63 protein-coding genes and 7 pseudogenes (1 of these 70 cut by a window edge) are annotated in these 115,343 nt (G+C 42.6%); 21 read left to right on the top strand and 49 right to left on the bottom strand.

What is annotated here, in order from left to right; genetic code table 11:
• Positions 1-35: 35 nt before the first annotated feature.
• The 11 genes from NXX38_RS12195 to NXX38_RS12145 form a co-directional block, all read right to left on the bottom strand.
• The gene (locus tag NXX38_RS12195) at positions 36-1,208 is read right to left on the bottom strand and encodes a MalY/PatB family protein (RefSeq protein WP_234131840.1); all 1,173 of its coding nucleotides are present in this window, start codon (positions 1,206-1,208) and stop codon (positions 36-38) included.
• 183 nt (positions 1,209-1,391) lie between these two features.
• Entirely contained in the window at positions 1,392-2,663 is a 1,272-nt protein-coding gene (locus NXX38_RS12190) for a hypothetical protein (protein WP_258979598.1), read from the bottom strand.
• A gap of 124 nt (positions 2,664-2,787) precedes the next feature.
• Complete coding sequence (locus NXX38_RS12185; protein WP_234131838.1) at positions 2,788-4,461, bottom strand: RagB/SusD family nutrient uptake outer membrane protein; 1,674 nt, start codon at positions 4,459-4,461, stop codon at positions 2,788-2,790.
• Between the two features lie 29 nt (positions 4,462-4,490).
• Entirely contained in the window at positions 4,491-5,504 is a 1,014-nt protein-coding gene (locus NXX38_RS12180) for a TonB-dependent receptor (RefSeq protein WP_258979597.1), read from the bottom strand.
• Positions 5,467-7,677 (bottom strand): SusC/RagA family TonB-linked outer membrane protein, encoded by a 2,211-nt coding sequence (locus NXX38_RS12175; RefSeq protein WP_258979596.1) that lies wholly within the window; start codon positions 7,675-7,677, stop codon positions 5,467-5,469. The genes NXX38_RS12180 and NXX38_RS12175 overlap by 38 nt, the downstream gene beginning before the upstream one ends.
• 133 nt (positions 7,678-7,810) lie before the next feature.
• Positions 7,811-9,457, bottom strand: coding sequence for a GxGYxYP domain-containing protein (locus NXX38_RS12170; RefSeq protein WP_148366389.1), 1,647 nt, complete (start codon positions 9,455-9,457; stop codon positions 7,811-7,813).
• 70 nt (positions 9,458-9,527) lie between these two features.
• Positions 9,528-10,223 carry a GDSL-type esterase/lipase family protein gene (locus NXX38_RS12165; protein ID WP_148366390.1) on the bottom strand — a complete coding sequence of 232 codons (696 nt, stop codon included), beginning with the start codon at positions 10,221-10,223 and terminating at the stop codon, positions 9,528-9,530.
• Positions 10,224-10,230: 7 nt separating this feature from the next.
• The gene (locus NXX38_RS12160; protein ID WP_148366391.1) at positions 10,231-11,688 is read right to left on the bottom strand and encodes an FAD-dependent oxidoreductase; all 1,458 of its coding nucleotides are present in this window, start codon (positions 11,686-11,688) and stop codon (positions 10,231-10,233) included.
• A gap of 10 nt (positions 11,689-11,698) precedes the next feature.
• Positions 11,699-13,117 (bottom strand): FAD-dependent oxidoreductase, encoded by a 1,419-nt coding sequence (locus tag NXX38_RS12155; RefSeq protein WP_258979595.1) that lies wholly within the window; start codon positions 13,115-13,117, stop codon positions 11,699-11,701.
• A gap of 23 nt (positions 13,118-13,140) precedes the next feature.
• Positions 13,141-13,959, bottom strand: coding sequence for a hypothetical protein (locus tag NXX38_RS12150; protein WP_258979594.1), 819 nt, complete (start codon positions 13,957-13,959; stop codon positions 13,141-13,143).
• Between the two features lie 35 nt (positions 13,960-13,994).
• Positions 13,995-14,861 carry a GxGYxYP domain-containing protein gene (locus NXX38_RS12145; protein WP_258979593.1) on the bottom strand — a complete coding sequence of 289 codons (867 nt, stop codon included), beginning with the start codon at positions 14,859-14,861 and terminating at the stop codon, positions 13,995-13,997.
• A gap of 565 nt (positions 14,862-15,426) precedes the next feature.
• Here NXX38_RS12145 and NXX38_RS12140 point away from each other — a divergent pair.
• The 5 genes and pseudogenes from NXX38_RS12140 (at position 15,427) to NXX38_RS12120 (ending at position 24,535) form a co-directional block, all read left to right on the top strand.
• Complete coding sequence (locus NXX38_RS12140) at positions 15,427-18,018, top strand: kelch repeat-containing protein (protein ID WP_258979590.1); 2,592 nt, start codon at positions 15,427-15,429, stop codon at positions 18,016-18,018.
• Between the two features lie 202 nt (positions 18,019-18,220).
• Positions 18,221-19,006 (top strand): Cof-type HAD-IIB family hydrolase, encoded by a 786-nt coding sequence (locus tag NXX38_RS12135; RefSeq protein WP_148366396.1) that lies wholly within the window; start codon positions 18,221-18,223, stop codon positions 19,004-19,006.
• Between the two features lie 2 nt (positions 19,007-19,008).
• Positions 19,009-21,010 (top strand): annotated as a pseudogene (locus NXX38_RS12130) (tetratricopeptide repeat protein).
• A 362-nt stretch (positions 21,011-21,372) separates the two neighbouring features.
• Entirely contained in the window at positions 21,373-23,901 is a 2,529-nt protein-coding gene (locus NXX38_RS12125; RefSeq protein WP_258979589.1) for an AsmA-like C-terminal region-containing protein, read from the top strand.
• Positions 23,902-23,920: 19 nt separating this feature from the next.
• Positions 23,921-24,535, top strand: a complete 615-nt coding sequence (locus tag NXX38_RS12120) for an L-threonylcarbamoyladenylate synthase (protein ID WP_148366399.1) — start codon at positions 23,921-23,923, stop codon at positions 24,533-24,535.
• 104 nt (positions 24,536-24,639) lie between these two features.
• Here NXX38_RS12120 and nagB read toward each other — a convergent pair whose 3' ends face one another.
• The 3 genes from nagB to NXX38_RS12105 are packed head-to-tail and all read right to left on the bottom strand — an operon-like array spanning position 24,640 to position 27,733.
• Positions 24,640-25,452: a glucosamine-6-phosphate deaminase gene (nagB, locus tag NXX38_RS12115; RefSeq protein WP_148366400.1), complete on the bottom strand. Its 813-nt coding sequence runs from the start codon at positions 25,450-25,452 to the stop codon at positions 24,640-24,642.
• Positions 25,453-25,500: 48 nt separating this feature from the next.
• Positions 25,501-26,697 carry an FprA family A-type flavoprotein gene (locus NXX38_RS12110; protein WP_004305272.1) on the bottom strand — a complete coding sequence of 399 codons (1,197 nt, stop codon included), beginning with the start codon at positions 26,695-26,697 and terminating at the stop codon, positions 25,501-25,503.
• A gap of 58 nt (positions 26,698-26,755) precedes the next feature.
• Positions 26,756-27,733, bottom strand: a complete 978-nt coding sequence (locus NXX38_RS12105; RefSeq protein ID WP_195648520.1) for a TIGR01212 family radical SAM protein — start codon at positions 27,731-27,733, stop codon at positions 26,756-26,758.
• A gap of 475 nt (positions 27,734-28,208) precedes the next feature.
• Here NXX38_RS12105 and NXX38_RS12100 point away from each other — a divergent pair.
• Positions 28,209-32,548, top strand: a pseudogene (locus NXX38_RS12100) (two-component regulator propeller domain-containing protein).
• Between the two features lie 133 nt (positions 32,549-32,681).
• On the opposite strand, the gene NXX38_RS12095 reads toward NXX38_RS12100, so the two are convergent.
• Complete coding sequence (locus tag NXX38_RS12095) at positions 32,682-33,449, bottom strand: class I SAM-dependent methyltransferase (RefSeq protein ID WP_258979588.1); 768 nt, start codon at positions 33,447-33,449, stop codon at positions 32,682-32,684.
• 412 nt (positions 33,450-33,861) lie between these two features.
• Here NXX38_RS12095 and xyl3A point away from each other — a divergent pair, with 412 nt between their 5' ends.
• Both xyl3A and NXX38_RS12085 read left to right on the top strand, forming a co-directional pair.
• Positions 33,862-36,453 (top strand): xylan 1,4-beta-xylosidase, encoded by a 2,592-nt coding sequence (gene xyl3A, locus NXX38_RS12090; RefSeq protein ID WP_258979587.1) that lies wholly within the window; start codon positions 33,862-33,864, stop codon positions 36,451-36,453.
• A gap of 832 nt (positions 36,454-37,285) precedes the next feature.
• Complete coding sequence (locus tag NXX38_RS12085) at positions 37,286-38,437, top strand: ISAs1 family transposase (RefSeq protein ID WP_099147672.1); 1,152 nt, start codon at positions 37,286-37,288, stop codon at positions 38,435-38,437.
• Between the two features lie 209 nt (positions 38,438-38,646).
• On the opposite strand, the gene NXX38_RS12080 is transcribed toward NXX38_RS12085, so the two are convergent.
• The 12 genes and pseudogenes from NXX38_RS12080 to NXX38_RS12025 all read right to left on the bottom strand — a co-directional run bounded on the left by NXX38_RS12080 (position 38,647) and on the right by NXX38_RS12025 (position 57,340).
• The gene (locus tag NXX38_RS12080) at positions 38,647-40,224 is read right to left on the bottom strand and encodes a glycoside hydrolase family 28 protein (RefSeq protein WP_371826259.1); all 1,578 of its coding nucleotides are present in this window, start codon (positions 40,222-40,224) and stop codon (positions 38,647-38,649) included.
• A 48-nt stretch (positions 40,225-40,272) separates the two neighbouring features.
• Positions 40,273-41,628, bottom strand: a complete 1,356-nt coding sequence (locus NXX38_RS12075; protein ID WP_258979586.1) for a pectinesterase family protein — start codon at positions 41,626-41,628, stop codon at positions 40,273-40,275.
• Between the two features lie 124 nt (positions 41,629-41,752).
• Positions 41,753-43,396 (bottom strand): DUF5123 domain-containing protein, encoded by a 1,644-nt coding sequence (locus NXX38_RS12070; protein WP_004309424.1) that lies wholly within the window; start codon positions 43,394-43,396, stop codon positions 41,753-41,755.
• Positions 43,397-43,414: 18 nt separating this feature from the next.
• A complete protein-coding gene (locus tag NXX38_RS12065; protein ID WP_258979585.1) occupies positions 43,415-45,316 on the bottom strand; it encodes a RagB/SusD family nutrient uptake outer membrane protein in 1,902 nt (633 codons plus the stop codon).
• A 24-nt stretch (positions 45,317-45,340) separates the two neighbouring features.
• The gene (locus NXX38_RS12060; protein WP_258979582.1) at positions 45,341-48,550 is read right to left on the bottom strand and encodes a TonB-dependent receptor; all 3,210 of its coding nucleotides are present in this window, start codon (positions 48,548-48,550) and stop codon (positions 45,341-45,343) included.
• A gap of 36 nt (positions 48,551-48,586) precedes the next feature.
• Complete coding sequence (locus tag NXX38_RS12055; RefSeq protein ID WP_258979581.1) at positions 48,587-50,962, bottom strand: BACON domain-containing protein; 2,376 nt, start codon at positions 50,960-50,962, stop codon at positions 48,587-48,589.
• A gap of 31 nt (positions 50,963-50,993) precedes the next feature.
• Positions 50,994-52,511, bottom strand: a complete 1,518-nt coding sequence (locus tag NXX38_RS12050) for a DUF5123 domain-containing protein (protein WP_258979580.1) — start codon at positions 52,509-52,511, stop codon at positions 50,994-50,996.
• A gap of 115 nt (positions 52,512-52,626) precedes the next feature.
• Complete coding sequence (locus tag NXX38_RS12045; RefSeq protein ID WP_258979579.1) at positions 52,627-52,803, bottom strand: hypothetical protein; 177 nt, start codon at positions 52,801-52,803, stop codon at positions 52,627-52,629.
• A 12-nt stretch (positions 52,804-52,815) separates the two neighbouring features.
• A complete protein-coding gene (locus NXX38_RS12040) occupies positions 52,816-53,697 on the bottom strand; it encodes a hypothetical protein (RefSeq protein WP_074636970.1) in 882 nt (293 codons plus the stop codon).
• Between the two features lie 379 nt (positions 53,698-54,076).
• Positions 54,077-55,606 (bottom strand): pectate lyase, encoded by a 1,530-nt coding sequence (locus tag NXX38_RS12035; RefSeq protein ID WP_195648532.1) that lies wholly within the window; start codon positions 55,604-55,606, stop codon positions 54,077-54,079.
• Positions 55,607-55,724: 118 nt separating this feature from the next.
• Positions 55,725-56,543 (bottom strand): LytTR family DNA-binding domain-containing protein, encoded by an 819-nt coding sequence (locus NXX38_RS12030; RefSeq protein WP_258979574.1) that lies wholly within the window; start codon positions 56,541-56,543, stop codon positions 55,725-55,727.
• Positions 56,544-56,546: 3 nt separating this feature from the next.
• Positions 56,547-57,340 (bottom strand): annotated as a pseudogene (locus NXX38_RS12025) (LiaF transmembrane domain-containing protein).
• Between the two features lie 342 nt (positions 57,341-57,682).
• Here NXX38_RS12025 and NXX38_RS12020 point away from each other — a divergent pair.
• The 7 genes and pseudogenes from NXX38_RS12020 (at position 57,683) to NXX38_RS11990 (ending at position 71,385) form a co-directional block, all read left to right on the top strand.
• Positions 57,683-60,941: pseudogene (locus tag NXX38_RS12020) on the top strand (SusC/RagA family TonB-linked outer membrane protein).
• Between the two features lie 25 nt (positions 60,942-60,966).
• Positions 60,967-62,874, top strand: a complete 1,908-nt coding sequence (locus NXX38_RS12015; protein ID WP_217722026.1) for a RagB/SusD family nutrient uptake outer membrane protein — start codon at positions 60,967-60,969, stop codon at positions 62,872-62,874.
• A 23-nt stretch (positions 62,875-62,897) separates the two neighbouring features.
• On the top strand, positions 62,898-64,775 hold the full coding sequence (locus tag NXX38_RS12010; RefSeq protein ID WP_195648536.1) for a DUF5123 domain-containing protein: 1,878 nt from the start codon (positions 62,898-62,900) through the stop codon (positions 64,773-64,775).
• Positions 64,776-64,859: 84 nt separating this feature from the next.
• Entirely contained in the window at positions 64,860-66,488 is a 1,629-nt protein-coding gene (locus tag NXX38_RS12005; RefSeq protein WP_117934740.1) for a pectinesterase family protein, read from the top strand.
• Positions 66,489-66,581: 93 nt separating this feature from the next.
• Entirely contained in the window at positions 66,582-68,159 is a 1,578-nt protein-coding gene (locus NXX38_RS12000; RefSeq protein WP_195648537.1) for a pectate lyase, read from the top strand.
• Positions 68,160-68,422: 263 nt separating this feature from the next.
• Positions 68,423-69,853 carry a pectate lyase gene (locus NXX38_RS11995; protein ID WP_409012865.1) on the top strand — a complete coding sequence of 477 codons (1,431 nt, stop codon included), beginning with the start codon at positions 68,423-68,425 and terminating at the stop codon, positions 69,851-69,853.
• Positions 69,854-69,888: 35 nt separating this feature from the next.
• On the top strand, positions 69,889-71,385 hold the full coding sequence (locus tag NXX38_RS11990) for a pectate lyase (RefSeq protein ID WP_122135610.1): 1,497 nt from the start codon (positions 69,889-69,891) through the stop codon (positions 71,383-71,385).
• 145 nt (positions 71,386-71,530) lie between these two features.
• On the opposite strand, the gene NXX38_RS11985 is transcribed toward NXX38_RS11990, so the two are convergent.
• The 4 genes and pseudogenes from NXX38_RS11985 to NXX38_RS11970 form a co-directional block, all read right to left on the bottom strand.
• Positions 71,531-76,066, bottom strand: a complete 4,536-nt coding sequence (locus NXX38_RS11985; RefSeq protein ID WP_258979571.1) for a two-component regulator propeller domain-containing protein — start codon at positions 76,064-76,066, stop codon at positions 71,531-71,533.
• Between the two features lie 245 nt (positions 76,067-76,311).
• Positions 76,312-78,052: pseudogene (locus NXX38_RS11980) on the bottom strand (pectinesterase family protein).
• Positions 78,053-78,201: 149 nt separating this feature from the next.
• Entirely contained in the window at positions 78,202-79,173 is a 972-nt protein-coding gene (locus tag NXX38_RS11975; protein ID WP_258979570.1) for a pectinesterase family protein, read from the bottom strand.
• A gap of 9 nt (positions 79,174-79,182) precedes the next feature.
• Positions 79,183-80,382 (bottom strand): glycoside hydrolase family 88 protein, encoded by a 1,200-nt coding sequence (locus NXX38_RS11970; protein WP_148366417.1) that lies wholly within the window; start codon positions 80,380-80,382, stop codon positions 79,183-79,185.
• Positions 80,383-80,684: 302 nt separating this feature from the next.
• Between NXX38_RS11970 and NXX38_RS11965 the strand changes: the two genes are divergently transcribed.
• The 3 genes from NXX38_RS11965 to NXX38_RS11955 all read left to right on the top strand — a co-directional run bounded on the left by NXX38_RS11965 (position 80,685) and on the right by NXX38_RS11955 (position 84,818).
• On the top strand, positions 80,685-82,088 hold the full coding sequence (locus tag NXX38_RS11965; RefSeq protein WP_074636950.1) for a PTS galactitol transporter subunit IIC: 1,404 nt from the start codon (positions 80,685-80,687) through the stop codon (positions 82,086-82,088).
• A gap of 24 nt (positions 82,089-82,112) precedes the next feature.
• Positions 82,113-83,033 carry a 5-dehydro-4-deoxy-D-glucuronate isomerase gene (kduI, locus tag NXX38_RS11960; RefSeq protein ID WP_148366599.1) on the top strand — a complete coding sequence of 307 codons (921 nt, stop codon included), beginning with the start codon at positions 82,113-82,115 and terminating at the stop codon, positions 83,031-83,033.
• 267 nt (positions 83,034-83,300) lie between these two features.
• Complete coding sequence (locus NXX38_RS11955) at positions 83,301-84,818, top strand: MFS transporter (protein WP_195648542.1); 1,518 nt, start codon at positions 83,301-83,303, stop codon at positions 84,816-84,818.
• A 394-nt stretch (positions 84,819-85,212) separates the two neighbouring features.
• On the opposite strand, the pseudogene NXX38_RS11950 reads toward NXX38_RS11955, so the two are convergent.
• From NXX38_RS11950 to NXX38_RS11930, 5 genes and pseudogenes are all read right to left on the bottom strand, one after another.
• Positions 85,213-88,705, bottom strand: a pseudogene (locus NXX38_RS11950) (AAA domain-containing protein).
• Positions 88,668-89,504: a twin-arginine translocase subunit TatC gene (tatC, locus tag NXX38_RS11945; protein WP_167511837.1), complete on the bottom strand. Its 837-nt coding sequence runs from the start codon at positions 89,502-89,504 to the stop codon at positions 88,668-88,670. The pseudogene NXX38_RS11950 and the gene tatC overlap by 38 nt, the downstream one beginning before the upstream one ends.
• 11 nt (positions 89,505-89,515) lie before the next feature.
• Positions 89,516-89,734 (bottom strand): twin-arginine translocase TatA/TatE family subunit, encoded by a 219-nt coding sequence (locus NXX38_RS11940; protein WP_117934729.1) that lies wholly within the window; start codon positions 89,732-89,734, stop codon positions 89,516-89,518.
• A 196-nt stretch (positions 89,735-89,930) separates the two neighbouring features.
• Positions 89,931-92,471: a bifunctional UDP-N-acetylmuramoyl-tripeptide:D-alanyl-D-alanine ligase/alanine racemase gene (locus NXX38_RS11935; RefSeq protein WP_258979565.1), complete on the bottom strand. Its 2,541-nt coding sequence runs from the start codon at positions 92,469-92,471 to the stop codon at positions 89,931-89,933.
• The gene (locus NXX38_RS11930; protein WP_258979563.1) at positions 92,447-93,466 is read right to left on the bottom strand and encodes a GSCFA domain-containing protein; all 1,020 of its coding nucleotides are present in this window, start codon (positions 93,464-93,466) and stop codon (positions 92,447-92,449) included. The genes NXX38_RS11935 and NXX38_RS11930 overlap by 25 nt, the downstream gene beginning before the upstream one ends.
• 167 nt (positions 93,467-93,633) lie before the next feature.
• On the opposite strand from NXX38_RS11930, the gene dxs reads away from it, so the two are divergent.
• The 3 genes from dxs to NXX38_RS11915 all read left to right on the top strand — a co-directional run bounded on the left by dxs (position 93,634) and on the right by NXX38_RS11915 (position 98,431).
• Positions 93,634-95,538, top strand: coding sequence for a 1-deoxy-D-xylulose-5-phosphate synthase (gene dxs, locus NXX38_RS11925; RefSeq protein ID WP_217722044.1), 1,905 nt, complete (start codon positions 93,634-93,636; stop codon positions 95,536-95,538).
• A gap of 1 nt (position 95,539) precedes the next feature.
• The gene (trkA, locus tag NXX38_RS11920; protein ID WP_009000401.1) at positions 95,540-96,880 is read left to right on the top strand and encodes a Trk system potassium transporter TrkA; all 1,341 of its coding nucleotides are present in this window, start codon (positions 95,540-95,542) and stop codon (positions 96,878-96,880) included.
• Between the two features lie 99 nt (positions 96,881-96,979).
• Positions 96,980-98,431, top strand: a complete 1,452-nt coding sequence (locus NXX38_RS11915; RefSeq protein ID WP_258979559.1) for a TrkH family potassium uptake protein — start codon at positions 96,980-96,982, stop codon at positions 98,429-98,431.
• A 132-nt stretch (positions 98,432-98,563) separates the two neighbouring features.
• On the opposite strand, the pseudogene NXX38_RS11910 reads toward NXX38_RS11915, so the two are convergent.
• The 13 genes and pseudogenes from NXX38_RS11910 to NXX38_RS11850 form a co-directional block, all read right to left on the bottom strand.
• Positions 98,564-99,945 (bottom strand): annotated as a pseudogene (locus tag NXX38_RS11910) (SGNH/GDSL hydrolase family protein).
• Between the two features lie 68 nt (positions 99,946-100,013).
• Complete coding sequence (locus tag NXX38_RS11905) at positions 100,014-101,147, bottom strand: glycoside hydrolase family 130 protein (protein ID WP_258979557.1); 1,134 nt, start codon at positions 101,145-101,147, stop codon at positions 100,014-100,016.
• Positions 101,148-101,318: 171 nt separating this feature from the next.
• Positions 101,319-103,475: a GH92 family glycosyl hydrolase gene (locus NXX38_RS11900; protein ID WP_258979555.1), complete on the bottom strand. Its 2,157-nt coding sequence runs from the start codon at positions 103,473-103,475 to the stop codon at positions 101,319-101,321.
• A gap of 23 nt (positions 103,476-103,498) precedes the next feature.
• On the bottom strand, positions 103,499-105,781 hold the full coding sequence (locus tag NXX38_RS11895; protein WP_258979553.1) for a GH92 family glycosyl hydrolase: 2,283 nt from the start codon (positions 105,779-105,781) through the stop codon (positions 103,499-103,501).
• Between the two features lie 209 nt (positions 105,782-105,990).
• Entirely contained in the window at positions 105,991-108,675 is a 2,685-nt protein-coding gene (locus NXX38_RS11890) for a glycoside hydrolase family 78 protein (RefSeq protein WP_258979551.1), read from the bottom strand.
• Positions 108,676-108,755: 80 nt separating this feature from the next.
• Entirely contained in the window at positions 108,756-110,165 is a 1,410-nt protein-coding gene (locus NXX38_RS11885; RefSeq protein WP_258979549.1) for an SGNH/GDSL hydrolase family protein, read from the bottom strand.
• Positions 110,166-110,388: 223 nt separating this feature from the next.
• On the bottom strand, positions 110,389-111,012 hold the full coding sequence (locus NXX38_RS11880) for a DUF4961 domain-containing protein (RefSeq protein ID WP_258979548.1): 624 nt from the start codon (positions 111,010-111,012) through the stop codon (positions 110,389-110,391).
• The gene (locus NXX38_RS11875) at positions 110,984-111,337 is read right to left on the bottom strand and encodes a DUF4961 domain-containing protein (RefSeq protein WP_258979547.1); all 354 of its coding nucleotides are present in this window, start codon (positions 111,335-111,337) and stop codon (positions 110,984-110,986) included. The genes NXX38_RS11880 and NXX38_RS11875 overlap by 29 nt, the downstream gene beginning before the upstream one ends.
• 11 nt (positions 111,338-111,348) lie before the next feature.
• Positions 111,349-111,816, bottom strand: a complete 468-nt coding sequence (locus tag NXX38_RS11870; RefSeq protein ID WP_195648554.1) for a hypothetical protein — start codon at positions 111,814-111,816, stop codon at positions 111,349-111,351.
• Positions 111,817-111,894: 78 nt separating this feature from the next.
• Positions 111,895-113,268: a DUF5005 domain-containing protein gene (locus NXX38_RS11865; RefSeq protein ID WP_258979544.1), complete on the bottom strand. Its 1,374-nt coding sequence runs from the start codon at positions 113,266-113,268 to the stop codon at positions 111,895-111,897.
• Positions 113,269-113,311: 43 nt separating this feature from the next.
• On the bottom strand, positions 113,312-114,823 hold the full coding sequence (locus NXX38_RS11860; protein ID WP_258979542.1) for a RagB/SusD family nutrient uptake outer membrane protein: 1,512 nt from the start codon (positions 114,821-114,823) through the stop codon (positions 113,312-113,314).
• Between the two features lie 19 nt (positions 114,824-114,842).
• Positions 114,843-115,031, bottom strand: coding sequence for a hypothetical protein (locus tag NXX38_RS11855; protein WP_258979537.1), 189 nt, complete (start codon positions 115,029-115,031; stop codon positions 114,843-114,845).
• A gap of 52 nt (positions 115,032-115,083) precedes the next feature.
• On the bottom strand, positions 115,084-115,343 hold the final stretch of the coding sequence (locus NXX38_RS11850; RefSeq protein ID WP_258979536.1) for a TonB-dependent receptor. Its footprint extends 2,590 nt past the window's final position; only the last 260 of its 2,850 coding nucleotides appear in the window; the start codon falls outside the window, past its right edge; its stop codon occupies positions 115,084-115,086.

Raw genomic sequence — 115,343 nt, 5'->3', positions numbered from 1 at the left:
ATTTTATTTCCGAACCGGGGAATGGACTAAAAAGACTACTTTAAATCCATTACAGCCTGCTCCAACTGTTTCAATGCTCTTTCCAGCGTAGCACGTGGACAAGCAACGTTCAACCGCATAAATCCCTCTCCTTCCTTACCGAATGTTGTTCCATCATTCAGTGCCAGATGAGCATCTTCTACAAAAAGACGATTCAGTTCTTCCTGATTGAGTTCCAATGCGCGGCAATCCAGGAAGATCAAGTAAGAGGCTTGCGGACGGATCATCTTGATAGCAGGAATATGTTCTTTCAAATACGTTTCAGTGAAATCCACATTTCCTTTAATATATGCTATCACTTGGTCCAGCCATTCTGTTCCATGACTGTAAGCAGCTGCAACACTTAAATAAGCAAAGAGATGTCCTTCGCTAAACTCGCTTGCTTCCATATATGTCCGGAAACGGTGACGAAGTTCGTCGTTCTCAATAATTGCATAAGAACTTGCCAATCCCGGCATATTGAATGCTTTGCTGGGAGACATAAAGACAAGAGAATTCATACGTGCCTTCTCTGAAATCAAAGCAAAGGTAGGATGTTTGTATGGAGGCAGCGTTAAGTCAGCATGAATCTCGTCAGAGATAACCAATGTGCCGCTTTCATAGCAGATGTCAGCTATTTGAGACAGTTCTTCTTTCGTCCATACACGTCCACCCGGGTTATGAGGGTTGCTTAAAATAAGCAATTTGCATCCTTGAATATCTTGACGGAAGCGGTCAAAATCAATATAATATTGTTCATCTTTCAGGACTAACGGGCTGAATACCACTTCGCGCTCATTCTTTTGAGTGACCAAAAAGAAAGGATGATAAACAGGGGGCATTACCATTATCTTATCTCCTTTCTGCGTAAAACAGTGGATCACAAAAGCTAAGCCGCGGACAATACCGGGAGTGAAAGTCAACATCTCTTCATGGATAGTCCAGCCATGACGCTCCTTCACCCAGTTAATAATAGACTCCGACCATTCTTTGCAAGCAAATGTATATCCGAGTACTTCATGTTCCAGGCGTTTTTTCAAAGCCTCTATGACAAAAGGAGCTGTGCGGAAATCCATATCAGCTACCCACATTGGAATCAGGTCATTGCGTCCCCAACGACTCTCTACTGCATCCCATTTTACGGAATCTGTACCGTTACGGTTTATTATTTCATCAAAATTATAGTTCATACTGCATAATGTTGTTAGGTTATGTGTATAATAAACAGTTAGCAAAGATAGTTATTTTCATGGTATTACCGAAAGGCAGCCTCTAATTTTGTATGCTCTATCAAAACATAGAGGGCCGGAGCAATACAGCATCCGACCCTCATATTCATACCCTGAAAAAAACTAAGAACCTATTTGTATTTATTATTCATTCCAACGATGCACTATAAATCCACGCTTACCATCTTCTGTTTTTAAAGAGATGAAATAGATATGCGGATGGCTCGTCGGACCTGTACCAATGCGTTTTTCCAAAATAAACTCGGTCAGTTTAACGTCAGAGGCTGCTTTGTCTGTGTACGAAGTCTTAGTGTCATTGATAGTCGTTTCAAACTTCGGATTACGATTGGCAGCATTCACACAATTTAAATTGTTTGCCCAACCACCGTTAAAGTAGACATAGTATGTATCTTTCACTTCACCGTTTTGTTGATACCAGTACATATCTTTTGGCGTTGCATAAGATCCGGTACTGGAAACTCCGGCCGTGTTAATATCGGCACGATAACCATCCCAATAAATACGTGGCGTCGGGTCGTCAAGATTGAGCGGTACCCATAAATCTATGGAACGGCTTTCCTTTTCCTGATCGGTCACAGTGATGGTTGTGCCACCGTCACCTACCACGGTTACAGTTACTGTGGTGCCGGATACTGCCACAGTAGCTACTCCTTCATTCAGAGATTTAACGGTATAACCGCCATTACCGGAAGTGATATTGAAAGAAATCTGTTGAGGCGTACCCTCGTACACATATTCCCCCTCAAGAGTCCCCTCTTTATCAAACAGAACAGGACGAATCGGATTCGTCACCCGCACTTTAAGAGTAGCTGACTTGTTTCGGGAATCTGTCACAGTAACCGTTGCCTGATCGACATTTGCTTTACCGCCAAGTATCAGTTTATATCCTCCTGTTACGTCGGGATCTTCCACAATTTCAGCACTGATGGCTTCAGGAGCAGAATTGGTTACTGTATAACCGCCATTACCGGTCAGGATTTTCATTTCACGAAGAATAACGCCGTCGTTATCCAGACGCAATACTTCCACTCCCTCCGGGAGCGATTCGAGTGTCAGTTCCTGAAGTTTACGTACTTCAACCGTCATGAGAGCACGATTGTAGCTATCATCCGAAAGGCGAACGATGGTGCTACCTATGTCACCGCCTGTCAACAGTATCTCGTTGCCAACCACCTCGGCAGTCACCACATCCTCATTATCACTCTCTACACGATAATTCACACCGTCCAAACCAATACCGATATGCAGGACTTCTCCCTCAACGAGCACCGGATTGTGCGTAGTAAGCGGAACATTGACATAAGGGTGATACACATCTTTGTCATTTTCACATCCCGTCATCAAGCAGAGAAAAGCCAGAAAAGGGATAAAGGATAAATATTTTATTTGTTTCATTGATTCAAGATTTTTAAAGCCCGATTAAATCTCCCCAAGGGAATATCCGGACAGACTGTTAGTTTTATCAAGTTCTGCAATATCCCGTCTTAGTAAAACAGAAAGAAGCATAATTGCCATCCCATTAATAATTAGGATTCTGATACATTCCGTCTTTATTCGTCGAGATCTGTATCTCGCTCAACGGAATGGGGAACAAATAATTCTTATCACTGTCGAAGCTGGTTTTCGTCGTACTAAAACCATTGCGGTTTTCCAGGAAGTGCTCAAGCATACCGGTACGTGCCAGATCATACCAACGCCAGCGTTCGAAGCATAACTCACGGGCACGCTCCAACAATACATCTTCGAGTGTATACGTATCGTAATTCCCAAATCCGGGGGTATCGTTTTCAGTGACAGCAACTCCCTGATTTAATCCGCGGGCACGTTGCACGATGCGATTCATTGCTTCCACACCCTCGTCGGACGGTGAACCATTGTTCAACATCAAATCGGCTTCGGCATACATTAGCAGTACATCGGCAAAACGCAGTACGAGGATATTGTTCGGACAGTTGGAATACACAAAGTTGGTATGTTCATCTTTCCAGGTAGCTCCCCAACGATATTTGATGACACCACTGTTCGTTACAGACTTCGCATTGTCTCCGGGTTGCGGTTTACCGCTTAGCTCCGTCATGGGTTTCTGTGCTATCGGGCTATTATTGGTCTTATCAAAGTCAATCACATAATCGGCCAGATTCCACTCCCGACGCTTGTCGTAACCATTGGCATCATAATAGTTCCAGAATGAGGGAACATATTTAAGGTTGCATTGTCCGGCAATGGCATTTGTACGCCAGCCGCCGTAAAGTTTCTGTCCGTCGGTATTGATTGCACGGGCACCGTATTCTTTCGGCCATTGTGAGCCATAAGGATTCTGTGCGCTGAACTGTATTTCCCAAATCGTCTCTTTATTGATGTTCTTATTTTCAATTTTAAAGACATCTCCGTAAACAGGTTCCAAATCACGTCCGCTATTGGTAATTACATCTTGCAGCAGTGCCAATGCATCACCGTAAAGTTTTTCATCTGTCTGTTCAATCTGCTCGTAACCGGCTACACGATCGGCGGCACGTGCCGAAGCCATCGTAATATATACTTTTGCCAACAATGTTTTGGCAGCCCAGTAATTCGCCCAACCGCCATCTATCTCTTTAGGCAGAACATCTTCGCCCAAACAGAACAATAAATCATCTTCAATGAGTTGATAAACTTCCGCTACCGGTGTACGTCCCATGTCGTAAGTCAGCTCCGTCACATGATCGGTCATCAAAGGCACGGCTCCGAAAGTCTGCACCAGGTTGAAATATCCCCATGCACGTAAAAAGCGTACATTAGCTACATAGCGGTTGATAAGTTTAGCGTCTCCTTCGATTCCCTGTGCTTTGTAGATAACAGTGTTGCAGGCGGTAATCAACCGGTAGTAGCGAAACCAGAATTGCTTGATACAGCCATCGGTAGGCGTATATGTGTAGCGGTCGATAAAACCACGCAGGTTCGTTTCATTGGGATACATACACTCGTCCGTACCCACCATACCGACAAATAACGGGGTATTGGTGCCGACGTTATACATATAGCGCAGCGTAGAAAACGCACCGACTGCTCCTACTTTCAGAGATTCGACAGTCTTATAGAAAGTTCCTTCATCGAATTCAGACTCCGGCTTCTCTTCCAAGAAATTGGTACAAGACGAAACGGAAGTTCCGAGTAGGAACATAGTAGCCAATAATAATATGATATATTTTTTCATGGAATTCAATATTCAGGGTGTTAAACAAATCAGAAAATAAAATTGAAACCAACAGAATAAGAACGATTGCGCGGATAAGCACTGTAGTCGAGACTCGGCATCAAGTCGCCTGTCTGTCCCTGACGAGTGTTTACTTCCGGGTCAAATCCCGTATATTTGGTAAATACGCAAAGGTTCTTGACCGAAGCAAACAGTTTGATGTTCTGCATACCGACTTTCTTGGCTACTTTCTTTCCAAGTGCGTAGGCCAGCGTGATGTCTCCTATACGGAGGAATGAACCGTCTTCAAGCATTTTGGATGTACAGTAGTTGAGTGCCACCCCACCCGGCATACGATATTTGGCTTCGTTGTTACCGGCAAAGAATACATTACCATCTGCATCATAAAGTGTCGGTGACCAGGAGTTGGTATTCATTTCAGCAATCTGATTATGACCGTCACGTCCACTTGTCAATGAATGGAGGTTGGCGTTGAAAACAGTTGCTCCGTAACTGAACTGCATGGCTACGCTCAATGACAGGTTCTTATAAGAAACTGTGTTCGTCAAACCGCCTGTGAAATCCGGTTCGCCACTTCCCAGTAATACGAGGTCGGCGGAAGTGATTTTACCGTCACCGTTCTGGTCGCGGAAGCGATAATCTCCCGGACGTATGCTGGCAATCTTCTGTCCGAGCACTTCGGTAAGCCCCTGTTCATTGATTTCGTGCTGTGAAGCATACACACCGTCAATCTTATAGCCATACCATTGCCCGAGACTCTTATTCTTGCGAATCATGACAAAGTTTCCGGAACCGGGAATAACCCCCGGGTCAAATCCCATCTCATCACCAGGACCGATATCAAGCACTTTCGAACGGTTGAAGCCGATGTTGGCATTCAAGGTCCAGTTCCATTTCTTAGTCAGAATAGGGGTAGCATCCAAGGTAATCTCAATACCCTGATTACGGACTGCTCCGACATTGGCCCATCCCTTTTCGTATCCCGTAGCCAATGCTGCATTCTTTTCAATCAGCAGGTCGGTGGTCTTTTTTACGATAAACATCCACCGTCATTGCCAGGCGGTTTTTAAAAAAAGACATATCCAGTCCGAGATTGACCATATCCGTTGTTTCCCAACGTAATGACGGGTTTGCCGGCCTGTCAATGCTGGCACCGTAAGAAAGATCGGAACCATACATCGGATAGAATGAAGAAGCGATTGTTGAAAGGCTACGATAAGAAGGAATGGCTGTGTTACCACTGCGACCATAGCCGAAACGCAACTTTAGGTTATAGAAAACTCCTAAGTCTTTCACAAACGACTCTTCGTTGATACGCCATGCCAGACCAACTGACGGGAATCCCGCCCATTTATTACCGGCACCGAAGCGTGACGAACCATCGGCACGATAACTGGCTGTCAGCAGATAACGTTCCTTATAATTGTATTCGGCACGTGCCAGGAACGACACCATATTCCACTCAACGATTGAGGAGGTAGGAATCTGCGGAGTAACACCCATTCCCAGTCCATTTACCCCCAGATTGAGTGAAGGAAAATTCTGTGTTTCAGTACGCACCGTATTATTATTGTAGGTTTCAAGCGTGCTACCAGCCAATACTTTAAGGCGATGTCCGCCTTTCCACGAATTGGTATAAGTCAGGAATGCTTCTCCGGAGAGTTTTTTAATTCCGGCATTAGTGACAATGGCACGTCCGTTTGCTTTAAATCCCTGTTCGGTGTTGGCGGGATAAAATACATCTGTTTTCTGATGATTGTCTTCATACGTACCTGCTACATTCAGAGAAAGCTCGGTAAGTATCTTCCATTCCAGTTGCATACGTGCTGTCAGATTGTCTTTATAACGATTGTTGGTAATATCGCGCACTTGTATGTATGGGTTAGAAACAACCTGCCCCTCTTCACTGCCTGTACCTTCGGTAATACCGGATGAGGTAGCAGAATTCAAAGGCGACTGACGTAACAGTTTCACCATCAAACCATCGGAACTGCCGGTTGCTAAACCGGAGTTTTTAGTTCTTGAGCCTGATATATTGGCAGTCATAGTCACATTAGTACTCAATTTCTGAACGAGGTTAATTCTTCCTGTGAAACGTTCGAAACCGGAGTTTACTACTACCCCTTCCTGATTGAGATAACCGCCGGATACCGAATAGCGCGTGTTCTTATTACCACCCGAAACGTTGATACGATATTCCTGATACAGGGCATCGCGGAACATCAGGTCTTGCCATTGAGTATTCGTACTACCCGGAGCACCATACGACTCCCAGTCTGCATAAGTTGAACTTTCGGGAAGTACCCAATAGTTACCGTCACCGTTCGGATTGTCACGATAGACAATACCATCGCTCATGGTCGACGGATCGGTTCCGTAGGGGTAGTATTTCCACCCGGTCTTATAACGCATCAACGCATATTCCGAAGAATTGAGCATATCAAATTGACGTACTGCCTGCTGCATACCTAAGTTAGCATACAGTTCCACCCGTGTTTTTCCATCATTGGTTCCCTGGCGTGTGGTAATCATGATGACACCGTTCGCACCACGCGAACCATAGATAGCGGTTGAGGAAGCATCTTTTAGAATTTCAATGGATGCCACATCGCCCGGATTCAAAGAAGAAGCATCTTCACAAATCACACCGTCGATAACAAAAATCGGGGCACTTGAAGCATTAACGGACGATGCACCACGAATACGGATGGTGTAATCAGAACCGGGAGCACCGTCATTCTGCACAATCTGCATACCGGCTGCCTTACCTCTCATAGCATCTTCGAGTGACGTAATGGCACGTTCGCTCAATGCATCCTTACTAATAGATGATATGGAACCTGTCAAGTCCGAGCGACGCATAGAGCCATAACCGATGGCTACCACTTCTACGTCTCCCAAACCAATCACGTCCTCTTCCATAATAATATTGATCTGTGTACTATTGCCTACACGATGATCGACAGTTTTCATACTAATCATCGAGAAAACAAGCACCGACTGTTTCGACGGTACATTTATAGAGTATGCTCCGTCGATATTGGTAATCGTGCCGCGCGTTGTTCCCTGCACAACGACCGAGACTCCCGACAGTGGGTCTCCCTCCAGATCCGTTACTTTACCGGTAACAGTCAGAGTCGTTTTTTGTCCCATAACATCTATTGCCAGAACAGATGCCAGGAGCATAATCATACATAATGAATAGAATTGTTTCATTGGGTATTAATTTTTTAGGTTACTAAAAGAATACTGTTTTTTTCTCAAATATATGGGTGAAATGATTAGAACTAGGGTTAATCCGTGGATTAACACCCTCAAAAAAGCATTAACCACTGTGTTAAAAGAGGGATTAACCTCTATTACCTTTTACATTCTTCCTGATAAGTTCGAGGAACTGTTCCGTATTCACCAATACTACATTTTCGTTTAATAAATTTTTAAATACAAGCATATCTTCCACCGTGTAACTGGACGGAGCATTGACGTGTACCACGATTGCCGAATAAGCATCTATACTGTTAATGTCACGTGGAGCCGAATTCAAAGCCGCAGCGATGGTTTCGGGCGTATGAGGTTCCGTAAACTTATCATCATTCTTCATGAAATAGCGGAACGAAACAACCGGAGCATCTCCTGCAAAGAAATAAGCGCCCTGCCATTTGGCATATCCCAAATAATTCATATACAAGAATCCTTTCACATCGGGCAAGTTGCCGGTGTGCCGCTTCATAAACGTTTCATACGAACCGGCAGACGAACCGGTGAATAGTTCCGCATCGTCCATCAGTACCATATACTGCATGCCGCAATCTTTCAACATTCCATTCGTCATGCGGAAATAGTCGGCTACAAACTCATGATGAGACGGGAATGTATAACCCGCACCGGACAATGCCCCGACATAACAGTTGGTTGCCGGCAGGTTTTTCTGATACCAGTTGTGCACCGGAACCATATTGGTGCGCAGAGTCGGGGGATACATCCAGGTAAGCGGAATCTCATGTACACGCGGATGCGAGATATAGGTATTCCGGGAAAACAAATCGAGCATATAGGACGTATTGTCTCCGTCACTGAATACGATCGTGGCATAATGCACGCCTGTCCGTGCCGGGACTTCCACAGGCGAAGCCGGTCGGTCATACGGTTTCAACTGTTTGGACGACAGGATGGAAAGGCTCATGGTGTTGATACCCGGCACGGTATATACTCCATTATGTTCGCATCCGAACCGCACATCCATGCGTTCAAGATTATAGGGTACTCCCCAACCGTAATGAGGCGAATTGGGTTTCAACATATAATAAAGCTTTTGCAGCACAGCACCGTCACTTTTGGCATTGCTACACCAGGGATATCGGTTCGCTATGGCAAAATCGACCATTGTCCACGGGAAAGAAGCGTTGTTCACAATCGCATTCAAGTTGAATTGTGAAGAATGTTGTTTTATATAGTCGGCCAGCCAAGCCTCATCCTTATCCCTCACGTCGGCCAGTTTCTGCAGACTGTTATAAGGAGCTTTAGAGGCCAGGGCCGCTGTCAGTATCACAGCATCAAGCACTCCTGCAAGGCTTGCAGCAATGTATGTTTTCTCCAATTTATCATCCACCAATACATACCCTTTCGCTCTGTTCAGGAACAAAGAAGTTATCTCCGACAGTCTTTTCTTCGTAAAGGTATAACCGGAGGCTTTCATTTCAGTCATCCATTTGGCGTATGCCTGACCGGAGTGAAGAAAGATTTCGGGACTGCTGCGATTCACAAGTCCGGCAAGCGAAGCCAGATAGAGCAATTCTTCATAATTGCTGTTTCCCACTTCGGCACGCGTGATTTCAATCAAATCCCAGTTTTCAACCAAAGGAGGTTCTTCGGGTGATTCCGGTTCCGGCTTCTCTCCCTGCCCTTGTTCTGTTCCCTGCTCCTGCTCTCCCTGTTTTTCGCAAGAGCAGAAAACTACCGATAGGGCAACTCCCATGATATAAATAAAACTTTTCATTTTCATAGTATTTTATCAATGCCGATATATTCTTTAACCTGTTCGTCTATATGTGTTTTCAACTGATGAATCACTTCTTTGCACTGTCACGTCCCAATATCGCATCCCACAGCATCGGTACAAGGATTTCCTGTGCCGCTTTGCGGGTAGGCAAAATACCGTCGCGCTGATATGGCTTTAATGCTTCTTCTCCTCCGGCGTCGTAGATTTTATTAAATTCTACCGAGTAATCGACGAGAATGATACCTTTCTTTTTGGCTGCTTCGCGGCATGAAGCATTGAATGCTGCCAGTTCGGGACGGGTCTCCGCCGATTGTCCCAACGGACGTTCGGAAAGAATATACAATACGATGGTGGCATCAGGATTCTGTGCCCGCAGATTGTCAACCATGTATTCCGCACACTTTCCCGAATACCAGGGAGCGTTGTTGAAACGGGTCACAGCATCGTTTTCCGAAAAGCCGAATATCAATAAATCGGGTTTGCGGCTCAATACGGAGTCTTTGAAGTTTTCAGTTGCCCAGAAAGAGCCGATTCCCGACTTCGAGCAGTTGTAGAACGTTATCTTTTCGGGGAATCTGCGTTCGAGTCTAGTACGAAGCTGGTCCACCCAAGCCCGGTTGGAGGTATTGATGGCAGCACTGGCACCGTAAAACACAACAGTCTGCTTTTCGCCTTTCTTGAGTTTCTTCAGGAAAGTGGTTTGAGCACTGGCTGTGGAGACTGTAAAAATTGATACTAATATTAAAAGAAATATACGGTTCATATTTATCTTATTTTTTCCATGGTTTATTATTCACATTCATATTCACATGACGATACCAGTCGAACAGACCTTTCTCGTCCAAGCGGTTCTGCAAGCGACGTACATCGAGATTACGCACACTCGTCTTCTGCAAAGCCGCCATCGCTGCTGCCGTACCGGCTGCTTCGCCAATAGTTGCACATATCGGTTGCACCCGATAAGAACTCATTGCCAGACGGGTTCCGCTGATAATGCGTCCGGCTGTCAGCAATCCTTCGGTATTAACGGGAATCAAGCTGCGGTATGGGATGCCGTAAGGTCCTACGCTGTTCTTTATTTTGGGGTCTACATTCATTCCCCATGGGTCTAACGAGTACCAGGCATCGGCAATCTTATCATCGTGCATCACTCCTTTCAGTACATCATCTACTGTCAACACATATTCTCCTTTGATACGGCGGCACTCTCTGATTCCGATTTTCGGGGCTACATGAGTGACGTATCCGGCCTGGTTGAGGGCTTCGAATTGCGGTTCCAGTTTTTTCATGGCACGGCGATGCGCGTCGGCTACCAATACCGGGTCGGTGGTGTCGGTACATTCTACCGTTGCTCCCCAGTGGAGGTATATGCCGGAGTCTATCTTCCGGAATTCTTCTTCCGTCTGTTGGGTCACCCACTTCTCCTGGTCGTGGTCGAGTACACCGGTTTTGAATATGTGGCGGGGAAATTCCGCGTCGCTGCGGGTGCGTTGGCTGATGTACATCATGGTACATGGCTGCACTCTGCCGTCACTCTTTTCGAGTCCGATGCTTTCGTTGAAGTCCTTGCGGGCGTCGCTACCGTAGAAGTATTCACAACCGGCTTTGGCTGCCAATAGTCCGGTACCGGTGGCGTCGATGGTAACCGGAGCGGAGACTTTCTGCAACATACCCTGACGCATCACGCAGACGCCGGTCACTCTGTTTCTGTTGCCTTTTGTCTCGACCACTGCATCCACAACCGGTGAACCACACATCAACGTGATATTCTTTTCCGCTTTCATAATGCCGTAAACGACTTGCGCAAATGACGACGGCAACCACCAATGCTGCTTATTATCCCATGCCCATTGTCCGAACGTGTTGCTGGGGGTAATGCTTAGTGAATGTTTCTGGTTCAGTTCGCGCACCATGTCGATAAATACACCGACACGGGGTGCGCCGCACATATATGTGACATACATATCCACCGGAGCTCCTCCGGGCATCATATCTTCTTCCAGTAAAATCACCTTGGCCCCCTCTCTGGCAGCAGCAACGGCAGCAGGTATACCTGCCGGTCCGGCACCCACTACAATCACATCGCAATGCAATTCGGGCAATTTAAACAGGGATTTATCTTGGGGATTCATCGCTTCATTCGCAGCAAACATGGAGACTCCGGGCAAAGCTGCACCAGCAGCGCCTATTCCCATGTTCTTCAAAAACTGTCTTCTATTCATTGTCATAGTCGTACGCTTATTTCTTTTTTAAACCATCGAAAAGCCCCATTGAGGCAAGTCGGTCTTGTAGTTGTTTGATATCTATGGAACGAAGTCCGGTTTGATTCAAGGCGGACATAGCTGCTGCCGTACCGGCTGCCATTCCAATGTTGGAACAGATAGGCTGCACTCTAAGAGAACTGTGCGCAATGCGTGTCGCACTGATGATACGTCCGGCAGTGAGCAACCCCTCGGTCTTGGTTGGCAGAATACTGCGATAGGGAATGCCGTAAGGGCCGATATGCTTCATTTCTTCGGGAATTTTCATTCCCCATACATCGAACGAATAGTGTGCGTGGGCTATCACATCATCGTGCATCGTTCCGGCAATCAAGTCATTGGCTGTAAGCACGTACTCGCCTTTGATACGGCGCACTTCGCGCACGCCCAACTTAGGAGCCAGATGTACTGCGTAGCCGGCTTCGTGCCAGATTTCGAGGTTTTCCTGCAGGCGTTCCAGTGCTTCCTGCTGGGCTTGTGCCAGCAACAGAGGGTCGCGGGTATCCTTGCAATATACAGTCCGTCCCCAGTGCAGATAGATGCCGGCGTCTCTCCGGATCATATCCTCCTTATCGTCGGCTTTCACCCAACGATTCAGGTTATCTTCCACAGCACTGCTACCTTTCAGTTTATCAATAGGTAGTATGGCATTGCGCTTGATTCTTTCACTAATCAGCATCCAGGTACAGGGCTGCACCTTACCATCGGCCACTTCGATGCCTACGGGCTCGTTGTAGTCGCTCTTGGCTTCACTGCCAAACATATATTCACATCCTGCCATATCGGCAATCAGTCCGTTGCCGGTGGCATCTATGGTAACTGCCGCATCAATATCCTGATAATCGCCATTACGCATGATACGCACTCCGGTCACCTGGTTTCTGTTGCCGGAGGTCTTGACCTTTACTCCTACAACGGGTGCTGCGCACATCAGCGTGATGTTTTCTTCTTTTTCGAGAAGCTGATAAATCACTTCCGCATAAGAACCGGGCATCCACCAGTGATTCTTTCCGTCACTGCCTGTTTTTCCGAACGTCTCACAAGTACGCCCGCCAATGGTGTGTTTTGCATTCAATACCTGAATCATCTCCTGAAACACTCCCACCCCGGGACCACCGCATATAAAGGGAACATACATATCGACCGGGGCTCCTCCAGGCATATTATCCTCTTCCAGCAATATTACTTTAGCTCCCTGACGGGCTGCCGCAATGGCGGCAGGCACTCCACCTGGACCGGCTCCGACTACCACCACATCACATTTCAATGTTGGATACTTGGGCTTGGCCTTCTCTACCTTCTCATTGCCCATAGCGGCTACAAATGACGAAGGCAGGACACTCAATGCTGCAATAGCAGACATTTTAGTAATGAAATCTCGTCTGTTAATTTCCATATATGTGTATACTTTAATGTTTTTCAATTAGAATTTATGGCAGAATCTCTATTGACGTGTTTGATTCTTAACCGCCAAAGCAACTCATCTACCGGCACTACCTGTACCTTTTTGTCCAGCAATTGCTTACACCAGTACACGGGAGTCACTCCTCTCGGCGAACGGCTGTTCTGCGGCGCACTGACAATACTGTCTTTCGACTCTTTCTCAAAGCGCGACCAGGCATGAACAATGGTCCACGCTATCTCACCCTCGGGAATTTTATTCGTCGCATCTTCATTAATTACTGCTGCAATCTGGGAGGGAGTACCGGACTTTTCTTTTTCCTGGTTAGCCCATATCTGTCCGCGTGCGGAAATCACCGGAATATCGTTCCCTTTCCGGTCTTTCATCCAAAACACTTTACCATATCCGCCATTATAGGGAGAATACTGCACGGCAAGCATTCCGGCTATTCCCTCCAATTCTTCGGCAAAGACACGATACGCATCCAGAGCTTCTTTCGAATCTATCTTATGACAAATGAAACCAAATGCTTTGATACCCATCTTTTGCATGTGCACATTCACGATACGGGCAAAACTCCGCAACAGTCCCTCTCTGTCGGCGCGCTTTGAAGCAAAAAGGTCGGGGTAATAGTATCCGCCGCCATATTCGGCAAGCGATACGTTCCGTGGCTGACTGTTCATCAGTACATTAAGCACATCGGGAGCAGCCATTGACAGGTTGACCATACACGTAGTGAATGACATGGGAATCTTGCCATTATGTTCGTTACTCCAAAAGTCAGGATTATTGATAAAACTACCCAATGTCCACTGCATATTATCTCCGTCGCTCATCACAAAGGAATGATAAATTGCATCAGATTCCCAATTTATCCGGGCCGGATTAACAGTTTTAATCCTTTTTTTTTTTCGTTGCCGGTGATGGAGAGCATGGCCAGATTCATGCACCAGTCGGAAGCTGTATTAATTAATCCCCAATGGGAACAGGGGGCGATGTGCTGAAATTCCGGGCCGCTATTCCAGCCTATCACCGGTGACAAGGGGCGTACCCACTCCAGTACAGTATCCAGTAATTCGTCCACTCCGTAATAAACCATTCCCTTATGGGCAATGGCATAATCACGATTATTGGCTATCGACGGATTGGTCAGAACGATGAAATTATTGTTCATTCGGGATTTGTGTTCGTCAAACCAGGACTGGGTCAGATTCTCCTTGCTGGCGTCATACAATTTCTTCAAGCCGGATGCTTTTGCCTGTTCTTCCAGCGTTATATCTACCAGAATCCCTTTCAGGATGCCGGCTTGTGCAGTTGCCAGATTGATGGAGTTGTCTTTCCGGTTATAATCATATAGAATGTAACCTTTTATATAGCCTTGCTTTTGAAAGCGTTTCACGACTTCCCAAGTATTCAGGGAACCCCGTTCCTTTACTTTGAGGCGTTTCAGCCAGGCTTTATAATACAACTGATAATCCGGTGTACGATTCTCAACCCAAAGTCCCTCGTTGCCGATACCCTCATTTACTGCTTGCGCGGCAAGTCCGCATAAGGATTGAGCGACATTCATCTCACGAATATCACCGGGACGGGACAGTGTACATTTCAAGATGTAACCGGGCCTTTTCTGAACAGGCCACCAGTTATCCGGTGAAGAGGAAGCAACGACCGGTGAGATGGTTCCTCCCAGCAGCATTCCTATTAAGAAGAGTGTTTTAATTAGATTTTTCTTTTTCATCGTGGCATTAGTTTATATAGACAAAGATATCCGGGAGCCTATAATATATGGGTTAATTTATAGGTTACCTCCCACTTTTATTTTATTAATCCTACCCGAAAAGGGCTTTTTTTCGTGCAAATGTGTTCATCTGCTATCGAACGGTGTCGAAGTTCCGTTCATAGATGAATTTGCAGGGAACGTTCCATTCCATGCATCAGTTTAGGAAACATATCTGTAATTCCAGAATAATTAAATGCATGGGAATTACAGCCAATGACAGGACACACGCCAAAAGCAAAATGATTGGACAACAAAAGGGAGCGACGGGAAGCAATGTCAGAAGAAATATGCATCATGTTCTAATCAGTATTATATAGGTTCATCAATTCGATGACACAAAAATAGGGTCGAAGCAAAAAAAAGGGGTTAATTTTCGGATTAGTGCGCTTTTTATTTCATTAATCACCCCATAAAAAGGTAGATGTCAGGCAATCACCCAAGAGAATTAAACTGAATTATTAGGAATACATGAGGGAAATTTCTAACTTTGCATTGAAACGCATTTCTAAAACGTCGTTTAATTATGCAGAGAACATACCAGTTTTTTATATTCATTGCCATATTTGCTCTTTCTTTTCAACCACTAAAAGGGGCAGGACTGCTCTTTTCAAGAGAAACTCCCCAGACTTATTTAGACTTATTCAGTGGAAACGATATTTCATTCACCAATTCTGTAACGATCTCTTTCGATTTATCTATCCTTAGCCATGAGAGTTTCGGACAGATATGGGTGTATGAGGATAAGGCCGCGCCATATAGTTTTGCTTATATCGGTCGCGATAAGAGCAGTTCATCGTTTGTCATCAACAGCCTTTCGGATAAAAAACAATTTCTCGAAATACCCGTTTCGCCCCAAACTATCGGTGCGCGCAAATGGCTACACGTAGAAACGCGGTTGGACTTTCAGCACCAGAAAGCGGAAGTGACTATCGACGGGCAGAAATACTCGCTCGATGGTATTACTATTCCGAATCCGTCTAAGGCAAATATTATCTTCGGTGCCAATATCAAGGCGATTCCGGAAGTGCCTGTCATGGTGATTAAAAATATCATGGTGCGGGATGAGGCTTCTCATTCTTTCCTGTTCCCGCTCACGGAGTCGGATGGGAATTTGGTGCATGAGGCAGGTAACAAGTTGCACGGAACAGTGGTCCATCCCACATGGCAGATTAATAAACAGTTCTTTTGGCAGGAAATAGGTACGTTCACCAGTTCGGCGGCTGCCGGGATAGCGTTTGACGAACCGGACCGACAGATATTAGTTGTAGGTGATAATAATATAGGTAAGTTCGACATCAACACGCTGAAACTGACCGAATACCCCAAAGAAACGGTGGGCACGCAAACGGGATATTCGGGGGAGGCTATTTATAACCCGGATAAGCAGGAGACTTATTTCTATAACTTAGCGGATATTGGCGGACAAACCGGTCCTTTCTTCTCCACTATTTCGGATAAGGATCTGCCCACCCGTATCGTTTCTCCTCAATTCTCCAATCCGTTGCACCATCATGCTTACTTTTTCGATCAGGCAAGCCAATCGCTCTATATTTTCGGCGGATATGGAAACTACCAGTATTCAAATCTGACTTATCAGTATGACTTCGATCATGGAGCATGGAAGGAGATACAATTTACGGGCGATGTCATTTATCCCCGTATGCACACCGTAGCAGGTAAAGGTCCTGTGGAGGGAAGCTTTTTCGTATTCGGAGGAGTGGGTAACGAAACGGGCAAACAGGAGCTTGGCAAGGATTTCTTCTGCGACCTATATCTGTTTGATACTTCCAAGCGTACCGTCAAGAAATTGTGGAGCAGAGCGTTTCCCGACAATTACTTTATTCCGACCCGCGGGCTTGTGTTCGACAGTAAAAAAGGGTGTATTTATCTTTTGTGCATAGACCGGAAAACAACGAATGCCTCTTTGCATCGGTTTGACGTGAAGACAGGAGAACATGCCATTGTCTCCAACGAGATCGTTTTTCAAACAAACTGTATTCTGTCAACAGCCTATCTGTTCAGTAATCCGGAGGACAATGAATTATATGCCGTCATCCGGTATAGCGAAGATAATAATCCGAAAGCGAAGATTGGTGTCTATAAGTTGAATGCTCCTCCTATTACTTATCAGGAGCTTAAAAAATGGGATACGGACGACGACAACGAAGCAGGCAGAGCTAACCTTTATTATATAATCGGAGGAGTCGTACTTTTGCTGATTCTTTGTTTTGCTTATTATCGGCATAGAAAAAGAGGTAGTACACAAGAGGTAGTATCACCGAGCGTTCCTGAAGATGGTATACCTGTCGATGAGAAGAGTGCCGATGGTAGTAATGTTCCTCAACCCCAATCTCCAATAGATGCATCGGCCAGTACTCCGATAAAGGTCAATGCTGTCTATCTGTTTGGAGATTTTCAGGTATTCGATGCCAAAGGCAACGAAATTGCTTATCGTTTCGGTCCGAAAATAAAACAAATGTTTGTCCTCGTACTGCTTCATTCACACGACGGTCAGGAGGGGATCAGTACTAATAAGCTGTCCGCCCAACTCTGGCCAGAGAAGACTACGACCTCTGCCAAGAATATACGTAACGTCACAATCAACCATCTGCGGAACATTCTAACTGATTTAGAGGGAGTGGAACTTGTTTTCTTAAACGACAAATGGAAGATTGTGTATGGAGATAATTTCTACTGTGACTATCTCAAAGCCTTGAATATAGCAAAAATACTGCAACAGGTTCATTCACCTCAAGAACAAGAAGAAGAGGTGAAGCAACTTATCGGCCTGCTGCAACGAGGCACCTTATTGCCTACTTTTGTACATTACGAATGGTTTGGCAATATCAAAATTAACCATGATGAACTTTTCATCCGGATCATCGAGCAACTGCTTCCTATCGTAGAAGCGAATAATGAAGCCAGAAAGGTTATCGTATTGTCCGATGTGCTTTTTTCGTTCGATGGAATGAGTGAAACGGCATTGACCTTCAAAATAAAAGCACTCAAGAAACTTGGGCAGAAAGCATACGCACAAAGTGTTTATGACCGTTTCCAAAAGGAGTACCAGCAACTCTATGGAGAGAAGTATAAGGAAAATTCGTTAGAAGAATAAGGATTTAATGTCATGCTTGGGAAACTCTTTTTCCTTCAAAAGAATAAAGGACCCTATTATAACTAATGATTTTATTAGGCACTTTTAAATAATTGCGTTCCTATCGATAAGAGTAGAGACTTAAAAAAAGCATAAGAGAAATCTCCTAATTGCTATTTACATAGAAAAATAGTACTTTTGTACTCCATTCAAAAAAGAATTTATGACGAAAGCATTATTTTTTGATATAGACGGAACATTGGTCAGTTTTGAAACTCACCGCATCCCGTCGTCTACCATTGAGGCACTAGAAGCCGCCCGTGCAAAAGGACTGAAGATATTTATCGCTACAGGACGTCCGAAAGCCATAATCAACAACCTCTCCGAATTGCAAGACCGGAATCTGATCGATGGATATATTACCATGAACGGGGCTTACTGCTTTGTCGGGGAACAGGTAATCTATAAAAGTGCCATCCCCCAAGACGAAGTAAAAGCGATGGGAGATTTCTGCGAGAAAAAAGGTGTTCCCTGCATTTTTGTAGAAGAACATAATATCTCTGTCTGCCAACCTGATGACATGGTGAAAAAGATATTCTATGATTTCCTGCACGTGAATGTGATTCCGACTGTATCTTTCGAGGAGGCAACCAGCAAGGAAGTCATCCAAATGACACCCTTTATCACGGAAGAGGAAGAAAAAGAAATCCGTCCGTCTATTCCTACCTGCGAGATAGGCCGGTGGTATCCTGCATTTGCCGATGTGACCGCCAAAGGAGACACCAAGCAAAAGGGCATTGATGAAATAATCCGCTATTTTGATATTAAACTCGAAGATACCATGGCTTTCGGAGACGGAGGAAATGACATCAGCATGCTCCGCCATGCAGCCATCGGAGTAGCCATGGGACAAGCCAAAGAGGATGTGAAAGCCGCTGCCGATTATGTGACAGCTCCCATTGACGAGGATGGCATCAGCAAGGCAATGAAGCATTTTGGTATTATCTGATTATGAGTGTAGACACCAATAACGCAGCGTTTCAGGACGCCCTGAATCTGATTCAATATACGCGTCAATCGGTTTTCCTGACCGGGAAAGCGGGTACAGGGAAATCTACATTCCTGCGTTACGTCTGCGAAAACACCAAAAAAGAAACATGTTGTACTCGCCCCGACAGGCATCGCTGCTATCAATGCCGGAGGAAGTACAATGCACAGTTTCTTCAAACTCCCTTTCTATCCGCTGCTGCCGGATGACCCGAACTTGAGTCTCCAGCGTGGTCGTATCCATGAATTTTTCAAATACACCAAGCCTCATCGGAAGCTGTTGGAACAAATAGAACTGGTCATCATCGACGAAATTTCAATGGTAAGGGCGGATATCATTGATGCCATCGACCGAATCCTACGTGTATACTCTCACAATCTGCGCGAACCTTTCGGAGGAAAACAACTGTTATTAGTAGGCGACGTATTCCAACTGGAACCCGTCGTAAAGAACGACGAACGGGAAATATTGAACCGCTTCTATCCTACTCCCTATTTTTTCTCTGCCAGAGTATTCGGTCAGATAGACCTGGTATCCATCGAACTTCAAAAAGTATACCGTCAAACAGACCCCGTTTTTGTCGGTGTCCTCGACCATATCCGGAACAATACAGCCGGAGCGGCCGATCTGCAACTACTGAACACCCGTTATGGAAGTCAGATAGAAGAATCGGAAGCTGATATGTATATCACTTTGGCCACCCGCAGAGATACGGTAGACTCTATCAACGAAAAGAAACTGGCAGAACTTCCCGGCGACTCCATTACTTTTGAAGGAGTCATCGAAGGAGATTTCCCCGAAAGCAGTTTGCCCACTTCACAAGAACTCGTACTGAAACCCGGTGCACAAATCATCTTTATTAAAAATGATTTCGACCGCAGGTGGGTAAACGGTACCATTGGTGTCATTGCCGGAATTGATGAGGAAGAAGAAACGATCTATGTTATCACCGATGATGGAAAAGAGTGTGACGTAAAGCGTGAGTCATGGCGCAATATCCGTTATCGCTACAACGAAAAGACCAAAGAAATAGAAGAAGAAGTCTTAGGCAGCTTCACCCAATACCCCATCCGGTTAGCTTGGGCCATCACTGTCCATAAGAGTCAGGGACTGACTTTCAGCCGTGTAGTCATCGACTTCACAGGTGGTGTATTTGCAGGTGGACAAGCATACGTGGCACTAAGCCGTTGTACCTCACTGGACGGTATTCAGCTCAAAAAACCTATTAACCGTGCCGACGTCTTCGTCCGCCCCGAAATCGTAAACTTTGCCGGACGCTTCAACGACCGCCAGGCTATCGACAAAGCTCTGAAACAAGCACAGGCCGATGTGCAATACGCCGCCGCTTCACGCGCTTTCGATAAAGGAGACATGGAAGAATGCCTGGAACAGTTTTTTCGTGCTATCCATTCCCGCTACGATATTGAAAAACCTGTTCCCCGCCGTTTAATCCGCCGCAAGCTCGGTATCATCAATACGCTAAAAGAGCAAAATAAAAAACTCAAAGAACAAATGCGTGAACAACAGGAACGCATACGACAATATGCCCATGAATATCTATTAATGGGTAACGAATGTATTACCCAAGCCCACGATATACGCGCTGCCCTCGCCAACTACGATAAAGCCCTTAGCCTCGACCCTAATTATGTGGACGCCTGGGTGAGAAAAGGCATCACCCTCTTCAACAATAAAGAATATTTTGACGCTGAAAACTGCTTCAACATCGCAGTCAACCTCCATCCCGCAAACTTCAAGGCTGTTTATAATCGGGGAAAACTTCGATTAAAAACGGAAGATACAGAAGGAGCAATTGCAGATTTGGACAAAGCAACAAGTCTGAAACCGGAACATGCCGGAGCACATGAACTATTCGGGGATGCCCTGTTGAAGGTAGGTAAAGAAGGGGAAGCTGCTTTGCAATGGAGAATTGCGGAAGAACTCAAAAAGAAAAAAGGGAAATAAAACAGCCCCTTTGGCGAAGTTAATTCAATACCGAAATGAGGTAAATGCTCATTTATGAGTTCACCACAGAGGACACGGAGGACACAGAGGTTTAATATTTTTTATTCACTATAGAGTAACACAGCTTCTCACGTATTTATCGCTCTGTTTTACTTGTAGAAAGAGAGAAAAGAACTCTGTGTCCTCCGTGTCCTCTGTGGTGAAATTATTTAGCGAAGAGATATGTATTCATTATTTTTCTTTATATCCAAATCTTATTGTTGTTTAATAATGACATGTTTTTCAAGAGCGAGGTACTATTAATCAAAAACTTTTATTAGTTTTGTTCTTTGTAATATCTCAAACTCTTAAAATAGAAGCAAATGAAAAAAGGTTTGAAAATCGCAGCTATCACAGTAGGAGTCATCATCATTCTGATGTTCCTTCTTCCTTTCGCCTTCCAGGGAAAGATAGCCGACATTGTAAAAACAGAAGGCAACAAAATGCTTAATGCACAATTTGACTTTAAGAACCTTAACATTAGCCTGTTCCGTAACTTTCCACAGGCTTCTGTCACTCTCGAAGATTTCTGGTTGAAAGGTACTGGTGAATTCGCCAATGACACCCTTGTACAGGCCGGAGAAGTTACTGCCGCAGTCAACTTATTCTCTCTTTTCGGAGATAGCGGTTACGATATTTCTAAAATATTTATTGAAGATACACGGTTACATGCCATTGTATTGCCGGACGGACGTGCCAACTGGGATATCATGAAACCGGATACAACAGCAACTGCCGAAACTCCTGTTTCAGAAGAAGCAGCATCTTCTCCTTTCAAAGTGAAGCTACAACGGTTTGTTATCAAAAACATGAACCTGATTTATGACGATCAACAAGGGAAGATGTATGCTGATATCCGCGACTTTAACGCAATCTGCGCCGGAGACTTAGGAAGTGACCGTACTACTCTGAAACTGGAGGCGGAAACCAAATCACTTACTTACAAGATGAATGGAATCCCTTTCCTTGCCAATGCCAATATCTCCGCAACAATGGATGTGGATGCCGACCTTGCCAATAATAAATACACATTAAAAGACAACACTATCCGCCTCAACGCCATTCAGGCAGGTATCGACGGTTGGGTAGCTTTGAAAGATCCGGCTATCGACATGGACTTGAAACTTAACACGAACGATATCGGGTTTAAGGAAATCTTGTCACTGATTCCAGCCATTTATGCAACGGAATTCTCCAGTCTGAAAACAGACGGAACCGCTACGCTTACCGCAACGGCGAAAGGTATCTTGCAAGGCGACACCGTTCCTGCATTCAACATTGATATGCAAGTCAAGAATGCCATGTTCCGCTATCCGGCCTTACCGGCAGGAGTGGATCAAATCAATATCAGTGCCAACGTCCAGAACCCGGGAGGAAATATCGACCTGACTACGGTCAATATCAATCCTTTCAGTTTCCGTCTTGCCGGAAATCCGTTTAGTCTGACGGCTAATGTGAAAACGCCGGTCAGCGATCCGGACTTTAAAGCTGAAGCTAAAGGGATTCTCAACTTAGGCATGATCAAACAAGTCTATCCACTTGGAGACATGGAGTTGAACGGTACCATTGATGCTGATATGCAAATGTCGGGACGACTTTCCTATATCGAAAAAGAGGAATACGAACGTATGCAAGCTTCGGGCACTATCGGACTGACGGGTATGAAACTCAAAATGAAAGATATGCCGGACGTAGAAATCAAGAAGTCCCTCTTCACTTTCACCCCGAAATACCTCCAGTTGAGCGAAACAACCGTCAACATCGGGAAGAATGATATCACAGCCGACAGCAGGTTTGAAAACTATATCGGTTACGCATTGAAGGGTACTACATTGAAAGGGAACCTGAATATCCGTTCCAACTATTTTAATCTGAACGACTTCATGACCGCTTCTGCGGATGAAACGACTGCATCAGAAACTGCGTCTACCGACTCCGTAGCTACAGCTGCCACGGGTATTATGGAAGTTCCCCGCAACATCGACTTCCAAATGGACGCTAACCTGAAACAGGTGTTATTCGATAAGATGTCTTTCAATAATATGAACGGTAAGCTTGTGATAAAAGATGGCAAAGTGGATATGAAAAATCTCTCCATGAACACCATGGGTGGCAACGTGGTCATGAACGGCTACTACTCCACTGCCAACGTAAAGAAGCCGGAAATGAAAGCCGGATTCAAACTCTCCAATATCGGTTTCGCACAAGCTTACAAAGAGTTGGATATGGTGCAGAAGATGGCTCCTATCTTCGAAAACCTGAAAGGTAATTTCTCCGGAAGCATCAATGTACTGACAGATCTGGATGCAACCATGAGCCCTGTACTGAATACAATGCAAGGTGATGGCAGCCTTTCCACCCGTGATCTTAGTTTAAGCGGAGTGAAAGCAATTGACGAGATAGCCGATGCCGTTAAACAGCCAAGTCTGAAAGACATGAAGGTGAAAGATATGACACTGGATTTCACCATCAAAGACGGACGCGTAGAAACCAAACCGTTCGATATCAAGATGGGAGACTACACATTGAATCTTTCCGGTAGCACAGGCCTCGATCAAACCATCGACTATTCCGGAAAAGTGAAGCTGCCCGCATCTGTAGGCAATATCTCTAAACTAATGACTCTCGACTTGAAGATCGGCGGTTCATTTACCTCTCCGAAAGTCAGCGTCGATACTAAAAGCATGGCAAACCAAGCTGTCGAAGCTGTAGCCGATGAAGCTATCAGCAAACTCGGACAGAAACTGGGACTGGACTCTGCCGCTACCGCCAATAAGGACTCAATCAAACAAAAGGTGACAGAGAAGGCTGCAGAAAAGGCACTGGATTTCTTAAAAAAGAAACTCAAATAAGAAAGAAGGAGAATGAATTATGCTTCTGAAGCTATATGACAAAAATAATAACCCGCAGGATTTACAACGAATCATCGATATCCTGAATGACGGCGGACTGATTATCTATCCCACTGATACGATGTACGCCATCGGCTGTCATGGTTTGAAGGAACGTGCCATAGAAAGGATATGCCGGATCAAAGAGATAGACCCTCGAAAGAACAACCTGTCTATCATCTGTTATGACTTGAGTAGCATCAGCGAATATGCGAAAGTAGACAATAATATCTTCAAGCTGATGAAGCATAATCTTCCGGGGCCATTTACTTTTATTTTGAACGGAACCAATCGGTTGCCCAAAATCTTCCGCAACCGGAAAGAAGTGGGTATCCGTATGCCGGATAATAACATCATCCGCGAAATCGCACGCCTGCTGGATGCTCCCATTATGACTACCACACTGCCCTACGAAGAGCATGAGGACTTGGAATATATGACAGATCCCGAACTGATAGATGAGAAGTTCGGTGACATCGTTGATCTGGTCATTGACGGAGGTATCGGAGGTATAGAACCTTCTACCGTAGTGAAATGTACCGACGACGAGCCGGAAATCATCCGGCAAGGGAAAGGATGGCTGGAAGAGAATTAATATCTTTCCACCGGAATCAATCTTTCTATCAAAAAAAGGGCTGCCCTCCGTTCGATACGGAAGCAGCCCATTCTTTTGATGGAATCCATTCAGAGGATAGAATCTTACTTAATCAATGATTCCGGATCCAAATGAGCAGATTCGATATCTTTAAAGTAACGGTAAGTACCCACTTTCAATTCCGCCGTAGCAGCATCATCACAAACGATAATACCCTTTTCATGCATTTGCAATGCACTGATTGTCCACATCTGTGTGATAGCACCTTCTACAGCGTGATACAAAGCACGAGCTTTGTTATGACCATTTACAATAATCATCACTTCTTTTGCAGAAAGCACAGTACCCACTCCCACTGTCAAAGAAGTCTTAGGAACTTTGTTGATGTCATTATCAAAGAAACGGGAGTTAGCAATGATGGTATCCATTGTTAACGTTTTCTGACGAGTGCGTGAAGTCAATGAAGATCCCGGTTCGTTGAACGCAATATGTCCGTCAGGACCGATACCGCCCATAAACAGGTCAATGCCACCATATGACTTGATCTTTTCTTCGTAACGAGCACATTCTGCATCCAAATCAGGAGCATTACCATTCAGAATATTCGTATTCTCCGGTTTGATATCGATATGACCGAAAAAGTTATTCCACATGAAAGAATAATAGCTTTCCGGATGTTCTTTCGGCAATCCTACATATTCGTCCATGTTGAATGTTACCACATTCCGGAAGGAAACGATTCCTTTCTTATTCAGGTCAATCAAAGCTTTATACATGCCCAGAGGAGATGATCCGGTAGGACAGCCCAACACAAATGGTTTTTCGGGGGTTGGATTGGCAGCTTTTATTTTAGCGGCAACATAATGTGCAGCCCACAGAGATACGGACTGATAGTCCGGCTGAATAATAAGTCTCATAAGTCGATTGTTTTATAGGTTAGTTAATAAATTATCTCATTCACTGTTTTAACGATCTTTCTTCAAACGGTCTGCCATGGCACGTGCCAGATTTTCGCACTGGGTATAAGTCAGGTCTTTCATCGCCTGCTTCATCTCCACCGGATCACCGATCAATTCGAATTTACTCTTTTCAGCAAACTCCGCCAGACGTTTCACCGCTGCACCTGCCCATGCGAAAGAACCGAAGTAACCCAAATAGCGTCCCTTCACCTCACGCAGCAGAATCTTTGAAAGCAGCGCTTCCACCTCCGGGAATATCTGATTACTATACGTAGGAGAACCGATAATCAATCCCTTATAACGGAAAATATCCGCTATAATATAAGAAGGATGACTCTTTGTCACGTTATGCATAACGATATTCTTAACCCCCTGTGCAGAAAGCTCTTCAGCAATAGCTTCCGCCATCTGCTCCGTATTTCCATACATGCTTCCGTAAGCAATAACAACACCTTCATCCGCATCATAACGGCTCAAACGATCATATATACCGATCACCTTTGCAATATTCTCCGTCCATACCGGTCCGTGAGTAGAACAAATGGCAGAAATGGGAAGTCCGCCCAATTTCTGCAAAGCCTTTTGCACGGGGCTTCCGTATTTACCAACGATATTAGAGTAATAACGGACCATTTCTCCCCAATACTTATCTACATTAATCCGAGTATCCAGGAATCCGCCATCCACCGTACCAAAACATCCGAATCCGTCGCCGGAGAAAAGAACTCCATCCGTTTCATCAAAAGTCATCATCGTTTCCGGCCAATGCACCATCGGAGTCATATAAAAACGCAGTTTGTGACGTCCCAAAGCAAGGAAATCACCATCCTTTACCAGATATTGTTCACCGGTTACCCCATAGAAACCTTCAATCATACCGAATGTCTGCTTATTACCCACAATGATAATCTCCGGATAATGTTGTTTAATCAATCGGATAGATCCCGAATGATCCGGTTCCATGTGATTTATAATCAAATAATTAATGGGACGTTCTCCAATCACTTGCTTGATTTTACGCAAGTAGACTTCAAAATAACAGATATCTACCGTATCTACCAATGCCACCATTTCATCATCAATCAGATAAGAGTTATATGAAACTCCATAGGGCAATGGCCACATCGCTTCAAATCTGTGCTTGTTACGGTCATTTACTCCCACATAGTGGACATTTCCTTTAATTCTTGTTTTACTTTCCATCTTTCAAATCCATTAAATATTTCTTCCACTATTCTATACTCCGCAAAACAGCTGTTTATTAAGTGGTAAGTTTATCGTCTGCAAAAATAATCCTTTTTTCCGAATCCCTATACTTCTTACCTTGATAAGCACCTCTTTCTTTCATTCTTTTTTGTAAACGAGCTACAAATTCATAATTTTTCAATCCCCAGTCCGGAGCTATTAATAAATCTTTAGGAGATTGGGAAACAAAGCGTTCCACAACCATATCCGGACGGAGATGCTCTACATAATCAATCACCAGATCAATGTATTCCTCAACCTCACTAAACAAATGAAAGTCAGCAGGAGTTACGTCATACTCATGTGCCATTCGCGTACCACGGATCAACTGTAACTGATGAATTTTGAGCGTAGCTAAAGGCAGATCGGAAAGAATTTCCGCTTGCGCCACCATTGTATCATGCGTTTCTCCCGGAAGCCCGAGGATGATATGTCCACCTGTCAGGATACCACAGGCCGCTGTCTGGCACACAGCTTCTACTGTATCTGCATAAGTATGCCCCCGGTTAATACGTCTCAAGGTTTCATCACAAGTGCTTTCGATCCCATATTCTACCATGAGAAACGTATGTTTGTTCAATTCTTCCAGATAACGCAACAAGCTTTCCGGCATACAATCGGGACGCGTACCAATCACCAGCCCGACTACTCCATCCACCGCCAATGCTTCCTCATACTTACGCTTCAAGCCTTCCAACTCCGCATACGTATTGGTATAAGCCTGAAAGTAGGCTAAATATTTCATTTCCGGATATTTATGGGCAAAAAAACATTTGCCTTCTTCCAACTGGGTAGTAACAGATTTCTCTGTCCGACAATAATCCGGATTAAAAGTCTGGTTATTACAATACGTACATCCGCCCCATCCTTTTGTTCCATCACGATTAGGGCAAGTGAAACCTGCATTCAATGAAATCTTTTGTACTTTGTAAGGAAAATATTTCCGCAGAAAAGTAGGGAAATCATTATATAATAGCTGCGTAGACATATTCATTCACTTTTTTTCTTTATTTTACCTACAAACATAAGCAAAATCAACGAGTTACGGAAAGTTGGCACAAAATATCTTCAATATATTAAAAAAATCATAATTACTATAAGATAAATTAATAAATATTGCAATACGAAAAACTATTTAATTAGCTTTGCTATGATTTTAGGCATTGGCAGGAGGATACTTGTGAAAGTCTTGTGCAATTTATTCCCCAATTATGATTTCATCTCACCATACCCCATGCAACTCTTGTCAATAAAATTATCCTCTTTATAATCTGAATTAAGATTATAAAGAGGATTTTTTACTAATATGATTCCTTGACTTTATCTAAAACACAAAATAGAAATCAGAGCTATATAGCAAGAAGAGGAAAAAATAGGCAAAAACGAGTATTATTCGTTCAAACCACCTATCTATCTTTCTATTCTGCTTTGTTTTCTCTATTTTTGCTACAAACATTAAAACAACTACTATGAAACGGCTCCATATTCTATTTCTTTTTCTGACAATAACAATCATTCTAACCGCTCAACCCATCTGTCAGGTTAAACACTTTTCGGTAAGTGACGGTCTCGCTCAAGGAGTAGTGATGAGCATATTACAGGATCAGAAAGGGCTTGTTTGGTTTAGTACCTGGAATGGGCTTAACAAATTTGACGGATACACGTTTAAGACTTATAAAACTTCGCAAGAAAGTAAATATGCATTTGGAAGCAATCGCATGGGGACTATTTCAGAAAGCAAATACGGAGATATATGGTGTCCCACTTACGATGGACAAGCTTGTCTTTTTGATGTGGAAACCGAGAAGTTTATCGATGTCCTCCAACCTATTGAGCTTGCCACGAAACAAACAAATGATGTCACGCGTATTTATTCGCTGGAGAAAGGGATCGCCTGGATTCTCTGTAAAAACGGATATGCTTTCAGAGTAGACGAACAACGATGTAAAAAAGGAGAAGGTATCACTCTTTATTCAACTTCCAACCACAATCTGAAAGGAGATCAGATATTGAGCGTTTATCAAGACTCTGAAGAAGATGAATGGATATTGACGGACAAAGGTGTTTCTATCATAGGAAAGAAAACACTGGATACTGACTTTCCTTTCCAGTTTATCACTCAAATAAAAGAAACCATCTATCTGATTGCAGAAAATGACAAGTTAGCCAGATATAACTTCCACACTAAAAAACTGAAATTCGTAGACATTCCTTATCCCCATCATAAAATAAACAATGTCACTGCCATAGGAAAAGATATGCTGGCATTGGGAACGGACAATGGACTCATTTTATATTCTATCCCGAAGAATAGTTTCCAGCAAATAGACATCCGTACAGCTACCCAAACTTCCAACGATGTGGAATCTGTCTATCAAGACCACTTGGGAGATATCTGGATCTTTTCAAAAGATCCGGGGATTGTTCATCTTAACCTCGCGACCCATGAAAAAGAGCATCTGTTCACTCCCAAAGATGAGATTATCAAGCATGGGCGTAAAAGTCGCAAACTTATTTTTGAAGACAATGCGAAAAACCTATGGCTACTCCCCACGGAAGGAAACTTTTGCTACTATGACCGGAAAGAAAGAACTCTCAAACCGCTTCTTACGGATATCAATAATCCCAAGTCTATTTTCAGTCCGTTAGTCAGGTCTTATACATTGGATAATCAGGGAAACTGCTGGTTTGCAACAGCACGCGGCGTAGAAAAACTATGCTTCTTTCCACAGAGTTATCAATTTAACTTGACTGATTACGAGGCGGAAACACGTGCCTTCCTGCAAGACAGCAATCAACGTCTATGGACAGCATCGAAATCTAATTATATCCAGATATTTGCACCGGATGGTAGCTTGGCGGGATATTTATCCAAACAAGGAAATATCATTAAAGAAAAACAGTCGTTCTATAATGGAGTATATTCCATTCTGGAAGATAAAGATGGAAATATCTGGTTGGGGACTAAAGATATCGGACTTTTCCAACTCAAAAAGACAGGAGTAAATCATTATTCTATTCACCATTTTGAACACCAGCCAAACGATCCTTATAGTTTAAGCAGCAATAGCATTTATGCCATCTTTCAGGACAGTCGCAACAACATTTGGGTGGGATGTTATGGGGGCGGTTTAAATATGCTGACACAGGATAAAGATGGAAAAACATCCTTTATTCATAGTAATAATGAATTAAGAAACTATCCCATAGCTTACGGTATGAAAGTACGCAATATTGCAGAAGCTCCGGGAGGAGTGATTTTGGTGGGAACGACTAACGGGCTGCTTACATTCTCAAACAACTTCGAACGTCTGGAAGAAATTAAATTCTACCGGAATATCCATAGGCCGGGAGATAAAAACAGTCTTAGTGCCAATGATATCATGCATATCTATACAGACAAGAATAAAACCACTTATGTCATCAGCTTTACCGGAGGTGTAAACAAAGTGATATCTCCCAACCTGCTTAGCGATCATATCCAATTCAAGAACTACGACAAGAACAACGGGTTGGCCTCCGACTTGGCACTATCAATCATTGAAGATGCACAGAATCAATTATGGGTTGTTTCGGAGATTGCGCTCTCCAAGTTCGATCCGGCCAAAGAAACTTTTGAGAACTATGAATTAAGTTCCATCTATCAGGAGTTCAATTTCTCCGAAGCTCTTCCTATCATCAATGCCCGTAACCAAATTGTATTGGGAACTGATAAAGGCTTTCTGGAAGTTTCTCCGGAGAAGATGCGGAAGAGTAGCTATGTTCCTCCTATTGTGTTTACAGGACTCAAGATTCAAGGACACCTTACCGATCACTCCATTGACAATCTGGAAGAATTGGAACTGGAACCGTCGCAAAGGAATGTAACTTTCCAGTTTGCTGCGCTTGATTATGTCAATCCGAAAGGGATTCTATATGCTTATCGCCTGCAAGGATTAGAGAAAGAATGGAATGAAGCAGATAATAACCGTTCCGCTAGCTACATCAACTTACCTGCAGGCAAATATCAGTTGCAGATAAAGTCAACAAACAGTGACGGGGTCTGGGTGGACAATGTACGGACTCTATCTATACATGTACTCCCCACCTTTTGGGAAACCTACTGGGCATGGCTGCTCTATTTCATTCTATTCACACTCTTTACAGCAAGCATCGTATATGTATTATTTTACATCTACCGGTTACGCCACAGAGTGGATATGGAACAACAATTAGCAAATATCAAACTGCGATTCTTTACTGACATATCTCATGAATTACGCACTCCGCTGACTTTAATCAGTAGTCCTGTGACAGAGGTATTAGAGAATGAACCTCTTTCTCCTTCTGCCCGTGAACACTTGACTTTGGTACATCAGAACACAGAGCGCATGCTCCGACTGATGAATCAGATTCTGGATTTCCGCAAGATTCAGAATCAGAAAATGAAACTACTGATTGAAGAAACCGATTTGATTCCACTTCTGCAAAAGGTGATGAGTAGCTTCAAACTGATAGCCGAAGAAAAGAACATAAACTATCAGCTGACTTCTACCATCCAATCGGTGTATAGCTGGGTGGACAGAGACAAGTTTGAAAAGATATTCTTCAATCTGCTTTCCAATGCATTCAAGTATACACCTGCCGACAAATCGATCACCGTTCATATCACAACGAAAGAGAAGACGGTAGAGATAGAGGTTGCAGACGAAGGAATCGGAATTGCAGTAGAAAAGCAACATTCCTTGTTCCAACGTTTCGAGTCATTGGTAAAACAGAATATTCTGCAACCATCTTCCGGAATCGGACTGTCTCTCGTGAAAGAGATGGTGGAAATGCATCATGGCACTATTACAGTAAATAGTCAACCCGGAGTAGGCAGCCGTTTTACAGTAAGCTTGCCTTTACAACGGGAAATTTTCGAAGAGGATGTGCAGGTAGAATTTATCCTGAATGATAGCCAGCGTTCAGCGCCTCATCCCGTCGATAGCATGAAAGCACCGGAAGAGGTGGAAAAAAAGAAGACCTTGAGACTAATTCGGATAGTTTCTCCATACTGGTGGTAGAAGATAATGAAGAGTTAAAGGCTTTTCTGAAAAGTATTTTATCGGAGAATTATACGGTAATCACAGCTTCCAATGGTGAAGAGGGATTGCAACATGCTGTTGACGATCTGCCCGATCTTATTATCAGTGATGTTATGATGCCGGTAATGGACGGTTTAGAAATGATCAGGCAAATCAAAGAGAACAACAATATTTGCCATATCCCCATCATCGTATTATCTGCCAAAGCCTCTCTGGACGACCGTATCGCCGGATTAGAACAAGGCATTGACGATTATATCACCAAACCTTTCAGTGCTACTTATCTAAAGACCCGTGTAGCCTCCTTGTTACGACAACGCAAAGCATTGCAGGAGCTCTATATGAATAGACTGATGGAAGGAAAGAATACCTCTTCTCCCGATCCTCTGACTCCTTCACAACCACAGATTACTCCATACGACGAGCAATTTATGGAAAAAGTAATGGCATACATGGAAGAACAGATGGACAATGCCGAACTAACGATTGACGAATTTGCAGAACAGTTGATGCTTAGCCGTACAATCTTCTACCGGAAATTAAAATCAATCGTCGGACTGACACCTGTTGACTTTATACGGGAAATACGTATCAAACGTGCCGTACAACTGATTGACAGCGACGAATATAACTTCTCCCAAGTAGCATATATGACGGGATTCAACGATCCGAAATATTTCAGCAAGTGCTTCAAGAAAGTGATAGGAATTACCCCGTCAGAATACAAAGAGAGAAAAAAATAACTCTTTGATAAGAATATAAAAAGTCCCTTTATACCCGGTTGTCTCATTATTCGATCAATCAAAATTCGATAGAGTAAACTGATATAAAGGGACTTTTCATACAAGATAAAGAGATTTGCCTGTCAACAACACATCAATACCCAAACTTACATTGACAAACAAACACCTGTTTTTCCGAATCATCATTAAATACTTCTTCTTCAAATCCTCCATATTTATGAATAATACTAAAACCATTCCATTCCAAATATGAATCCAACTCTTGAGGGAAAAACATTCTCATATCCAGATTTTGAATAGAATTGAATTCACCATTGATAAAATAATGCCATTCGATCCGATTAATCTGGGTTTTATTTTCATATCGCATTGTCTGCTTTATCGAGACTTCTCTTCCATCATCAGTTGTATACGTGGCTATTTCCTGCTGCTCTTTCTCACCTTCAACTATATACCGAATATTCGGATTAAAACAATCCAACAGAAATAAGCCTCCGTCTTTGAGGTGATTTTTAACGACATGAAGTACCTTTAATAAATCTTCATTCTCATATAAATGATGGATCGAATTAAATGGAATAAAAATAAGGTCGTACTTCTCCTGTAAATCCAGCGTCCTGATATCCGCCTGAATGAAATTGATTCTTAATCCTGCTTCGGAAGCTTTCATCTTAGCTTGGTGAAGCATTGAAGCAGTGTAATCAACCCCACTTATATCATATCCATCCTTTGCAATAGGAAGAGTAAGTCTGCCAGTTCCACAGCAAAGCTCAAGTATTCGGGCATCCTTGTTTTTAGGTAACCATCGCTTATAAAATTGCAAATCATCCATGCTGGTATTCATTCCATCATAAATATTTGCATCATAAATTAAATCGCCAACTTTATAATCACTATTCATTTGCCTCCTCCAATATCCATTATTTACTATTATTTCTTATACAAACAAGAATATCCCCAACGTACAATGTACCAAAAGGATATTCTATAAATAACCGGAAATATTACCGGTCGTTCGCAAATGTAGTAAATATCTATAAGCCAGCTATGATTATCTTTTAAAAACTCAAATTTCAACAAGACAGATCTCTGATATAAGCATTAAACCAACATTTCGGTATCATTCTATTTACATTGTAAAACTTATACTATATTCAACAAAATGTTTTTATCTTTGAACAGGTCTATGGATTTATCGGCTCCAAATAAGCCTTGCATAGGAAATCCTCCTTTTCTACCGGATATTCCCCACAAAAAGATTGAAAAGGGCGTACTATTGCAGTCTCAAATCTAAAAACCAAAAAAACTAGAAAATGAAAAAGCAATGGATCATTGCCTGTTTTATCGGAATTCAAGGGGTAAATGTACAGGCACAACAACCCAGCAAGTATCCCTATCAGGACACGAAGCTGACTGTGGAACAACGGGCGGATGATTTACTTCAACGCCTCACATTAGAAGAAAAAGTGGCGTTGATGCAAAACAATTCACCGGCTATTCCCCGGCTTGGCATTAAGCCGTATGAATGGTGGAACGAGGCCCTTCATGGCGTTGCCCGTGCCGGACTGGCTACTGTCTTTCCGCAAACCATCGGTATGGCCGCTTCTTTCAACGATGCATTACTATATGAAGTCTTTGATGCCGTATCCGATGAAGCACGTGCCAAGAACCGCCAATTCAATGAAAAAGGACATTATAAACGTTATCAGGGACTGACCATGTGGACTCCCAACGTCAATATCTTCCGCGACCCCCGCTGGGGACGGGGACAGGAAACCTATGGCGAAGACCCTTACTTGAGCGGTCGGATGGGAATGGCAGTAGTCAGAGGCCTGCAAGGACCGGAAGATGCCGAATATGACAAACTTCACGCCTGCGCCAAACACTTTGCCGTGCACTCGGGTCCCGAATGGAACCGTCACAGCTTCAACGCAGAAAACATCGCACCCAGAGATTTATGGGAAACCTATCTGCCTGCCTTCAAGGAACTGGTACAAAAAGCAGGAGTTAAAGAAGTGATGTGCGCCTACAATCGTTTCGAGGGCGATCCCTGCTACGGCAGCAATCGTCTGTTAACCCAAATTCTCCGCAACGACTGGGGATTCAAAGGAATCGTAGTCTCCGACTGCGGAGCAATCGGAGACTTCTTCCAGCGCAAAAAACATGAAACACATCCCGATGCCACCCATGCCTCTGCCGACGCTGTTTTAAGCGGAACGGATCTCGAATGTGGCGGCAACTTCAAAAGCATCACCGATGCTGTGAAAAAAGGGCTGATTTCGGAAGAGAAAATCAACACATCAGTCAAAAGACTACTGAAGGCCCGCTTTGAACTGGGAGAAATGAATCCGACTCATCCTTGGAGTAACATTCCATTTTCTGTTATCGACTGTCCCAAACACAAAGAACTGGCACTGAAAATGGCACATGAGAGTCTGGTATTGCTCCAAAACAAAAACAATATCCTTCCATTAAACCGCCAGATGAAAGTGGCAGTCATCGGCCCCAATGCCAATGACTCGGTCATGCAATGGGGCAACTACAACGGCTTCCCTTCACATACCGTTACTTTACTGGAAGGAATACGCGCCAAACTGCCCGACGCACAAATCATCTACGAACCTGTATGCGGATATACAAACGACACCACCCTGCACAGCCTGTTCAACCAGTGCAGTATCGACGGAGAAGCCGGATTCAACGCCACCTACTGGAATAACCGCGAATACAAAGGCAAGATTGCCGCAACCGACCGCCTGACCACTCCTTTCCATTTCAGTGCCGAAGGTTCTACCGTATTTGCTCCCGGTGTAGGATTGAAAAACTTCACCGCCATCTATCGTTCCACTTTCCGCCCGGTGGATTCCGGTGCCGCCACTTTCCGCGTGATGACGAACGGAGGAGTCACTTTATTCCTCAACGGCAAGCAAATAGCTGAAGCCACCAACATCAAGAATCATACCAATCTGTATTCTTTCAACTACGAAGCAGGAAAGAGTTACGACATTGAGTTGCATTTTATTCAAGTAAAAGACAATCCTGCACTGAACTTCGACCTGGCGAAACAAACTCCTATGGATGCCCGTGAAATCCTGAACAAGTTGCAAAGCGCAGATGTAGTTATCTTTGCCGGAGGTATCTCTCCCCTGTTGGAAGGAGAATCCATGCGGGTATCCGATCCCGGATTCAAAGGTGGCGACCGTACAGAAATCGAATTACCCGCCATCCAGCGCGAAGTTCTTGCTCTTCTGAAAAAGAATGGAAAGAAAACAGTATTCGTCAATTTCTCCGGTTCGGCGATGGCCATCGTGCCCGAAACGCTGAATTGCGATGCTATCCTGCAAGCATGGTATCCCGGACAGGCAGGTGGAACAGCCGTTGCTGATGTTCTTTTCGGAGATTACAATCCTGCCGGACGTCTGCCTATCACTTTCTATAAAGGTTTGCAGCAATTACCGGACTATGAAGACTATTCGATGAAGGGACGTACTTATCGTTTCATGGCGGAAACTCCTCTTTATCCATTCGGCTACGGTTTAAGTTATACCCATTTCTCTTATGGGAAAGCCACACTGAACCAGTCGAAACTAGCCAAAGGCGAAAAAGCCATCCTTACTATCCCAGTAAGTAACGTCGGACAGAGAGACGGTGAAGAAGTGGTTCAAGTATACATCTGCCGTCCTGACGACAAAGAAGGTCCGCAAAAAACTCTTCGTGGTTTCCAACGGGTCAACATATCCAAAAGCAAGACCGAAAATGTAACAATCGAGCTTCCCTACGAATCATTCGAGTGGTTTGATACCGCCACTAATACGATGCGTCCTTTGACCGGAACATACAAGGTACTTTATGGTAGCAGTTCATCCGCCGACGATTTGCAATCACTCTCTATAAAGATTTTATAATTTTACCCTCATGCCCTCATAAGCTACTTTAATCCCTTTATTCATCGGGGATATAGCTATGAGGGCAGACTATAACAGCAAGTAATGGCGAAAATTAACCGCCGTGAAATTAACCGTCGTTATTTTTAGGAGGCATTATTAGATTTTATAACAGAACCAAATGATTGGAATAACTTGGAATAGATCGGCCTAGGAATTAAACACCATTTTTTCTGTCAACTTTCGCTTTTCTCCTGCAAAAGATTTTTCTTTTTCATTTCTCATATTCTCATAGTATTCGTATAAAGCAAAGACTGTCAAACAGATAGTCTATGAGAAATGATTTCTAAATAGGCATTTCTCATAGTTTTTTGGCCAAACACCCCGGATTTTACCTCATTTCTCATACTTACTGGAGGCATTTCTCATAGTGTATCCGGAGGATTGATTTCCCATCAACAGAACTTATTGCTTCTTTTCGTGTGTACTGCTTTTATTCCTACAGCAATGACATTTTGCAAACAATTCATTGTTTGTTTATATGAAATGTACTCGTTAATAAGTTATTAATCAATGGATAATACCGTTTTTTCTAAGGAGGAAACCAATTGTTGCACTCCAGTGAACAGATCCTTGCACTCTAGTGGAAAGAACCGTTCACTGGAATGCAACGATCTGTTCACTAGAGTGCAACAAACCGGATAGTGGTAAGAAACAGGGCAGACGCATTATATTTTTTACTATCCTACTCCTGTTTTCATTCTATTTATATAATTGATTATTAACTTATTAATTCTTTCTTATTTCGACTATTTTCCTTATCTTTATAAGATATTATAAAACATAAACTAACATGAAAATAGGGATAATTGACCTTTGTAAACAAATAGAAGATCCTAGAATGAACCGTAAAAAAGTCCATAAAATGGAAACCATCGTCTATATATCCATTGCTGCTGTAATTTGTGGTGCCCAATCCTGGAATGAGATTGAGGAATTTGGCAATGCCAAAATTGCTTTTTTCAAAAGTCGCATACCTAATCTGGAGTTCATCCCCAGCCATGATACTTTTAATAGATTCTTTAGCATCATAAAGCCCGAATATTTTGAGTTGATCTTCCGTAATTGGGTCAAACAAGTCTGTCAGGAGGTGAAAGGGGTTATAGCTATAGATGGCAAACTTATGCGTGGTCCAAGTAAATGTGACGGAGAACATACGACGGGAAAGGAAGGATTCAAATTATGGATGGTTTCCGCATGGTCCGCTGCCAATGGAATTTCTTTAGGACAAGTGAAGGTGGATGATAAAAGTAATGAAATTACCGCTATTCCATTGTTACTAAACTCTTTGGATCTCAATGATTGCATTGTCACAATTGACGCGATGGGCTGCCAGACAGATATAACACGGACCATCATTGAGCGTGACGCAAATTATATTATAGCTATAAAGGATAACAAGAAGAAAAACTATCAACTGGCCAAACAGATCATTGAAGATTATCAGGATAAAGACGAAATAATCAATAGAGTCACCAGGCATGTGTCTCAAAATACCGGACATGGAAGGATAGAGACAAGAACTTGTACTGTAGTTAGTTATGGACCTATAATGGAAAAAATGTTTAAAAAGAAACTTGTGGGACTGAAGTCTGTTGTTGGGATAAAATCGGAAAGAACAATAGTGGCAACAGGAGAATATACACAAGAGGTAAGATACTATGTAACTTCAATGGATAATACCAAACCGGACGAAATTTCCTCTGCCATCAGACAGCATTGGTCTATTGAAAATAATCTGCATTGGCAACTGGATGTTACCTTTCGAGAAGACTATAGTAAAAAGGTCAAAAATGCAGCCAGAAACTTTTCCGCAGCAACAAAAATGGCACTTACTATCCTGAAGAAGGATAAAACAACTAAAGGAAGTATGAATCTAAAAAGGCTAAAAGCTGGGTGGGATGAAAAATATTTATCAAAACTTTTACAGGATAATGATTTTTAATGCGTCTGCCCTGTGGTAAGAAAAAACGGTTATGATGAAGGAAAAACAGATAAGTATACGGTAAATAATACACAGAAAAGCTATAAACAACAGAAAGTTGCCAATTAAACTGAAGAAGGAAAGGAGTATGAGAATAAGATGAGAAACACCTCGGAACCTATGAGAAAAGGGTTGGACAAGCTGTTATCCAACCCTTAATTTGAACTCTATTAATTCTTTGTAAGCAGCCGTTTTTCTGAAATTGTCCCATATTCTTTGCCATTGATAGTAATACCTGTTGTATTCTCTATCTGTATCATCGAATCATCGGGAGTTTCTATATCCACATTCTCTATGCTAATCTTTGCAACTTTATTAATTACGATACCTTGCTTCGCGCCCGTTACCACCATATTCTTTATGGAAATGTTCTCAATCGGCATTTCGGGAAGTCCGTTCAGATACACCGCCCGTCCGGCTCCCTTGCAGAACACGTCCGAGATATGTATGTTCCTGAATGCCGGAGTTTCTTCGGTAACATCCGGCACAGGCCCGCCCGGAGCACCTTTGGTGGCATAATACAAGTCGGCAATCAAGGCATCATTCGGAATGTCTATCATATTGATATGGTTGATATAGATATTCTCCACAACACCGCCACGACCGCGGACACTCTTGAACCGCAGCCCTACATCCGTACCGATAAACGAACATTCGGATACATACACATTCTTCACGCCGCCGGACATTTCGCTACCAATGACGAATCCGCCATGACCGTGCAACACGGTATTGTTTTTCACAATCACATTCTCGCAAGGCTCTCCACGCCTGCGACCGTCTTTATCCTTTCCCGATTTCAGACAGATTGCATCGTCACCCGCGTCGAAGAAACAGTTCGTTATCAGCACATTCTTGCAGGATTCCACATCGAGCGCATCCCCATTCTGCGAGTACCACGGATTGAACACCTTTACATCATTCAACGTCAGGGATTCGCAAGACAAAGGATGAAGGCACCAATTCGGAGAATTTTTAAAGGTCACGCCTTCCAGAAGCACCTTTTTGCTCTTCACAATGCTTAGCAGAACAGGGCGCAACCAGCTTTTCATTTTTTCCCATTCTTTTATATCCATGTCCGGACGCTTATTTCCCCAGTCTGCCATAAGCACGGAAGCCTTTAAAGCACCTTCATCAGGATACCACACCTTGCCGCTTTCATCTACCTTACCGCCGGATTGGAGCAACTTTTTCCATTGTCTATCCGTCATCTTATCCTTCTTGACGGGACGCCACCGGTCTCCCGCCCCATCGAAAACACCGTAGCCGGTGATGGCTATGTTTTCCGCATTTATTGCCGAGATAGGCGACTGGCAACGTCGCGTATCCAATCCTTCAAACGAAGTCGTGACGATTGGATATAAAGAAGTATCACTACTGAATACAATCAAAGCATTCTTTTCAGCGTGCAAATTGACGTTACTCTGCAAAACAATGGGACCTGTCAGCCATAAGCCTTCCGGAATGATCACTTTGCCCCCGCCTTTGTCGTGAACCGCTTTAATAGCCTTGTTAATAGCCTCTGTATTCAGCGTCACACCATTGCTTTTCGCTCCAAAATCACAGATACTCACCTGATAATCGGGGAAAACGGGACGTTCCACTTTAGGCATGGAGAAAGGAAGGTCTTTATATAAATCTTCCATTTCTATCGTTTGATCCTCCGAGTTTGAATATGCCTGACAAGATGCCAATAACAAGAGTCCCATCAGCATTACTCTGAAATCCTTTTTCAAAAATCTATTCATACTTATCTTTATTATGTATCAAAACCTATTGAAATATACTATTTATTTTCAACGGGAAAGAATCGCCTTATTTCCCAAAGAACCATACTGATTCACGGCACAAACTTGCAATATCATCACCGGATATTCAGGAAGAGTCAGATACATTCCACGTGTCATACCTACTACCCTGTCTCCACTGAAAACAATATACCCCGTCGCATCCTTCACACTTTTCCACTCCAGTCTCCGGCCTTTTCTTTTAAGCCCCTTCGGAGCAGGAAGTTTTTCCATCATCACGCGGGGATTCCACTGATCTGTTCCGGGAATTATATTCTCATAAGTATAAGTAGCAGCCTCTTCTGCCGTAATCACCGCACGACTGGTTCCTTTCGGAGCATTCTCACCACGTCCCTCATATTCCGTCTTACGCTGATCCAGTTGCAGGACATTACCCGCGGCATCCCGACTGTCATATTCGGCAAACAAAGCAGGGATCGCACCCATATTTGCCCAACCTTCAGGAGAAATAGGAATGTTCATAGTAGTGTGAATATAAACCGTCTTTGGCGAATTATGCCACGGACGTCCCAGTTTCACCCCCCACTTCTTTACATTAGCCGCCGCTTCGTTACCATCTATCGTACAGTCTCTGAAAACATACCCCCATTTCGCATCCTTATGACAAGGAGCTACAATAATAGCACCGCTACGAGTATTATAGAAAGTACAATTTTCCGCCAGTACATTTCCTCCGCCATAGAAATAATCTACCGCTCCTTCAATCCAACAATCTTTGACGTAATGTCGTGCAGTATCATTGCCTGAAGTCATCCATGTATCCTGAAAAGAACGGAAGTTACAATTATTAAATGCGATACGATCCGCCTGACTGCTCATTGCCAAAGCTTGCGGCCCTTTCTGGCTATCCACTCCCCAGTCGTTAACATAAGAGATGTTTTCCGAATAGAAATCAGGCGCTTCAATCTTCACTACACTGCCATCGTATTTATAGACATCCGATTCCGGATTATGAACAGAATGTCTCCAATAGTCCGTATCTGTCGAAGTAGCCTCTGGTTTGCCACCCACATTCAGACTGTGGTGAATGATGGTTTTATCTTTGTCCTGTCCTATCAAATGGATGAATGTTTTTGTCTTTGGTATAAATAGGTACTCTCGATAAGACCCATTCTTCACAAATATACACCAAGGCGTCTTTGAATTTTCGGGTGCGGCATCAATAGCCTCTTGCACCGTTCTGTAATCACCACTGCCATCTCTTGCCACTACAGCCTGAAAAGGAGAATTACTTTCACCGGAATGATTCCTATCTATATGCCCCCTCCCATCAGCACCCCAGACTGGGGAACACAAGGAGAACAGCAAGATGACTCCCTGTAAAATGCATTGTATCTTCTTCATACTTCAATTGTGTAAATTTTATATAGAGGAAAAAAACAGCCCCCGGTTTCTTTTCCCAAGGGCCATTTGTTTTCAGAAAAACGATTACCTGTTCATAACCAATATGGTCCCGACAATGATCCGGTTATGGAATCCAACGAGTATCACCGGAACGATTAGTGACAATCGGAGAATTCGAATCCTTGATTGTCAGATCGCCCTTTTCCGGGTCAACAAACAGTTCGGCAGCAGTCATATCCAAATCGGTTGCATTGATCTTACTACCACCCAACGCATAATCTTTCGTTGTATAATTGTTAGAGAAGCTAGTGGTAGTATTGGCACCGATTGAATAAATTTCACCACACGGTGAAGCCAAGACTACTCCTTCCAACACCAATTCCGAACCAACAGCAGACTGTATATTAATCATACGCTGATTGCGACAGAAGCTGTAGAAGGTTACATTTTTATATTCCAGATGAATAGGTTTGTCCAGATTGGGCGCATAGAAGATATTCCCCCAGCCCCATCCGTCTGTGCTGTTGTTATCTCTACTAAATGTGCAGTTCCTGAAAATAACTCTTTCCAGATGATCATAAGAGTTACCTTCCTTATCGGTCGATCCAAGATGGAACGTACCGTATGCACCTGTCTGCCAACCGCATTGTTCAAACTTGCAGCCTTCCATCTCGAAGTTCATCAGATGTTTATTGTTAGCTCCCTGATGACGCCAGAATCCACGTCCGAATCCATAGAAGTCGCAATTAACGAAACTAATATTCTCCAGCGTGTATGCATTACCACTATTAAAGAAATAACTGTTCAATATCTCCTGCCGGAATTCAACATTTACAAACTCTATACCGGAAATATAAGATCCGGCAACCACATTCCATGAAGATTCCATAGTGACAATAGGCTTAATGCCTTCCGTGCTACCGACCAGACGGAAACCTTTCTTTATTGCAAATGGACTCAAACGATAAGAAGAGCCAGCCGGCAAGAAATATTCGGTACCCTCCGGAATCTCCGCATTATCATTATTATCAGTCAGAAGTTTCGTCAAATCATCATCCCAACCTACCGTAATAGATTCGGCAGCCGGTCCCGCTGTACGGAAAGTAGCCTGATTATAAGGTTTGTCATATTTCCTCGGCTTACTTGTATCGTAAATATTAACCGCATACAGTGTATTCTTATCCAGACCGGTCACTTCGGCACGTCCTTGTGCTTTTTCCTCTTCAGTCAGATAACGGGATACATTCGCTAAAGTTTTGTCCATCATCGGCATCACGCTGATACTGTCCACCGGATTCTGTACATCTACTTTCCAACGAATGATAGCAGAGTTTTCTGTTATCTCTGTTTTTGATACGTCTTCCAATAACTTCGCATATTCCGGTCTAGCCTCTGTAGAAGCATTCGTATAAGTCCATTGAGAATTATTGACTGCATTTGCCGCATTCGAACGCACACGAATATAGAACGTTGTTCCATAAGGGATATCGTCCAGAAAGACAAATGGTTCAGTTGTATCTACCGACATAAACAAACTTTTGTAATACGTATCCTGATGCAACTCTACCGTATAGGATGATGCATCATTTACTTTATACCACACCAAAGTAATAGAATTACTCTTCACCTCCGGTTTCTCCAATACGAATCTGGGCTGAAACAGATCGTCTATTTTGTTATATTGGTCGTCTTGGCAACTTGTGAAAAGCGCTCCCCACAACAAAGCAGGCAATAAGACTGTTGTCAATCTATATAGTAACTTCATCATAACATTCATTTTTACTGGTTAATATCCATAATAGTTTTGAATAGCCCCTCTATGGTCTGTAATTACTTGTGAAGGATAAGGACACAAATATCTCAACGGATCAGAAGGTTTCACACTCTTGTCGTTATTCAGATTGATAAATCCTCTGAAACTCCAGGAAATCTCTTTCAAGGTCTCAAATTGCTGCGTTTCCGAGTTCAGGACTCTCCATCCAATAGCGTATGCCAACGTTTGATAACCGGCAGGTTTACCCGTTCCGAATTCTTCTTTCTCAATGCCGACTATATCCAGAATGGTTCTGTCCGGATGTTCCGGATCAGGGACTGACTTATAATAAATATTTTCAGGTACTTTCTCAATACCCGGTATATAGGTACCATTGGCAACCAACCCCCAATTAATCATTTCAAAATAGAGATTATAGATCACCTCACTGTACTTATTCCAACGGGCCAAGTCATATTTACGGATACTTTCACCCCCAAATTCCCATTTTCGTTCGTCCATGATTGCTTTGAAGAAATCGTCTTCACTATTCAGGCTTTCTACGTAAGATTCTACTTTCGAAGCCCACAAAGAAGAATCAAACGCACGCCGCCTTACCCTCTTCATCGCTTCCTTTGCATCATCACGCGGTCCGAACCGCTCGTTCACCGCTTCAGCATACATCAACAACACATCTGCAAACCTCATGCGTATGCTATTGATACCCGTTCCCGCACCACTGGAAGAGCCTAACGGAGACTTCATTTTAAGTTTCGACCATTTACCTACTCCCATGCCGGCGATTCCCATATCCATCTCCTGATTCAGGTTCTTATCGTATTTGTAAGGAGCACACGTAACGTCACGACGCAAATCATCCCCATCAAATGTAAACATATACGTACCACAATAATGCAGATAATTGCTGGCACTTCCGTACTCGTGCTTGTCACCGGCAATCGTTACACCTACATTATACCCGTAACGGCTGGTCACACTTTTCAGCATAGGGATAGCAAAAATCACATCGTCATTATTCGCCGTCGTCCAATTGCATTCATTGTACCAAAGTTCTTCGTAACTCTGTTTCAAATCATGCTTGTTTTCCTTGATTACTTTACCCAGATAGGTGATAGCGATATCATAATAATGCTCGAAATTGTCACCACGTTCCATATATCCCACGTTGTCCGGATTCTCTTTATCGGGACGTAAAGACCATCCTCCACGATACAAAGCCAGTTGTCCGATAAGTGCCTGGCAATATTCGCGGGAAGCACGCTCTACCCCGTAATCCAGATCGGCGGCATATTTCATCATCGGCTCTACATCAATCAACTCGTCAATCAGGTATTCCAGTATCTTGTTCCGTTCCGTCACACCGACTGAAAAGAAATCATCTGTGGATTTCGAAGGTTCGGTCACAAAGACGACATCTCCCCATGTACGAATCAAATCCAGATAAAGCATCGCACGAAGTGTTTTCACCTCTCCGTACATCTGTTGAATTTCAGTCGGTCCCTCCTCTTTTATCTGTAAGGAGAACAAAGAGGAATTTTCCATTTCATGCAGGAAGTCGTTCGCATAATTGATCACGGAATACATATTGTTCCATGTACTATTCAACGTATTCCAATAGGGTTTGGAATCGAAACAACCGATATCCGCACCGGTGGCGGCTACGGTATTATTCTTAAAGGAAGACATTTCTACATCCGTATTCGTATTCAGGCTGTTGGCAAGCGTACTGCCATACATACCGTCTTCTGTCATTGCAGAATACATTTTAGTCATCAAGGCTTTGGCTTCCTCTTCTGAAGTAAAAACGTATCCGGGGGTAAATCCTGAAGGAGGCTCCACATCCAGAAAGTCATTACAAGATGTGAAAGAGAGCATCGCGCAGGCTATGGTTGAATATAATAACTTCTTATTCATTGTTCTTTCATTTTAGTTAGTTTATTAAAAGGTCAATTGCACACCGAACGTGTATGTGCGGCTTCTCGGATATCTGTTATTATCGATATTCGGCGTTAATCCGGTAGCAATATCTACCTCCGGATCATAACCGCTATATCCGGTAATCGTAAAGAGGTTGTAACCTGACGCATAGAAACGTACTCTGCTCAAACCCACTTTATTGGTCCATACACGTGGCAGTGTATAGCCGATAGTAGCCGTATTGAGACGCAGGAAAGAACCGTCTTCCACTGCATATGACATTGCAATGGGACGTCCGATAGAAGTCGGATTCCACATCGTCGCATTCTTATTAAACTCTGCAAGAATTTCCGGACTGTAACGAATTTCATTACCCATATCGTCAAAATTACGCCAACGCTTCGCAGCAGAAATATCCATGCTGAAATTGTTGTAATTATTGCTTGCCCATGTAGTCATCATTACTTTATTGGCATTGAACACATCGAAATCATACATGAAATTAAAGAACGCACTTACATCAAAACCTTTAAAAGTTGCATTTAATCCAAATCCTCCCGAAAACTTCGGAGTAGTATTACCGATCACAGTACGGTCGTCATCCGTCAACGTATACGGGTTGGCACTATTTTCATCCACCGGAGTGAGTTTTTTAAATTTGGCATTACCCGGACGCGGGTCACCGGACAACGGGCTGGAGTTTACGACTCCGTCTTTCAATGTCCATGTTCTGGATTTTGAATCAAATGGTTTGAAATCGTCCACTGTATAGAAACCGTCATTCACAAATCCATAGATCAAACCGGTAGTACCTCCTACGTAGGCACGATAATCATCTGAATTCAAGAGTTGAGAGCCTGCCCAGCCAGAAGAAAGCACCATTTCCTTTTCACCACTAGCCAGCTTGTCGATCTTGTTTTTATTACGACCGATATTAAACGTCGCGTTCAATGTAAAGTCCGGACGGTCGATGATATAACCGGTCAGAGACAATTCCACCCCTCGGTTCGAAGTCTGTCCCACATTCTCCATAAGATGTGTGTAGCCTGTATAGCCGGGAATAGTAGAAGAAAGCAGTAAGTCTTTCACCGTGTTCCAATAGAATTCCAATGATCCGCTTAACCGTTCTCTGAAAAAGCCGAAGTCAACGGCAAGGTTACGGGTAATGGTAGTCTCCCATTTTACATGGGGATTATATAGTTCTTTCGTGTTATAAAATTGATAATAGTACCGGCTCGTTTCTCCCCAACCCGCAGGCCGGCTGCTGCTGATACCATACAATTTCTGATAAATATCGGAAGAGATACGGTCATTTCCAGAAGCACCATAACTTACTCTCAATTTAAGATTCGACACCACTTCACTCTCTTTCAAAAAGTCCTCATTAGACATACGCCATGCAACAGCCGCTGCCGGGAAAAATCCCCAACGATTGCCTGAAGCAAACTTCGATGAACCATCGGCACGCAAGGTCACAGTAGCGAGATATTTATCCTTATATCCATAGTAAGCACGACCGAAAAAAGAAGAAATGCGTGTGGGCGAACCGGCAGAAGACTTATTTTCGTAAGGAGTACCCAAAGACAGGTTATCAAATGCCTTTTCCGCAGTTGTATTCACCGGAAAATAGCGGGTAGTATAGGTCTTACGGCTGGATTGGGAACTCTTCATTTCTTGTCCGACCATCAATTGAATATCATGCGCGTCATCCAACATAAAGTTATAGTTAAACACATTGGACAATTGCCATTTGGAACCTTGAGACATACTCCACTCAGCCATTGGCTGGTTATTATTATTCTTGGCGTTAGGTGTATCAGTGCCCCAAAAACTTCGAGACTCCTCTGTATTATTTTCAAAGCCGAATTCCGTACGGAAAGTCATGCCTTTCATTATATTCCAAGTCAGAGCACCTATCGTATTGAGAGACTTATTAATTCTTTTCTTATAATTCTTTTCAGATTCTTCTTTCGGGTTAAAGCGGGTTTTCTCATCCAATAAATCAGGATCATAATAAGTATCATCTTCCGGCAACTTCATATATTCATCCAATCCTTCAGTGGGTGCCTGACGGAGTGCATCCAAAAGACTCACCCCATCCGTACCGGAACCGTCCACTTCTTTATGCAACAAACGGGTGCGATACTCAAAAGTCAGGAATTTAAAGAGCTGGGTATTCAGACTCACATTCAGGTTGTTCTGTTTCAACCCGTTCCCCATCATTACACTAGGACGGTCCTGATGGATAAATGCCACTTTATACTTCGTTTTCTCTGTACCACCATTGATACTAAGGTCTACATATTTAGATACCGGATTTGTTCCAAAAATTTCATCCTGCCAGTCCGTTCCTTTATCTCCCTGATAAATATAGAATTCATATGCTTGTCCATACTTATTAAAGAAATCGTCGGGTATGGAATTCTTTTGACGGGCATTCTCATATTGCATCAAAACATATTCGTAGGGATCCATCACGTCCAGCTTGTTTGACAATGTGCTTGTTTGCAAGTAAGTATTTAAATTGATAGATACGCGTCCCTCCTTAGCTTGTTTAGTAGTCACCAGAATAACACCATTGGCACCGCGAGCACCATAAACTGCTGTAGAAGCAGCATCTTTCAAGACATCGATCGACTCTACATCTGTCGGCGGAATATCATTTAAACTTCCCACTTCAAATCCGTCTACCAAGATCAGCGGACTGTTGTCCTGCGTGATCGAACCTCCACCACGCACCAATATTTTAATTTCCGCATCCGGTGATCCATCCACTGCCGTCACCTGCACACCCGGCATTTTACCGACAATAGCCTCTGCAACGGAAGCAGTCGGTACTTTTTCGAGAACCTTGCCTGATACGCTCGATACCGAACCAGTCAGATTCCCTCTTTTCTGCGTACCATAACCAATAACTACCACATCATCCAATTGTCCGACAGCTTCCGTCATCTGAATATGAATGCCGGAAGTACGTCCTTTCAACGGTTCTTTCACTTCATTCATTCCGACATAACGGATAATCAACACAGCTTTATTCACATCAGGAACATTGATCAGCTTAAAGTTTCCATCCATATCGGTAGTAGCACCTATTTTTGTGCCTTGCACCATTACTGCGGCACCAATTACCGGTCCGTAGTTATCTGTCACCGTACCGGTCACGGTCTGTGCAAAACCACTGACCGCCACCAATAATAGGGTGAATATACTTATAATTAGTTTATTCATTATACTAAAGTTTTTTGTTACAAAATATACGGTTTACTATTTCTTCTCGATAACCTGACCACCCAGATTCTGATTGTAAACAATATGCTGAACCAGGTTATGAAAATAAACTTCGAGATTGGAATAACGCCCGTTGGAATCTACTGAAGTACTTATCTGTGCAGCATCAGCCGGATTATTCGGATCAAGTCCGTAAGCTTCTTCCCAAATATCAGGAATTCCATCGCCATCCGTATCGGACCAGGCTTTCAACGATTTAACTTCAGGATATCCCTCTGTATCTCCCACCGTATCAATAATTCCAGGGCGCGGTTTTTCATCCTTCGAACCAGTCCATGTAGATGTACCTCCTCTGACCTCTTTCACGATACGTTGATCAATGATATCTCTGCGCAATGAGGCACCGGCATATTGCAATACCTTTTCATAGGCTTGCTCGGGTGTATGGCTCGTCACCTTACTAAATGGCTGCGGTTCCGCCATTCTCATTGCACGCATTTCTTCTTCTGTAGGATGCAAATCGCGCCAAAATTGGCTCCAGATTCCATTCGTCCAGTTATCTGCCGTAACTTCTGCACTGGCAGTCACATAGTTGCCCTCGATATATGCTCTGGCGGTAGGATCACTTGACAAGACTCTCCACGACATACTTCCTGTTCCAGTAGCCGGTCCTGCTTTATAATAGCAGTTGACAATATTGAACGTTCCATATTTTCCGCCATAGCAACCAAATCCGGCTTCACTCCAGTTATAATAGACATTGTTTCGTACATCAAAATATCCGATATGGTCACCGGCTCCTTGGGTTCCGGGTTCCGGCATATCAGAAATTCGGGGAGCACGGCTACTATGATGTGCCATCAGAATATGATGGTAAGAAGCATTATCACCACTAAACATCGCTCCATACCCATGAGCTCCTTTGGCATGATTGGAATTATTCAAGCTCTCTGTTGACATACACCACTGCGCAGTAAAATTCTGACAACCATAGAAAGACAGAGTTTCATCAACTCCCCAACTGGCAGTAACATGATCGACAATCGCATTCGTGAAATATCTTCCTCCAATAGCATCTTCGGCATAATCCTCGTATTTGTCACCGGGACGGCAACGTAAGAAACGAATAATTGCATTCATTTCTTTGCTGTCTGCCGACAGATTAAAAGAGAAATTATAGTTCTTCAACGTGATACCATCGCCCGGAGCTGTCTGTCCCAAGATACTTACATTGGGATGATCTACTAAAAACAATCCACGCTTCAGTTCTATGATACCCGAAACATCAAAGATGATATTCCGAGGCTGGTCGGACTTCTCGATTCCATAACGCAGACTTCCTTTGATGGGAGTTTCATTTTTGCCATAATCTTCCAGATTAGTGACCCGATAGATTTCACCGCCACGGCCTCCGGTTGTAAAACGTCCACCTCCCTCCGCACCGGGGAAAGCCAAAAGTTGTCCGGCCGATGGGTCGTCACCAATACTCGTATCAGGTTTACCATACTGAAATATCTCTATCTTCTGTTCCAACACGCTGTTCTTTATGGTCACAGAAGAAGTGCGTGGAAAACGATCTGTATTATCTTGTATTTTCAGTACGATTGCATCTTCTGTCGAAGCTTCCTTATCCAAAGTAATCCAGGGTTCGGTTGAAGTCATCGTATATTCTATTGCATATTCTTGAGTGACGGGAATAGTTAGTGCCTTACACTTATAAGGAATAATATATTCATCCTGCTCTACTTCCAGAGTCGTTTTGACTCCTTCCTGAACAATCTCCACAGTCTTACTCATGATGTAATCACCCACTGTCTTAAATACGATATTCCCTCTTCTCTCCGCTGCCACGTTCAATGCAATAGCAAAGTGAACATTATCCGTCACAAAACTACGGCTCTCCTGTGCAGACTGATCGACTTCCTTGATCCAGTCGGTTTGATCGTCAATCTCTATTTTCCATGCCACATTGGATACAACCTGACAAATCAGAGTAGTTCCTAAAAATGGAATCACTTCTTTTGAATAATCCAGCAAAATATCCGGATCAGTACCCAGTTGTTCTACAGAGATTTCCTGTTCAATCGTCGTATTAACATTCGTCAAAGTAACCTTAATCTTACTTTCACGCTTCGCGTCATCTGTGTTTTCAGTGAAGAATAAACGAAGATCGCCGTTTCCATTTCCACTTTCTTTCGAAAGAGTCAGCCAGCTACCATTACTTTCTGTGACTTTAGCTGTCCAATCGCCGGTTGCAGTCACATTGATAGTAAAAGAACCTCCTACATTGGTGAGTTTCACCTCATTCTTTGATACTTCCAAGTTATTAGCTAATGCTGCTTCGTTCTTTTCGTCATCCGAACTACAAGCCCCAAGCAATCCTGCCAATAATATGATTAGAAATGATCTCATATCCTATATAATTTATTCGTTTATACTTTAACTATTTTCTAATCCAATGCGGATCACCGATTCCTTTGGTATATACTTCCGAACTCTTGTCCTTAATAGTCAGATCCCTTCCCTCAACATCCGTAAAGAGTGCACTCATTGAAGTTGTTTCAGCCGGAAGCTCATTATCGTTTACTCCCCAAGTATTCATGACGAAACCTTGCGTATGATAATTGTCTGCAAATGTTCTGCCTGTTACATTTCTCAAATTAAACCAAGTACCACTGCCTTCTCCGGATATGCCACTGAACAGATTATTCTTAACTGTCAATGTGAAACTGCTGGTATTCTTCGGCGACAAATCAAAGAATGTCATACCTACAGGTGCCATTCCGATGAATGTACAATTCTCTATGGTTATACTCAAATCACCGGTCATGGAACTCAAGCCTGTTATCAATGCTTTCGTCAGATCATTTGCATGGAATGTGGAATTTCTGAATACAAAATTGTAGATAGGAGCATCCTGTTTAGTAGACAACCCGAACAATCCGCTTTTAGCTGAATTTAAGCCAAAGAAACGGCAATCTTCAATAATAAGGTTATCAACAGTTTGCGCCTGTTTAGCGTTTACTTCCTGATACCACATCGTACGTCCCAAATCATTAATATCACATCCTTTCAGCGAAATCTCTTTCACATGGAAATGTTGATTCTTCAACTTGAAGAAATCCGAGTCTGTCGTTTTTATACTCAGGTTTTCAAAATGAACAGCATCAATCTTGTTATCACCGGTAGATATGCTCATATTACCCATTTCCATATAGGCCAGTTTTTGTCCATTTGTCGGTTTCTGCCCTACAATATAGAGACTCTTTCCGAAATCAGTCTGTCTTCCCAACTTATACTCTCCCCCTGCTTTCAAGAACAGCTTCACTTCAGTTACAGTCACATCCGCCATCAACGCTTTGCATATCTGTTCCAGATTCTCTTCCGGATTCACATATCTATATCCATCCGGTATTCTCATCGGAGCTTCCGGATTTATTTCTTCTTCATCCCATCCTTCCGACGCTATCGTCACTTTATAATCCTGAATCATCGGTTCGTCGGCGTTATTAAGAGCAAAAGCCACCTGTGTAGTGTCATCGGGCAATATAGGGAATGTACCATCAATAGTTTTCGACTGCACCACATTATTATGCTGATCCAAATAATCAATGCGAATACCTATCTCTTTTCCTATCGTCCGCGTCTCAAACAACACCATATCATCTGTATAATTCACACCACCACTGCTGGTAGCTTTATCGCGGATTATTTCTATCGGTGTTTCTATGAATCTGGCATCCGACACTTTATAACCGGAAATCGGACATGAAAGCACAGCGCGTACCGTAGAATATCTCTTATCCGCTTTTTTATCCGTAGCTTTCAGACGGATCACTCCTGTCCGGTTATACATACGAATACTCAACGGATCATTGAACGGAGAACTGTATTCCACAGGTGCTGAAATAGCATACTTCGTTTTTGCCGCCAGATCTTGCCGAATAATAATATCATTCAAATTACTCGGACAAGGAATCGAATCTGTCTGTGTTGTTGACAGAATCCTATATTTTCCATTAGGTAACTGGAAACGATAATGTGAGGTATAATTAGCAAAATACTCTCCGTTATCTTTATATATAAAAAAGAGGTTTGGTTGATAATCCCGTATTCACTGCCCACGGTTCATCATCCAAGAATAATTCGATTTGATTTACTACTGAAGTCGAATACTTATCATCATCAGAGCAAGCATACGTACCCAGTAGAAGTGCCAATCCCACTAAAGAATAAATTATATTTTTTCTCATAAGACTCCTGTTTTAAAATTCAGATTCTTCTATTGTAAATGGTTGGGGTAACATATCAGTTTTACTCATGACCAGACTACGAGTCCACGAATTTTGTAAATACGCTTCCTCTAATATAGGCATATAGACTATAGAATGTTTGGACGGTTCAAAGGCAATGCCTGTATCAAGCGGACTATTTGTGCGGTTTACTTCTTCTCCGCCTTTCAAATATACCACATCTACCGACGTTCTTAAGTCTGCATTGATTGTTGGAAATGAATAAACAGATGCACTAAAGCCTGCAGCCCGATCCACACTAATCGTTATATCCTGTTGAACACATGCTCCGGTTTTTACTTTATAGGCAACACCTACATTCGTAAAAGTGACATTCAACTGGTCAAACCGAGTAATAGCATTGAGTTCATCTGCAGTTTCTCTAGGTTGGAATGTAGCTTGTCCAACCAAACGTTTCAGTTCCAGACTTAGATTACTGACAGAATAGTCTGAAGTCAGATCTACAACATTGGAAATATACACCTGTTTTTGTGCATAGATATCTTGATACACTACCACTTTAGAGAGGCTGTCTACATCGGTCAGATGATCCGCATTCGCTACAGCGAAAGTTTGCAGATTTTCTCCGAGAGGAAGATCTATTTGCAAATTCCCATCGTTTAAAGGTAGATTCTTTCCGTATACCATAGAATCTTTCAGATACGCATAAATGCCAATCTCCGTTATGCCTTGTTCGGTAAAGGTTTCAAGACTTGCCCGGCTAAAACTAACGCTTACAGGATGCGTTTCGGGCTCTTGAGGTAACTCGCCAGATTCCCATCCCTCCTCTATCTGCTGTGAGCAAGAGAAGAAAGTGAGAAATAGTAAAATTGAAAATTTCGTTAGATGTCTCATAAATATTAGTTTATACAGTTTTAAAATACAACAACCATTATAGTGTTCTTTTCCCCCAAGGGACAGGGGGGCTTTTTAAGGAGAATTCATACTCCGGAATAATAGATTCATGTTTCTCATTTGTTTAGATTTTCATTATACATTAAGATGTTTTTCGCTAAAGTGAATTCTTTGTTCTTTCACCAGTGCAAATTTGAAGATTAAACAAGAGAAGATAGAGTAAGATTTAGTAGAAAAGGAGGAAAAAACGGACTGGGGCAAAAAGTGCCCCTCAAGTATAGCTATGCACAAAAAAGATATGCCCTTCAAGTGTTATCATAAAACACCTGAAAGGCATATCATCTAAATTCACCGCATTGAACGGAGAATTACTGATTACCTATTTGTTCTGTGCATCGACTATATTTTGCACCAAACTATTCAAATATACCTCAAGATTCGTATATTGTCCATTCGGATCTTTCGTTTTTGTATTTCCATCTGCGGGATTATTCGGATCAAGTCCGTTTTTTATTTCCCACTCATCAGGTATGCCATCACCGTCTGAATCCACCGGTACCGAAAGACCTGCTATTGACAATTCCGGCCAGGGAGAATCACCTATATCTTCGGGGCTATTGATAAATCCGGGTTTATTTCCTTCTCCTGTGAAAGTTGCCGTTCCTTTCCGGGTGTCAGAGATGATACGTTTGTCTACTTCATCACGATAATTACAACAACCCGCATAGTTCATTACCTGTTCATAAGCCTTGTCAGCCGAATAGGTAGTGATTACTCCAAAATCAAGAGGTTCTTTCAGACGGATAGATTCTTTGGCTTCTTCTGTCCAGAGGAAGTCTACTTTTTCATCATTCTTCAACTGGGCATAGACCCCATCCGTCCAGTTATCGGCAGTCACTCTGTTGTTACCTTCTATCTTATTTCCATCAATATAGAAAGTTCCCCATTTCTGCAGGTAAGGTTGAAAAGCTAAGTTCTTTTTGGGTTCTCCATCAACGTAAACATAAGCTTGCGGATAAACTCCGACTTTGGCGATACGATATTGCACCTGTTTGGAGGCCTGTTTGGTTGCCGGTCCCGGTTTATAATAGTTATTGACGATATTGACATGCTGATCTTCTCCGCCATAGCAACCGTTTCCAGCCCAGTTGTAGAAAACATTATTCCGAATATCAACACATTCGCCAAGAGCTAATGTAGAAGGACGAGGGCCCAGACGCGGCACGCGACTTTCACAGTGAGCGATCAAGTTATGATGATAGGAAGCTTTATGGCCTCCCCAATTACCGCCATATCCGTGTGCCCCTTTTACATGAGTCGCTTTTCTTAATGCTTCAGAGCCAATACACCATTGTACCGTGGAGTTTTCCATACCATAAACGGAAAGACATTCATCCACACTCCAACTAACGGAGCAATGGTCTACCATAATATCTTTTTTATCACAGCCGCCCAATCCATCGGGTTCTTTTCCACTGGCTTCTCCGGGGCGGAAACGAAGAAAACGGATAATTACATTATTAGAATTAATAGAAAAGCCATAATCAGCCAGACAGATTCCTCCGGGAGAAGTCTGTCCTGCAATGGTGAGATGATCTTTCCCTGTTCGTAACTCCGATTTCAGATGAATCGTGCCAGCCACATCAAAAACAATCGTTTTAGGTCCATTTTGTTTCAAAGCCCATCGTAAAGTCCCTTGCGAACCATCGTCTTCCAAAGAAGTCACATGATACACTTTACCACCACGGCCGCCCGTCGTGTATCTACCGTGTCCTTCAGCTCCGGGAAAAGAGATCACTCGACCTTCCCGGACGCCTGTCTCCTGTTTTTCGGGTATGTCATAGGAAAAAGACATCGTTCCTCCCACGACCATTGCCAGCAGACAGACATTAACTAATATTCTTCTCATTTCCTTATTCACATTATTAGATGATGGAAACAAAAGTAGTGGAAGCTTTTCATTCTGACATTCATTTTTTGACCGATATGGGGGAAAAATCAGTTTTTATGATAAGATTGAACCAATTTTAGATCCCCAGCCGCTCTTTTAATAACCGGTAACCGGAAAGACTCACTTTTAGTTTCACGCCAGTTTTCAATAACAACTGATAAGTTTCTTTTCCAAAAAGCTCCACCCGCGAAATTTGTGTTACGTTGACAATCGTAGAACGATGTACACGCACAAATGTATCAGGAGACAGATGGGTCTCAAAATACTTCATTGTTTGTTCTTTCAGATATTCTCCGGTAGGAGTTATCAGCATCACATAATCTCCACACGCTTGTATGTAGATCAGTTCATCTGCCTTTACCAGATGAATTCGGGAACCGTCTTTCACTGTAATGCGATTTATTAATTCTGTCTGTGGTTTTCCTTGTTGTTCGGTCACAGTTAGCTGATGTGCAGCCAATTCTTTATCCAGTTCCTGATTCTGTACTTCTTCCTTAGTTACGATCAGGCGATACCATAAAGTAATGGCAATCAAGGTTGGTAGTCCGAATAATAACCGGAAAGGTATGGTCTGCACAAAAGGAATATAGGATACGCCTACAATCCTCACCATGATATCACAGATCATAAAACTACCCGCCAGCCATAACAGGCTTCCAACGATTATCATGATTATATCCGTCTGGAACAACGAAACAAGACCGACCACAAACCAGGCTAAATAGGCTATGGCTGCCAGCCAACCAATTGTTGCGACTCCATCTACCAGAGCAGGAAGATAGTCGGTTCCGGTATATCCACAAACTAAAGCCACCTGTGTTGCAACCAGAATCAACGCCAGCACCAGCATCGGAACCCAGCGGAATGGATAATCTATTATCGGATGTGCTTTCATACGCTAGTCTTTAACTTCCAAGCCTCCGAAAGAAAGCGTTCCACGAATGACCAATATGCTCTCCTTGTTTACATTCCCATTTTGCCAGCGTTTGTCATCACATCCTCCAAAAAAAGCATTGCATTTGAACACGACTGTCCAATCCGACGGGACATAAATTTCGACTCCCCCCAACTGCAATCCAAATCAATATAGGTTTCTCCCGGTGCAATATGGGTATGGCGAAGATCAATAGTTGTCCCCCCGAAAGAGGTACGAATGATGGCTCCTTTAAACAACTCATCAAGTACTACGTGGCGTGCAGCTCCCCAGACATTCTCCGAACGCAAAAAACCATCTACTGATTCCGACTGTTGTTGTTCACTCTCAAAGTTCATGCCGGGTCTACCCTGATGCATCTTCATCCATTGCCGACGATGTTCCATTGTATGCTGACGAGCCCATTGCGCCCTCTTATTTCTGCCGGGTTTGAAGATAAATAAAACGCCTGCTATTATCAGGGCGAGGGGCCACACCATTGCCTGTGAATTCTCCGGCAACCAGGAAAGTCCTCCTGTCAAAAAATAGGCACCCGCCAGAAAAAGGATGATTCCACCGATGAAATGGCGGCGAATCATAGCATATATACCTAATAATATAAGGAGTGAATGCCAGGATACGATTATATCAAATACTTCTGATGTAATCCATCCCATATTACGGGCAAACAGTAGAATCCCGGAAAGGATAAAAAGTGAAGCTATCAGTATTTTACCGGAAAAGCCTGTAGCACGGGGAAAATTTTGTTTCTCTTCCATTGTCTCTATTATTAATTGATTAATGGTTCAAAGATACATCATTTCCCTATGCTTCCACAGGCTTTTCTGTTGATTTACGGTATAAATTCCGATGAATGCCGGATAAAAACCGGTGAAAAAATCAATTTAGAAATCCCTGATTCGTATATTTGCCGGTCTTTAGAACACAAATAACACCCTTCAAAGCTAATAACTACACCTCGCAACAAACTAAAAAACAAAAAATACGAGGTGAAAAACAAATATTGCACATCACTATATCTTCATTCTCATACTTTTGTAGCGATGAATGAACTCTCATCGGGATTTTTATGAAATATCAAACAACAACCATTAATAAACATGCAAAGAATGTCTAACAAAGTGAAAAACATGCGCTCTTTATTGCTAATACTATTTTCAGCAATATCGCTTAGCGTATCTGCGCAAACGATTACCGTAAAAGGTAACGTGAAAGACACCAGCGGAGAGCCTGTTATTGGAGCCTCTGTTGTAGAAAAAGGTAATACTACCAATGGTACGATTACAGATTTAGATGGTAATTTTTCTATTAAAGTTGATGGCAAAAAAACATTGGTTATTTCATACATAGGTATGAAAACTCAAGAAGTAGCCGTTCAAGGTAGAAAAACAATTAATGTACAAATGGTCGACGATTCGAAAGCTTTGGACGAAGTCGTAGTAATTGGTTACGGTACAGTCAATAAAAGAGATTTAACCGGTTCTGTAGCCTCTGTTAGTGCCAAAGACTTAGCTGCTATACCAGTAGCAAGTGCATCTGAAGCCCTTACCGGTAAACTTGCCGGAGTTAGTGTTACTACTACTGAAGGTTCTCCCGATGCAGATATAAAGATCCGTGTTCGCGGTGGTGGTTCATTATCACAGGATAACTCACCTTTATATATTGTAGACGGTTTCCCTGTTTCAAGCATTAGTGATATCGCCCCCTCGGAAATTCAAAGCATCGACGTATTGAAAGATGCTTCTTCCACAGCCATTTATGGTGCCCGTGGTGCAAATGGTGTAATCATCATTACTACTAAGAGCGGAAAAGAAGGTAAAACGCAAGTAGACTTCGGTGCTTCTTTCGGTTTTAAACAGGTAACCAAACTGACTGAAGTCTTGAGTCCTTACGATTTCGTTGCTTATCAGCGTGAAATCGGTTCTCTGGATTATGGTAACTTTGCCGATATGGATATCTGGCGTTCTATTAATGGTACCGATTACCAAGACGAGATGTTCGGACGTACTGGAAACCAGCAACAATATAACATTAATGTAAGTGGCGGAACCAAGCAAATGACTTATAGTGTCAGCTATGCCCATAATGAAGAAAAAAGTATCATGCTTAATTCCGGCTTCAAAAAAGACAATGTAAATGCAAAAATTAAATCAGAACTGAATAAATGGATGACACTGGACTTTAATGCCCGGTTAAGTTACTCTACCATTGACGGTTTAGGTGGTGGTGCTGATACCAATGAATCCAATGCTGCCAATTCAACTGTGGCTAATGCTACCGTATTCCGTCCGGTTGATTCACTTAAATACAGTGATGACGACGAAGAAAACAGTTCGGCACAACAGAAATCTCCATTGGAACGTCTGCTTGCAACAGATAAAACCCGCAATACTTTCAACCAGAACTACAATGTAGGTTTAAACTGGAAACCATTCAAGAACTGGACATTCCGTTCCGAATTCGGATATGGATGGAAGTTTGACGATACAGAACAGTATTGGGGAGTAGATGCAGTATCTAATTCTAAATATGGATATAACGGTCAGCCACAAGCCTACCTGTTGAGAGAAAAGACGATGAGCTGGCGTAATGCCAACACATTGACCTATGATAACAAAAAACTGTTCAAAGGTCGTGATAAACTCAATGTATTGATCGGACATGAAGTAAGCAGCAGCCAAAGGAAATCAATAGGAAAATGTATCTGTAGCTTTCCCTGTTACTATGAATTTCGATGATATGAAAGCAAATATGGGTTCGGGTAAAGCTTTAGCCAACCAATCTACCATTGCTGCAAAAGAAAACATATTATCATTCTTTGGTCGTGTGAACTATACCATGATGGATAAATACTTGCTTGCTGTTACAGTACGTGCAGACGGTTCGAGCAAGTTCGGCTCCGGAAATCGTTGGGGTGTTTTCCCGTCAGCAGCTTTGGCATGGCGTATCTCTGACGAGGCTTTCATGAGTAACACTCAAGACTGGCTGTCAGCTTTGAAACTACGTTTAAGCTTCGGTACTGCCGGTAACAACCGTATCAATTCCGGTTTGCTTTCCACCACTTACTCTTTGGGAGGTAATGATGCACGCAATCCTTTCTTCAACGGAGAAAGCACTACCATGTTGGAACATGGAACGAACTTATACAACCCCGATTTGAAGTGGGAAACAACAGTAACCCGTAACATCGGTATTGACTATGGATTCTGGAACAATCGTATCTCCGGTGCTATCGACTTTTACTGGAATACAACCAGAGACTTATTGATGCGTACTGAAATTCCTTCTCTCTCCGGATATAACTATCAGTACAAGAACTTCGGACAGACATCCAATAAAGGTGTAGAATTGTCTGTTAGTGCTGTTTTATTTGATAAAAAGAATTTCTCTTTGAACTTCAATGCCAACATTGCTTACAACCGCAACCGCATTGATAAACTGAATACAGACTCTCCCTGGCAAAGTAGTAACTGGTCAGGTAGTACAATGGCCAAATACGAAGACTTCCGCGTAGAGAAAGGCGGACGTTTGGGTGAAGTTTGGGGATATAAGACAAACGGTTATTATACCGTATATGATCCTGTCACCAACCCTACCGGCGAACTGGTTTGGGCAGGTAGCGAATGGGGATTAAAAGACGGAATGCAAGATAACAGTCCTACTATCACCGGTGGTAAATACTATCCGGGTGGTTTGAAACTGGAATGTGATAAAGATGGTAACCCTCTCAAACAACGTTTGGGTAACACTATCGCTCCTACAACCGGTGGTTTTGGATTCGATGGTCGCGTAGGTAATTTCGACTTCAATGTATTCTTCAACTACTCTCTCGGAAATGTAATTGTCAATGGAACAAAACTGGCAGCTTCTTTCCGTTCAGGTTCAAGAACCGGTTATAACTTAAACAATGATTTCAGACTGTCTAACCGTTACACATGGATTGATCCGGAAACTGGTTTGAACCTGTCGTCCAGTTCTACAGATGTCCTCAATACCTATGGAGACATGACAACAGCAGGATTACGTCTGAATGAAATAAACGCTAACGCCAATATGTACAATCCGGCCAGCGCTACTACCATGCAGCTGACTGATTATGCAGTAGAAAAAGTCTCATTCCTGCGTTTGAATAACATTACTATCGGATACTCTCTTCCAAAAACAATTGTAAGGAGAGCGTTTATGCAGAATGTGAGAATCTATCTGACAGGATATAACCTGTTCTGTTGGACTAACTACAGCGGAGCAGACCCTGAAGTCGATACAAGCAGTAAGAAAAATGCGATGACTCCGGGTATAGATTACGCCGCTTATCCTAAGAGCCGCACATTTGTGGGTGGTATTAACGTTACATTCTAATTAAAACATTAAACAGATTGATCGTATGAAAATATATAAGACATTATTCCTAGGGCTGGGGTTAATTGCCCTGTCTTCCTGTTCGGACTTCCTGAATCAGACCTCACCGTCTGAATTGGATAATGAATCAACTTTTAATAATGCCTATTATACAGAATTGGCACTTAATAAAGTTTACGGCAGCCTGACGCAAGACCAGACTTATTCTAATTTCCTGCCTATCATTGCCGGAACCAATACCGACTGTGAACTGATTGACGGTTTGGGTACGGATGCAAGCAACACGTCCAGCGAACGTGGTAATATGAACTATAACGCTAATCCGGGATGGTCACAACTTTCCAAAGTATGGGATGCCATGTACGGAGTAATCGAGAATGCGAATCTGGTAGTAGATGGTATAAACAATAGCCAACTGATACAACAAGCAGGAGCAACCCGTACCAGCATGATGAGATTCCGTGCAGAAGCGATAACATTGCGTGCGATGATTTATTTCGATCTGATCCGCTTGTTCGGTGATATTCCTTTCAAAACAGAATCTTCCAACAGCGACCTGTCTAATGTTTACATTGGAAAGGCAGACCGTGACGATATCATGGATGAATTGATAATCGAACTCGAGGAAGCTATCGGATATTTACCTTGGGCTGGTGAAGACGGTTATACAACTGAACATGTAAGCAAAGGCTATGCTCACGCTCTCTTGGCTAATATTGCAATGACACGTGCCGGATATGCTATCCGCGAACAAGCTAAAGACGGATATATCACCGGAGATAACAGTGACGCTACTTATCCTACTCAACGTTGCAGCGATACCAAACGTAGAGAACTATTCGAATTGGCCGAAAAACATCTGGCAGCTGTTGTCAGTTCAGGAAAACATAAACTGAATCCTTCTGTAGAAGAATACTGGCGTTTAATAAATATCGGACAACTTGATCAGACTTATCAAGAAAACCTGTTCGAGATTCCAATGGGACTGAACAAAAGTGGTGAGCTGGGATATACTATCGGATATCGTATAAACGGTGCCAGTTCCCTATTCGGTCCGAAAGGTAACTCATCCGGTAAGTTGAAACTGACTGCTCCTTATTATCTGTCGTTTGGCGAAGGAGATATCCGCCGCGATCTGACTTGTGCTATTTCACAACTTTCTACAGACAAAAACACCAAAGTATTTAAAGAATATATGTTAGGAAATGCTCCTTTCGGTCTTTATTGTGGAAAATGGGATTATCGTAAGATGATGGAAAACTCTGAATGGTACGCAGCTGTATTGGCCAGCGATCAGAAAGTTTGTTCCGGTATCAACGTAGTGAAAATGCGTTATCCGCAAGTATTGCTGATGTATGCCGAAGTTGTGAACGAACTTTATGGTAAGGGTGCAACAGCCGAAGGTTGTACATTAACAGCCACAGCAGCCCTGAAAGAAGTGCACGACCGTGCTTTCACCGATGCAACCAAACGTGATGCTGCATGGACTGCTCTAATGGGAAAAGACTTCTTCGATGCAATTGTTGACGAAAATGCATGGGAACTGGCAGGAGAAGGTGTTCGTAAGTTCGACCTAATCCGTTGGAACCTGTTGAGCGAAAAAATAGACGAGTTCAAAAACGAATATACAAATGCAGTGTATAATGGTACATATCCACAGTATGTGAACTATAAATATCGCACGGACAATCCGATGTATATCGATATGACTTCTCTCGTATTTGGAGCTAAAGTAGGTGGAGAATATGAAAACAAGAGCTTCTTCGGAGCTGAAACCAGTGACAAGGAGCAAAAGAATCTGAAAGTAAACTTGCCTAGTATTTCTGGCGGATTGAACAAGGCTGTAAAGAATCGTTATTTATTGCCGATAGCTTCTACAACCATCTCTACCTCAAACGGTAAATTACATAACTCTTATGGTTATTCGGATTAATCTTAAAATCGTAAAATCGTAAAATGATGAAGAATATAAAAAATATATTGGGAATGGGAGCTTTCATGCTCCTGGCCTCTTTGGCGGTATCTTCGTGTACAGAGAAAAGTGATTGGGATATTGACTCTTCCTATAGCCGTCCTTTCGGAACTGATGAAAACGGAATCAGTGTAGAAACAGACAGTAAAGTAGCCAGAGCGGTAGTAACTTGGAGCTCAACATCCAATACCGACTATTACATTATCGAGATTAGTCCTAACGAGATGACTGACGAAACTCCAATGGGATCAGAAGAAAATGGAAATATCGTTTATGGAAATGATCCTGCCAACCGGATCAAGCAGTCACCTTACACAATGGATAATCTGGCGGTAAATACGACTTATTATATGCGTATCAAGTCTATTTCCGGAGAGAAGGAATCTCGTTGGGTAAATTATAAAAAGACTTTTGCTTCAGTTAAGGAAGAAGCTATCCTGAATATTCCAACTACTGAAGACTTACCTGAAGGTCAAGGAAAAGTACGTATGTCATGGGAAGCCGGATTAGCAGTCGATCATTTCGAAATCATGGAAACGGGTGCCACAGAAGCAACTTCACGTGTTATTTCGTCAACAGAAGCTGCCGCAGGTGAAGCATGGGTTGAAAATTTGAAGTCGTTCACTGAATACACGATTACTATTTATAATGGAAATAATCCACGTGGTTCACAGACTGTTACCATCCCTGGTTTGGAAATCGAATCTACCATCAGTGATATAACAGCAAATTCAGCTGTATTCTCATGGGAAGAAACGGTGGATGTAGATGAATATGCTTGTGTTCTTTCTACCGAAGGAGTACCTGAATCAGGAACCCAATTATCACCAGCAGATATTGCTGCACATAAGGTAACAATCACAGGTTTGGCTTCCAGTACGGAATATACGGCTTATGCTTTCGCAAACGGCTCTATATGTTCTCGTATCACCTTTACAACTAAGAAAGGTAAACCGACAGGTTATACTGAAATGACATGGGAAGATGCCCTTGCCAACTGGGATAATCTTTCAGGAAAAGTATTAATCAATGTTTCCGGAACAGAAGGATTTGCACAAGAAAAAGAAAGCATTGCTGCTGGCGTGACTCACCTTATTTTCTGGGGTGACAGTCAAGACGGACAGGTTAATATGACTATTAAAAAGGGCGTAGGTGCCAGCGGAATATGTGATAAAGTAGAATTCCATAATCTGAATATTACCGATGAAGGAAATACAACCCTTATTTATCAAAACGGTGCTTCAGGTTGCATCAAAGAAATAGAAGTTACCTCGTGTACAATTACCAATATCCGTGGTATCGTTCGTATGAATGCAAGTACAAGTAATGCTATGTCTGTTACTATTGATGACTGTATCATCAAAGGATTGGGAAGAGCAGCAACATCCAATCATTATGGATTACTTCTTTCTGACAAGGTAACATTAACAACTCTCAACCTAGCGGTTTCCAATACTTCTGTTATTGTAGCCAAGGGAGCTTCTGCGTCTCAATTCATAAGACACAAGTCCGGACAAACCGGTACAATAACAATCAAGGATTGCACATTCTATGATATGTCAGCAAGTGATGCTTTCTGCAGAGATACAAAAGATATGACAATGACTATATCAAACACCCTGTTTGCCAAAGGTGGAGTTAAACCTTTCTACAACCCAAGTTCTGTAGCTACAACTCTAAACGTAAACGGTTTATATAAGGCTTCTGACTTTGCATTTGGTGCTACCGACTGGGGAAAAGACTATACTAGTCTTCCTCTGACTTCCGATCAGCTATTCCCTAATGGCTCAAGTGAAGATTTGACTTTTGGAGCAGATGTTCCTGAAGAATACAGAGTCGGTGACCAACGTTGGAACAAATAACTAAATAAAACTGCAAGGTTTTCCGTCAAGTCTGGAATTTGCATTTACTTGACGGAGAATCTTCTCTAAAAAGCAACAGATATTATGAATACAAATTCAATCAATACAATAAGTAAATACTTACTTCTGTTCTTGTTGATTCTTACAGGTGCTTCCTGTAATGACAACGATGATGCAGAAGATACAAGCATCCCTGTTCTGATTTCACAGAATATCAATGATGGTGATGTAGTAGGTCCGAGCGGGTATGTAGAACTGACTTTCAGCAAAGCTATGCGTCAGGCTCCGGATACAGAAATATATTTCAACGGAGGAGTAGTGCGTGTATCCATCAACTACGAAAAAGTACGTTATACCTTCTCTGGTATGGAAAACAAAGAATGTACTTTCGAAGTTCCTGCCGGAGCATTAACAGATATGCAGGGAAGAGCTTACGACGAAGACTTCTTTTTAAGCTTTACTGCCAAATCTGAAATTTCGGGTGGTGGAAAAGTATTCGATGCAATTGTTGATTCAAAAGGGAATGGTGATTACACTACTCTCCAAGCCGCAATCAACGCCATCACTACCCCACCGACCAGTCCTTATAAAATCTTCATTGCCAACGGAACTTATAATGAATGTGTCCGAATCAATAAGAATAAACCATTTGTTCATTTAATCGGTGAGAGCCGCGATGGTGTTAAAATCCAGTTTGCAGTAAACCGTGTAGATGATTCAAGTAATGCTACCTCATGGCCTTATTCTATTTTCAACGAAAACTCACCAGCCCGCAAAGCCGGATATAGTGAAGACCAAAACACAGTAGTGTTGATTGAAGCCACAGATTTTTATGCTGAAAACATTTCAATCATCAATCTTTATGGTGCATTCTCAAATCGTCACACTGGTGGTTTAGGTAAAAATGGACAGGCAGAAGCCTTGATAAACCGTGAAGACCGCTTTGCTTTGAATAATTGTTTGCTTGTCTCCTATCAGGATACATGGTGGACCCGTTATTGGAACAATACAACCCCTCATCGTGCATACGTTTATAACTCATGGATTGAAGGTCATACAGATTATATCTGGGGAAGTGGCGATGTACTTATCGAAAACAGTACATTCTATAATACAGGCAATGACGGTGGTAGCGTTATAACTGCTTCGCGTACCAGTGAAAGCGATAAATACGGATATGTTATAAAAGATTGTACGGTAAACGGTGATGATACAAAATTCTCATTCGGACGTTCCCAAGCAACAACCACGAAAACTGTCTGGATCAACACCAAGTTGAAAATGGATATTATAGATTCACACTGGGGATATGGTGGACAAATACCTACACTATATGCTGAATATAACACTATCGACAAGAATGGAAATATGATTGCGGAAAGTAAAACAATCACCTCCGGAAACGTTTCCTTCACTAGCTCAGTGCTAACAGCATCCGAAGCTGCTAAATATACATATGAGAATATAATAACTATTGACAGCTGGAACCCGAAAGAGTATATGGAAACTCCCCTTGCAGCACCTACCAATGTCAATCTGTCGGGAAACACTCTGACATGGGATGCAGTATCCGGTGCTGCCGGTTACCTCATCTTTATGAATGGTAACTATGCAGGGCAAACTACAGACACTACCGTTACACTGACCAACACTGACGAAAGCAATATTTATACAGTGAAAACTGTAAGCCAGTACGGTACAGTAAGCGAATAAAACCAATAAGATTTAATAAAGAGTTCTTTGTCACATCATCAGCAAATATAATGTATGAGACAAAGAACTCTATTTTTTTAAAAGATAATTTGTATGCTCAAATCTATTAAAATGGGATTATTGTGCTTCTGTGTAATCAACCTATCGGTTGCTTGCAGCAGCGAAGACCCAAGTATCACTGATGAAACACCGGGACAAAATACCGGTAACGGTGGTAATGAGAACGAAAGTGGTGAAGAAGAGACACCTGCCGAAACGCATTATGCCTTTCCGGGCGCTTACGGTGCAGGTTGTTATACTACCGGCGGAGCAGGCGGAGAAGTGTATACAGTAACTTCGCTTGAAGATAACACAACACAAGGGACACTACGCTACGCATTAAATCGTACGGGAAAGCGCACGATCGTATTTGCGGTAAGTGGATTGATAGAACTGAAAAGCCCCTTGAAGATAACCAACGGAGATGTAACGATTGCCGGCCAGAGTGCACCGGGTGACGGTATTTGCCTGAAAGGACATCCCGTATCCGTACAGGCAGACAACGTAATCATCCGCTTCATGCGTTTCCGCATGGGATCGGACAACTTTACAACAGAAGCAGAAGCCGACAGTGGTGATGCATTGTGGGGAAAGCAACATAAAAATATTATCATTGACCATTGTTCGATGAGTTGGAGCACTGATGAATGTGCTTCTTTCTACGATAACACTAACTTTACCATGCAATGGTGCATCATCAGCGAAAGTTTGAATCGTTCGGTACACACCAAAGGTAATCACGGTTACGGAGGAATATGGGGAGGATCACCCGCTACATTCCACCACAATTTATTAGCCCACCACAGCAGCCGTACACCACGTTTATGCGGTAGCCGCTATACAGGGAAACCGGAAAATGAAAAAGTCGATTTACGAAATAATGTTTTCTATAACTGGGGACCGACCAATGGTGGCTATGCAGGAGAAGGAGGAAGCTATAATTTCGTGAACAATTACTACAAGCCCGGACCAGTTACCAATACCAAGAAAAATATTGTAAACCGTATCTTCCAACCTAACGGTGATGACGGTACAAATAAAAACACCAAAGGTATATGGGGTACTTTTTATCTGAAAGGAAACTATTTTGACGGCACATGTCCTGAATTGAAAGCCGAATATCAATCTCTGCTTACTTCTGTAAACAATGACAACTGGCAAGGGTTACACCCCAATGCAACAGAAGCCGTTCCTTTACCCGATGGAGGAGAAAAAGCACTTCAGTCAAGTAACGAATTTACCATTTCCGAAGATGCATCCGAATTCACTCAATCGGCAAAAGAAGCTTATGAATCAGTATTAAAGTATGCCGGTGCTTCCTTAAAATATGATGATGTCGATAAACGCATCATAGCCAACGTTCGCAACGGAGATTATACGGCAGACGGCAGTAATGGCAGTGAAAAGGGACTTATTGATAAAGCCAGCGATGTAGGTGGCTGGCCGGAATATAAAAAGGAAACCGGTCCGAAAGACACCGACGGCGACGGCATCCCTGATGAATGGGAGACTGCCAACGGTTTGAACCCCAAAAGTAAAGCCGACGGTGCCAAATATACTCTAAGTAAAACGTATACCAATCTGGAAGTTTACCTCAACAGTCTGGTAGAAAAGTTGTATCCCAACAAATAAATCGTCTATATCCCTAAACAGTTAAAAGATAATGGAAGCAGAAAATATCTCTATTTTATATAGCTATTGCATTCAGCATCGCAGGATTATGTACCTCATGCTCTTCAGACGATCCTGTAGATGATACAGGTGGAGGAACAAATAATTCAGGTGGGACATCTTCTGATGTCAAGCAACTGGATTATGGAGAACTTCTTGCTTTCCCATACGCCGAAGGGCACGGTCGCAATACCACCGGAGGACGCGGGGGAAAAGTTTATCATGTGACTAGCCTTGAAGACGACGCCAGTGGAAGTATCAGCGGAAGTCTGCGCTGGGCTATGCAACAAGACGGTCCTAAAACGATTGTATTTGATGTGTCGGGTACCATCTATTTGAAATCGGAATTAAAAACCCAGAAAGATGATCTGACCATTGCCGGACAGACATCACCGGGCGGTATCTGTATTGCCAATTATCCATTTACGATTAATTCCAGCAATATCATCATTCGTTTCATCCGTTTCCGCCCCGGAAACTCTAACGTAGACTGCGACGGATTAGGAGGTTGTGACAAACAAAATGTAATCATCGACCATTGTTCAGTAAGCTGGGGAAGCGATGAATGTCTTTCTGTCTATGGTATGCAAAATTCTACCGTACAATGGTGTTTAGCTTATCAAGCCTTACGTGTGACTGATGTAAAGATCAATGCTGCCACAGGCAAATTCGCTTCTCACGAATATGGCGGTAACTGGGGAGGAAACTATGCCTCTTACCACCATAACCTGATAGCCCATTGCGAAAGCCGTGTTCCACGCCTTGGTCCCCGATATACTACATTAGCACTGAACAACAACGATGGAGAGCGAGTGGATATGCGCAACAATGTTTACTACAATTGGGGAGGCGAAGGCTGCTACGGTGGTGAAGCGCAACACGTGAATATCGTTAACAACTACTACAAGCCAGGCCCCGGAACCGATGAAAGCGGTAAAGCAGACCGTGCATACCGTATCGCGAAGCCAGATGTATATCCGGAAAATTACTCTGGCGAAGCCTACAAAAAATGGCTTCAAACTTGGGGAAAGTTTTATATCGACGGAAATAAAGTAGTAGGCAATACGACTGTTAGCAATGATAACTGGACAAAAGGTGTATTTGACCAAATGGACGGTAAAAACTGTGCAACTACGGAGCTTTGGAACCAACATACCCAGATAAAATCAAGTTCACCGATAGTTAAGGCAGGAAATGTAAGAACTCATACGCCGGATGAGGCTTATGAACGTGTGATGAGCTATGCAGGAGCCAGCAACTATCGTGATAAAGTCGACGAGTTGATAATTAGCGACGTTAAAAACAGAAAAGCAAGTTGCACGGGAGATGCCAGCAAATGGGAAGGTCTTTCCGGCTACTCACAAAACAAAAGTGGATATATCAACGACCCGAAAGATGTCTGCAGAGCCTTAGGAGTAAATGATCCCTACGATGTTCTGAAATCTGTAACCAATGCAAACGTGAAAGATACGGACGGTGACGGTATTCCCGACTACTGGGAAGAAGAATATGGTTTGAATCCCAAGAAATCTGCTGATGGAAAAGAAACGACTATTGACAAAAACGGGAAGTACACTAATCTGGAAATGTATCTCAATAGTCTGGTGCACGAAATCATGGTAAATGGTGCGACAGGTGGCAGTGTTATAGAATAATTTTAGTAAATTCGAACCCAAATGATAAATTAGTAATGAAAAAGAATATATTAGCAATCTGTAGTTTGATATTGGCTTTTCCTCTAGTGGGACAAGCCATGCAACCTGCCATTTCGGTTGAAAAAACATCAAAGGACTATCCTACCCCGGATCGTTCTAAAGTTCTCGCCTTCCCCGGTGCCGACGGAGCAGGAAAATATACCACCGGTGGTGCCGGAGGTGCTGTATACACTGTTACGTCCCTGGCAGACGACGGTTCGGAAGGGACACTTCGCTGGGCTATCAGCAAGAAAGGTCCCCGCACCATTGTCTTTGCGGTTAGCGGAATTATTGAACTACAAAAAGCATTAAAACTCAGCAATGGTGATGTGACCATTGCAGGACAGACAGCTCCGGGTGATGGCATTTGCCTGAAAAACTATACGTTCTCTATTCAGGCAGACAACGTAATCGTCCGTTTCATCCGTTCCCGTATGGGAGTCGACATCAAACAAAAAGGTGACGACGCAATGAATGGTACAAAAGCGCACCAAAACATTATCATAGACCACTGCTCCATGAGTTGGTGTACGGACGAATGTGCCACATTCTATGATAACCGTAATTTCACTCTTCAATGGTGCATCATCAGTGAAAGTCTCGCCAATTCTATCCACGAAAAGGGAGCGCATGGTTATGGAGGTATCTGGGGTGGACAGCCTGCTACTTTTCACCATAACTTACTCGCCCATCACACTAACCGCACACCCCGTCTTTGCGGAAGCCGTTATACGGGTCGTCCGGAAGATGAAAAAGTGGAATTATTCAATAATGTGATTTATAATTATGGCAGTGACGGTGCTTATGCCGGTGAAGGAGGTTCCTACAACTTTATCAATAACTACTATAAACCGGGACCTTTCAGTGCGACAAAAGGTTCTTTCAAACGCTTGTTTACAGCGTATGCCGATGATGGCAAAAACAACAATAAAGCAGGTGTTCATGGTGTATTCTATTTCAAAGGTAACTATATGGATCCTACCTGTCCCAAACTGACTGACAAGCAGAAAGAGGCTCTTTATAAAGTGAATATGGATAACTCTTACGGACTGGTTATCAAAAAAGACTTTGCCACAGAAAAGGAAGTACTGTCTAAAAAAGCATTTGACATAGCCGAACATACTTCTTTGCAACCTGCCAAGAAAGCCTACAAAGATGTTCTCGAGTTTGCCGGTGCTTCATATCGCCGTGACGCCATAGACCAACGCATCGTAGATGAAACTCTCAAAGGCACTTATACTTACGAAGGTTCTCACGGAAGCACGAATGGAATGATTGACCAACCGTCTGATGTAGGAGGATGGCCGGAATATAAATCAGAAACAGCACTTGTTGATACAGATGGTGATGGTATTCCCGATGAATGGGAAAAGAAACACAACCTTAATCCCAATGATCCTTCAGACGGAGCCAAATATACATTAAGCCCGGAATATACAAACTTGGAAATGTATATGAACAGCCTTGTGAATCATCTGTACCCTAAAAAATAAATTCGGATAACCAAGATGAGGGTAAATGTATCGAAACTCTCATAAACAATAATTCACCCTCGCCACAGATAGTTGTAGCGAGGGTGATTTCGATAAAAGGGGAGCTTTGAACATCCCCCTTTCCTATATCTTTCCTTTCCTATTATTATCTCCCTACTCTATCCCGATACTCCGTAGGCGTCATTCCAACCTGTGCTTTAAAGCATTTACTGAAATAACGCGGATCATTAATGCCTACCATATACGAAATCTGGGTCATATTAAATTCTCCGGTTTCTATTAATTGTGTAGCCCGCTTGATACGCATTTCTTTGATAAATTCAATCGGAGCCAGTCCGGTAAGTGTTTTCAGCTTCTTGAAGAAGACAGAACGGCTGACAGCCAGTTCCCGAACCAGATCATCTACCACCAGTTCTCCATTATCCATGTTCTGCTCCATCAACTCTACCAATTTATCCATAAACTTACGGTCGTTGGGAGACATTTCGAGAGTTGCAGGTACAGTTTCGGAGGCATCTTCTTCAGCAGACGGCATATCCGTAGCCACAGGCACTTCCTCCTGACCGGTAGAAATATTAATATGCATCAGACTATCCCGGTAGAAACTTTGCAGTTTCTTACGCTGCATCAACAGATTTTCCACACGGGCTTGCAGATAGGTAGCACTGAAAGGCTTCGTTATATAATCGTCCGCACCATATTCCAGTCCCTCCAGTTTGCTTTCAATCGTAGTTTTGGCAGTAAGCAAGATGATAGGTATATGGCTGGTCGTCATATCCGCACGCAGTTCGCGCGTCATTTCGATACCATCTTTCTCAGGCATCATCACGTCACTGATGATAATATCCGGCAGGTACTTCAAAGCCTTGCTTGCCCCCTCCTTACCGTCAGCAGCTTCCACCACCCGGTACATCGGAGAAAATATACTGCGCAAGAATTCACGTAACTCCTGATTATCTTCGACTAACAACATCAATTCTTTGGAGTTTTCTTCTTTCGCAAATTCTTCCCCATACACATCTTCAATTTTCTCCGAATCATCGCTTACCAACGTTTCAGACTGAATGGAAGAATTGGCTATATCCACTACTTGTCCCATTCTTGCCGGAGCAACCGCATCTTCCAGAATAAACTCGGCTTCCTTATCATAATGTTCTTTTCCCTTTAGGAAATCTACTTTGAAGCAACTCCCTTCTCCCAAATGGCTATCAACGGAAATAGTCGCTTTATGCATTTCTACCAGCTCTTTCACCAATGAAAGTCCGATACCCGTACTAGCCTGATTGAAAAGATTCTTATCCACCAGATTCTCAAAACGGACAAACAGTGACTTCTTTTTATTTTCCGCAATACCGATACCCTGATCTTGCACGCCAATAGAAACTGTATTTTCATCTTCACGGATAAACACTGTAATCATCTTACCATTCGGCGTATATTTAAATGCATTGGAAAGCAAATTGAATACAATCTTTTCCAGCTTATCGGCATCCACCCAAAGATAAAGATGTTCCTTTTCGGTCTGGAACAGGAAATCAATCCGATGTTCTTCGGCCACAGCTTCAAAATTATCCATCACCTTACGGACGAAAGGTACAATATCCAGCCGCTGCACCTGCATCTTCATCTTCTTATTCTGAATCTTGCGGAAGTCCAGAATCTGATTGACAAGACGGAGCATCCGATTGGTATTCCGTTCAACCACCACTAACTGTTCGCGAGCATCAGCCGGCAATTTATCATTCTTCAAGACCTGCTCCACCGGACCTGCTATCAACGTAAGCGGGGTACGCAACTCATGCGATATATTAGTAAAGAAACGTAGTTTTATATCCGAAATCTGCTGTTCGACCGAAACCTCATGCTTCAACCGATAAATGGTAAACAGGATATAAACGGCTACGAAAATAATAATCAGAATAAAAAGTACATAAAGCACATAAGCTACCGGCGTCTCCCAGAAAGAAGGAAGAATAACAATGTTCAGCAGACGTTCATTATCCACCCACACACCATCACTATTCGTTGAACGAACACGGAGCACATACTCTCCTTTCGGAAGATTCGTATAAGTCACACTACGCTGTTTGTCGGCAAAAGTCCACTGTTTCTCAAATCCGTCGAGAATATAAGCATACTGTATATTCTGCGGATTGGTATAATCAAGTGCCGCAAAGTGAACGGAGAAAATATTCTCTTTGTGTGAGAGCACCAATGGGTCGGTATCGTCAATATCCACCTTCAGCAAGGAGTCATCTCCGGGTGTAATATCCTCATTAGTCACCATCAGCTTGGAGAATACGATAGGTGGGATATAGCTACTCTTACGAATAGAGTCGGGATTAAATATAAAGACTCCGCCACTGGCACCGAAAAGCATACTTCCTTTAGCCGTCAATGTGGAAGCCGCTTCACTAAAGCGCACCGGGAAAGTAATACTACGTTCGTCGTAACTTTCAAAACGTTCTTCAGACGGGATGAACTTACAAATCCCATTCTCCGTACTAATCCATAAATTCTCCTTACTATCTTCGCGGACAGAAAGCAAGACGTCAGAAGGAAGACCATCCAGTACGGAATATGATTTGAACTCTCCATGACCGTCTTTACTGATAGATACCAGTTTGTTGAGTCCCCCGCCGAAAGTAGCCAGATAAAGTTCCTTTTTCTTAGTGGAAATAATCCAATGGACATCATTATTACTCAAACTTTGCGTATCGTTCGGCATACGGGAGAAATGATAAAACTGCACATCCTCCGGTTTCTTAAAGTTCTCATCAAAAGCAACAGCTCCCGTAGTTGTGCCTACCCACAGACGTCCATTATGATCGGAAGTAATGAAACGCGCTTTGTAGCAAGGATCAATCGGATATCCTTTCAGATTGTTCCGGTGATTGATAAACAACGTCTTTCCTGCTTCATTCTCCGTAATATAATTGATACCTCCGGCAAAAGTAGCTACCCAGATACGACCATAATGATCTTCATAGATACAATACACATTGTTATCGCTCAAACTGTACATATCTTCTTCACGATGAAGATAACGGGTCAGTTTATAAGACATTCCGTTGGAAGAAGTCGGCTCGGCACGGACAAGTCCGTCTCCTTTTGTTGCAATCCAGATCATTCCTTTCGAATCCTGAATAACAAAATAAACAGTTCCCAACATGGGAGTACCAGTAGTAGAAACGATGCCGCTTTCGGTCAGATATCCCTTATAATTTTTGTCGGCATCATACATACGAAGCATACCGTCTTTCAAACCGACCCACAGATTACCCAGTTTGTCTTCACACAGGGCACGCACCTCATTATGCAATGATTCATGTTCATGCGGCATAGGAGTCATCATCGCGAAAGGTACATTCCGATAAGTCACTTTCTCCAATCCCTTAGAGTGGGTGCAAAGCCATAAATTACCTTGTTTGTCGGAAAAAGCCGAATGAATCTTATTGGAAAAACGCCAGTCACGGCTACCCAATTCATTATAGAAAGGAACCAACCGCTTTTTTTGAGGATCAAAATAAGAGAAACCTCCTCCGTAAGGATGTACCCAAAGATATCCGTTTACATCTTCATGGATATGGAAGGCCGGACGGGAACGTTCGGGATTACTGTATTCAATAAGAATCTGTTCACGGGTCACCACTCCGGTCGAAGGATTAAAATGGGCTACAACACCCGGTTCTTCCTGCTCAAACCACACTTCCGAAGCACGGTCTACATAAGCAGAAAGGATCGGTTTTGCGGGTAAAGCCTTGCAAGTCAGGAATGAATAATGCACATTTGTTTTAGTCCGCAAGTTGTAAGTAAAGAAACCATCCGAATCAGTAGTGATCACAGAGATGTCCGGTGCAACCGGATGAATAGAAGTGATCTGTCCTTTCGTGGGGAGCTCGATCAACGTAAATTCTCCGCTTTCTTTCTGATAAGACCAGATGCGTCCATGATCGGAGGCAAAGCAAATGTCCTTATCCCGCTCCTGTACTGCATAAAAAGCTTGGTTCATTCCGCCAAACTTTCCTTTTGTCTCCGTAAAGTAAGAGTCCGGTTCTTTCTTTTCGGGGCGGATCATGCCGAGACCGTTATCTGTCAACAGCCAGTCATTGCCTGCTTTATCTTGATGTACTTTGAGTATATGTAGAGAGGGAAATAACTCCGTCTTACTGGAATAAATATCCCATGTCAGGCGATTATTCTCATCCGGATGAGTCTGGATTCGGATAGCTCCGTCATTTTCTGTCAGCAGCCAGACGGTTCCATTCGGCATCACCTCAATGGTATGTACATTGAAAGCGCTTCCCTCTTCTCCGGCAGCAGGCACCTGTTCAAAAGTCTCCGTCTTCGGATCGAAACGATGGACACGATTATCATAGGTCAGTAGCCACAGAAAACCGTAACGGTCTTCATAGATACGATCTACACGGTTATTGGTCAAACTGATATAGTTTCCCTGACGGGCCTTGTATGTTTTAAAGGTATAACCGTTGAAACGGTTGATGCCATCCCAAGTGGCAAACCAAAGATTGTCTTTGTGATCCTGCAAGATGTTCATCACCGTATTTTGGGATAATCCATCTTCAGTAGAATAGTGGGTGAAAAAACAGTGCTGCTGTGCATGTGTCAAGAACACAATAGCTAGCAAAAAGATTACTGAAATTAAGGTTTTCTTCATCATATCACTCGGTTCTGTGCCGTAAAGATAGAAAAATACTTGTAGTTTAATGCAATCTTTAGCGGCTATTTAACAGAATCGGACCATTCTATAGAACAAGTCATCAATTTTAGACATAAGAATAAAAGAACAAAATATCTTGTCGGATTCTGTTTTTTCGCTCTTTTGTTCTTATGTCCACTTATTTATACTTCTGCTTTGTTGTTCTGCTGCTTCCAGCTAATTTGTTTCTTTACCTGTTCATCAAATCAGCGCTTTACCGTTATCTGTTTGTTTCCGTTCTCTACCGGATTCCAACCATCTTCTCCTGCCAGAACAGTTGTTATCTCATATCCTTTCTGATTTTTCAGTTGTCGGGAGAAAGCAGCACGTGCTTTCGGGTTGGCCCCTTCACCCCGATTTTCGTATTCGGCATAAAAGACTGTCTTTTCATTTTCTTTCTTACCCCAATTATTCCAGCCGACAGGAAGGATATGTTTCCCCAACTCACAACGAATAAATACAGCCTGTGCATACGGACGCCAAGGACGGGACAGATATACTTTCTTGGCTTCCGGCTCTGCTGTCAACCGGCAATCGTAGAAGACATAGCCGTACTTTTTCCCTTTATCGGTAGAAGGAGCAGTGACATAGCCATCGCGTTTGCTATGAATGTGACAGCGATTAAAAACAGCGATAGACCAGCCGAAAATAAAATCGACTGTTCCTTCAATATAGCAATCTTCGTAATATTGACGGCTTTGCTTCCCATATGTGTAGAGAGTATCTTGGAAGCCGAGGAAACGGCAGTTCTTAAAATAGACACGGTCGGCAGATACAAAGCAGGCAACTGCCTGTCCTACGGGACCTGATGAGTTCTCAAAAGTGATATTTTCCGCATAGAAGTCGGGAGCATAGATATAGCAACTGGATGAACCGGAAGTTCCCATATTCTCACCGAATACATTTTTCTTGTTTGCGAAACCGTCATAAGTCAATATCGTACCTTCTTCTCCAATCAGGGAAATATTAATCTTGGATTCAGGGATGATGAGTTTCTCTTTATAAGTACCCTTGCGAACCAGAATAGTGGTACGGATGTCTTTGCGAAAATCGGGAACAGCATCGATCGCTTCCTGCACGGTAAAGAAATCACCGCTACCATCTTGAGCCACTACATAATCGGATTGACGGATATATTTCGCCAATTCCGGAATTTCCTTGCCGATGGCATCCACAGCCAGCCCTGCAATAGTTCGCGCTCCGTATACATTCAAGTGAGTATTGTCTTCACGGCCTTTCGGAAAAGCAGGCACTTGATTGGGCTCAACAAACACAAATAATTTCTTAGATTCTACTGGTCCAAGTCCTTGTACCAGGTCATGAGTGATTTTATTCATATCAATGAAAATCACTCCTAATTCTTTTGCCACATTGCGGGGAGCATCCAGATAAGCACCATGTGTATCGAATAAAACAGCTCCTTCCTTCGGCTGTTCCTTTTCCCCCGGCGTGCGGCGGACATCTTTTGCAATGGCGTCATCCTTCGGTTGCACAAAGTTACGACGGACGATAGAGTTAAACAATACCGGTATTCCACCCTTGGCACGGGTTTCATTTACATAGCGGCGAAGAATCTCATCAAAAGTTGTCCCCGGATCAGTGTGACGGGTAGAGTCTGCTTTCTCATCGTTATGACCGAACTGAATAAAGACATAATCTCCTTTTTTTCACTTTGGAAATCACTTTTTCCCAACGTCCTTCACTGATAAAGCTCTTGGAACTGCGTCCGTTAGCAGCATGATTGTCTATCCGTACATCTTCAGAAAAGAATCCGGGAAGCACCATTCCCCAACCACGTTCAGGGTTTCCTCCATCTATTTTCTTGTTAGCCATGGTCGAATCGCCTATCATGAAGATAGTGATAACCGGTTTGTCCGCACGAAATGCAGAAAAAAGAATGAAAACTGCGGCCAGCAGCCCCCACATTTTATGTCTTTGTGTCTTCATATTTATCTATAATTATAATACTAACTTGCAGCTTATCGTAAACCGATTTATTTCGGTTGAACCAATGTGTTCACCGTATTGAAGCAAAGTGTTTCAAGCGTTGAAACTAATAATCCCAAGCGGGCTGGCAACCATTCGCCTTGCTTCTCTCATTTATAAGGATACCAGTTACTACTTTCTTTAAAGATGTTTTCCGGAGTATACTTCGCTACTTCCTTCTTCGTCAGTTGTTTGGCCCACGTTACACGTCCTGTCGTATCAGCACCTGCACCGGTATTTCCAAATTCGGCATAACGAGCTGTTTTTTCGTTCTCCGGATTCTTCCAGTTGTGCCATCCTTCGGGGCGGATGTGATTACCAAACTCACAATTAATAAAGACCGTTGCGGCATAAGGACGCCACGGACGACCCAGATATACTTTTTTCACGTCCGGAGCAGCTGTCAACTTGCAGTTCTTGAAGACATATCCGAATTCTTCACTTTGTGGGGTTGAAGCGGCCGTGATATATGAATCACGTTTGCTATGAAGCTCACAATATTCAAATAGAGCAGTTGAGGGACCAAAAATAAAATCGGTAGTCCCCTCGATATAACAATTGGTAAATAAGAGCCGTGTTCTTTCAGAACCCGTATAAATAGTATCCTGATTTCCCAGGAAACGGCAGTTGACAAACATGAGCCTGTCACCTTCGGTATGAAGAGCTACCGCCTGTCCCAATGGAGCCGCATTATTCTCAATCGTCAGATCCTTAAAAGTAATGTCATTTCCCTCTACTTTTACTGTATAGGTACGAAATGTCCCCATCTTATTGATGTTGGCATGATCGTCATAAGTAATAATCGTTTTCTCTGCACTTTCGCCCACCAGTTGAACATTCTTTACCCAAGAAGGGATGACCAGTTTTTCTTTATAGACACCATTCTTGATAAATATAGTTACCGTATAATCCATAAAAGCGCGGACAGCTTCCACTGCTTCCTGAATATTACGATAGTCTCCTGTCCCGTCACGTGCCACAACTAACGTGTCTTTGCGTTGCTGTTGCTGTGAATAAACAGATATTGCTCCCACGCCAAGCAGAAGCAAACACATCATTCCTTTAAAAATAGTCCTTTTCATCGCCGGAAATTACTTTTGTAAACGTTCATATTCCAAGCTAGCCATAATAAAAGGTCCTACGGCTTTAGGATCGTTATTGCGGATAGTTTCATTTATATAATAGTCATAATCGCCGGAACGGTACACTTTTCCTCCCAATCCTGCTACTGCGCAAGCTTTGGTGATGGTTACCAATCCATTTTTGTCCACTTCGATAAAATTATCGAGAAATCCCTTATAACCTTTCAGCGCTACATCCAGATAAGATTTATCAATATATCCCAGACGGACTGCCTTAAAGAGCGAATAAACGAACATAGCAGAGCAGGAAGATTCCACATAATTTCCCTTGTCCCCACTCCTGTCCATTACCTGATACCATCCTCCTGTCTTCGGGTCTTGAAGTTTCTTCACCTGCACAGCCACATTATTCAGGATATCCAGCAGGGAATCTCTTCCGGCTTCATGCAGCGGAATAAATTCAAGTGCATCTACCAATGCCATTGCATACCATCCCATAGCACGTCCCCAAGTATGTTTCGACTGTCCGGTTACCGGATCTGCCCAACGTTCGGTACGACTTACATCACACGCATGGCGATAAAGACCGTTCTTAGGGTCATACGTATGCCGCGCACAGGTGATAAATTGGTTGATAACATCTGCATAGTCCTGCGGAAGATTATTACGGAAGGCATATTCGGCATAGAAGGGAGCTCCCATGTAAATTCCGTCCAGCCACATCTGATGAGGATAAATCTTTTTGTGCCAGAAACCACCGTCTTCATTGCGCGGCTGTCCTTCAAACTGGCTATAAAGCAGATCGAGCGCTTTTTTATATTTAGGATTCTTCGTTTGCTCATAGATACGGAAAAGAATTTTTCCGGAGTTGATACGGTCGAGACTATAATCAGTTAATTTGTAAGCGGTAATGCTGCCGTTCCCATGCACCATTGTATCTGCATACGCAATGGCATAATCACGAATTTTCTTGTCACCATAAGCATCATACACATCAAGCATAGCTCCCAATTCCAGTCCGTGGCAATAATCCCACTTCAATTTCGGTTGGAAATCGAGTTGCCAGGATTCCGGGCAACGGATCATTTCCGATTCGGTCATCCGTACAGACCAGGGCAACTTGCCGTCTACCTGTTGCGCCGATACCGGAACGGTCATTGCAATCAGCAGAGCCAATATAAAAAAATTAGAAAAAAGAGTTCGTCTCATGGTTTGTTATTTTAAGGATTAAACATACAAGTCTTTCACGCTACGAAAGTAGTGTTTTTCCTCCAAACCCGATAGGATTTTTTAGTCAAGTAGGTGCATTTTTTGTTTTTCGTGCACGGAAACGACCATTTTTGTGCACGTAAACGTCAAAAATGTCCATTTTTTATGCAATATCTGATAAATTAAGAGTTTCGTTTTGGAAGAAAGCGGAAAAGGTCGTACTTTTGGCACGGTTTACAACTAATACCCTCTGGGGGAAACACAGGTAATTTATCATTAAAACAGAGAAAAAATAGAACAGAATGGAAGAAGTATTCAAGTACATTATCGGTCTTGGAGCGGCAGTGATGATGCCGGTCATTTTCACAATCTTAGGAGTATGTATCGGTATTAAATTCTCTAAAGCGCTGAAAAGCGGTTTATTGGTAGGTGTCGGTTTCGTCGGTTTATCAGTAGTCACAGCGTTGCTTACCAGCAGCCTGGGCCCTGCACTAAGTAAAATGGTAGAAATCTACGGATTGGAACTGGGTATTTTCGACATGGGATGGCCCTCTGCAGCAGCAGTTGCCTACAACACATCTGTCGGTGCTTTTATTATTCCGGTTTGTCTGGGTGTTAATTTGCTGATGTTGCTTACTAAAACAACCCGCACTGTCAACATCGACCTTTGGAACTACTGGCATTTCGCCTTTATCGGAGCGATCGTTTATTTTGCTTCCGACAATATCTTCTGGGGATTTTTCGCTGCAATCATCTGCTACATCATTACACTGGTAATGGCGGATATGACTGCTCCCGCTTTCCAAAAGTTCTATGATAAAATGGAGGGTATCTCTATTCCACAGCCTTTCTGCCAAAGTTTTGTTCCGTTTGCTATTGTAATCAACAAACTACTTGATAAAATTCCGGGATTCGACAAACTGAATATCGATTCTGAAGGTATGAAAAAGAAATTCGGATTGATGGGTGAACCGTTGTTTCTGGGTATAGTCATCGGTTGCGGTATCGGAGCACTGGGTTGTGCCAGTTGGAAAGAAGTATTGGACAGTATTCCGGGGATTTTAGGATTAGGAATCAAGATGGGTGCGGTGATGGAGTTGATTCCACGTATCACCAGCCTTTTCATCGAAGGTTTGAAACCGATTTCTGACGCTACCCGTGAGTTGATCGCTAAAAAATATAAGAATAACACCGGTTTGAGCATCGGTATGAGTCCTGCATTGGTAATCGGTCATCCGACTACGTTGGTGGTATCTTTGCTTTTGATCCCTGTAACGATCTTCCTGGCTGTTATCCTTCCGGGCAACCGTTTCTTACCGTTGGCTTCTCTGGCAGGTATGTTCTACTTATTCCCGATGATTCTGCCTATTACAAAAGGTAACGTAGTGAAATCATTCATTATCGGTCTGGTAGCTTTAACAGTCGGACTGTATTTCGTCACAGGACTAGCAGGTTTCTTCACGCTGGCTGCCAAAGATGTATATGCTGCAACGGGTGACCCGACAGTGAATATTCCCGCCGGTTTCGAAGGTGGAGCACTCGATTTCGCTTCCAGCCTCTTCTGCTGGGGTATCTTTCACTTGACTTACAGTCTGAAGATTATCGGTCCGGCTATCCTTGTCGCGCTGGCACTCGGTATGGCTGTTTACAACCGTATCCGCATGACCCGGAATGACGCGAAAAATGCATCAACCAATAAAGAATAATATAAATCCTATAAAGAAAAGATGATGAAAAAATTAGCAATTGCAATGATGTTGGGTATCGCAGCGATGTCTGCTTCTGCCCAGGTGAATTACAAGATGCAAGTGGCTTGCAGTCCGCAAGACGTGAAAACGTATGATACAAACCGCTTGCGTAGTAGCTTCCTGATGGAAAAAGTAATGGTTCCGAATGAAATTAACCTTACTTATTCGATGTACGACCGTCTGATCTTTGGCGGTGCAGTACCTGCAACCAAAGAACTGGTTCTGGAAACAATCGATCCGCTGAAAGCTAAATTTTTCCTCGAACGCCGTGAACTGGGTGTTATCAACATCGGTGGCGAAGGTATTGTAACTGTAGACGGTAAAGAATACACGCTGAAATTCAAAGATGCCTTGTACGTAGGTAGAGGCAAGCAGAAAGTGACTTTCAAGAGCAAAGATTCCAGCAATCCTGCCAAGTTCTACATCAACTCGGCGACTGCTCACAAAGAGTACAAAACTCAATTGATCACTATTGACGGACGCAAAGGCTCCCTGAAAGCTAATTCATTCGCTGCCGGAAAGATGGAAGAAAGTAATGACCGCGTTATCAACCAGTTGATTGTCAACAATGTACTTGAAGAAGGTCCTTGCCAATTGCAGATGGGATTGACGGAATTGAAACCGGGTAGCGTATGGAACACGATGCCGGCACACACTCACTCCCGTCGTGTGGAAGCATACTTCTATTTCAACGTACCGGAGGGCAATGCTATCTGCCACTTCATGGGCGAACCTCAAGAAGAACGTATCGTATGGATGCAGAACGAGCAGGCTATCATGTCACCGGAATGGTCTATCCATGCTGCTGCCGGAACAAGTAACTATATGTTTATTTGGGGTATGGCTGGTGAAAACCTCGACTATGGAGACATGGACAAGATCAAATATACAGAAATGCGCTAACCGTTGCGTATTCCTATTCATACATATAATCAATGATCCGAAAAACTTCATTCTTTTCTCTCGCAGGAGAAAGGGGTGAAGTTTTCCGGATTTTACATATTCTTCCCCCAAAGAACAAACACTTCGTTACCTATTATATAATAAGATGTAACAAAATCCATATATAATGCAACGAATAATACATGATTTTGACCAATTTTTACAAATAAAATTCAGTCGAAATGCCGACCTTTGTCAACGAAACAAAATCTATTTAAATCCATTATCATGAATGCATTTCAAAAAACAGGCGAAAAGATGACAAACTACAGGTGGACCATCTGTGCTATGCTATTTTTTGCTACTACAGTTAACTATCTCGACCGTCAGGTTCTCTCATTGACGTGGGACGAATTTATCAAACCGGAATTCCACTGGGACGAATCTCACTACGGTACTATTACTTCTGTTTTCTCCATTGTATACGCTATATGTATGCTGTTTGCCGGTCGCTTTGTCGATTGGATGGGAACTAAAAAAGGATTTTTATGGGCCATCGGTGTCTGGTCGGCAGGTGCTTGTCTTCATGCCGTTTGTGGCGTTATCACAGAAGCACAGGTAGGTCTGCATAGCGCAGCAGAACTGGCAGGTGCCACAGGAGATGTGGTAGTCACCATTGCTACAGTCAGTATGTACTGCTTCCTTGCTGCCCGCTGTATCCTCGCTTTGGGAGAAGCCGGTAACTTCCCCGCTGCAATTAAAGTAACTGCAGAGTATTTCCCTAAGAAAGACCGTGCTTACGCTACTTCTATCTTCAACGCCGGTGCTTCTATCGGTGCATTGATCGCTCCTCTTACCATTCCTATTCTGGCAAAAATGTTCGGTTGGGAAATGGCGTTTATCGTAATTGGTGGACTTGGTTTCATCTGGATGGGATTCTGGGTATTCATGTACGATGCTCCGTCGAAAAGCAAACACGTTAACCAGGCAGAGCTTGACTATATCGAACAAGACCAGCGCGAAGCTGGTAGTGCGCCGATGGCAGACGAAAAAGATGAAAAGAGAATGAAATTCTGGCAATGCTTCAGCTACAAGCAGACATGGGCTTTCATCTTTGGTAAGTTTACCACTGACGGCGTATGGTGGTTCTTCCTTTTCTGGACTCCGTCTTACCTGAATACTCAATTCGGTATCAAAACTTCCGATCCACTAGGTATGGCATTGATTTTTACGCTTTATGCAGTAACAATGTTGTCTATCTACGGTGGTAAATTGCCTACTATCTTTATCAACAAAACAGGTATGAATCCGTATGCAGCCCGTATGAAAGCGATGTTGATCTTCGCCTTCTTCCCATTGGTTGTATTGTTGGCACAGCCGTTAGGCACGGTTTCTCCATGGTTCCCGGTTATTTTGATCGGTATCGGTGGCGCTGCTCACCAGTCCTGGTCGGCTAATATCTTCTCTACTGTAGGTGATATGTTCCCAAGAACAGCTATCGCAAGTATCACTGGTATTGGTGGTATGGCAGGTGGTTTCGGCTCCATGATTCTTCAGAAAGTAGCAGGTAACTTATTCGTATATGCTTCCGGAACAACGATGGTTGACGGTAAAGAAGTCGAAATGACGAAAGAGTTGCTGGAACAGGGAGCGCAATTCGTACACCCTGCCATGACATTCATGGGCTTTGAAGGTAAACCGGCCGGATATTTCATTATTTTCTGCGTGTGTGCAGTAGCTTACTTGCTGGGTTGGATCATCATGAAAGCATTAGTTCCGAAATACAAACCTATCGTATTGGATTAATTCCATATCAATAGATACTATCCATAAAAACAAAAGAGTAATCCGTCGCCGGATTACTCTTTTGTTTTTTAACCAATTATTCAAAAAATGAAAAAAATAAAAAAGCCTCTTCTCACGAAGAAGGCTTTTTAGGTTTACTTATCCTGCATCATCCTCCTGCAAAATATTTAAACGTAACACTTAAAACAGTGTTTTTGCATTCCTATAATGAAGTATAGTAAACGTTAAGATGAAAAAAAAGGAAGTCTCACGACTTCCACAATTCTTCTAACCTTAAATCTAAATCTCTATGAAAAAAACGTGTTGCAAATATAGGCGTTTGTTCAATATAGAGGTGTTAATGAATTGCATAAAGAGAGAATAAAAACTAACATCTGCAAAATGATGCAATTTTTCAGGAGCCTTCTATTAATTTTAATAAACTTTTGTAGAGTGGATTACGTTCCAAGAGTTCGGGAACTCCTGTGATGAACATCTGTTTCCTCGCACGGGTTAAGGCAACATTCAGTTTCCGGTCAATCAAAACACCCTCTTCTTCCGTCAGATTGGATAGAAATTTTAATTGATAAGGGTAGTTGACACAGAAGGAATAGATTATTACATCACGCTCGCTTCCCTGAAACCGCTCCACGGTGTCAACCAGAATGCGATTCAGAACCGGAATACCTACTGATTCTATTTCTTTTTTTATCAATGCTATCTGACTCCGATAAGGAGTAATGATTCCTAAGGTACGGGATTCGTCAAAATCCGACTGATGGTGTTCATAAATGCGAACGGCTAAATCTGCAACGATACGTGCTTCCGAATAGTTGATTTTGGCAGACGCTCCTGCTTTCTCCGGTACAGAAGGATAAAAGGCCAAACGGCAGATCGTGTCCGAGTCCTCTATTTGATGAGGTAGTCCGACAGGAATCAGACGACCTCCGTAAAAAGTACGATTGGCGAATAAGGCAACCTCCGGATGCATACGTCCCTGACGACAAAGCATATCATAGGAACGCTGAATAGCGGACGATGAACTGGCTGCCGTACAGCTCCGGTAAAGGCGTTCAAACAAAGAATCTTTCAGATTACTCAACCCGATAGACAGTAATGATTCATCATAGATTGCCGCCTGTTCGGTGTTTTGCTGAACAACGGCAGGCAGTTGCTTATGATCTCCAATCAATACAAACTTATCAATTGCATTTTTCCCGTCTTCTCCACGGGCACAAAGAATACCCAGTAACTGCGGCTCCAATATTTGAGTAGCCTCATCAATGATAGCCACATCAAAGTGTTTCAGACGAAACAGTTCCGGTTTACCGGAAATAGCCGCTACGGTCCCTACGATAATCCGGCAACTCCGAATACGCTCGTAGACCTCTGAACGACGGTTGCAAGAAGATAACTCATTTTCAATCAGATGCTCGCGATAGGCTTCATCACAGGATAATTCGCTTCCCACCCGGATAAAATCAACTGCCGGGGCAATGGAAGCCAACGACTTGCATATCTCATCAACCGCCCGGTTGGTATAGGAAAGCAAAAGAATCTGCGCATCCTTGTCTGCATGAAAGGTTTCTACCATTTTCTTCAAGGCGCATGAAGTCTTGCCCGTTCCCGGAGGTCCGATAAGAAGGAAATAATCCTGTGCGGCTTTTGCTTTCAGGGCAACTCGTGCAAAATCATCCTTCGAAGAGGAAATGAGAGAATCCAATGATTCATCAAACCTCGGAGAACGCTGCGATAACAACAAATCCCGACGTTCCTGTGCGGCGGAAAGATAGGCATACAAGCCCTGATACATGGAACGGAATGTAGTATCCATGATATCATGTTCTATCGCATAGAGGCTTTCGGCAGGAAGCACGGATGGATTCTGCTGGGTAGCACGCAAACGAATACCAATTTCATTTTCTGTCAGGTATTCAATATTACCTTTGAAAACCATTTTATTGGTGACATTATCTGCATCGCAATTCCGTTCATAAAGGATAATAGCATCTCCTTGACGGAAATTAGGAAGAAAAGTTTCACTTTCAAGAGCTCTATTTCCGATTATCTTACTTTCAGAGACTTCCATTTTCAGTAATATCACTTCCGGTAGTCCCATTTACGGGGATCTTATTTGTCAAAGCATCCCCTGCTTTTTTCTTTTGAAAAAAAGAAAAAGTAAGTCCGGCTTTATGTTCATCAGCAGCATGATTCTCCTTTATTTTCAAATCATAAATGATTTCTCCGGCCTCACATTTCTCCGCCAACGTAGAGAGCCACAAAGAAGCTGCCCCTGTACGTCCTTCATAATCTACGTCACCGGATTTTGAGGTATAAAGTTCCTTTGTTATAAAGTTGTACACCGCATAGAAGTAATTCTTTTCCAATGAGGAAAGAGCTTTCAGCTTCGATTGGAAGTTATCAATAGAAGGACGCAGGTATGTTTCCCAGAAACGCCCTTTCAAGCCTCGCTCATTCAAGGTGGAAGCATTGATTTCTTCCAGTTTTTGTGACGTATACTCCAGACTGTTTCGTAATTGGATGCCATATTCATCGGCTACAATCCGGTTACGCAAATCAATCACCCGGCGCACCATCGCCCACGAAGGACGGGAAGGATAAAGAAGCGGATAGCGGGTATAAAGCAAATAAGCCTTCACTTTCCGGTGATCCATTCCCATCGAATATTGCAATACCGCCTGATAAAGCAACATCTGTACCTTATTATTCTCTTTCGGTTCTACCTTGCCCCGGATAGCATACTCGTCCGCTTTACCGGATTTCATTTCGATGAAAGAAGACATATCCCGCTGCATATAGTCAAGACGTCCCTGAAGTCCGAGTGCCTCACAGATATAAGATGGTTCGAGCACGGCATCTGTTTTGTCAAGCTCATAGCCGGCTGCATGAAAGGTGTCATTTACTATTTCACGAATATGATCGAAGTGCAATTTGCAGTCTTCAAAGAATTGGCGTTCTTTCTCCTTGTCTCGTAAATCGGAACAGGCGGCCAGTTCAATAGGATAACGCCGGAAGGCTTTCTGCATACAGGTACGATAGTCTATCTCTTCGCTCTTTGCATGAATCCATTCATCCAGAAAAAGGTTGGCTATATTTCCCAATAACAAAGGACGGGCATTTTCGATCGGTTGAAGACGGGAAAGAAAATAGTTGGCCGGATGGTGTCCGTAGTCACGGAAACACTCGGCAAGGGAACTGATGTCGAGCAAGTAATCCGGTTCGAGTACGATAAAAGAAGGGGTCAGGATTCCTGCTTCATCGATGGCTACATCCAATAAGTTGACTTGCGCATGACGCCAAAGCAGCTTGCACGTTTCTGCAAACTCTTCATTGATTTGGGGAACATTATAACGGACAAGGTATGGTTGCTCCGAAACTTCATCCAAGGGAGTCACATACAGATATTGTTCGTCGGCATACTGGAAACAGACACGCATCCGCTGTACCCGTTCGCGGGCAGGAGGCGCAACCAAATAGGTGGCATCCGCACGGGGAAGTAACCGATATAGTTCCGAAGGGATATCTTCTTCCAAGAGTTTACGGATAAAGAAAGCAAGGGTTTTCGCATCCCGCAAGAGTTGTTCCCGGTTGGGCTCTTGTTGACGGTTCAGGATAGCATTTGAAGTTAACCGGAAGGTATGCAGCCGGTTCTGCTCTGTAACAGAAAGACCCACCTTAGCCGACACAAAACTAATTCGTGCGGAAAGGTCGGTCATCTGTAAACTTTCGTTTTGCATTTGCGCGCGACAAATACGCTCCAACAAGTCGCGCATTTGCTTATATCCTACGGCAAGATAGGCGTCTTCTGCCCGGCAAACAGCTAAAAGTAATTCATAAGATTCTATCGCTTCACTCTTCGGACAGGGCAACGTCATCTCCAGCTTCATCTTCTACTTCCTCTTCGGTTTTCTTCTTGTCTTTTATCATCAAAATACTCATCTCGTACAACAGATAAAGTGGAATAGCTACGACACTTAAAGTGAAAGGGTCGCCTGTCGGAGTAATAATAGCTGCTGCTATCACGATAACAACCACCGCATGACGGCGGTATTTCCGCAGGAAGGACTTGTTCACCACTCCCATCAAAGAAAGCAGCCATGTAACCAATGGAAGTTCAAAAGCCAATCCCATGCAGAGAATCAGCATCATAAAATTATCTATATAGGAATTGAGTGACAAGATATTCTCCACTTCCGAGCTCAACTGATAAGTAGACAGGAAACGAAGTGTCAATGGATAAACCATAAAGTACCCCAGCAGAACACCGATGAAGAACATCAGCGTTCCAATAGTCAATGCTTTACGTACTCCTTTTCTCTCATTCGGATAAAGAGCAGGATTAATGAAACGCCATATTTCAAAGAAGAGATAAGGCATAGCTGTCACAACCGACATCCAGAATGCTGTCGACATGTGAATAAAAAATGGAGCAGCCAAGTTGATATTGACTAGCTTCACATAAAACTGTTGTGTAAAAAAATCATCGGTCAAATCAAATGTCTTCCCGATATGCCGTAATAAATCGTAGAATATGAAATCATTGTGGCAAGGTGCCAATATCACATGATCGAAAAGATAGGGCATAGCAATGAAGTAGCCTACCGCCAAAACAAACCAAATCCCGATCACCCGAAAAAGTACCTTACGCAGTTCATCCAAATGATCCCAAAAGGTCATTTCTGCCATCCGTACTTGCTTTACTTACCTGTGTCGGCAGGTTTATCCAGATCTTCTTTTGCCTTGTTTATTTCATCTTTTGCTTCGTTCACACCGTCTTTGAAGCTCTTCACGCCTTTGCCTAATCCGCGCATCAGTTCAGGTATTTTCTTTCCACCAAAAAGAAGAAGGATAACCAAAGCGATAATAATCCATTCGGACCCACTAGGCAAAAAGCCTAACAATAATAAGTTTGTCATAAGTTTATTTGATAAAGAGGTTTTTAATAGTTGCTGCAAATATAATCATTTTCACTACAGGTTACATGGATTAACACAGATTTTTATTCACCACAGAGGACACAGAGGGCACAGAGTCCTTTTTTCATGATACGCTGTCAGTATCTTCAGTATCTGATTTGTATCTTTGAAAAAGCTCCGTGTCCTCTGTGGTGAATTAATCTTGATAATATACCCGTTTCACTCGTGTCGATATACTTGTCAACACTTCGTAAGGGATTGTATCCAGCGTATCGGACAAAACCGTAATCGGAAGATCATCACCGAAAATGATGGCCTGATCGCCTTCCCGACAGTCAATGTCCGTTACATCTATCATGCACACATCCATGCAGATATTACCCACATAAGGAGCTTTCTTTCCGTTCACCAGGCAATAGGCATTGCCACGTCCCAAATGACGGTTTAATCCATCCGCATAGCCGATAGGAATAGCTGCAATACGCGAAGGGCGTACCAGATGTCCCATCCGGCTATATCCCACCGTATCTTCCTGGGGAACATCCCGAATTTGAAGAATGGTAGTCTTGAGCGTGCTCACATTATGTATAATCGAATTGTCTATCGGGCTAACTCCATAAAGTCCGATTCCCAAACGTACCATATCAAACTGTGCATCGGGGAAACGTTCGATTCCTGCTGTATTGCAGATGTGACGGAGAATCTTGTGAGAGAAAGCGGCCTGCAATTCCTGCGAACCTTTCTCGAACAATTCAATCTGTTCACGAGTGAAAGTGTCGAACTGCGGCGAATCACTTCCTACAAAATGAGAGAATACCGAACGGGGGATCACTGCACTCTGATTCTTCAGACGACGAATGAGCAATGGTATATCCTCTACCGCAAAGCCCAAGCGATGCATACCTGTATCCAGTTTCACATGAATCGGGAAGTTGGTGATTCCTTCTTTTTCTGCCGCTTTGATGAGCGCATCGAGCAGATGGAAATTATAGACTTCCGGTTCCAACTTATAATCGAACATGGTTTTAAATGCCGTAAGCTCCGGATCCATGATTATAATAGAGGCGGTAATACCTGCTTTGCGAAGTTCGGAACCTTCGTCAGCCACCGCCACTGCCAGATAATCGACATGGTGTTCCTGCAGGCTCTTGGCTATTTCGTACGAACCGGCTCCGTAAGCGAATGCTTTCACCATACAGATCACTTTTGTTTCCGGATGGCGAAGCATGGAACGGTAATGGTTCAGATTGGCGACCATCGCTCCGAGGTTTACTTCAAGGATGGTTTCATGTACCTTCAATTCAAGCTCTTCGGATACCAAATCAAAGTTGAACACGCGCGAACCTTTTACCAGAATTACTTCCGAATGAAGTGATTTGAGTATGCCGGATGTAAGAAGTGCTTCTGTGTTAGGAAAGAAGTAGCGTTCGAGATCGTCATCAAAACGAGCGGAACAGGAGGATATTTCCTGCCCTACACCAATCAGTTTATTTATTCCTTTACTCTGCACCAACTGTGCTACACGCCGGTAGAGCGTAGCGGTACTTTGTCCGGTTTCCAGTATATCCGACAGGATCAGTGTCCGCTTCAAGCCTTTCTTTTCCGAACGGCGTACCAGAAAGTCGAGTGCAATATCCAACGATGCCAGGTCTGAATTATAACTATCATTAATCAATACGCAGTTATTCTTTCCTTCTTTCACTTCCAGACGCATGGCAATCGGTTCGAGACGGGCCATCCGTTCGGTGATCTGGTCGGCAGGCGTCATCAGGTAAAGACAAGCTGCCAGGCAATTCAGCACGTTTTCGATGGAAGCGTCATCGATGAAAGGAATACAGAATGTATTATCCATTTCCAGATAACGATAGGATATAACGGTATGATCTTCTTTCTTGATTACACGGCTGATATACAACGGACGTTCAATATCCTTACAGCTCCAGGCTATTTCACGTGCGGTCAGCATTGATTTTGCGACACAATTACTGATTAATTCGTTATCACCGTTGTAAATCACTACATCGCAGTCTTTGAAAAGCGTCAACTTCTCCATACACTTCTCTTGCAATGAGAAGAAGTTTTCCTGATGGGCACCGCCGATATTGGTCAGAATACCAATGGTAGGCTTTATCATTCGTTTCAAGGCTCCCATCTCTCCCATTTCAGAGATGCCGGCTTCAAAAATACCCAGTTCTGCTTCTTCTGAAAGCTGCCATACAGAAAGAGGAACTCCGATCTGCGAATTATAGCTACGCGGAGAACGGACGATACAACGATCCGGACTAAGTAACTGGTGCAACCACTCTTTCACAATGGTTTTTCCATTGCTTCCGGTGATACCGATCACAGGGATTTTAAATTTATCACGATGCGCTTCGGCAAGCTTCTGCAAAGCTTTCAGAGGATTGGGAACGATAAGGAAATTGAGAGTTGAGAGTTGAGAATTGAGAATTGGCTGCGCATCATCATCCTGCCCAGATTTCTCCATTTTCAAATCTCCATTCTCAATTAATTTAAAGTCTTCTTCTGTTATTACAAAATTGCGTACGCCCCGGTCGTATAATTCGGAGATATAACGGACTCCGCTATTTCGTTTGGTAGTTAAAGCAAAAAAGAGAGTTTCTTCCGGAAAACTCAAAGAGCGGCTGTCTGTTAACAGCCAATCAATAGTCGCTTTATGTTTGCCTATACGGCGGGCACCGATACTTTGGGCTATGGATTCAATCGCATATGACATAGTTCTGTTTCTTTTTGAAAATCTAAGTACGGGTATTTTCCGATAAGTCGTTCTATTTTTAACACTATTTGTCCTAAAAAGCGTTGATACGCCTCTGACTCGGGGTGAAAGGGTTTATGTGCCAAGTCACGGCGGATGTCTTGCACTGCCATGATAACCTGCTTTGTTTCAGTGGAAAAGAAGGTTTCGGAGAAGCGCTCCCACAGGTAACGAATCGCCAGAGGAGACGGATGCAGCATATCGTCAGCATAGAAGCGATAATCACGCAATTCGTCCAATATGATCTCATAAGAGGGGAAGTAGAACACTCGTCCCGGGAACAGTTGCTGCAACCGGTCGATGGCGAGCAACAAGGTAGATTTGCTTAATTGGTTGGCGTGCATCCCGTCGCGTATATGACGAATCGGGCTGACTGTAAACAGCCATTTTAATTTCGGGTTATGGGCTGCCATTTCGGTGATGAGTGCTGTATAATCTTCTACAATTTCTTCAACAGTAAGCCGGTAACGTAAGAAGTGGTTTTCCGGCAGTTGATGGCAGTTGGCTACCACTTGTCCACTTTCTTTTTGTTTATAGACGTAGGCAGTGCCCAGAGTTACCATTAGCCAGTTCAATTCCGGCAGTCTTTGATGGGCGTGATGAAGACGGGCATTTATGGTATGCAATGTTTCTTCGAGCGTAAAAGCTGAAAAAGAGCCGTGATGCATCGGACTATGCCATAAGTCTTTGTAGGCAAACAAATCCTGACTGGTATATTCTTTATTTCCTATAATCTCTCTCAAAGCGGATGAGATGGACAAAGGATTATAAAGGATACCAAAAGGATTCAGATCCAGCTGAAACCCGGCATCTGTTAATTGTCTCCCGATATTTTCCGCAAAACAGGAGCCCATCAGAAGAATACGATCTGCATGACTGACAGGCGGCATCCCGGCAGGCAATTCTACAGATGTTTGAAAGTTCATACGATTTTCCATCATTTCATTACGTTTCATATGCAAAAGTAATCAAAAAACAATTTCCTACCTCTTTTTCCTCACGATTCAATAATCTTAGGGAGTACGGAAAAACAGATACGTCTCTATGCCGAATAAGATTTTATAAAAAAAAGGAGGCCGAATATACTTTCTTTTCGTATTTTTGCACTAAATTTCCTCGAATCATGAAGAATGAACCGATATATAACTTGCTAAACACTATCAATTATCCTGAAGACCTGCGAAAACTAGACGTGGAGCAACTGCCGGAGGTATGTAGTGAATTAAGGCAAGACATTATTAAAGAACTCTGCTGCAACCCGGGGCATTTCGCTGCCAGTCTGGGAACTGTGGAGCTGACCGTAGCTTTGCACTACGTCTACAATACACCTTATGACCGTATTGTATGGGACGTGGGACATCAGGCATACGGCCACAAAATACTGACAGGACGCCGTGAAGCCTTTTCTACGAACAGGAAACTCGGAGGAATCCGCCCTTTCCCGTCTCCGGAAGAAAGCGAATATGATACTTTCACGTGCGGACATGCTTCCAATTCTATTTCTGCAGCTCTCGGTATGGCTGTCGCAGCCGCCAGAAAAGGAGATGCCAAACGCCATGTAGTAGCCATCATAGGCGACGGTTCCATGAGTGGCGGACTGGCTTTCGAAGGACTGAACAATGCATCCGCCACGTCGAACAACCTGCTCATTATCCTGAATGACAATGACATGGCCATTGACCGGAGTGTAGGAGGTATGAAGCAGTATCTCTTCAACCTGACAACTTCCAACCGCTATAATCAGCTACGTTTCAAGCTCTCGCGCATGCTGTTCAAGCTCGGCATCCTAAACGAAGAACGCCGCAAAGCGCTCATACGTTTCGGGAACAGCCTGAAATCAATGGCTGCACAGCAACAGAATATTTTCGAAGGGATGAATATCCGTTACTTCGGTCCGATAGACGGACACGACGTAAAGAATCTGGCAAGAGTATTGCGCGACATCAAAGATATGCAAGGACCTAAAATCCTGCATCTGCATACTATCAAAGGAAAAGGATTCGGACCGGCAGAGAAGCACGCTACCGAATGGCATGCTCCCGGCAAATTCGATCCGGTCACCGGCGAACGTTTCATTGCTAACACTGAAGGAATGCCTCCGCTTTTCCAGGATGTATTCGGAAATACATTGGTAGAGCTTGCCGAAGCCAATCCGAAGATTGTCGGTGTCACTCCTGCCATGCCTAGCGGCTGTTCAATGAACATACTGATGGAGAAAATGCCCAAACGCGCGTTTGATGTAGGCATTGCCGAAGGACATGCAGTTACTTTCTCCGGTGGAATGGCAAAAGACGGATTGCAACCATTCTGCAATATCTATTCTTCTTTTATGCAACGGGCGCATGATAATATCATTCATGACGTAGCGATTCAGAATCTCCCTGTTGTTTTGTGCCTCGACCGCGCCGGACTGGTTGGCGAAGACGGTCCCACTCATCACGGAGCTTTTGATATGGCGTGTTTGCGTCCGATCCCCAATCTGACGATCAGTTCGCCCATGGACGAACATGAATTACGTCGCCTGATGTATACGGCACAATTGCCGGACAAGGGTCCGTTCGTGATCCGTTATCCTCGCGGACGCGGTGTATTAGTGGATTGGAAGTGTCCGCTGGAAGAGATTCCGGTGGGAAAAGGACGAAAACTGAAAGAAGGTAACGACCTTGCGGTTATCACTATCGGACCGATAGGAAACATAGCCGCCCGTGCCATCACCCGGGCAGAAGCTGATTTCGGTCTGTCTATCGCCCATTACGATTTGCGTTTCCTAAAACCACTGGACGAAGAGCTGTTACATGAGGTAGGACGTAAATTTCAACGTGTCCTGACTATCGAAGACGGGATTATCAAAGGCGGGATGGGTAGTGCTATCCTTGAATTTATGGCAGACAACGAATACAAACCAACCGTGAAGCGTATCGGTATCCCTAATATATTTGTAGAGCATGGTTCAGTGGCCGAACTATATCAACTGTGCGGCATGGATGAAGAAGGGATTCTGACTAAAATAAAAGAATTTATCAATTGACATGAAGATTATTATTGCCGGTGCCGGCAACGTAGGCACCCATTTGGCCAAGCTGTTATCGCGCGAGAAGCAAGATATCATCTTGATGGATGATGACGAAGAGAAACTAAGTGCTCTTAGTGCCAATTTTGACTTGCTGACTGTTGCCGCTTCTCCTTCTTCCATCTCCGGATTAAAGGAAGTGGGCGTCAAAGAAGCCGACCTGTTTATCGCAGTCACACCGGACGAAAGCCGTAACATGACTGCCTGTATGCTGGCTACCAATCTGGGAGCTAAAAAGACAGTGGCACGTATCGACAATTATGAATATCTTCTGCCCAAAAATAAAGAGTTTTTCCAGAAGCTGGGAGTAGATTCTCTGATTTACCCGGAAATGCTGGCTGCCAAAGAAATCGTATCTTCGATGCGTATGAGCTGGGTACGCCAATGGTGGGAGTTTTGTGGAGGTTCTCTGGTTCTGATTGGTACGAAGATGCGCGAAAAGGCTGAAATCCTGAATATACCGCTGCATCAGCTAGGCGGTCCTAACATACCTTATCACGTAGTAGCCATCAAACGCGGAACGGAGACGATTATTCCCCGTGGAGACGATGTCGTTAAATTGCATGATATTGTTTATTTCACCACTACCCGCAAGTATATTCCTTATATTCGTAAGATAGCCGGCAAGGAAGATTATGCCGACGTACGCAATGTGATGATTATGGGAGGAAGCCGCATCGCAGTCCGTACCGCACAATATGTGCCGGACTATATGCAGGTAAAAATAGTAGATAATGACCTGAACCGTTGTAACCGCCTGACAGAGTTACTGGATGATAAGACAATGATTATCAACGGAGATGGTCGCGACATGGATTTGCTCATCGAAGAGGGACTAAAGAATACCGAAGCATTTGTAGCTCTGACCGGTAACTCGGAAACAAATATTCTAGCCTGTCTCGCCGCTAAACGTATGGGAGTGGAAAAAACGGTGGCAGAAGTAGAGAATATCGACTATATCGGTATGGCGGAAAGTCTTGACATCGGTACTGTTATCAATAAAAAAATGATTGCTGCCAGCCATATCTACCAAATGATGTTGGATGCCGACGTGTCTAATGTGAAATGTCTTACTTTTGCCAATGCGGACGTTGCTGAATTCACTGTACCGGAAGGTGCTAAAATCACCAAACACCTGATTAAAGACCTGGGACTCCCGAAGGGTACTACCATCGGAGGAATGATCCGCAACGGAGAAGGTATCTTGGTGACGGGTGATACACAAATCCGTCCCGGCGACCATGTAGTCGTATTCTGTTTGAGTATGATGATTAAAAAGATTGAGAAGTTCTTTAATTAAGTATTAAGTATCAGGTATTAAATATTAACCGTAGCAACCCATTTTCACCGACTAATACTTAATACCTGATACTTAATACCTGATACTTAATACTAGTTTATGATTAATTCAAAGATGATATTCCGGATTCTGGGCTTTCTGCTTCTGATAGAAACAGCGATGCTGTTATGTTGTGGAGCGGTCTCTCTTTTTTATAAAGAGAATGACTTGCAGAGTTTCCTGATTTCATCTGCTGTCACAGCCTGTATCGGCGTTCTGTTGCTTGCCGTCGGGAAAGACGCAGTGAAATCCTTGAATCGTCGCGATGGATATGTCATCGTCAGCGCAGCATGGGTTACCTTTTCCCTTTTCGGAATGTTACCTTATTATATAGGAGGATATATTCCCAATGTTACAGATGCTTTTTTTGAAACGATGTCCGGATTTAGCAGTACGGGGGCCACTATTCTGAATAATATAGAGTCGATGCCCCACGGAATACTTTTCTGGCGGGCTATGACGCAATGGATAGGTGGTTTGGGTATTGTATTCTTCACCATTGCCGTTCTGCCGATTTTCGGTGTGGGCGGAATTCAGGTATTCGCAGCAGAAGCCAGTGGACCTACTCATGACAAAGTGCATCCCCGCATTGGCATCACCGCTAAATGGATTTGGGGTATTTATGCCGGAATGACGGGAACACTGATTATTTTATTAATAGGTGGTGGCATGAGTATATTCGATAGTATATGTCATGCTTTTGCAACGACCAGTACCGGTGGGTTCTCTACCAAACAGGCCAGCATTGAATATTACCATTCACCTTACATAGACTATGTAATTTCCATTTTCATGTTCCTTTCAGGTATTAACTTCACATTGCTGCTATTGATGTTTAACGGGAAGATTAAGAAGTTCTTACATGATGCGGAACTGAAGTTCTACTTTATTTGTGTTTCATTCTTCACTCTATTCATTGCTGTCTGGCTCCATCAGACTTCTTCTATGGGAGTAGAGGAGGCATTCCGGAAATCGCTTTTCCAAGTGATCTCATTGCAAACTTCTACGGGATTCGTCACAGCTGACTATATGCTTTGGCCTTCCATCCTTTGGGGCTGCCTCGTCATTGTGATGATTATCGGAGCTTGTGCCGGCAGTACAACAGGGGGGATCAAGTGCATTCGTATGGTTATTCTGTTTCAAGTAGTGAAAAATGAATTCAAACATATTCTTCACCCTAACGCCATACTCCCGGTGCGGGTAAATAAGCAAGTTATTTCCCCTTCCATCCAGTCTACTGTATTGGCTTTCACCTTTTTGTATGTAGTTCTTGTTATCATCAGCGTGCTTGTCATGATGGGCTTAGGAGTCGGTTTCTTGGAATCAATAGGAACAATAATCTCAAGTATAGGCAATATGGGACCAGGTCTCGGCACATGTGGCCCGGCTTTCTCGTGGAGTGCATTGCCCGATGCTGCCAAATGGCTGCTTTCTTTCTTAATGCTCTTGGGACGCTTGGAATTATTTACTGTATTATTGCTTTTCACTTCCGACTTCTGGAAGAAGAATTAAAAACTCAAATTCTCAACAATACTTATCCCTATGAGAAAAAATACTCATACCTATGAGAATATATTTCCATTGGTATGAGTATTTTTTCTCATTACGATGAGTATTCTATCGTATTTCTACGTCATTATCGCATCATATCTTTCTAAGTAAAATCTTTCTTACTACAGGTTTATTAACCTCATAAATCTTATTGATAAGAACTTCCATTTCCTGCTCACGAGCTTCACGGACAGGATCCAGCATCATCTTTGAATACATATCGCGACGTCCTTTCAACCAGACATTCTTATCCACGTTTTCATCCATTATCTCAATTGCTTTTCTATCATTAGCGAACAACAATCCCTGCTGCTGGAAAAAGCCAAATTGACACCATGCATACTCTCTGAATGTTCTTTCAATCTCCCAACGATATTCATTCAGGTGCATCACTGTCAATGCCTGTTGATATTGAGGAGTTTTGGATTCGGCAGCTAGATTAATGCCTTTTGCCAAGTCGTCTCCACTCCATATTCCAATTTCTTCCTCATCAATCAACAATTTATAATCACCTTTCAGACCTGTTACTTTCAGAACCTCACGATTCATTTCATCCATAAAAGGAATGACTTTCGTAGCTTCTGCCTGACCTTTTTTTGTCCCCATCCACGGGCAATCGTATCCAAAGGATAAGGAAGAGCTTCTGCCAGATAGTCAAAGCTCAAATCTTTCCCGTTCTTCTTGATATTTGAGATTGTACAATTCTCTGCTTTAACTGCCTGTTTCTTATTAGCATTTATCTCCATTTCTGCTACTTCTTTACCCACAAATCCTTGTGCTTTCAGGAAAAGGTAAGCCATCACCATGTGTCCGTCATTATCCGGATGAATACGGTCGCTGCCACAAAGCGTAAATGCCGGATCTTTCTGTTGGTTTTGTTGATTCAAAGCAACCATAGGAGCATTCAAATCCGTAAATTCCCAATTGTTCTTAGCTGCAGATTCTTTCTGGTATTCAACGATACGTTTGATAGTTTCGTTCTTTGTTTTGAACGGTACATTCTCTTTCAATTGCACGGTTTCATCATAAGGGGAAGTTCCGACCATCACAATACGGGTATCAGGAAGATCTTTGAAACGCTTCTCCATTTGCTGATAGTTCTTGATACTTTCCTGATATTTCTGTTCACCGAATTCTTTGGGATTATCCCCGTTATATTCAAAATATCCGGAGTCATTCATACCAAAAGTAACCATCAATACAGAGGGTTTCATTGGGAAAATATCTCCATCCAAGCGTTTGTTCATATCGTATGCCGTATCTCCGCCAATACCACCGTTCAATATGCGGAGAGGCATATTCGGAAAACGAGTCATATAATACAACCAGATATACGAATGGTAATGACCGCCATCCGTGATACTGTTTCCTAAAAATACTGCTCTTTCACCCTCTTTAAAAGGTTTCACAGTTTGAGCAAAGGCAGTAGTATATGTCATACAAACTGCCGCAATCAATACAAAAATCTTTTTCATGTCTTAATATTTTTTACAAATACAAATGCCAAACAGAAAGATTATGATCTTCTTCATGAACATTTTCTTTATTTTTTGAGAGGGTCGTATACGGCAACTGCTACGCGAGAATCAGCACAGCCATAATAGAGGAACCACTTCTGGTTGTGGAATACAAGTCCCTCGATAAATACAGTTCCGGCAGGATATTGTCCGCTTTTCTCAAAGTCTGATTCGGGAGTATAGAACGGTTTATCCAGACGATCGATCAGTTTGGTGGGGTCTTTACTATCAAACAGGGCTTGTCCGGCACAATAGGAATTCGCTGTATAAAGCGTATCCCCCTCTGCACCCGATTTGTTTTTACCGTTATAAAACAACAGGATTCCTTTATCTGTCAGGATAGCAGGAGGACCACATTCGGTCAGGTCACTGTCGAATTTACCCGGACGGGGTATCATGACTTTCAGGAATTCGCCGTTTTCATCCAACATTGGTTCCCAGTTGACGAGGTCTGTGGAGGTAGCTACATTGACAAACTTTTCTCCCCAATACATCCAGTATTTCCCATCTATTTGAGCGATCACTTGTTTGCCGTCAACTAATTTAGTCAGGATAGAGGCAGACTTTGAGAATTCATCCAGAAATCTTCCATTATAGGCTTTGGCAAAAGCAGGTCCGTGTTTTTCCCAAGTTTGGAGGTCACGTGAGGTGGCCACTGCCAAACGTGCCTGTTTACGGTTCCATTGTGTGTAATGCATTACATAGAGTCCGTCTTCTGTTACGGCAACGCGCGGGTCTTCGCAACCACCCGGATTCTCGAGTTCTTTCTGGCTATCGTCTGCCGGATAAAATACGGGAACAGTCATTCGTTGGAAATTTATTCCGTCGTCGGAAGAAGCGTATCCTAAACGGGAAGTACGTGAACCAATACCGGTTGCCGAATTATCTTCAGCCCGATAGAGCACTACTACTTTTCCATCATAAACGGTGGCAGCCGGATTGAATGTATCGCTCGCCTCCCATGCCACTGAATCCTGCCTCATCGGACAATAGAAAATAGTAGTAGTATCAGGTGAGATAATTGGATTAACGCCTTCCGGACGCTGGAAGTCCGCCCACGCCCAATCCGGAAATTCGGATGTTTGTTTCTTCTCGCCACATGAAGTAACGAATGCGGCAGCCATCAGTAGACAAGCTATGTTCTGTAGTTTTCTTTTCATTCTTACGTTGTTTGATTAATATGTCTTCATAATTAGTTTTTCAAATAAAATAGGCACGGATTACACAGATTAACGCTGTTGCTTTACATACCCATCATTCTAAAAACCGTGAAATCCGTGTAATCCGTGCCTAATCTTTTTGCAAAATTATTACCAACCTGCTTTATTTCTTTAAGGGAAAGAGGGAGGCACCACTTTAGTTCCCCATTTTACATCGGGTTTGGCCGAGGTAGCAAAATCAATAGTCCCACCATTATTAAGTTGATTCCAATCTATCCATGTACTATCATACGGTTTGCCATTCAACTTCATGGATTTGATATAGATATTCTTTTCCGAACCGCCTTTTATCACTATATCTCCTTTCTTCAGATGAACTTTCACCGATGAAAAGATTGGTGTATTTACAGTAAAGCCTCCTATTCCCGGTATTTCGGGATAAAGACCGATACAGGCAAACACATACCAGGCACCCATCGTACCTAAATCATCATTACCCGGCAGACCGTCAATTTTACTTGAATACTGTTCATTCAATACACGGTTGATAATTTCCTGTGCTTTATAGGGAGTTCCCACCCAGTTGTATATCCAGGGGATATGGAAACTCGGTTCATTGCCGGAAGCAAACCAGGCATCATTGTAGCCGGCATCCAGACGGGTGAAGAATTCGTCCAAACGTTTCTCTGCCGCGGCTTTTCCACCGATTATTTCAATCAGACCGGCAATATCGTAAGGCACCATCCAGAAATAATTCTTATAGGTCGATTCACGGAAGTCTTCAGTCAGAGGTTTCCACGAACCATCCGGATTACGTGATTGCAACCAGCCGGTTTCCTGATTGTACAGATTCTTCCATGAACGGGCAAAATGAAAATAACGCCAACTTGCAAATTCATCTCCTACGGCGTGCAATGCAAACTGTCCGATGGCAAAATCCGCAGAAGTATATTCCAATTGAATGGAAGCATTATAATATCCTTTATCCAAATACTGTTTCAATCCCGGACGCGCCTCCACATTCTGCGACATTGCTCCCGGTTCTTCGGCTCCCTTTCTCATTATTTTGAAGATCGGCTTCGGATCATAATTACGGGCACCAAAAGCATAGGCATTAGAGATCAGGATAGGAGTCGGATCTCCTTGCATCACTCCGGTTTCAATATTCGCCATGACCCAACGTGGATAAGCGCCGCCAGCTTCTTCAGCAAATAGTTGGTGAGAAATCACAATATCAGAAGCTACTTCGGGATCGAGCATCGACAATAATTGAATCTGTGTGCGATAGGTATCCCAGTTGCTGAAAGAGGTATAGTGTTTAGAACGGGACTTATGCACCTTGAAATCAGCTCCCATATACTCTCCGTTCACATCACTGCATACATTCGGGTGAATGAACGAACGATACAGATGGGTATAAAATTGAGTGGTCCGGTCCGGATTAGTGCCCTCTACTTCGATTTTACCCAAGTAGTCATTCCACTTGGATTCTGCCTGGTTTTGAATCTGTAAGAAGTCCCATCCGGTATTCTCTGCTTTCAGATTCTCACGTGCATTTTCTACGGAAACATAAGAAACACCAATCTTATACTGGATATTTTTCTTCTTGCTTACATCAAAAGTAAAGTAGACTCCGGAATATTCTCCCTCGGCAAAAGTGGTGTTCGGTTTCAGTTCATCTCTTTTCCAGGTTCCCGATTCCAAGGCATCGGCATCAAATTCTGCAACGAAATAGACTTTATACGGTGTACGCAGACCGCAGAAATTGCCACCCTCCGCATAACCTTCACACTTATTCGGTGCAGTGATTACAACGGCTGCCTGCTCGATCGGAGTGGCGGAAATACCTCCACCGATAATGACCGTACCATATTGTTGATCTGCCGGATATTCATAATTCGCCATACCGGTTCTTTCGGTCACAGTCAGTTTGGCTTTGATATCTTCCTGCACCATTGCCTCATAATAGCCGGCATGTCCTTTTTCTTCAGAGATATTGATACGATAGTTGAGAATGTTGTCCGGAGACATCTTCAGTTTGCCTTTTACCGGAAAAGTAGGGAAGTTGCCCATGTGTTCGCAACCGCCGCCACTCAATTGGTTGATAACGAATCCGGAACGTTTGGAAAAGTAAGAAGGGGTGAACTGCACCATTCCATAAGGATAGGTGGCTCCAGGATAAAGATATCCCGAAGTCAGACCAACGCCTTTTGTACCTATCAGTGTATTCACCTGACGGGCATAATTGCTCCCGGCATTCTGTGCCAGGAGGCTCCCCCACCCTCCAATCAATACCAATAATAAACCTGTTAAAACTTTATTTTTCATACTGTATTTCGTTGTTTCTTTTCTTATTCTTTCGACAGAGAGAAAGGAGCGGCATATTTTGACGTGCATCTTTCTTTATTCGGTTGCCCTCCCATTTCAAAACGGAGCGTACCACCGTCTGCTATATCGTCATATTTAATGAAATTCTTGTCCAATACACGTCCATTCAAAGTAGCAGACTGGATATAGACATTCTCTTTATTGTTGTTATTTGCTTCAATCACAAACTTATTTCCGTTTTCCAGCGTTATGGTAGCCTTTTTAAATAGTGGACTGCCAATCACATATTCATCCGTACCCGGACAAACAGCATATATACCTAATGAACTCAATATATACCAGGATGACATACCGCCTTGATCTTCATCACCCGGATATCCTCTTTCTGTTGAATTATAGAGTCTTTCAACAATCTGGCGTACCCAATACTGTGTTTTCCATGGCTGTCCGGCATAGCTATACAGGTAAGGCATGTGCTGAATCGGCTGATTGCCATGTGCATACTGTCCCATCCCTGCGATTTCCATTTCTTTCATTTCATGGATCACTCCTCCGTATGTTCCCGGCTTGATAGTGCTGGGCAGGGTAAACACTGAATCTATTTTGGTAGTAAACTTCTCATCGCTTCCGAACAAGTTGATTAATCCTTCGGTATCATGGAATACCGACCAGGTATAATGCCAAGCATTGCCCTCACAGAAAGGTCCGCCCCATTCCAGCGGGTCAAACGGTTCCTGCCATTTGCCATCGACTCCTTTTCCACGCATAAAGCCGATGGATGGATCGAATACATTCTTATAGTTGTACATCTGACGAGCAAAAACTTCCTGATAGTGTTTGTTTCCGACCATTTTTGCCAGCTGGTAGCCACAGAAGTCATCATAAGCATATTCCATGGTCTGGGCACTCGATCCCATTGATTCCGGATAAGGAACATATCCCAGTTCAAAATATTCTTTCCAAAAGCCGCGTCCGTTGGCTCCTCCCCAGGGACCTTTGTTCATCGCTTCGTGTGCGTATGCTTTCAATGCTTTTTCCGGGTCGAAGGTACGGATGCCTTTTGCCCATGCGTCTGCCAATAATGAGATGGAGTGATTACCCAACATTCCTCCCGTTTCTCCGGGAGCCGACCAAGATGGTAGCCACCCGCATTGTTCCTGTGCGGCAAACAAAGCATTCATGTAGCGTCCCTGCATAGTGGGATGAAGAATATTGGTCAGTGGGAACTGTGAACGGAAAGTATCCCAGAATCCATTATCGGTATACATATATCCGTCATATACTTTGCCATCGTAAGGGCTGTAATAATAAGGTTCTCCGTTCGCTTTACGTTCGTAGAATTTGCGTGAGAAGAGATTAGCCCGGAACAGACATGAATAAAAAGTCTTCATTTGTTCTTCTGTTCCACCCTCTACCTGAATTCTGTTCAGCAGTTCATTCCATGTTTTTTGTCCACGGGCTTTAGTGGTTTCCAGATTGGAGTCTTTACCCAGTTCATTGTTCAAAGTAACCACAGCCTGTTCTGCACTGATATAGGAAGAGGCTGCCTTAGCCTGTACTTTCGAGCCTTTCTTAAATTTGATATAAGCGCCATAACCTTTTCCTGCTCCCTCCTGTTTTTTAGAGAAGATTTCATCTTTCTGATTTTCCCATACGCCGTAATCTTCAAATGCTTTATCGAATTGCACAACGAAGTAGCTGCGGAATGTCTTGGAATTATTTACAAAACGCTGGTTATTCACCCAACCGGATATTTGTCTCTTGGCGGGATCTATTTTGATTTCACTCATATCTGTATATCCGTCGATCACCAGATAGGCATCTCCGGTAGAGGGATAGGAAAAACGCAAATGCACCCCGCGGGTTGTCGGTGCCATTTCGGTGGTAATGCCATTATTCAGTGTTACTTTATAATAATGCGGCTTGGCAATTTCATTGTCATGACTAAATTTCGTCGCCCGTTTATCCTGATTAACGACTAGTTCTCCCACCATCGGCATAAAGGAATATACGGCATAATCACTCATCCACGGGCTGCATTGATGTGACTGGCAGAATCCTCTGATGGCATCTATCGCATACTGATACTTCCAGCCCTCTCCATTCTTTCCGGTTTGTGCAGACCACGTATGCATGGCATAGGGCATACCGGTAGTAGGATATGTATTTCCATAACTTAATCCAAAATGGGAATCAGTGCCCTGTAACGTATTGACGTATTGCACCAAGTCTTTCGTTTGAGCGTATATTCCTGTGGAAATAAAAACTGCTACAATAGAAGTCAATAGATTTTTGATAGTTATCATTTGCACATTATTATATGATAGTTATTTACTTCTTTAAGACGAATAAAAATACAATTACCACTAAATCCTCCTCTAGTAAAAGGAAAAAAGAAAATAATGCATATCATGACATCATTCTCTTTTAACACATCAACTAGTTTATTACGTAGAGTAAAAGACTACTTAATAGTACAAACTAAATATAAACCATAATTTCAATAATATAAAATTTAGTGTGAATACAAACCAAATACAAAATCATAGCTTCCTCTATCTACGACTATTGTTTTCTTTTGAATACCTATCTTTTTATTGTTTATCTTGCACGAAACAGCATTATCAGGTATACAAACAGTAGCAGTTGTTCCCGCAGGAATTGCCAATTGAAGACACAACTGGTCATCTTCCAATTTCCAATTGACGCCAATAGTACCATAAGGAGATTCTTTCGTAATTTTAGCCCAAGTTACTCCATTGGGTATTTGAGGATCAATATAGATATGACGATATCCTGGAGCAGCCTCATCAGGATGTATTCCTCCTACAGCTTGGTAGAACCAGGTTCCAATCCCATTATAGCAGTTATGTACCCGGCTACGTTCACCACTCCAATATTCCCAAGTTGCTGTAGCACCATTATCAATCATATACAAATAACCAGGATAATCACGTTTCTTCAACATCTGATAGAAGAAATCTACCTTCTTATTCCGAACAGCCCATTCTGTCAGGATTGGTACTCCAACCAAACCAACTGCTATATGTCCTTTATGTTTTTCCGCAGTGATAGCCATCATATTCTCTTTCACTGTGTTATATAGAGAATCGGGTACGACACCTACCAGCATAGGATAGCACATATCCAACTGCGAACCGGTAGAATAAATGCCATCATTCGGACGATAAAAAGTTCTATGTATTAATCCATTAAGCTTTTCTTTACGTATTGCAAATTCTTCGGCCTCTTCTTTCTTACCCAACGTTAGGGCTGCCTTACTCATAGTACCTAGACATTCACTGATAAAACAGTTATTTACTAAATCTACAGATGACTGGTCACCGGAATCCACTCCCATCGGTGCCAGCCAATCGCCAAGATACCAGTCACGATATTTTGTATCAGGCCAGCGTTTCAATAAGCCATCGACTGTATATTTATCAACATACTTGAACCACTCTTTCATTTGAGAATAATATTTCTTTATTAGCCGTGAATCACCGTAATTAACATAAGTTCTCCAAGGAGCCAACACAAAGAATCCACACCAATAAGGACCACCTCCGCCAGCACCGGGATTAGGTCCAACATGTGGTAAACTACCTCCCTCACGCATGGAGTCTCCCCATGTCTGTACCCAGTTTAGAAAAGTTGGAGCTACGTCATACATAGTCTGTAAAGATATTGTTGAAGAATTCCCGTCACCACCATAACCGGCGCGTTCCAAATGGGGACAGTCTACCATATATCCGCTAAAAGTGAGGCATTTCATTGTATACTGAATCATATTATGAATATCATTCAAATCGACATCCGAACACTCAAAAGTAGCGGTTTGCTGATAATCTCCGTGAATCTGGAGAGATCTCATCCATTCACTTTCTGGCCTTACAGGAAGATTAGAGATCCGTACATACCGATAGGCATGATGATTGAATTTATTTCTAAAGCATTCTCCTTCCCGTCCACCAGATATATAAATATCACTCTCGCCCTGCTTATCAAATGCCCCATCCTTAGTCAAATTATCACTGTATTCCATTATTATTTCATGCCCCATAGGCAACATAGGCATGTGCATTTCAAACCATCCGGTTTGTACCCGTCCCATATCTACCAGCCAAACGTCTTCGTTCAGCTTCTTTATAGAAACAGGTTGTAATTTCTGATAAATTTTATTTACCTCACACATTTGAGGTGAAGTGATATGATTTGGGACTTTCACCGATACGACTGGAGCCCACCTCATTTTGTCCAAAGTTTGTGAAGAAAGATCTATCGGTAAAATTCTCCCATCCACCCTTTCACCAGCAAACTGCAATGCACGCCAAGTCCCTGTATCTGCATAACCACTCTCACGTCCCCACCACGAATTATCGGTTTTCGTTAGCACTTCCCACTTTCCATTTCGTAAGACATTCAATTCGGCCTTTACTAATGGACCATCATATGCTGCTCCAAAAGTAGTGCTTTTATACCATCCTTGTCCAATCCAGATCAATAAGTCATTTTCTCCCTCTCTTAAGTAGGGAGTTACATCATAAGTAACAATCAAGGAACGCTTAGTCAGATGAGATACAGCAGGTGTCAAAACGCTTTCTCCTACTTTTTCTCCATTAATATAAATCTCGTGATAGCCCAGTGTATTCACGTGTAGAAATGCAGTTTCCTTTCTTTTTATATTTATTTTCTTGCGAAGAATAGGAGCACAAATCTCCCCGCCCTCAACAGAAGCCCCTATATATTCACCATGCATTTGTGATTGTTCTAAAATACCAATAGAAAAATGAGCTATCGAGCTCCATGCTGAAACCTGCATTTTAGAGTTCCACACACGAACTCTCCAATAACATAATGAACGGGAAGATAAAGAAACACCTTGATAAGGTACCATCACCGAATTATCAGACTTCAATTTTCCTGTATTCCACAAATCTGCTTTATTCCGGACCAGTAAAATACTATCCGAAGCAACCTGTATCTCATAATAGGCTTGTCCGCCTATTAATTCTTTACCTTTCAATTTCCAACTGAAATGAGGAGTGACATTATCAATGCCCAGAGGATTGACCAAATTCTCACACTTTAATTCTGCCAGTATAAAAGGAGGCTCTTTTGTTTCGCCATATACAAACAATGACATACCACAAAAGCAATGTATTAATCCTACACATAATAACAAACGTATATTCCTCATAAAATATCTGTTAAATATTCAACACAATCGATTCATATCCCTCTACCCACAGCCAGCAAAATGACTATGAATCACCTATATTATAAATCTACCCTAGTCAACCTCACCCGATGAATGACAGGCTTGTTTATTTCATAAATTGTTTCAACAATAGAATTCATATAATTACTCCATACTTTACGGATTTCAGGGTGCATCGCCTTGATATACCAACCGTAACTTGCCCTAAGAAAAAAGTCCTTAGGCAAATATTCTTGAAGTTTATTAATGGCTTTCTGATTATCGGCAAATAAAAGACCTTCTTTTTTCAGAAATGAATATTCTGTCCACAAATATTCCCTAAATCGTTTTTCTATTTCAAACCGCTCTTCATTCAGATACATGATCTTTATGGCTTGCTGATATTGGGGAGTAATCGGATAATTCGCTAAATTAACCCCATCTTCCAACTGTTCTGATGAAATTTCATCTATAAACTGATTGTCTATAGTCAACCGATAAGTCCCTTTCTGTAGATTGATTACCTGACAATGTTCCTGATTGAATTCTTCCATAAACGGAACTAATTGCATCGCGTCACGTTGAGATCTATTGTTTCCCCAGCCATGTCGAGGAATGGAATCCAAAGGATAAGGAAGTGCATAAGCCAGATAATCGAAAGTAAGTTCATTCTTTTCCTTCTTCAATTTTGATATTTTGCAGTTCTTATGTGTAACCACATTCGAACTCTGTGCATCAATCAAGAATTCCGATACCTTATTTCCATTCAAGCCTTGTGCTTTCAAAAATAAATAGGCCATCACCATCTGACCGTCATTATCAGGATGAATCCTATCTATCCTACAAAAAGTAAATGTAGAATCTTTCTTCTGTTCTTCTAAGCTTATTTCACACATCGGACGATTGAAATCCACAAACCCCCAGCCGTTTTTTCGTGCCGATGTACGCTGGGCATCTACAATTTTCAAGATAGCATCATTCTTCTGATGCAGAATGAATCTATTAAATTTTGAGGTTTCATCATAAAGAGAACTACCGATCAACACCTTGGTTATTTTATTTTTAGCCTGTAATCGCTCCTCTATCTCCCGAAAGCCTTTTAATGATTTTATGATCTGTTGTTCTGATAGTTCTTTAGCGTCATCTTTCATGTAAATATCATAACCAGTATCATTCATACCAAAAGTAAGAGCTACATAAGTCGGTTTTCTGTCAAAAACATCATAATCCAACCGTTCTTTAATATCCCATACACTTTCTCCACCAATGCCAGCATTCATGATAACAATCGGCTTATCAGGAAAACGGGTCATATAATATAACCATATAAACGAATGATAATGTCCACTATGAGTTATGCTATTACCAGTGAATACTACTCGTTCTCCTTTTCTAAAAGGAGGTATAGCAGATTGTGCTTGCAAGCCATTACAACTTATATAAAATAAGCATACTAGAAAAAGTATATTACTAAATATTTTTATATTCATCAGCCATTAAAACTATTCAATAATAAAATTATTATGATTTACATACCCTATCCCATCTGATCAGAACATTTCATAATATAGGAGAACCCCGTTATTACACTACTACCAAAACTTAAAAGTGGAGAACTTAATTAAGTTCTCCACTTCCATTTATCATTCGCATGTTTCCTCTACTACAAAATCACTATTAGTTTCATTATCCAAAATAGAAATACTTTTATCCTTATTTGTAAAATGAACCCGGATATTTAAGATAACAGCATCTTTTGGCAAACTGAAGAACTCTTTCGGGTAAATATATTTCTGCCATGGAAGTAACCTGGCCCATATCACCTAATTCTTCCATTAATGTCTTACTGCTTGTCTCATCTATAGTCTTTTCTTTTTCCACTCCGTTTTCCTCGTATGTTACTTTCCCCACCAAATACGCTTCACCACCTTTAAGACCACCTTCCGTTACATAATTTGGTTCATTATACTTGATTGAGAAGATATCACCGAAACCGAAAGTAGCTGGCACAAACGAAATTGCAGGATCAGCAGTAAAGTCCATCATTGGTTCATCTCCTCCAGTTACCTCAAGTACCTTAGAAGCTTTCACATAATCATCTGGGTATTTTTCACTGTTAAATCCAAAAGCTTCACCACAGAATGTATAACCCATAAAGAATTTTATAGCTCTTGCTCCTGTATGAAGTTTAATATTCACAGTACCAGTTACTTCTTTTTGTCCTGCAACCTGATCATTAATCTGGAATGTAGTAGCGGACTTAAAAACGACCCATTCAACAGGACCGGTATTCTCTAATACACCAATCTTACTTTGAAATGAAGATGCCCAAGGCAAAGCGTCCGATGGATTTTTTTCTCCCTGATCCTACAAGTACCATAGGTTCATTAGTCACAACATTAGCTGCAAAGCCTGCTGCAGTTGTAAGTGTCAGAGTAGCATTATTGGCCACATTCCAGCTTTTGGGAACCAAGATGCCAAACGCCAATTTACTATTACCATCAGTTTCTGCAACGATCTTTATTTTAACTGAAATATTAATATCGCTATCCACCTGAGCGTTATCCGGATGAATAATATCCTCTATAGTCATACAAGTGGCAACAAGGAATGATGCTACCAAAAGTAGCAACAAATGTTTGCTTTTTTTCATGAGTTTCATATGTATTCTATTTATTGATTTATACTTTTAAAGGTGTATTTATAATTCAGTGACGGACAATCCAATTGGAAAGGAATAGTGAATTCTCCATTTTGATAATAGGCGATTACATGTTCTGTCCCAGTTATACGCAATTCATTGGGAAGTGCCTCTGTATTCAGATAGCAATCTACTTTACCAGATGGGACCTCAAAATTATAAGGAGAGAAAGGTACCTCCCCGTTAGAAAAAGTCACGCCGCTTATTTTACTGTCAGTGTAGTGTATGGTCAGACGAAACGTCTCAAAGAATGGGAACTTTGAAGCGACATCTATACCATTTATATTCACCTCATCGTATTGCATTACCTGTCTAATACCATAATTTATATCTCCATCAACAGGATAATTATCACTCATCTTTACCCGGTCATCAGTATTACAACCTGAGAGGGAAAATAGCAATGATACTATTACTAAAATCAATGTATTCTTTTTCATATCTTTTTAAACTTTTCTAAATTTGAACTATAAGTGCATTGCCCAAATTCCTTGCAACAATACATTCTTATTTCTCATTCATTTTAAAATCTTATCTATTTCGATCCAAAAAAATCTGGGACGATAAGTACTCACATCACTAAACTGTTCTGCAAAAACTTCTGTATTGACATTATAGCTTATTAATAGCATACCGTCCTTCTCGAATTGAGGATGAGCCATCGCATTATAAGTAAATAAGTGAGGGATATCCTGTTCGTATGTCTTGAAAATAAGTTGTTTGTTTCCCCACGGTCCATACGGAGTATCTGCCGTGAACGTGTATATCTCGCCAGAATTGAATGTTTTCTTCTGCGTTAGCAAAACATATTTATCACGCAATCTAAACACATTGAACTGTGAGGAAACCGGCACACTTGTCAAACCTTTTAACTTTTCTGCTGCGGAAGCATTAGTGCTCCAACCGGAACCTGTGTAATACTCCCAACCTGTATACAGATTATTCATCATAGATCTTGCAACTAACACTTCAGAAATAGGATTCATATCATTAGTCACATCTACTTGCGCATACATATAAACATACTCTCCATCTTTCAGTGCTGCCATTCCATAATGAATATTCTCGGAACCATTAAAAGGTATGGGAGTAGTCTTTACCAGCTCCAGGCCAGGTAAGTTATACTCCAGAATGTGGGTTGTTTCGTATCTGAATCCCCACATATCACCACTTCCCTGATACATCAATGTCTGAAAAATATAGAGTTTGTTACCATCCACAAATCCATGGCCGGGCCAGTACCACTTCTTTTCATCCGGATATTCGGGAGGTACGGCTGCCGAAGAGTTTTTATTGCCATTGGCTCCGTAAATAGCACTGACTTTACCTTTACTATACACAATATACGTATTTCTATACATGTGATCTGAACCAGAACGTTGACCATTAGTAACAGTCCCGATATATGAATCGCCCATCATGAAGATACTTCTGCCATCGGGCAACAGAATCGAATACATACCATCTCCTCCCGTAACACTACCTTGGTCAGGAATGATAATCCTTGATATTGTTTTGTCAAGACCATCAATCTTTACTTGCGTCGCAAAGGTTTTTACAACCTCATCATTCTTGATTAATGATATAGATACAGATACAAGTTCATTGTACGGTACATGAGTGAAATAGAATTCCGTCTTATCTTTACCGACAGTTTTGACTGTTTTGGGCTTGTCTAGCTCAAACCTATAATTATCAAAACTCACTTTGGTATTAGTAAGTTCCCACGACAAGTATAGCGTATCAGCATTTGATGAATTAATGACCTTCATAAAAGTATCACTTTCTCCATTGTCAAATGGGTTCTCTTTTGTGCCCTCATCCTCCGAACAAGAGAATAAAAGACATAAACAGAATGCTAAAAATACCATATATTTGGAGTTACACTTCATTTTCAAGTTATTTATTTTCAGTATCTTTTTGCAATGACATTTTTTAGTCTCTTTTCAGATTAGGATTCAAACGTTTTTCCCGGATAGGATAAGGTAATAAAAGATCTGCTTCCTTAAATGCAGCACTATGTCCTGGAGTTTGATACCCAATCATATCTACAATCTGACCTGTGACAGCATGCAAAGCTTTTCGAGTTCTCAACATATCATACCATGTCTGTCCTTCAAAGCAAATTTCCCAGAATCTTTCTTTCAAGACATCATTCGTCTTTATTGAAGTCGGTTTTGCTTCTGTAGGCAATGCTCTTTTTCTCACTGCATAATATGCATCAATTGCATCGGTGTCAGCTGTTGTACCTCCATCCGCTTGTGCCTTTGCTTCAGCCATTATCAACAATACATCAGCATATCTCAGCAATGTGTAATTAGCACCTGATTTTCCTGTATTCGCTGCCTCATCATCCCAATATTTATATATATAAGGTCTTCCTAATTGAACTATTGCTGACTTATCAAGAGCTTCATGCTCGGTATAATAAAATGCCTGTTCATCCTTACGTTTATCACCAGTGGGATATGAATTATAAAACAACATCGTTGGAACCAATGCACCGCCATATACAGCATTGGCTGAAATAGCTTTTGCAGGTGCGGGATAAGGTAGCATATTACCATGTACAGGAGAACCAGCATTATCTGCCTCTCTTTGAATAGACCATATATGTTCACCCGCATTTTCACTGGTTCTCAATTCTTCGTATGTATCAAACAATTTAAACGCCTCACTTTTATATACTTCACTGGCCTTTGCATAAGCTTTCTGATAATATTCTGTGCCTTTCTGTAATGGATATCCGGCCATTGTCAAATAAATCTTAGCATGCAATGATTTTACAGCTCCTTTAGAAACTCTTCCGTTGGCATTCGTCCAGACACTTTTATCCATGAGTTCACCAGCTTTCGTCATATCCTTATCTATTTGATCATAAACTCCTTCAATGGATGTTAACCCTATCTCAACATTTGATAAATCTGATGTGCTGGTTAGTTTCAATGGAACAGGTCCATAAAGTCTTACCAAATTGAAGTAGTAATATGCGCGCATAAAATAAACTTCACCTAACAGCTCGTTTTTTTTATCTTGAGTTAAAATTCCCTCCTTCATGGATTCAATACCTTCAATAATGCTATTGCAGTTCTCTATAGCTTTGTATCCCGTTTCCCAGAATTTCTGAACATATCCGTTATTTTCCGCCACATTCAGATTGTTGGCCTGTGCCAAATCCTGAGTGCCCGAACCACGAAGCCGTTCACCATATCCAGACAAGTATTCTATAAAGATGAATGTTTGTGAACCTGGTTCTATATCTCCGTCAAAGATATCGTCCAAAAATGTATATAGTCCGTTCACTGCAGCGACTACTTGCCCTTCATTTTGGAAGTATAATTCAGGGGTAAGGAATGTTTTAGGTTTCTCTTCAAGAAATGCATCACATGATGTTGCAATTACTGCCAGAGTAATCAACCCACATAAAATTGAATATATTTTTTTCATAATCGTCTATTTTATTTTCTTAAAATACAACCTTTATATTACCAGTAATAGTAGTCGGACGGGGATAAGCATAAAAATCTATACTTTGTCCACTATCTGCATTGAATGCACCAACTTCCGGGTCATATCCTGGATATTTTGTAATTACCAACAAATTTTCTGCAGAAACCCCTATAGACAAACTTTCAAAAATTTTAAGCGCTTTCATAACTTTAGGAGAAAAAGTATATGATAATGAAATGTTACGAAGTCTCAAGAAATCACCTTTTATGAAGCATATATGAGTCTTTCTCATTTTCTCCAAAGTAGTTATCCGAAGGAAGACGTAACGCGGCAATCATTGTATTCTGATTTTCAGGAGTCCATGCGTTAAGTATGGATTTAACATTATTACTATACAATGGTCTGTTTTCTAACATGGAATTTGTAATGTCCATAATTTTAAATCCATAAGTATAGTTCAGGTCGACCATCAAAGAGAGACCTTTATAAGTGAATGTATTTACCATTGTCAGACTTC

Source organism: Bacteroides sp. BFG-637 (assembly GCF_024793605.1).
Classification (GTDB): Bacteria; Bacteroidota; Bacteroidia; order Bacteroidales; family Bacteroidaceae; genus Bacteroides; species Bacteroides vicugnae.
Note: the sequence above shows the minus strand (reverse complement) of the source record. Positions and strands in the feature narration are given on the sequence as shown.

Coding starts and splice junctions, on each gene's coding strand:
- NXX38_RS12195 (WP_234131840.1), bottom strand. CDS start 1,208: ATGAACTATAATTTTGATGAAATAATAAACCGTAACGGTACAGATTCC.
- NXX38_RS12190 (WP_258979598.1), bottom strand. CDS start 2,663: ATGAAACAAATAAAATATTTATCCTTTATCCCTTTTCTGGCTTTTCTC.
- NXX38_RS12185 (WP_234131838.1), bottom strand. CDS start 4,461: ATGAAAAAATATATCATATTATTATTGGCTACTATGTTCCTACTCGGA.
- NXX38_RS12180 (WP_258979597.1), bottom strand. CDS start 5,504: ATGTTTATCGTAAAAAAGACCACCGACCTGCTGATTGAAAAGAATGCA.
- NXX38_RS12175 (WP_258979596.1), bottom strand. CDS start 7,677: ATGAAACAATTCTATTCATTATGTATGATTATGCTCCTGGCATCTGTT.
- NXX38_RS12170 (WP_148366389.1), bottom strand. CDS start 9,457: ATGAAAAGTTTTATTTATATCATGGGAGTTGCCCTATCGGTAGTTTTC.
- NXX38_RS12165 (WP_148366390.1), bottom strand. CDS start 10,223: ATGAACCGTATATTTCTTTTAATATTAGTATCAATTTTTACAGTCTCC.
- NXX38_RS12160 (WP_148366391.1), bottom strand. CDS start 11,688: ATGACAATGAATAGAAGACAGTTTTTGAAGAACATGGGAATAGGCGCT.
- NXX38_RS12155 (WP_258979595.1), bottom strand. CDS start 13,117: ATGGAAATTAACAGACGAGATTTCATTACTAAAATGTCTGCTATTGCA.
- NXX38_RS12150 (WP_258979594.1), bottom strand. CDS start 13,959: ATGAGCGACGGAGATAATATGCAGTGGACATTGGGTAGTTTTATCAAT.
- NXX38_RS12145 (WP_258979593.1), bottom strand. CDS start 14,861: ATGAAAAAGAAAAATCTAATTAAAACACTCTTCTTAATAGGAATGCTG.
- NXX38_RS12140 (WP_258979590.1), top strand. CDS start 15,427: ATGCAGAGAACATACCAGTTTTTTATATTCATTGCCATATTTGCTCTT.
- NXX38_RS12135 (WP_148366396.1), top strand. CDS start 18,221: ATGACGAAAGCATTATTTTTTGATATAGACGGAACATTGGTCAGTTTT.
- NXX38_RS12125 (WP_258979589.1), top strand. CDS start 21,373: ATGAAAAAAGGTTTGAAAATCGCAGCTATCACAGTAGGAGTCATCATC.
- NXX38_RS12120 (WP_148366399.1), top strand. CDS start 23,921: ATGCTTCTGAAGCTATATGACAAAAATAATAACCCGCAGGATTTACAA.
- nagB (WP_148366400.1), bottom strand. CDS start 25,452: ATGAGACTTATTATTCAGCCGGACTATCAGTCCGTATCTCTGTGGGCT.
- NXX38_RS12110 (WP_004305272.1), bottom strand. CDS start 26,697: ATGGAAAGTAAAACAAGAATTAAAGGAAATGTCCACTATGTGGGAGTA.
- NXX38_RS12105 (WP_195648520.1), bottom strand. CDS start 27,733: ATGAATATGTCTACGCAGCTATTATATAATGATTTCCCTACTTTTCTG.
- NXX38_RS12095 (WP_258979588.1), bottom strand. CDS start 33,449: ATGAATAGTGATTATAAAGTTGGCGATTTAATTTATGATGCAAATATT.
- xyl3A (WP_258979587.1), top strand. CDS start 33,862: ATGAAAAAGCAATGGATCATTGCCTGTTTTATCGGAATTCAAGGGGTA.
- NXX38_RS12085 (WP_099147672.1), top strand. CDS start 37,286: ATGAAAATAGGGATAATTGACCTTTGTAAACAAATAGAAGATCCTAGA.
- NXX38_RS12080 (WP_371826259.1), bottom strand. CDS start 40,224: ATGAATAGATTTTTGAAAAAGGATTTCAGAGTAATGCTGATGGGACTC.
- NXX38_RS12075 (WP_258979586.1), bottom strand. CDS start 41,628: ATGAAGAAGATACAATGCATTTTACAGGGAGTCATCTTGCTGTTCTCC.
- NXX38_RS12070 (WP_004309424.1), bottom strand. CDS start 43,396: ATGATGAAGTTACTATATAGATTGACAACAGTCTTATTGCCTGCTTTG.
- NXX38_RS12065 (WP_258979585.1), bottom strand. CDS start 45,316: ATGAATAAGAAGTTATTATATTCAACCATAGCCTGCGCGATGCTCTCT.
- NXX38_RS12060 (WP_258979582.1), bottom strand. CDS start 48,550: ATGAATAAACTAATTATAAGTATATTCACCCTATTATTGGTGGCGGTC.
- NXX38_RS12055 (WP_258979581.1), bottom strand. CDS start 50,962: ATGAGATCATTTCTAATCATATTATTGGCAGGATTGCTTGGGGCTTGT.
- NXX38_RS12045 (WP_258979579.1), bottom strand. CDS start 52,803: ATGAGAAAAAATATAATTTATTCTTTAGTGGGATTGGCACTTCTACTG.
- NXX38_RS12040 (WP_074636970.1), bottom strand. CDS start 53,697: ATGAGACATCTAACGAAATTTTCAATTTTACTATTTCTCACTTTCTTC.
- NXX38_RS12035 (WP_195648532.1), bottom strand. CDS start 55,606: ATGAGAAGAATATTAGTTAATGTCTGTCTGCTGGCAATGGTCGTGGGA.
- NXX38_RS12030 (WP_258979574.1), bottom strand. CDS start 56,543: ATGAAAGCACATCCGATAATAGATTATCCATTCCGCTGGGTTCCGATG.
- NXX38_RS12015 (WP_217722026.1), top strand. CDS start 60,967: ATGAAAATATATAAGACATTATTCCTAGGGCTGGGGTTAATTGCCCTG.
- NXX38_RS12010 (WP_195648536.1), top strand. CDS start 62,898: ATGATGAAGAATATAAAAAATATATTGGGAATGGGAGCTTTCATGCTC.
- NXX38_RS12005 (WP_117934740.1), top strand. CDS start 64,860: ATGAATACAAATTCAATCAATACAATAAGTAAATACTTACTTCTGTTC.
- NXX38_RS12000 (WP_195648537.1), top strand. CDS start 66,582: ATGCTCAAATCTATTAAAATGGGATTATTGTGCTTCTGTGTAATCAAC.
- NXX38_RS11990 (WP_122135610.1), top strand. CDS start 69,889: ATGAAAAAGAATATATTAGCAATCTGTAGTTTGATATTGGCTTTTCCT.
- NXX38_RS11985 (WP_258979571.1), bottom strand. CDS start 76,066: ATGATGAAGAAAACCTTAATTTCAGTAATCTTTTTGCTAGCTATTGTG.
- NXX38_RS11975 (WP_258979570.1), bottom strand. CDS start 79,173: ATGAAAAGGACTATTTTTAAAGGAATGATGTGTTTGCTTCTGCTTGGC.
- NXX38_RS11970 (WP_148366417.1), bottom strand. CDS start 80,382: ATGAGACGAACTCTTTTTTCTAATTTTTTTATATTGGCTCTGCTGATT.
- NXX38_RS11965 (WP_074636950.1), top strand. CDS start 80,685: ATGGAAGAAGTATTCAAGTACATTATCGGTCTTGGAGCGGCAGTGATG.
- kduI (WP_148366599.1), top strand. CDS start 82,113: ATGAAAAAATTAGCAATTGCAATGATGTTGGGTATCGCAGCGATGTCT.
- NXX38_RS11955 (WP_195648542.1), top strand. CDS start 83,301: ATGAATGCATTTCAAAAAACAGGCGAAAAGATGACAAACTACAGGTGG.
- tatC (WP_167511837.1), bottom strand. CDS start 89,504: ATGGCAGAAATGACCTTTTGGGATCATTTGGATGAACTGCGTAAGGTA.
- NXX38_RS11940 (WP_117934729.1), bottom strand. CDS start 89,734: ATGACAAACTTATTATTGTTAGGCTTTTTGCCTAGTGGGTCCGAATGG.
- NXX38_RS11935 (WP_258979565.1), bottom strand. CDS start 92,471: ATGTCATATGCGATTGAATCCATAGCCCAAAGTATCGGTGCCCGCCGT.
- NXX38_RS11930 (WP_258979563.1), bottom strand. CDS start 93,466: ATGAAACGTAATGAAATGATGGAAAATCGTATGAACTTTCAAACATCT.
- dxs (WP_217722044.1), top strand. CDS start 93,634: ATGAAGAATGAACCGATATATAACTTGCTAAACACTATCAATTATCCT.
- trkA (WP_009000401.1), top strand. CDS start 95,540: ATGAAGATTATTATTGCCGGTGCCGGCAACGTAGGCACCCATTTGGCC.
- NXX38_RS11915 (WP_258979559.1), top strand. CDS start 96,980: ATGATTAATTCAAAGATGATATTCCGGATTCTGGGCTTTCTGCTTCTG.
- NXX38_RS11905 (WP_258979557.1), bottom strand. CDS start 101,147: ATGAAAAGAAAACTACAGAACATAGCTTGTCTACTGATGGCTGCCGCA.
- NXX38_RS11900 (WP_258979555.1), bottom strand. CDS start 103,475: ATGAAAAATAAAGTTTTAACAGGTTTATTATTGGTATTGATTGGAGGG.
- NXX38_RS11895 (WP_258979553.1), bottom strand. CDS start 105,781: ATGATAACTATCAAAAATCTATTGACTTCTATTGTAGCAGTTTTTATT.
- NXX38_RS11890 (WP_258979551.1), bottom strand. CDS start 108,675: ATGAGGAATATACGTTTGTTATTATGTGTAGGATTAATACATTGCTTT.
- NXX38_RS11885 (WP_258979549.1), bottom strand. CDS start 110,165: ATGAATATAAAAATATTTAGTAATATACTTTTTCTAGTATGCTTATTT.
- NXX38_RS11875 (WP_258979547.1), bottom strand. CDS start 111,337: ATGAAACTCATGAAAAAAAGCAAACATTTGTTGCTACTTTTGGTAGCA.
- NXX38_RS11870 (WP_195648554.1), bottom strand. CDS start 111,816: ATGAAAAAGAATACATTGATTTTAGTAATAGTATCATTGCTATTTTCC.
- NXX38_RS11865 (WP_258979544.1), bottom strand. CDS start 113,268: ATGAAGTGTAACTCCAAATATATGGTATTTTTAGCATTCTGTTTATGT.
- NXX38_RS11860 (WP_258979542.1), bottom strand. CDS start 114,823: ATGAAAAAAATATATTCAATTTTATGTGGGTTGATTACTCTGGCAGTA.
- NXX38_RS11855 (WP_258979537.1), bottom strand. CDS start 115,031: ATGAAAGCGCTTAAAATTTTTGAAAGTTTGTCTATAGGGGTTTCTGCA.